The organism is Arenimonas aestuarii, assembly GCF_054781715.1.
Window position 1 is genome coordinate 278,799 of sequence record NZ_BAAGTW010000008.1, and the last position, 101,941, is coordinate 380,739.

At 69.2% G+C, this 101,941-nt stretch carries 102 protein-coding genes, 4 tRNA genes and 2 pseudogenes (1 of these 108 running past the window's edge); 64 read left to right on the forward strand and 44 right to left on the reverse strand.

The window, feature by feature from the left end; genetic code table 11:
- From ACYVJH_RS13235 to ACYVJH_RS13250, 4 genes are all read right to left on the reverse strand, one after another.
- On the reverse strand, window positions 1-563 hold the 5' portion of the coding sequence (locus ACYVJH_RS13235; RefSeq protein ID WP_460455118.1) for a M23 family metallopeptidase. Its footprint begins 211 nt before the window's first position; the window shows 563 of its 774 coding nt (coding positions 1-563); the start codon lies at window positions 561-563; its stop codon lies beyond the left edge, outside the window.
- Window positions 560-2,767 (reverse strand): putative bifunctional diguanylate cyclase/phosphodiesterase, encoded by a 2,208-nt coding sequence (locus tag ACYVJH_RS13240; RefSeq protein WP_460455119.1) that lies wholly within the window; start codon window positions 2,765-2,767, stop codon window positions 560-562. The genes ACYVJH_RS13235 and ACYVJH_RS13240 overlap by 4 nt, the downstream gene beginning before the upstream one ends.
- A 33-nt stretch (window positions 2,768-2,800) precedes the next feature.
- A complete protein-coding gene (locus ACYVJH_RS13245; protein WP_460455220.1) occupies window positions 2,801-5,878 on the reverse strand; it encodes a diguanylate cyclase in 3,078 nt (1,025 codons plus the stop codon).
- A 129-nt stretch (window positions 5,879-6,007) separates the two neighbouring features.
- Entirely contained in the window at window positions 6,008-7,390 is a 1,383-nt protein-coding gene (locus tag ACYVJH_RS13250) for an L-serine ammonia-lyase (RefSeq protein ID WP_460455120.1), read from the reverse strand.
- A gap of 87 nt (window positions 7,391-7,477) precedes the next feature.
- Here ACYVJH_RS13250 and ACYVJH_RS13255 point away from each other — a divergent pair, with 87 nt between their 5' ends.
- Window positions 7,478-7,708, forward strand: coding sequence for a glutaredoxin family protein (locus ACYVJH_RS13255; RefSeq protein WP_460455121.1), 231 nt, complete (start codon window positions 7,478-7,480; stop codon window positions 7,706-7,708).
- Here ACYVJH_RS13255 and ACYVJH_RS13260 read toward each other — a convergent pair.
- Genes ACYVJH_RS13260 through ACYVJH_RS13270 form a run of 3 tightly spaced genes read right to left on the reverse strand, consistent with a single transcriptional unit; the run spans window position 7,705 to window position 9,438 of the window.
- Window positions 7,705-8,250 (reverse strand): YceI family protein, encoded by a 546-nt coding sequence (locus ACYVJH_RS13260; RefSeq protein ID WP_460455122.1) that lies wholly within the window; start codon window positions 8,248-8,250, stop codon window positions 7,705-7,707. The genes ACYVJH_RS13255 and ACYVJH_RS13260 overlap by 4 nt on opposite strands.
- Window positions 8,250-8,834, reverse strand: a complete 585-nt coding sequence (locus ACYVJH_RS13265; protein ID WP_460455123.1) for a cytochrome b — start codon at window positions 8,832-8,834, stop codon at window positions 8,250-8,252. Before ACYVJH_RS13265 ends, ACYVJH_RS13260 begins: the two co-directional genes overlap by 1 nt.
- Window positions 8,812-9,438: a YceI family protein gene (locus tag ACYVJH_RS13270; protein WP_460455124.1), complete on the reverse strand. Its 627-nt coding sequence runs from the start codon at window positions 9,436-9,438 to the stop codon at window positions 8,812-8,814. Before ACYVJH_RS13270 ends, ACYVJH_RS13265 begins: the two co-directional genes overlap by 23 nt.
- A 273-nt stretch (window positions 9,439-9,711) precedes the next feature.
- On the opposite strand from ACYVJH_RS13270, the gene ACYVJH_RS13275 reads away from it, so the two are divergent.
- Window positions 9,712-11,211 (forward strand): ATP-binding protein, encoded by a 1,500-nt coding sequence (locus ACYVJH_RS13275; protein ID WP_460455125.1) that lies wholly within the window; start codon window positions 9,712-9,714, stop codon window positions 11,209-11,211.
- Here the strand turns inward: ACYVJH_RS13275 and hemE are convergent.
- Genes hemE through ACYVJH_RS13295 form a run of 4 tightly spaced genes read right to left on the reverse strand, consistent with a single transcriptional unit; the run spans window position 11,208 to window position 14,222 of the window.
- A complete protein-coding gene (hemE, locus tag ACYVJH_RS13280; RefSeq protein WP_460455126.1) occupies window positions 11,208-12,290 on the reverse strand; it encodes a uroporphyrinogen decarboxylase in 1,083 nt (360 codons plus the stop codon). The two genes, ACYVJH_RS13275 and hemE, sit on opposite strands and share 4 nt — an antisense overlap.
- A 25-nt stretch (window positions 12,291-12,315) precedes the next feature.
- Complete coding sequence (locus ACYVJH_RS13285) at window positions 12,316-12,570, reverse strand: WGR domain-containing protein (RefSeq protein WP_460455127.1); 255 nt, start codon at window positions 12,568-12,570, stop codon at window positions 12,316-12,318.
- 36 nt (window positions 12,571-12,606) lie between these two features.
- Window positions 12,607-13,686 carry a 3-dehydroquinate synthase gene (gene aroB, locus ACYVJH_RS13290; RefSeq protein ID WP_460455128.1) on the reverse strand — a complete coding sequence of 360 codons (1,080 nt, stop codon included), beginning with the start codon at window positions 13,684-13,686 and terminating at the stop codon, window positions 12,607-12,609.
- A complete protein-coding gene (locus ACYVJH_RS13295; RefSeq protein ID WP_460455129.1) occupies window positions 13,683-14,222 on the reverse strand; it encodes a shikimate kinase in 540 nt (179 codons plus the stop codon). The genes aroB and ACYVJH_RS13295 overlap by 4 nt, the downstream gene beginning before the upstream one ends.
- On the opposite strand from ACYVJH_RS13295, the gene ACYVJH_RS13300 reads away from it, so the two are divergent.
- Both ACYVJH_RS13300 and ACYVJH_RS13305 read left to right on the forward strand, forming a co-directional pair.
- Window positions 14,221-15,114 carry an NAD-dependent epimerase/dehydratase family protein gene (locus tag ACYVJH_RS13300; protein ID WP_460455130.1) on the forward strand — a complete coding sequence of 298 codons (894 nt, stop codon included), beginning with the start codon at window positions 14,221-14,223 and terminating at the stop codon, window positions 15,112-15,114. The two genes, ACYVJH_RS13295 and ACYVJH_RS13300, sit on opposite strands and share 2 nt — an antisense overlap.
- Window positions 15,115-15,164: 50 nt before the next feature.
- The gene (locus ACYVJH_RS13305) at window positions 15,165-15,371 is read left to right on the forward strand and encodes a dodecin family protein (protein ID WP_460455131.1); all 207 of its coding nucleotides are present in this window, start codon (window positions 15,165-15,167) and stop codon (window positions 15,369-15,371) included.
- On the opposite strand, the gene ACYVJH_RS13310 is transcribed toward ACYVJH_RS13305, so the two are convergent.
- Window positions 15,364-16,179 (reverse strand): kinase, encoded by an 816-nt coding sequence (locus ACYVJH_RS13310; protein WP_460455132.1) that lies wholly within the window; start codon window positions 16,177-16,179, stop codon window positions 15,364-15,366. The two genes, ACYVJH_RS13305 and ACYVJH_RS13310, sit on opposite strands and share 8 nt — an antisense overlap.
- Window positions 16,180-16,214: 35 nt before the next feature.
- Between ACYVJH_RS13310 and pdxH the strand changes: the two genes are divergently transcribed.
- Window positions 16,215-16,832 carry a pyridoxamine 5'-phosphate oxidase gene (pdxH, locus tag ACYVJH_RS13315; protein WP_460455133.1) on the forward strand — a complete coding sequence of 206 codons (618 nt, stop codon included), beginning with the start codon at window positions 16,215-16,217 and terminating at the stop codon, window positions 16,830-16,832.
- Complete coding sequence (locus ACYVJH_RS13320; RefSeq protein ID WP_460455134.1) at window positions 16,829-17,623, forward strand: ABC transporter substrate-binding protein; 795 nt, start codon at window positions 16,829-16,831, stop codon at window positions 17,621-17,623. The genes pdxH and ACYVJH_RS13320 overlap by 4 nt, the downstream gene beginning before the upstream one ends.
- Before the next feature lie 40 nt (window positions 17,624-17,663).
- Here the strand turns inward: ACYVJH_RS13320 and ACYVJH_RS13325 are convergent, their stop codons facing one another.
- The 6 genes from ACYVJH_RS13325 to ACYVJH_RS13350 all read right to left on the reverse strand — a co-directional run bounded on the left by ACYVJH_RS13325 (window position 17,664) and on the right by ACYVJH_RS13350 (window position 22,679).
- A complete protein-coding gene (locus ACYVJH_RS13325) occupies window positions 17,664-18,668 on the reverse strand; it encodes a phosphotransferase family protein (RefSeq protein WP_460455135.1) in 1,005 nt (334 codons plus the stop codon).
- A 55-nt stretch (window positions 18,669-18,723) separates the two neighbouring features.
- Entirely contained in the window at window positions 18,724-19,938 is a 1,215-nt protein-coding gene (locus tag ACYVJH_RS13330) for an acyl-CoA dehydrogenase family protein (protein WP_460455136.1), read from the reverse strand.
- 7 nt (window positions 19,939-19,945) lie between these two features.
- Window positions 19,946-20,629 carry a histidine phosphatase family protein gene (locus ACYVJH_RS13335; protein ID WP_460455137.1) on the reverse strand — a complete coding sequence of 228 codons (684 nt, stop codon included), beginning with the start codon at window positions 20,627-20,629 and terminating at the stop codon, window positions 19,946-19,948.
- Window positions 20,626-21,057 carry a DUF4426 domain-containing protein gene (locus ACYVJH_RS13340; RefSeq protein ID WP_460455138.1) on the reverse strand — a complete coding sequence of 144 codons (432 nt, stop codon included), beginning with the start codon at window positions 21,055-21,057 and terminating at the stop codon, window positions 20,626-20,628. The genes ACYVJH_RS13335 and ACYVJH_RS13340 overlap by 4 nt, the downstream gene beginning before the upstream one ends.
- Before the next feature lie 81 nt (window positions 21,058-21,138).
- A complete protein-coding gene (gene proC, locus ACYVJH_RS13345) occupies window positions 21,139-21,957 on the reverse strand; it encodes a pyrroline-5-carboxylate reductase (RefSeq protein WP_460455139.1) in 819 nt (272 codons plus the stop codon).
- A 26-nt stretch (window positions 21,958-21,983) separates the two neighbouring features.
- A complete protein-coding gene (locus tag ACYVJH_RS13350) occupies window positions 21,984-22,679 on the reverse strand; it encodes a YggS family pyridoxal phosphate-dependent enzyme (RefSeq protein WP_460455140.1) in 696 nt (231 codons plus the stop codon).
- Window positions 22,680-22,765: 86 nt separating this feature from the next.
- On the opposite strand from ACYVJH_RS13350, the gene ACYVJH_RS13355 reads away from it, so the two are divergent.
- From ACYVJH_RS13355 to ACYVJH_RS13380, 6 genes are all read left to right on the forward strand, one after another.
- On the forward strand, window positions 22,766-23,803 hold the full coding sequence (locus ACYVJH_RS13355; RefSeq protein WP_188665045.1) for a type IV pilus twitching motility protein PilT: 1,038 nt from the start codon (window positions 22,766-22,768) through the stop codon (window positions 23,801-23,803).
- An 80-nt stretch (window positions 23,804-23,883) separates the two neighbouring features.
- Window positions 23,884-25,014: a PilT/PilU family type 4a pilus ATPase gene (locus tag ACYVJH_RS13360; RefSeq protein ID WP_460455141.1), complete on the forward strand. Its 1,131-nt coding sequence runs from the start codon at window positions 23,884-23,886 to the stop codon at window positions 25,012-25,014.
- A gap of 5 nt (window positions 25,015-25,019) precedes the next feature.
- Window positions 25,020-25,844 carry a hypothetical protein gene (locus ACYVJH_RS13365; RefSeq protein WP_460455142.1) on the forward strand — a complete coding sequence of 275 codons (825 nt, stop codon included), beginning with the start codon at window positions 25,020-25,022 and terminating at the stop codon, window positions 25,842-25,844.
- Window positions 25,845-25,881: 37 nt separating this feature from the next.
- Complete coding sequence (locus ACYVJH_RS13370; RefSeq protein ID WP_460455143.1) at window positions 25,882-26,445, forward strand: YqgE/AlgH family protein; 564 nt, start codon at window positions 25,882-25,884, stop codon at window positions 26,443-26,445.
- Window positions 26,442-26,906, forward strand: a complete 465-nt coding sequence (ruvX, locus tag ACYVJH_RS13375; RefSeq protein WP_460455144.1) for a Holliday junction resolvase RuvX — start codon at window positions 26,442-26,444, stop codon at window positions 26,904-26,906. Before ACYVJH_RS13370 ends, ruvX begins: the two co-directional genes overlap by 4 nt.
- Entirely contained in the window at window positions 26,903-27,865 is a 963-nt protein-coding gene (locus ACYVJH_RS13380; RefSeq protein WP_460455145.1) for an aspartate carbamoyltransferase catalytic subunit, read from the forward strand. Before ruvX ends, ACYVJH_RS13380 begins: the two co-directional genes overlap by 4 nt.
- A 40-nt stretch (window positions 27,866-27,905) precedes the next feature.
- Here ACYVJH_RS13380 and ACYVJH_RS13385 read toward each other — a convergent pair whose 3' ends face one another.
- Together ACYVJH_RS13385 and gshB are read right to left on the reverse strand one after the other, a co-directional pair.
- Window positions 27,906-28,772 (reverse strand): energy transducer TonB, encoded by an 867-nt coding sequence (locus tag ACYVJH_RS13385; protein WP_460455146.1) that lies wholly within the window; start codon window positions 28,770-28,772, stop codon window positions 27,906-27,908.
- Between the two features lies 1 nt (window position 28,773).
- On the reverse strand, window positions 28,774-29,733 hold the full coding sequence (gene gshB, locus ACYVJH_RS13390; protein WP_460455221.1) for a glutathione synthase: 960 nt from the start codon (window positions 29,731-29,733) through the stop codon (window positions 28,774-28,776).
- A 175-nt stretch (window positions 29,734-29,908) separates the two neighbouring features.
- Here gshB and pilG point away from each other — a divergent pair, with 175 nt between their 5' ends.
- The 6 genes from pilG to ACYVJH_RS13420 all read left to right on the forward strand — a co-directional run bounded on the left by pilG (window position 29,909) and on the right by ACYVJH_RS13420 (window position 41,681).
- Window positions 29,909-30,298: a twitching motility response regulator PilG gene (gene pilG / locus ACYVJH_RS13395; RefSeq protein WP_034221726.1), complete on the forward strand. Its 390-nt coding sequence runs from the start codon at window positions 29,909-29,911 to the stop codon at window positions 30,296-30,298.
- A gap of 7 nt (window positions 30,299-30,305) precedes the next feature.
- Window positions 30,306-30,866, forward strand: coding sequence for a chemotaxis protein CheW (locus ACYVJH_RS13400; RefSeq protein ID WP_460455147.1), 561 nt, complete (start codon window positions 30,306-30,308; stop codon window positions 30,864-30,866).
- 61 nt (window positions 30,867-30,927) lie between these two features.
- The gene (locus ACYVJH_RS13405) at window positions 30,928-32,973 is read left to right on the forward strand and encodes a methyl-accepting chemotaxis protein (protein ID WP_460455148.1); all 2,046 of its coding nucleotides are present in this window, start codon (window positions 30,928-30,930) and stop codon (window positions 32,971-32,973) included.
- A 79-nt stretch (window positions 32,974-33,052) separates the two neighbouring features.
- Entirely contained in the window at window positions 33,053-39,568 is a 6,516-nt protein-coding gene (locus tag ACYVJH_RS13410) for an Hpt domain-containing protein (protein ID WP_460455149.1), read from the forward strand.
- The gene (locus ACYVJH_RS13415; protein ID WP_460455150.1) at window positions 39,561-41,183 is read left to right on the forward strand and encodes a chemotaxis protein CheB; all 1,623 of its coding nucleotides are present in this window, start codon (window positions 39,561-39,563) and stop codon (window positions 41,181-41,183) included. The genes ACYVJH_RS13410 and ACYVJH_RS13415 overlap by 8 nt, the downstream gene beginning before the upstream one ends.
- Window positions 41,184-41,204: 21 nt before the next feature.
- Window positions 41,205-41,681 carry a chemotaxis protein CheW gene (locus ACYVJH_RS13420; protein ID WP_460455151.1) on the forward strand — a complete coding sequence of 159 codons (477 nt, stop codon included), beginning with the start codon at window positions 41,205-41,207 and terminating at the stop codon, window positions 41,679-41,681.
- A gap of 10 nt (window positions 41,682-41,691) precedes the next feature.
- Here ACYVJH_RS13420 and ACYVJH_RS13425 read toward each other — a convergent pair whose 3' ends face one another.
- Both ACYVJH_RS13425 and bioA read right to left on the reverse strand, forming a co-directional pair.
- Window positions 41,692-42,438, reverse strand: a complete 747-nt coding sequence (locus ACYVJH_RS13425) for a 16S rRNA (uracil(1498)-N(3))-methyltransferase (RefSeq protein WP_460455152.1) — start codon at window positions 42,436-42,438, stop codon at window positions 41,692-41,694.
- Window positions 42,435-43,811: an adenosylmethionine--8-amino-7-oxononanoate transaminase gene (gene bioA, locus ACYVJH_RS13430; RefSeq protein ID WP_460455153.1), complete on the reverse strand. Its 1,377-nt coding sequence runs from the start codon at window positions 43,809-43,811 to the stop codon at window positions 42,435-42,437. Before bioA ends, ACYVJH_RS13425 begins: the two co-directional genes overlap by 4 nt.
- An 87-nt stretch (window positions 43,812-43,898) precedes the next feature.
- On the opposite strand from bioA, the gene nudE reads away from it, so the two are divergent.
- The 10 genes from nudE to ACYVJH_RS13480 all read left to right on the forward strand — a co-directional run bounded on the left by nudE (window position 43,899) and on the right by ACYVJH_RS13480 (window position 52,767).
- Window positions 43,899-44,444 (forward strand): ADP compounds hydrolase NudE, encoded by a 546-nt coding sequence (gene nudE / locus ACYVJH_RS13435; RefSeq protein ID WP_460455154.1) that lies wholly within the window; start codon window positions 43,899-43,901, stop codon window positions 44,442-44,444.
- Window positions 44,441-45,241, forward strand: a complete 801-nt coding sequence (gene cysQ, locus ACYVJH_RS13440) for a 3'(2'),5'-bisphosphate nucleotidase CysQ (protein ID WP_460455155.1) — start codon at window positions 44,441-44,443, stop codon at window positions 45,239-45,241. Before nudE ends, cysQ begins: the two co-directional genes overlap by 4 nt.
- Window positions 45,234-46,046 carry a nucleoside triphosphate pyrophosphohydrolase gene (gene mazG, locus ACYVJH_RS13445; protein ID WP_460455156.1) on the forward strand — a complete coding sequence of 271 codons (813 nt, stop codon included), beginning with the start codon at window positions 45,234-45,236 and terminating at the stop codon, window positions 46,044-46,046. Before cysQ ends, mazG begins: the two co-directional genes overlap by 8 nt.
- Window positions 46,043-46,348 (forward strand): Mpo1-like protein, encoded by a 306-nt coding sequence (locus ACYVJH_RS13450; protein ID WP_460455157.1) that lies wholly within the window; start codon window positions 46,043-46,045, stop codon window positions 46,346-46,348. The genes mazG and ACYVJH_RS13450 overlap by 4 nt, the downstream gene beginning before the upstream one ends.
- Before the next feature lie 110 nt (window positions 46,349-46,458).
- Window positions 46,459-47,172, forward strand: coding sequence for a response regulator transcription factor (locus ACYVJH_RS13455; RefSeq protein WP_460455158.1), 714 nt, complete (start codon window positions 46,459-46,461; stop codon window positions 47,170-47,172).
- A gap of 4 nt (window positions 47,173-47,176) precedes the next feature.
- Window positions 47,177-48,481 (forward strand): sensor histidine kinase, encoded by a 1,305-nt coding sequence (locus ACYVJH_RS13460; RefSeq protein ID WP_460455159.1) that lies wholly within the window; start codon window positions 47,177-47,179, stop codon window positions 48,479-48,481.
- A gap of 80 nt (window positions 48,482-48,561) precedes the next feature.
- Complete coding sequence (locus ACYVJH_RS13465) at window positions 48,562-49,773, forward strand: efflux RND transporter periplasmic adaptor subunit (RefSeq protein WP_460455160.1); 1,212 nt, start codon at window positions 48,562-48,564, stop codon at window positions 49,771-49,773.
- Entirely contained in the window at window positions 49,770-50,483 is a 714-nt protein-coding gene (locus ACYVJH_RS13470; protein WP_460455161.1) for an ABC transporter ATP-binding protein, read from the forward strand. Before ACYVJH_RS13465 ends, ACYVJH_RS13470 begins: the two co-directional genes overlap by 4 nt.
- Complete coding sequence (locus ACYVJH_RS13475) at window positions 50,480-51,742, forward strand: ABC transporter permease (protein ID WP_460455162.1); 1,263 nt, start codon at window positions 50,480-50,482, stop codon at window positions 51,740-51,742. Before ACYVJH_RS13470 ends, ACYVJH_RS13475 begins: the two co-directional genes overlap by 4 nt.
- Window positions 51,743-51,774: 32 nt before the next feature.
- The gene (locus ACYVJH_RS13480) at window positions 51,775-52,767 is read left to right on the forward strand and encodes an isoaspartyl peptidase/L-asparaginase family protein (RefSeq protein ID WP_460455163.1); all 993 of its coding nucleotides are present in this window, start codon (window positions 51,775-51,777) and stop codon (window positions 52,765-52,767) included.
- Here the strand turns inward: ACYVJH_RS13480 and ACYVJH_RS13485 are convergent, their stop codons facing one another.
- On the reverse strand, window positions 52,768-53,184 hold the full coding sequence (locus ACYVJH_RS13485; protein WP_460455164.1) for a hypothetical protein: 417 nt from the start codon (window positions 53,182-53,184) through the stop codon (window positions 52,768-52,770). It lies immediately after the preceding gene.
- Window positions 53,185-53,251: 67 nt separating this feature from the next.
- On the opposite strand from ACYVJH_RS13485, the gene ACYVJH_RS13490 reads away from it, so the two are divergent.
- Together ACYVJH_RS13490 and ACYVJH_RS13495 are read left to right on the forward strand one after the other, a co-directional pair.
- Window positions 53,252-53,884, forward strand: a complete 633-nt coding sequence (locus ACYVJH_RS13490; RefSeq protein ID WP_460455165.1) for an RNA polymerase sigma factor — start codon at window positions 53,252-53,254, stop codon at window positions 53,882-53,884.
- Between the two features lie 17 nt (window positions 53,885-53,901).
- Complete coding sequence (locus ACYVJH_RS13495; RefSeq protein WP_460455166.1) at window positions 53,902-54,279, forward strand: VOC family protein; 378 nt, start codon at window positions 53,902-53,904, stop codon at window positions 54,277-54,279.
- Window positions 54,280-54,326: 47 nt separating this feature from the next.
- On the opposite strand, the gene ACYVJH_RS13500 is transcribed toward ACYVJH_RS13495, so the two are convergent.
- Window positions 54,327-55,352 carry a TIGR00266 family protein gene (locus ACYVJH_RS13500; protein WP_460455167.1) on the reverse strand — a complete coding sequence of 342 codons (1,026 nt, stop codon included), beginning with the start codon at window positions 55,350-55,352 and terminating at the stop codon, window positions 54,327-54,329.
- A gap of 22 nt (window positions 55,353-55,374) precedes the next feature.
- On the reverse strand, window positions 55,375-56,022 hold the full coding sequence (locus ACYVJH_RS13505; protein ID WP_460455168.1) for a DUF533 domain-containing protein: 648 nt from the start codon (window positions 56,020-56,022) through the stop codon (window positions 55,375-55,377).
- 116 nt (window positions 56,023-56,138) lie between these two features.
- Between ACYVJH_RS13505 and ACYVJH_RS13510 the strand changes: the two genes are divergently transcribed.
- Genes ACYVJH_RS13510 through ACYVJH_RS13535 form a run of 6 tightly spaced genes read left to right on the forward strand, consistent with a single transcriptional unit; the run spans window position 56,139 to window position 61,324 of the window.
- On the forward strand, window positions 56,139-56,522 hold the full coding sequence (locus ACYVJH_RS13510; protein ID WP_460455222.1) for a diacylglycerol kinase: 384 nt from the start codon (window positions 56,139-56,141) through the stop codon (window positions 56,520-56,522).
- 15 nt (window positions 56,523-56,537) lie between these two features.
- Window positions 56,538-57,260 carry a TerC family protein gene (locus tag ACYVJH_RS13515; RefSeq protein ID WP_460455169.1) on the forward strand — a complete coding sequence of 241 codons (723 nt, stop codon included), beginning with the start codon at window positions 56,538-56,540 and terminating at the stop codon, window positions 57,258-57,260.
- Window positions 57,261-57,310: 50 nt separating this feature from the next.
- Window positions 57,311-59,149, forward strand: coding sequence for a cation:proton antiporter (locus tag ACYVJH_RS13520; protein WP_460455170.1), 1,839 nt, complete (start codon window positions 57,311-57,313; stop codon window positions 59,147-59,149).
- Window positions 59,146-60,036: a prolipoprotein diacylglyceryl transferase gene (gene lgt, locus ACYVJH_RS13525; RefSeq protein WP_460455171.1), complete on the forward strand. Its 891-nt coding sequence runs from the start codon at window positions 59,146-59,148 to the stop codon at window positions 60,034-60,036. The genes ACYVJH_RS13520 and lgt overlap by 4 nt, the downstream gene beginning before the upstream one ends.
- On the forward strand, window positions 60,036-60,830 hold the full coding sequence (locus ACYVJH_RS13530) for a thymidylate synthase (protein ID WP_460455172.1): 795 nt from the start codon (window positions 60,036-60,038) through the stop codon (window positions 60,828-60,830). Before lgt ends, ACYVJH_RS13530 begins: the two co-directional genes overlap by 1 nt.
- Complete coding sequence (locus ACYVJH_RS13535) at window positions 60,827-61,324, forward strand: dihydrofolate reductase (RefSeq protein ID WP_460455173.1); 498 nt, start codon at window positions 60,827-60,829, stop codon at window positions 61,322-61,324. Before ACYVJH_RS13530 ends, ACYVJH_RS13535 begins: the two co-directional genes overlap by 4 nt.
- Here the strand turns inward: ACYVJH_RS13535 and ACYVJH_RS13540 are convergent.
- The 10 genes from ACYVJH_RS13540 to ACYVJH_RS13585 form a co-directional block, all read right to left on the reverse strand.
- Window positions 61,309-61,791, reverse strand: a complete 483-nt coding sequence (locus ACYVJH_RS13540; RefSeq protein WP_460455174.1) for a hypothetical protein — start codon at window positions 61,789-61,791, stop codon at window positions 61,309-61,311. The two genes, ACYVJH_RS13535 and ACYVJH_RS13540, sit on opposite strands and share 16 nt — an antisense overlap.
- 19 nt (window positions 61,792-61,810) lie before the next feature.
- Window positions 61,811-62,656, reverse strand: coding sequence for a symmetrical bis(5'-nucleosyl)-tetraphosphatase (locus ACYVJH_RS13545; protein ID WP_460455175.1), 846 nt, complete (start codon window positions 62,654-62,656; stop codon window positions 61,811-61,813).
- Window positions 62,656-63,036, reverse strand: a complete 381-nt coding sequence (apaG, locus tag ACYVJH_RS13550) for a Co2+/Mg2+ efflux protein ApaG (protein WP_188665154.1) — start codon at window positions 63,034-63,036, stop codon at window positions 62,656-62,658. The genes ACYVJH_RS13545 and apaG overlap by 1 nt, the downstream gene beginning before the upstream one ends.
- A 9-nt stretch (window positions 63,037-63,045) precedes the next feature.
- Window positions 63,046-63,870 (reverse strand): 16S rRNA (adenine(1518)-N(6)/adenine(1519)-N(6))-dimethyltransferase RsmA, encoded by an 825-nt coding sequence (rsmA, locus tag ACYVJH_RS13555; protein ID WP_460455176.1) that lies wholly within the window; start codon window positions 63,868-63,870, stop codon window positions 63,046-63,048.
- Window positions 63,867-64,838 carry a 4-hydroxythreonine-4-phosphate dehydrogenase PdxA gene (pdxA, locus tag ACYVJH_RS13560; protein WP_460455177.1) on the reverse strand — a complete coding sequence of 324 codons (972 nt, stop codon included), beginning with the start codon at window positions 64,836-64,838 and terminating at the stop codon, window positions 63,867-63,869. The genes rsmA and pdxA overlap by 4 nt, the downstream gene beginning before the upstream one ends.
- A gap of 3 nt (window positions 64,839-64,841) precedes the next feature.
- The gene (locus ACYVJH_RS13565) at window positions 64,842-66,143 is read right to left on the reverse strand and encodes a peptidylprolyl isomerase (RefSeq protein WP_460455178.1); all 1,302 of its coding nucleotides are present in this window, start codon (window positions 66,141-66,143) and stop codon (window positions 64,842-64,844) included.
- A 28-nt stretch (window positions 66,144-66,171) separates the two neighbouring features.
- The gene (gene lptD, locus ACYVJH_RS13570; protein WP_460455179.1) at window positions 66,172-68,385 is read right to left on the reverse strand and encodes an LPS assembly protein LptD; all 2,214 of its coding nucleotides are present in this window, start codon (window positions 68,383-68,385) and stop codon (window positions 66,172-66,174) included.
- Between the two features lie 75 nt (window positions 68,386-68,460).
- Window positions 68,461-69,378, reverse strand: coding sequence for a histone deacetylase family protein (locus tag ACYVJH_RS13575; RefSeq protein WP_460455180.1), 918 nt, complete (start codon window positions 69,376-69,378; stop codon window positions 68,461-68,463).
- Window positions 69,379-69,380: 2 nt separating this feature from the next.
- Entirely contained in the window at window positions 69,381-69,935 is a 555-nt protein-coding gene (locus tag ACYVJH_RS13580; RefSeq protein WP_460455181.1) for a cob(I)yrinic acid a,c-diamide adenosyltransferase, read from the reverse strand.
- Between the two features lie 7 nt (window positions 69,936-69,942).
- Window positions 69,943-70,533, reverse strand: coding sequence for a hypothetical protein (locus ACYVJH_RS13585; protein WP_460455182.1), 591 nt, complete (start codon window positions 70,531-70,533; stop codon window positions 69,943-69,945).
- 97 nt (window positions 70,534-70,630) lie between these two features.
- Between ACYVJH_RS13585 and ubiH the strand changes: the two genes are divergently transcribed.
- Together ubiH and ACYVJH_RS13595 are read left to right on the forward strand one after the other, a co-directional pair.
- Entirely contained in the window at window positions 70,631-71,842 is a 1,212-nt protein-coding gene (ubiH, locus tag ACYVJH_RS13590; protein ID WP_460455183.1) for a 2-octaprenyl-6-methoxyphenyl hydroxylase, read from the forward strand.
- Window positions 71,839-73,020 carry an FAD-dependent oxidoreductase gene (locus ACYVJH_RS13595; protein WP_460455184.1) on the forward strand — a complete coding sequence of 394 codons (1,182 nt, stop codon included), beginning with the start codon at window positions 71,839-71,841 and terminating at the stop codon, window positions 73,018-73,020. The genes ubiH and ACYVJH_RS13595 overlap by 4 nt, the downstream gene beginning before the upstream one ends.
- Window positions 73,021-73,041: 21 nt before the next feature.
- Here ACYVJH_RS13595 and ACYVJH_RS13600 read toward each other — a convergent pair whose 3' ends face one another.
- Window positions 73,042-74,544, reverse strand: coding sequence for an aminotransferase class III-fold pyridoxal phosphate-dependent enzyme (locus ACYVJH_RS13600; protein ID WP_460455185.1), 1,503 nt, complete (start codon window positions 74,542-74,544; stop codon window positions 73,042-73,044).
- Between the two features lie 233 nt (window positions 74,545-74,777).
- Here ACYVJH_RS13600 and ACYVJH_RS13605 point away from each other — a divergent pair, with 233 nt between their 5' ends.
- The 9 genes from ACYVJH_RS13605 to secF all read left to right on the forward strand — a co-directional run bounded on the left by ACYVJH_RS13605 (window position 74,778) and on the right by secF (window position 83,863).
- Complete coding sequence (locus ACYVJH_RS13605; protein WP_460455186.1) at window positions 74,778-75,698, forward strand: ABC transporter ATP-binding protein; 921 nt, start codon at window positions 74,778-74,780, stop codon at window positions 75,696-75,698.
- Window positions 75,695-76,459, forward strand: coding sequence for an ABC transporter permease (locus ACYVJH_RS13610; protein ID WP_460455187.1), 765 nt, complete (start codon window positions 75,695-75,697; stop codon window positions 76,457-76,459). Before ACYVJH_RS13605 ends, ACYVJH_RS13610 begins: the two co-directional genes overlap by 4 nt.
- A gap of 43 nt (window positions 76,460-76,502) precedes the next feature.
- Window positions 76,503-77,636 carry a sensor histidine kinase gene (locus ACYVJH_RS13615; RefSeq protein ID WP_460455188.1) on the forward strand — a complete coding sequence of 378 codons (1,134 nt, stop codon included), beginning with the start codon at window positions 76,503-76,505 and terminating at the stop codon, window positions 77,634-77,636.
- The gene (locus ACYVJH_RS13620; RefSeq protein WP_460455189.1) at window positions 77,633-78,235 is read left to right on the forward strand and encodes a response regulator; all 603 of its coding nucleotides are present in this window, start codon (window positions 77,633-77,635) and stop codon (window positions 78,233-78,235) included. The genes ACYVJH_RS13615 and ACYVJH_RS13620 overlap by 4 nt, the downstream gene beginning before the upstream one ends.
- Before the next feature lie 66 nt (window positions 78,236-78,301).
- Entirely contained in the window at window positions 78,302-79,336 is a 1,035-nt protein-coding gene (queA, locus tag ACYVJH_RS13625) for a tRNA preQ1(34) S-adenosylmethionine ribosyltransferase-isomerase QueA (protein WP_460455190.1), read from the forward strand.
- The gene (gene tgt / locus ACYVJH_RS13630; RefSeq protein WP_460455191.1) at window positions 79,333-80,460 is read left to right on the forward strand and encodes a tRNA guanosine(34) transglycosylase Tgt; all 1,128 of its coding nucleotides are present in this window, start codon (window positions 79,333-79,335) and stop codon (window positions 80,458-80,460) included. Before queA ends, tgt begins: the two co-directional genes overlap by 4 nt.
- A gap of 140 nt (window positions 80,461-80,600) precedes the next feature.
- Entirely contained in the window at window positions 80,601-80,939 is a 339-nt protein-coding gene (gene yajC, locus ACYVJH_RS13635; protein WP_460455192.1) for a preprotein translocase subunit YajC, read from the forward strand.
- A gap of 56 nt (window positions 80,940-80,995) precedes the next feature.
- Window positions 80,996-82,873, forward strand: coding sequence for a protein translocase subunit SecD (gene secD / locus ACYVJH_RS13640; RefSeq protein ID WP_460455193.1), 1,878 nt, complete (start codon window positions 80,996-80,998; stop codon window positions 82,871-82,873).
- Between the two features lie 57 nt (window positions 82,874-82,930).
- Window positions 82,931-83,863, forward strand: coding sequence for a protein translocase subunit SecF (gene secF, locus ACYVJH_RS13645; protein WP_460455223.1), 933 nt, complete (start codon window positions 82,931-82,933; stop codon window positions 83,861-83,863).
- 59 nt (window positions 83,864-83,922) lie between these two features.
- Here the strand turns inward: secF and ACYVJH_RS13650 are convergent, their stop codons facing one another.
- Window positions 83,923-84,357 carry a hypothetical protein gene (locus tag ACYVJH_RS13650; RefSeq protein WP_460455194.1) on the reverse strand — a complete coding sequence of 145 codons (435 nt, stop codon included), beginning with the start codon at window positions 84,355-84,357 and terminating at the stop codon, window positions 83,923-83,925.
- A gap of 61 nt (window positions 84,358-84,418) precedes the next feature.
- Between ACYVJH_RS13650 and sufT the strand changes: the two genes are divergently transcribed.
- From sufT to ACYVJH_RS13665, 3 genes and pseudogenes are all read left to right on the forward strand, one after another.
- Window positions 84,419-84,973 (forward strand): putative Fe-S cluster assembly protein SufT, encoded by a 555-nt coding sequence (gene sufT, locus ACYVJH_RS13655; RefSeq protein ID WP_460455195.1) that lies wholly within the window; start codon window positions 84,419-84,421, stop codon window positions 84,971-84,973.
- A gap of 326 nt (window positions 84,974-85,299) precedes the next feature.
- Window positions 85,300-87,066, forward strand: a pseudogene (locus ACYVJH_RS13660) (S8 family peptidase); the annotation flags it as partial.
- A 132-nt stretch (window positions 87,067-87,198) separates the two neighbouring features.
- Window positions 87,199-87,429, forward strand: a pseudogene (locus ACYVJH_RS13665) (proprotein convertase P-domain-containing protein); the annotation flags it as partial.
- Window positions 87,430-87,489: 60 nt separating this feature from the next.
- On the opposite strand, the gene ACYVJH_RS13670 reads toward ACYVJH_RS13665, so the two are convergent.
- From ACYVJH_RS13670 to wrbA, 3 genes are read right to left on the reverse strand one after another with little or no spacing between them, the layout of a single operon-like run.
- Window positions 87,490-87,981 (reverse strand): asparaginase domain-containing protein, encoded by a 492-nt coding sequence (locus ACYVJH_RS13670; protein WP_460455196.1) that lies wholly within the window; start codon window positions 87,979-87,981, stop codon window positions 87,490-87,492.
- Window positions 87,982-88,004: 23 nt separating this feature from the next.
- Complete coding sequence (locus ACYVJH_RS13675) at window positions 88,005-88,370, reverse strand: DUF2069 domain-containing protein (protein WP_460455197.1); 366 nt, start codon at window positions 88,368-88,370, stop codon at window positions 88,005-88,007.
- Window positions 88,367-88,960, reverse strand: coding sequence for an NAD(P)H:quinone oxidoreductase (gene wrbA / locus ACYVJH_RS13680; protein WP_460455198.1), 594 nt, complete (start codon window positions 88,958-88,960; stop codon window positions 88,367-88,369). The genes ACYVJH_RS13675 and wrbA overlap by 4 nt, the downstream gene beginning before the upstream one ends.
- Window positions 88,961-89,037: 77 nt before the next feature.
- Between wrbA and ACYVJH_RS13685 the strand changes: the two genes are divergently transcribed.
- Both ACYVJH_RS13685 and ACYVJH_RS13690 read left to right on the forward strand, forming a co-directional pair.
- Window positions 89,038-90,321: a YihY family inner membrane protein gene (locus ACYVJH_RS13685; protein WP_460455199.1), complete on the forward strand. Its 1,284-nt coding sequence runs from the start codon at window positions 89,038-89,040 to the stop codon at window positions 90,319-90,321.
- Window positions 90,318-90,887: a TlpA family protein disulfide reductase gene (locus tag ACYVJH_RS13690; RefSeq protein ID WP_460455200.1), complete on the forward strand. Its 570-nt coding sequence runs from the start codon at window positions 90,318-90,320 to the stop codon at window positions 90,885-90,887. The genes ACYVJH_RS13685 and ACYVJH_RS13690 overlap by 4 nt, the downstream gene beginning before the upstream one ends.
- Here the strand turns inward: ACYVJH_RS13690 and ppk2 are convergent.
- Genes ppk2 through hemA form a run of 4 tightly spaced genes read right to left on the reverse strand, consistent with a single transcriptional unit; the run spans window position 90,884 to window position 94,509 of the window.
- Complete coding sequence (gene ppk2, locus ACYVJH_RS13695) at window positions 90,884-91,660, reverse strand: polyphosphate kinase 2 (RefSeq protein WP_460455224.1); 777 nt, start codon at window positions 91,658-91,660, stop codon at window positions 90,884-90,886. The genes ACYVJH_RS13690 and ppk2 overlap by 4 nt on opposite strands.
- On the reverse strand, window positions 91,657-92,178 hold the full coding sequence (moaB, locus tag ACYVJH_RS13700) for a molybdenum cofactor biosynthesis protein B (RefSeq protein ID WP_460455201.1): 522 nt from the start codon (window positions 92,176-92,178) through the stop codon (window positions 91,657-91,659). The genes ppk2 and moaB overlap by 4 nt, the downstream gene beginning before the upstream one ends.
- Window positions 92,175-93,260, reverse strand: coding sequence for a peptide chain release factor 1 (gene prfA, locus ACYVJH_RS13705; RefSeq protein ID WP_460455202.1), 1,086 nt, complete (start codon window positions 93,258-93,260; stop codon window positions 92,175-92,177). The genes moaB and prfA overlap by 4 nt, the downstream gene beginning before the upstream one ends.
- Window positions 93,238-94,509 carry a glutamyl-tRNA reductase gene (gene hemA / locus ACYVJH_RS13710; protein WP_460455203.1) on the reverse strand — a complete coding sequence of 424 codons (1,272 nt, stop codon included), beginning with the start codon at window positions 94,507-94,509 and terminating at the stop codon, window positions 93,238-93,240. Before hemA ends, prfA begins: the two co-directional genes overlap by 23 nt.
- Window positions 94,510-94,610: 101 nt before the next feature.
- Here hemA and ACYVJH_RS13715 point away from each other — a divergent pair, with 101 nt between their 5' ends.
- The 12 genes from ACYVJH_RS13715 to ACYVJH_RS13770 all read left to right on the forward strand — a co-directional run.
- Complete coding sequence (locus ACYVJH_RS13715) at window positions 94,611-96,266, forward strand: tetratricopeptide repeat protein (RefSeq protein ID WP_460455204.1); 1,656 nt, start codon at window positions 94,611-94,613, stop codon at window positions 96,264-96,266.
- Window positions 96,263-96,871 carry a lipoprotein insertase outer membrane protein LolB gene (gene lolB / locus ACYVJH_RS13720; protein WP_460455205.1) on the forward strand — a complete coding sequence of 203 codons (609 nt, stop codon included), beginning with the start codon at window positions 96,263-96,265 and terminating at the stop codon, window positions 96,869-96,871. Before ACYVJH_RS13715 ends, lolB begins: the two co-directional genes overlap by 4 nt.
- Complete coding sequence (gene ispE / locus ACYVJH_RS13725; RefSeq protein WP_460455206.1) at window positions 96,868-97,737, forward strand: 4-(cytidine 5'-diphospho)-2-C-methyl-D-erythritol kinase; 870 nt, start codon at window positions 96,868-96,870, stop codon at window positions 97,735-97,737. The genes lolB and ispE overlap by 4 nt, the downstream gene beginning before the upstream one ends.
- A gap of 26 nt (window positions 97,738-97,763) precedes the next feature.
- Window positions 97,764-97,841, forward strand: a tRNA-Gln gene (locus ACYVJH_RS13730).
- 47 nt (window positions 97,842-97,888) lie between these two features.
- Entirely contained in the window at window positions 97,889-98,845 is a 957-nt protein-coding gene (locus ACYVJH_RS13735) for a ribose-phosphate diphosphokinase (protein WP_460455207.1), read from the forward strand.
- 132 nt (window positions 98,846-98,977) lie between these two features.
- Window positions 98,978-99,664: a 50S ribosomal protein L25/general stress protein Ctc gene (locus ACYVJH_RS13740; RefSeq protein ID WP_460455208.1), complete on the forward strand. Its 687-nt coding sequence runs from the start codon at window positions 98,978-98,980 to the stop codon at window positions 99,662-99,664.
- Window positions 99,665-99,715: 51 nt separating this feature from the next.
- Window positions 99,716-100,297 (forward strand): aminoacyl-tRNA hydrolase, encoded by a 582-nt coding sequence (gene pth / locus ACYVJH_RS13745; RefSeq protein WP_460455209.1) that lies wholly within the window; start codon window positions 99,716-99,718, stop codon window positions 100,295-100,297.
- A 15-nt stretch (window positions 100,298-100,312) separates the two neighbouring features.
- The gene (gene ychF, locus ACYVJH_RS13750) at window positions 100,313-101,404 is read left to right on the forward strand and encodes a redox-regulated ATPase YchF (protein ID WP_460455210.1); all 1,092 of its coding nucleotides are present in this window, start codon (window positions 100,313-100,315) and stop codon (window positions 101,402-101,404) included.
- A gap of 72 nt (window positions 101,405-101,476) precedes the next feature.
- Window positions 101,477-101,562, forward strand: a tRNA-Tyr gene (locus tag ACYVJH_RS13755).
- A gap of 31 nt (window positions 101,563-101,593) precedes the next feature.
- A tRNA-Gly gene (locus ACYVJH_RS13760) sits at window positions 101,594-101,667 on the forward strand.
- A 36-nt stretch (window positions 101,668-101,703) separates the two neighbouring features.
- Window positions 101,704-101,779 (forward strand) — tRNA-Thr (locus ACYVJH_RS13765).
- Between the two features lie 33 nt (window positions 101,780-101,812).
- The coding region (locus ACYVJH_RS13770; protein WP_460452767.1) for a GTP-binding protein at window positions 101,813-101,941 on the forward strand (129 nt) is incomplete at its 3' end.

The window sequence follows — 101,941 nt, forward strand, 5'->3', positions numbered from 1 at the left end:
ATCGAGCCGTCCTCGTGCAGCACGCGGACAAAATTGGCCTGGTCGGCCAGGGACCGGTCGGCGCCACCTTCGGCGTGCCCCGACATCGTCGCCACCACCGTGCCGCCCCGGGCAGCCAGCACCGGGGTGCCTTCGTCCACGATCAGGTCGACGGCGTAGCGATTGGCTTCGTCACCGTGGCTCCAGCCGCCGTGGAAACCCTGGCCGAGCTCAAAGCCCGACTCTTCCACCGGCAGGGAATAAACCACGTCGCGCGCCCGGGCGTGCGGCGGGCCGGGCACGGCAAGCAGCCGCAGCTCGTGCCGCGCGCCTTCGGCCACGGGCCACAAGCGGACCATCGTGGCCTGCTCGCCAGGCGCCAGCACCCGTCGCTGCGGCAGGCCCGGCTCGCTGTCCATGCCCCGCCACTGGTCGGCCAGCAGCTCGACCTCGATCGGTCCACTGCTGCGATTGGTGGCAACGGCCACCTGCTCACCGCCCTGGCGGTGCACGGACAGCTGCGCCAGTTCGGCCGCGCCGACGGGCAGGGAAATCAGCGCGAGCAGGGCCAGGGCGGGTTTCATTGTTTGCCAGTGTCCGCCAATCCGAAATATTCGTCGATAGGCGTCGGTGCGTCGAAGGCGAAACCCTGCCCGAAATCCACGCCAAGGGCCTTCAGTGCCTGGCGCTGGGCTTCGGTTTCGGTGTGTTCGGCAATCGACTTCTTGTCGAGAACGTGGGCGATTTCGTTGATCGATCGCACCACCGCCTCGGCCATCGGTGAATGGTGCATGTCGCGTACGAAGCTGCCGTCGATCTTGAAGTAGTCCACGTCCAGCGCGCGCAGGTAGTTGAACGAGCAGAACCCGGTGCCGAAATCGTCCAGGGCGAACCGGCAGCCCACTTCGCGCAGCTGGTTGATGAAACGCTGCGCCCGGGCCAGGTCGCGCACGGCGCTGGTTTCGGTCAGCTCGAAACACAGCTTGCTGGGCGGGAAGCTGCTGCGTCGCAGGCGTTCGGCGACGAAGCCGATGAAGCCTTCGTCGATCACTGCCTCGCCCGACAGGTTGATGCAGCACGTCTGGATCGTCGCCGCCGACTCGGGGTGGTTCTCAAGCCAGGCCAGGGTCTGGCTTATCACCTCGCGGTCGATGCGCGTGCCGAGCCGGAAACGTTCGGCCGCGGGCATGAACTGTGCCGGTTCCAGGCGTTCGCCGGTCCGCGGGTCGTGCAGCCGCAGCAGCACTTCGAAATGCCGGCCCGTCCCGGCGCCCGGCTGCAGCGGCACGATGGACTGGCAGTAAAGGGCCAGGGTGTTCTTCTCCAGTGCCTCGCGGATGCGAACCACCCAGCGCATGGCCGCGGTGCGGTCGAGCAGTTCGCCTGCGTCCAGGCTGGCCAGGCAGACGCGGTTGCCGCCCTGTTCCTTGGCGGTGAAGCAGGCGGCGTCGGCCTGGGACAGCAGCTGCGCGTAGTCGGCCTGGCCGGGCAGGAAGGTAACGATGCCGACGCTGGCGGTGGTGCCCAGCATCTGGCCGTTCCAACCGCAGCGATAGCCTTCGATGGCACGCAGCAGGGCGCGCATGCGGTCTTCGGCGACCATCGGCGTGCAGTTGCGCAGCAGCAGCGCGAATTCGTCGCCGCCTGTGCGGGCGAGGTGGTCGTCCGGCCGCATGTGCGCCGAAATGACGCCGGCGACGCCGCGGATCAGCTGGTCGCCGGCGGCATGGCTGGCGGTGTCGTTGATCAGCTTGAGGTGGTCCAGGTCGAGGTAGGCCAGCGCCATCGGCACCGTGGACGTTTCGGCCAGCACCGGCCGCATGCCTTCTTCGAAGGCGTTGCGGTTCTCCAGGCCGGTCAGCGGGTCGACGTTGGCGCGGTACTTGAGCACGCCGGCCGCGACCCGCTGCTGGTGCATGGCGAAAGCCAGCATCAGCGGCAGCGCCGCCACTTCGACCAGGAACACCAGCAGGTAGAGACTGTCGAGCGGGTCGGTGGCGCGCGGGTAACCGGCGGTGCCAAAGCCTGCCAGCCCGGCGATGAGCAGCATGGTCAGCGCGCTGGCGATGGCCGTGAAACGGGGTGGGAGGCGAACCGCGCTCCAGACCATCACGCCCAGCGGCAACGCCACCAGGCCAAGCGCGTAATGGCCGCCGTAACTTCCGCCCCAGGCCATCAGCAGGTAGCTGGCCATCAGCGCGATGTTCCAGCCCAGGCGTTCGGCCTCCGAGGCGTACTCGCTGTCGGGAAACCGCCGGCGCTGGCCGGCCTGGCCCGGCAGCAGCAGCATCACCGCCGGCGCGATGCTGGTGGCGCCCAGCAGGTCGCCCAGCAGCCAGCGCCCGGCCGAGGCCGGCAATTGTTCCGTGAGGATCATGCCGGCGTGGAACATGCCGGCGGTGCCGATCAGCGCGCTGACCGTCGCCATCACCAGCGAGCCGCCAAGGGCGTGCAGGCCGAAACGCACGGTCAGCAGGTCATCCATGGGCTGCCGGCGCATCAGCCAGGCGCCGGCCATTACGCCCAGCAGGTTCGAGGCCATCGACCAGACGATGAAGGTGCGCGGCACCGGTTCGAACAGCAGGTGCACCAGCAGCGTGCCCAACGGCACGAACCAGGCGACCCGCAGGCCGTAGCGCAGCACGCCGGCCAGGCCGATGCCCGCCGCTGGCCAGAACAGGGCTACTTCGTCGGGCCCGCCGCGCAACAGGCTGGAATAGGCGCCGCCGGCGACGTAAAGCGCCAACAGGACCAGCACGACGGTAATCCGACGCAGCGACGCGGGCATGTCCGGGAGCATAGGCCGGCTGCCCGCGCGGGACTAGTGGCGCGCCCCACCGGGGGGCAGCTTGAGTTTGTCCGAGGCCAGCAGGTCCAGCCGGCCGGCATCGAGCAGGACGTCGGGGTCGCCGCGCAGGGCCTCCTGCAGCTGCCCCAGGTCGGTGTCCGTCCGGGCGCGGAAGGCCGCCCAGCCGTTCCGGCCGTTCGCCTTCACGTAGTACAGGGCCCGGTCGGCCATCTCGATCATCTGCTCCCAGCCAAGACCGCCGCGGGCGTCGCGGAACAGCGGGCATTCGATGAAGCCCACCGAACAGGTGATGCGCAGGGGCTCGGAGCCGCCGATGTCAAAGCGGTGTTCCGACACCGAAGCGCAGATGCGGTCGCCCAGCATCGGCAGGTGCCGGTTAGGCATGGGCCGGAAGACGATCAGGAATTCCTCGCCGCCCCAGCGCGCGATGTAGTCGCCGGTGCGCACCATCTGGCCCAGCACCTGCGCCACCTGCTGCAGCACCCGGTCACCTGCCTGGTGGCCGTGGTTGTCGTTGACGTCCTTGAAGTGGTCGATGTCGATCAGGGCGAACACCATGACTTCGTCGGCCGATCCGCGGCGCACCGTCTCACGGTCGTAGTAGGCGATGTCGGCGGGAATCTGGTTGGCCAGGTAACGTCGGTTGCGCAAGCCCGTCAGCGGATCGGTCTGGCTGGCTTCCTCGAGCCGGTGGTTGGCTACTTCCAGCGCCTCGGTGCGCTGGCTTACCAGCAGCTCCAGGGCCTGGCGCTGGCGCCGGTGCTTGCCCAACTGGCGCCGGTAACCGGCGTAGACGATGCTGGCGGCCAGGCCGGCCAGCAGCCAGTAGAACAACGGCGTTTCATGGAACCGGGGCTGGATGCGGAAACCGACCTGGGCCGGCGCCGGGCTCCAGGCGTCGGCGTTGTTGGAGCCTTCGGCTTCGAACACGTAGGCGCCGGGCGGAAGGTTGGTGTAGTTGACGTTGCGCCGGGTCGGGTCCTCGAGCGTGCGCCAGTCGGCGTCGTAGCCAACCAGGCGATAGCGCAGTTCGACGCTCTTTGGATCCTGCAGGCTGAGCACGGTGAACTCGAAGGCCAGGTCGCGCTGGTTCGGCGCCAGCTGCCAGTCGGCACCGGCGTCGGCGGGGCGCCACTGGCCACCGACCTGGATACGCTCGATCACCGTGCGTGGTGCCGTCGAATTCTTGACGATGCCGCGTGTGGCCATGGCCACCACGCCGTCGCGGGTGGGCAGCCAGAGCTCGCCGCGTTCGATGAAGCCCTTGGCGTTGCCCGCGCCGTTGCAGCAAAAGCCCTTCTGGCCACCCCGGCGGTCGCCGCGTTCGTTGAGCAGCATTTCGCCGCGCACGTCCTCGCGCCGGCCAGCTGCGACGTCGGTCATGTCCTGCAGCAATACGCGGTGCACGCCGCGGATGCCGGCCACCCACAGGTAACCGTCCTCACCATCGGTAATGAAGAACGGCGAGTTCACCGGCATGCCCAGGCTGGCGTCGAACGCGTGCCAGCGGCCATCCTGAAGCATGAATATCTCCTCGGACAGCGCACCGATGAGCAGGCGCCCGTCGGGCAGCTCGTGGATGGCCGTCACGTCCAGGTCGCTGCGCAGACCCGTGTCCAGGCCAAGCGGTACTAGCTGTTCGTCCTGGAATTCGTAAAGGCCCGACTGGGTGCCCACCAGCAGCCGGCCGTCGCGGGTTTCGTGCAGCACCCGGGTGCGCGGGTCGCGCAGCCCCTGGGCCGCCGCAAAACCGACCAGGCCGTCGCGGGTCAGTCGGAACAGGCCCGCGGTGCTGGCGAACCAGAGGGCGCCGCGCTGGTCGCGCAGGATGCCGTTGACCTGGGCGCTGCGCATCGGGGCCAGCACGGCCGGAAGTTCCAGGTCCTTGCCGTTGCGCAGCACGGCAACGCCGCGACGGGTACCTATCCAGATGGCGTCGCGCTCGGGCAACAGGGTATAGGCGTTGGGGTGGGGCAGGTCGGCGCCGGCGATGACTTCCCTGAAGCCGCCGTCCTGCATGACGCTCAGGCCACTGTTGGTGCCGACCCACAGCTGGCCTTCCTCGCCACGCGCCACGGACCACACGATCTGGTCCTGCAGGCCTTCGAAGTTGCTGTAGCGGCGGGTCCAACCGTTCCAGACCCGGGTGATGCCTTCCCACTGCGAACCCAGCCAGAGGCTGCCCTCGCGGTCCTCGAACATCGCGCGCACGGCCGAGCCCATGGGGTCGTTGCGGATCATTTCGGTGACGCGGCCTGCGCGCAGCCGCGCCAGGTCGTCGACCATGCCGACCCAGAGGTTGCCGTCGCGGTCCTCGTATATCGATTCGATGGGGGTGTGGGCCAGGCGCTGGTCGCCTTCGAAGCGGACCCACTGGTCGCGTTCGCGGAAGAACAGGCCGTTGCTGGTTGCCGCCCACAGGCGCCCGTGGGCGTCGAGCAGCTGGGTCACCACGGTGTCGTCGTCGCCGTCGGGCAAGGGCAGCAACTGGGTGTCCCCGGCGGAGATCCGGTAGACCCGGCCACGGCTGCCGACCCACAGGTCCTCGCCACGCGCCAGCAGGGCGGTGGCCGGGCGGGGCAAGGGGTGCAGCAGGGTGAGCTCCTCGCCGGTGGCCCTGTAGACGCCATCCGGTGCAGCAACCATCAGCTCGCCCGAGGGCATGGCCTCGATGTCGGTGGTGTCGATTGCGCGGCCAGGTTCGTCGCCGGCCACGGGGATCGTCCGGAACTGGCCGTCTTCGTAGAGGCTCATGCCCCGGTAGGTGGCGATCCAGAGTTGATCGCCGTTGCCGACGTGCAGGTCATGGATCCAGATACCGCGCAGGCCCGGGGTGGTCTCGGGGTTGAACGCCTTGAAACGGATGCCGTCGAACCGTGCCAGGCCGGCCTGGGTGCCTACCCACAGGTAGCCGGTGCGGTCCTGGGTGATCGCCAGGGCGCTGATCTGCGGCAGCCCTTCCTCGATGCTCCAGTTGTTGCGGACGTAGTGGTGGAAGGACTTGTCGGGGTCCAGGGCCAGGACATTGCCCGCCAGCAGCAGCATCAGCAGCAGTGTGGGCAGGGCGGTCAGCTGCGGGACGCGGCGCATCGGGGGCACGGCGGGGTCCGGGGCGGGCATGGACTGACTATTACGCCCCGGGCACGGGCAGGGCAAGCCTTGATTGCTACTTTCGTGACGCTTGATCCACTTGCAGGACCGTTGTCCCTTCCCAGGCTGTCAGCATTCGATGACGTTGACGGCCAGGCCGCCGCGCGACGTTTCCTTGTACTTGTCCTGCATATCGCGGCCGGTATCGCGCATGGTCTTGATGACCTTGTCCAGCGACACCTTGTGCTTGCCGTCGCCACGCAGGGCCATGCGCGAGGCGTTGATGGCCTTCACGGCGCCCATGGCATTTCGTTCGATGCAGGGGATCTGCACCAGGCCGCCGATCGGATCACAGGTCAGTCCCAGGTTGTGTTCCATGCCGATCTCGGCGGCGTTCTCGACCTGGCCCGGGCTGCCGCCCAGGGCCGCCACCAGACCGCCGGCGGCCATCGAGCAGGCCACGCCGACTTCGCCCTGGCAGCCGACCTCGGCGCCCGAAATCGAGGCGTTTTCCTTGTAGAGGATGCCGATCGCGGCGGCGGTGAGCAGGAAATCGAAGATGCCCTTCTCGCTCGAACCGGGGCAGAAGCGGTCGTAATAGTGCAGGACGGCCGGGATGATGCCGGCCGCGCCGTTGGTGGGCGCGGTGACCACCCGGCCCCCGGCGGCATTTTCCTCGTTCACGGCCAGGGCGTAGAGGTTCACCCAGTCGAGCACGGTCAGCGGGTCGCGCATGCCGGCTTCGGGCTTGGACGACAGCTCGGCGTGCAGGCTGGGCGCACGCCGTGCCACGTGCAGGCCGCCGGGCAGGGTGCCCTTCTCGCGGATGCCGCGAGCCGTGCAGTCCTGCATGGCCTGCCAAAGCTCGCGCAGGCCCTGCAGCACTTCGGCCTCGGGCCGCCAGGCGGTTTCGTTGGCCAGCATCAGCGCGGCGATGCCCAGGCCACTTTCTTCGCAGCGGCGCAGCAGTTCGTCGCCGGAGTGGAAGGGGTAGGGCAGTTCGGTGGTGTCGGCGACGATCCGGTCTTCGGCGGCTTCTTCGGGGTTGACCACGAAACCACCGCCGACCGAGTAGTAGTCGCGGGTGGCGAGTTCGGCGCCGTCGGCGTCGTAGGCGGTGAACCGCATGCCGTTGGTGTGGAAGGGCAGCTTCTGGCGTTTGTTGAGCACCAGGTCCTGCTTCTCGTCGAAGCGGATTTCGTGTTTGCCCAGCAGGTTGATCTTCTTCTGCTTGCGGATGCGTTCAAGCGCGGCCGGGATCACGTCGGGGTCGATCTGGTTCGGCCAGTGGCCTTCCAGGCCCATCAGCACGGCCTTGTCGGTGCCGTGGCCGCGGCCGGTCAGCGCCAGCGAGCCGAAGACTTCGGCGCGCACGCGCGCGGTGCGTTCGAGCACGCCCTTGTCGTCCAGCCAGTGGCTGGTGAAGCGCGCGGCCGCACGCATGGGCCCGACCGTGTGCGAGGACGAGGGGCCGATGCCGATCTTGAAGAGGTCGAAGACGCTGACTGCCATGTCGGGCCGGGTTCCGTTCCTGTAGGGGCGCTTGTGGGTCGTATTCTATGCGCCTTGCCCGCCAGGCGACTGTACGGCCCCGAACTGATGCCCCCGTCCCTCACCCTCATCCAACGCGACGACTGCCACCTGTGCGACCAGGCCTGGGAGGTGATGGCCGCCGCCGGCGTGCCTGATTTCGACCCACTGTGGATAGACGACGACCTGGGCCTGCAGGCGCGCTACGGCGAACGGATCCCGGTGCTGCGGCGCGAGGACACGGGCGCGGAGCTCGACTGGCCCTTCGACGCGGCCCGCCTGCGGACCTTCCTGGCCTAGGCCTTTGGCTGCAGCTCGAGGCGGGTGAGCACCTCGACGTCGTTGGGCAACAGCTCGGTGTCGGCCCAATCGCCTTCGCCGACACCAAAATCCAGGCGCTTGAGCGTGGCCCGGCCTTCGAGCACGGCGGGCGTTCCCGGCGTCCAGGTGAAGTCCAGCGGCACCGGCCGGCTTTCGCCATTGAGCGTGAGCGTGCCTTCGGCGCGGAAGCGGTTGCCGCCCAGCGCCGTGAAACGGCTGGCCTGGTAACGCGCCTCGGGCTGCTCGCCGGCATTGAAGAAGTCCGGGCCCACCAGCATCTCGTCGCGCTCGAGGTTGTCGGTGCTGGCGCTGGCCAGGGCGATGCGCACGTCGAAGCGGCTGCCGGCCAGGTCGGTCGGGTCGAAGCGGATGGCCGGGTCAAAGCGGGCGAAGCGGCCCTCGAAGGTGTCTCCCATGTAGACGGCCTTGAAGCCCAGCGTCGAATCCTGGCTGGCGCTGAAGTCGGCGGCGACGGCGGGGGTGCCGGCCAGTGCGGCGAGTAGCAGGAGCAGGCGTTTCATCAGGTGTCCTTGCGTTCGGGCGAGGCGCCATCGGGCGGCGCCAGGCCGGGCAACATGCGCGACAGGGTGGCATCGCGGTCGAAGTAGTGGTGCTTGAGCGCGGCCGCCGCGTGCACGGTGACGATGATCGCCAGGGCGATGAAGAGCCACTCGTGCATGCCCAGGGCGAACGCCTTCACGTCGGGGTCGTAGCCGCTGAGCTTGGGCAGGCTGAACAGACCGAACCACTTGAGCGGAAAGCCCGAGGCCGAGTTGTACAGCCAGCCGCTGAGCGGCATCGCCAGCAGGATGACGTACAGCGCGGCGTGCGAGGCCTGCGCCGCGAGCTGCTGCCAGCGGGCCATGCCCGCCACCGGCGCCGGCGCACCGGCGACCAGGCGCCAGAGCAGGCGCAGCACGGTCAGGGCCAGCACGGTCAGCCCGAAGCTCTTGTGCAGCGCATAGACCTCGATCTTGGTCGGCGAGTTCGCCAGTTCCTGCATGATCAGGCCCACCACGACCAGCGAAAGCACCATCAGCAGGGTCAGCCAGTGGATGGAGATGCTTACCCAGCCCCAGCGTTCAGTCGTGTTGCGGGTCGGCATCTTCTTTCTCCTGGTCCGGTGACGGGGTGTAGCGTACCGCTTCGGCCTGGATTTCCAGCTGCACGCGCTGGCCGACCACGTTGGGCCATTCAGCCATGCCGAAATCGCGACGGTCCAGCACCGCCGTGGCGCTGAAACCGGCGGTCCGGCGGAACGTGAGCGGATTGCGTGCCAGCTTGTTCAGGCGCACGTCCAGGATGACCTCGTGGGAAACGTTCCTGAGCGTGAGTTCGCCGGTGACTTTCAGCTGGTCTTCGCCGCTGGCTTCGACCCGGGTGGAAACAAAACGCGCGACCGGCTGGTCCTGCGCATCCAGCCAGGTCGACGAGAGCAGCTTGTCGCGCCAGCCGCTGTCGCCGATCTCCAGCTTTCCCAGCGGGATCTGCACGTCCAGGCGGAAGCCCGACCAGTCGTCGGGGTCGAAGGACAGTTCGCCCTGCACGTCGGGGAAGATGCCCAGGGCCTGCGAAAAGCCTGCGTGCTCGACGCGGAAAAGCACGCGGGTGTGCACCGGATCCAGGCGCCAGGGCTCGACCGCGGCGACAGCGGGAGCGCTGCCGCTAAGCAGGACCAGACAGAACAGCAATTTCCGAACTCGATTCATCCGTTTTCGGACCTCTGTGGCTCGGGCAGGTGGTTAGTCTAGGCCGCATCCACTCCCGGAGGGGCGATGCGGCCGTCTTCACCACTGCAACATTGCGTGGCCATCGCAGCGGCCCTGCTGGTGGGACTGGGCGTTCCCGGCCCTGGCGCGGCGGCCTTGCAGGGCCTGGATCCTGCGACTGGCGGGTTGCCTGGCGCCGCGCCGCCGGCACCGGCCATCGGAACGGCACAGCTGCGGGGCAGGCCACGACGCGGGTTGCCGACGACGGGCGCAGTGGTTCGCCTGCACCCGGAGGATCGCGAGCTGCGCCTGGGCGTGCGCCTGGCGGTGTCCGGCGATGCTTCGACGCAGCGCTTCCGGTTCCGGCTTGAAGGCCACGACCCGGACTGGGTCGAACTGGGAGCCGACGGCGTCCGCGTATTTCCGAGCCTGGCGCCTGGGCGTTACCTGCTGCATGTCAGCGGCGCGGCGGCACGTGGCCAATGGTCCGAAGCACGCAGCCTCACCGTGCTGGTCGATCCCCCCTGGTGGGCCACGCGCGGCGCGCTGGCCGGCTTGGGCCTGGCGCTGATGGCGGCGCTGTCGGCGATGGCCCTGGTCCATCGCGCCCGCGTGCGCCGTCGGGAGGCCTGGCGGCTCGCGCGCGCCCGCCAGCATCTGGCTGAACAGCATTCCGAGGCCAAGACCCGCTTCCTGGCCGCGCTGGGGCACGAAATCCGCACCCCGATGACCGGCGTGCTTGGCATGGCCGAGCTGCTGCAGGGCAGCGCCCTCGACGAACAGCAACGGGCGCGCGTGGACGCCATCCAGGGCGCGGGCCGGCACCTGCTGCGATTGGTCAACGACACCCTGGACCTGGCGCGCATCGAGGCCGGCAAGCTCGTGCTCGAGGACGCGCCCTTCGCCCTGCGCCCGCTGCTGGACGAGCTGGCCGCGCTGCTGCGGCCGTTGGCGGAGGCCAAGGGCCTTGCCTTCCACCTGCGCTGCGACGGCGACGTGCCGGCTGGTCTTCGCGGGGACGCCACCCGCGTGCGCCAGATCCTGCTCAACCTCGCCAGCAACGCGATCAAGTTCTGCGAGCGCGGCGAACTGGCCATCCACTGCAGCCGACGCGATCCGGTCGGCGTGGTGATCCACGTGTGCGATACCGGTCCAGGCCTGGCGGCGGACCAACAGGCCAGGCTGTTCCGCCGGTTCGAACAGGGCAGCGATGGGGCCAGCGGCAGTCGCTACGGCGGCAGCGGCCTGGGGCTGGCGATCAGCCAGGAGCTCGCCGCGGCGATGGGGGGCGCGATATCGGTGCGCAGTGAACCGGGCCGCGGCGCCAGTTTCCGGGTCGAACTGCCGCTGCCCGCTTCGTCGGCGGCGCGGCCACCGGTCGACGCGCCGCCGGTGCTGGTGGTGCCCGGTCGGCGGGTGCTGCTGGTCGAGGACGATCCGGTGGTGGCGGCGGTGGTGCAGGACCTGCTTCGCCAGCAGGGCCACGCGGTGGAGCACGCCGCCCACGGCCTGGCAGCGATGTCCGCGCTGGCCGCGGGATGCTTCGACCTGGCGATGCTGGACCTTGATTTGCCCGGCCTTGACGGCTTCGAGCTGGCGCGGCTGCTGCGCTCGCGCGGCGAAACGCTGCCGCTCATGGCGCTTACCGCACGTGCCGACGGCGAGGCGGAGCGCCAGGCGCTGGCCGCCGGCATGGACGGTTTCCTGCGCAAGCCGGTAACCGGCGCGATGCTGGCCGAGGCGCTGGCGGCGGTGCCGGCGCCGCCGGCTTAAGCGCGGCGGCTGTGCTGGTGCACGGCGTCGACCAGCACGCGCACGTGTTCGGGGTCCATGTCCGGCGACATGCCGTGGCCCAGGTTGAATACATGGCCTTCGCGCGAACCGCCGTTGGCAGCCGCGTAGTCGTCCAGCGCCCGCCCGGCCTCGGCGCGGATCACCTCGGGGGACGCATAGAGCGTGGCCGGGTCCAGGTTGCCCTGCAGCGCCACCTTGTTGCCGATCCTGCGGCGGGCCTCGCCCAGGCCCACGGTCCAGTCCACGCCAAGGCCTTCGGTGCCGCTGGCGGCCAGTTCCTCGAGATAAGGCGCGTTGCCCTTGCCGAACAGGATGAGGGGTGCGCGCGCCTTGCCTTCGCCGCGCGGAAGTTCGGCGGCGATGCGCTGCAGGTAACGCAGCGAAAATTCACGGTACAGGTGCGGCGCCATCACGCCGCCCCAGGTGTCGAAAACCTGCAGGGCCTGCGCGCCGGCCGCGTGCTGGGCCGCCAGGTAGGCGATTACCGCCTCGGTGGTGACTTCAAGCAGCCGGTGCAGCGCCGCCGGGTTGTTGAGCGCCAGCGACTTGATGCGCGCGAAGTCCTTGCTGCCGCCGCCTTCGACCATGTAACAGGCCAGGGTCCAGGGGCTGCCGGAAAACCCGATCAGTGGAACGGAACCGTCCAGCTCGCGGCGGATCAGGGCGACCGCGTCCATCACGTAGCGCAGCTCGCTGCCCATGTCGGGCACGGCCAGGCGGGCGATGTCGGCTTCGCTGCGCACCGGGTCCTTGAACTTCGGCCCCTCGCCTTCGACGAAATACAGGCCCAGGCCCATGGCGTCGGGCACGGTGAGGATGTCCGAGAACAGGATCGCCGCGTCCAGCGCATAACGCCGCAGCGGTTGCAGCGTGACTTCGCAGGCCAGCTCGGGGTTGGTGGCAAGGCCCATGAAACTTCCGGCCTTCTGGCGGGTGGCGCGATACTCGGGCAGGTAGCGTCCGGCCTGGCGCATCAGCCATACCGGCGTGCAGTCAACGGGTTCGCACCGAAGCGCGCGCAGGAAACGGTCGTTTTTTAGGCTCACTGGCTCATCCATCAGCGGGGCGCAGGCGCCCAATCAGTTACCGGGGCGCATGCGCGCCCTGGGCGAACATCACCTGGAAACCCTTGCGCACCTGCATGTCGCGGGCCTTCTCGAAGGCCGACACGGCGGCGTCGCGCTCCAGGAACTGTTCGCGGCGAAGCTGCGTCTTGCCGCCGATCTGGCCGGTCTCGCGCAGCAGGGTCCAGCCGCCCAGCAAGTCCTGCTGCAGGGTCAGCTGCACGAACTTGGGCGCTTCACCGGCATTGGGTTTTTGCTGTAGCAACAGGCGCATAAGACGGCAATTGTAGCCGCTCCCACGCCCCGCGGGTCAGGCGTCGAGTACGGCCAGGATGGCTTCGTCGGCGACGCCTTCCACCACCTCGGCCTGGCCGATGCCCCGCCACAGCACCAGCCGCAGCGCGCCCGACACCGCCTTCTTGTCCAGGCGCATGCGGGCCAGCAGCTCGTCCGGGGACAGGCCCGCCGGGACCGCCACCGGCAGGCCCAGGCGTTCGAGCAGGGCTGCAAGGCGCGCGGCGTCGGGCCAGGGCGCCCGGCCCAGTTCGGCCGACAGCCGCGCCGCCAGCACCATGCCCACGGCCACGGCCTCGCCGTGCAGCAGGCCGCCGTAGCCTTGCTGGGTTTCGATGGCGTGGCCGAAGGTATGGCCCAGGTTGAGCAACATGCGCTCGCCCTGTTCGGTTTCGTCGCGGGCGACGATTGCCGCCTTGTGCGCGCAGCAGCGGGCGATGGCTTCGGCCAGCGCCACCGGGTCGCGCGCCAGCAGGGCGTCGGCCTGGTCTTCGAGCCATGCGAAGAACGCGGCATCGCCCAGGGCGCCGTATTTCACGACTTCGGCCAGGCCGGCGCGCAGTTCGCGCTCGGGCAGGGTATCGAGCGTGGCGACATCGGCCAGCACGGCCGAGGGCTGGTGGAATGCACCGACCAGGTTCTTGCCCTGCGGCAGGTCCACGGCGGTCTTGCCGCCGACGGCGCTGTCGACCATCGCCAGCAGCGTGGTCGGCAACTGCACGAACCGCACCCCGCGCATCCAGCAGGCGGCGGCGAACCCGGCCAGGTCACCGACCACGCCGCCGCCCAGGGCCAGTACCGTGGTGTCGCGGCTGGCGCCCATGCCGGCCAGCGCGGCCATCACTTCGGCGAAACGGGCCAGGGTTTTTTCCTGTTCCCCCGGCGGCAGCACGCAGGTGTGCACCTGCTTTTCGCGCAGGGCTGCCTGCACCGGCGCCAGGTAATGCGGGGCGACGTTGCTGTCGGTCAGCACCAGCGCGTGCCGGCCGGTCACCAGGGCCGCCAGGGCCCCGGGCTGATCGAGCAGGCCGCGGCCTATGCGGATGGGATAACGCCGTTCGCCCAGCGCGACTTCGAGTTCATGATGGTTCTTCATGCGGCCTCCGGGCGGCGCCAATGGCGGCTCAGCTCGGTGTACAGACGTTCTGCGGCGGTGGCGACCGCCAGGCCGTCGGCGTTGAAGGGCAGGTCGGCCATGCCGGCGTACAGCGGCCCGCGCTGCGCGGCCAGGGCCTCGAGCCGTTCGCGCCGATCAGGCACGGCGAGAAGCGGCCGGCTGCGGTCGCGCGCCAGGCGCTCCAGCTGCTGGTCCACGCTCACCTGCAGGTAAACCACGAAGCCGCGTTCGCACAGCGCGCGGCGGTTGCCAGGGTCGAGCACGGCGCCACCGCCGGTGGCGACGACCTGGCGATCGCCCTGCATCACGTCGGCAATGAGCGCTGCCTCGCGCGCGCGGAAGCCCGGCTCACCTTCGAGTTCGAAGATCACCGGCACGGTGGCGCCCGTGCGTGCTTCGAGCGCGTGGTCGCAGTCGACGAAGACCAGGCCGAGCCGCTCGGCCAGCTTCTTTCCGATCGACGTCTTGCCCGCGCCCATGGGGCCGACGAGCACGAGGTTTGGCGCAGGGTTCATGGGGCGCGATGCTAGCATCCGGCGCATCGGCGACCGCGTGTCGCCCGGCTTGCAGGGAGCGGCGATGGGCGTTGGCGGACAATCCGGTCCGGTGGTGGTGGCGGGTGCCGGCGATGTCGGCGGCCGCCTGGCCGCGCGGCTTGCCGGGCAAGGCACCGACGTCCTGGCGCTGCGTCGCCGCCCGCCGTCGGCGGCGCCCAATGGCGTGCGTTCGCTGGCGGTGGACCTGGTGACCGGCGAGGGCCTGCAGGCCCTGCCGCGACAGGCCGCGGCGCTGGTCTTCTGCGCCGCGCCCGACCAGCGCGACGAAACCGCCTACCGGGCGCTGTACGTGGACGGCCTGGCCCGCCTGATGGCCACCTGCGAGGCGCCGCGGGTGCTGCTGGTCTCTTCCACCGCCGTCTACGGCGAACACCGCGGCGAGTGGGTGGACGAAAACACCCCGGCAATGCCGGTGGCCTTCAACGGCCGCGTATTGCGCCAGGCCGAGCGCCTGCTCGAAGGCCGCACCGGTGCCAGCACGCTGCGACTGTCGGGGCTCTATGGCCCCGGCCGCACGTCCCTGATACGGCGCGCGCTGACCGGCGATCCCGGCAGCCGTCGCTGGGGCAACCGCATCCACGTCCAGGACGCCGCCGACGCGCTGGCGCACCTGCTGGCCCTGGAAGAGCCCTCGCCGCTGTACCTGGGTAGCGACGACCGGCCCGCGCTCGATACCGAGGTGCTGGCCTGGCTGCGTGAAACGGCCGGGCAATTGCCGGTCGCCGCGCCCACGGACGGCCCCACCCAGGGCCGCCGGATCCGCAATGCGGCCTTGCGCGCGACTGGCTGGCAGCCGGCATTTCCGGACTACAGGGCGGGTTACCGGCCGTTACTCGGGCCGGGGGTATAGTCGGCCGGGCCTGATGAGGGCGTTTCACTCATAGTAAGAGGAGAAGCACCATGGGTACCGTAACCAAAGTTATCGAAGTCTCGTCGTCTTCCGCCAAGAGCGTCGAGGATGCCGTGCAGCTGGGCCTCAAGAAGGTCGCCAGCACCGTCAAGGGCATCAAGGGTGCCTGGGTGAACGAGGTCAAGGTCATCACCAGCGACGATGGCAGCATCACCGAGTGGCGCGTGAACATGCGCGTGAGTTTCGTCGTCAGCTGACCGGGCGACGGGCGGCGTCGAGCGTGAACAGCTCGTCCGCGATGGCCGGCAGCGTGCGTAGCGCCTGACGGCTGACCCGTTCGAAAAACAGTACGAACCGTTCGACCTGGGCCCGCGTCATCGCGCGGCGTCCCGGGTTGGCGGCCTGCAGCGTGCATTCCTGCTGCCAGCGCCATTCCGGCACCACCTCGAATCCAGGTCCGCGCAGCCAGGCCAGGTGGTCGATGCGTTCCCAGGCCGGACCGTAAGCGGCCAGCGCCCGGTTGCAGTAGCGCCGCCAGCTGCCGTCGGGGTCTTCGTCGCGCTCCAGCGCATTGATCGGTTCGGCCAGCGCCGCCTCGTCTTCGGCCGGCACCTTGTGGAACCAGCCTTCGAACACCACCAGCCTTGCGCCCGCCGGCGCCCGCGGCCAGCGCGAGGGCGGCAGGCGGCGGTCGGCGATCTTGTCGAATCGTGGCAGCGGCACCCGCTGGCCACCGCGCAGGCCGTCCAGGGTTTCCACCAGCAGGGCCAGGTCGTGGCTGCCCGGCGGGCCCCGCGTGGCCAGCAGCGGGTGGACCTGGCGGGCCAGGCGCTGGCGCTCGCGCCGGCCCAGGTAGAAGTCGTCGATCGACAGTACGACCACCGGCAGGCCGCGCCGGCGCGCCATCGCGGCGATGTCGGCGGCCAGGGTGGACTTGCCGGTGCCCTGCAGGCCGGTCAGGCCATAAACGGGCACGCGCGCGGGCAGGGCCAGGCCGTCGGCCAGGCGCGCGGCGATGAAGTCGGCGTGATGGTGTCCGTCGGTGGGCTGGGAAGGGCGGCTCATCGGCGCGACAATACGCCAAGCCCGAGGAACCCACGATGACCGACGCGAACCCAAGCGCCACCGATCCGCTGCTGGCCGAGGCCATGGCCACCTTCACCACGCTGCTGGCCGAAGCCACCGAGGCCGGCGACCCCGAGCCGACCGCGATGACCCTGGCGACGGCCGACGCCGAAGGCCGGCCGTCGGCGCGCACGGTACTGCTCAAGGCCTTCGACGCGCGCGGCTTCGTTTTCTACACCAACTTCGACAGCCGAAAGGGCCAGCAGCTGACCCAAAATCCCCACGCAGCCCTGTTGCTGCTCTGGAAAGCCCTGCGCGAGCAGGTGCAGGTCAAGGTCGAGGGCACGGTCGAGCCGGTGGCCCTGGCCGAGGCCGACGCCTATTTCGCCAGCCGGCCACGGCCCAGCCAGATCGGCGCCTGGGCGTCGCTGCAGTCGCAGACCATGCCGTCGCGCGAAACCTTCGAGTCGCGCGTGGCTGCGTTCGAGAAGAAGTTCGAGGGCGGCGATGTACCGCGTCCCCCGCACTGGTCGGGTTTCCGCGTAGTGCCCGAGCGCATCGAGTTCTGGTACGGCGCGCGCTATCGCCTGCACGAACGCCACCACTACGAGCGTATCGGCGAAGCCTGGACCAAACGGCTGCTGTACCCGTGAACACCGGGCCGCGCCGCATCGTCTGCCTCACCGAGGAACCGACCGAGGTCCTGTACGCCCTGGGCGAACAGGACCGTATCGTCGGCATCAGCGGCTTCACGGTGCGGCCGGCGCGGGCGCGCAAGGAAAAACCGAAGGTCAGCGCCTTCACCAGCGCCAAGGTCGGCGAGATCCTGAAGCTGCAGCCGGACCTGGTGATCGGCTTTTCCGACATCCAGGCCGACATCGCCGCCGAGCTGATCCGACAGGGCGTCGAGGTCTGGATCAGCAACCACCGCAGCGTCGATGGCATCGTTGATTACGTGCGCCGCCTGGGTGCGATGGTTGGCGCGGCAGAAGCCGCCCTGGCCTATGCCGACCGGCTGCAGGCGGGCATTGATGCGGTCACGGCGCAGGCGGCGACGCTGCCGCGCCGGCCAAAGGTATATTTCGAGGAATGGGACGAGCCGCGCATCAGCGGCATCCGCTGGGTGGCCGAACTGGTGCGCATCGCCGGCGGCGACGACATCTTCCCGGAGCTTGCGGCGCAGTCACTGGCCAAACACCGCATCCTCGCCGACGACGAACAGATCATTGCGCGCGCGCCCGACATCGTTTTCGGGTCCTGGTGCGGCAAGAAGTTCCAGCCGCGCAAGGTGGCCGAACGCCCCGGCTGGGAAAACGTGCCTGCCGTGCGCAACGGCCAGCTGCACGAAATCAAGTCGCCGATCATCCTCCAGCCCGGCCCTGCCGCCCTCACCGACGGCCTGAACGAACTCGCCCGGCACATCCACGCCTGGGCGGCGCAGTAGAAGCGTTGTCGCCGGGCGGGCCCGGGGCCAGGACCACCCCTCAGAGCGCCGATACACCCAGCCGGGCAAGCAGCGCGGTCATCTGGCCGGCCTGGGACGCCTGGTCGCTGGAGGCGTTGCCCTGTTGGGCGCGTTTGGCCACGCCCTGGGCGATGGCGGCGAGCCGGAAGAAGCTGAAGGCCAGCACGAAGGGCCAGTCGGCGGGCATCGGCTGGCCGCTGAGCTTGCAGTAACGTTCCAGCAGCGCCGCTTCTTCCGGGATGCCCAGCGCTGCGCGGTCCATGCCGGCCAGGCCGGGCAGGGCGGGGTTGCGCGGCAGGCGCAGCGCCATGCAGAAATAACCCAGGTCGGCCAGCGGATGGCCCAGGGTGCTCAGCTCCCAATCCACAACGGCCAGCAGGCGAGCCTGGCCGGGCGCGAACATCAGGTTGTCGATGCGGAAGTCGCCGTGCACCAGGGCCACGCGGCCGTCGTCGGCCGGGCAGCGCTCGTCCAGGGCACGCATCAGCCTGTCCATGTCGGGAATCGGCTCGATTTCACTGGCGCGGTACTGCTCGGACCAGCGGTGGATCTGGCGGCCGAAGTAGTTGCCGGGCTTGCCGTAGTCGCCCAGGCCGATCGCGGCCGGGTCCTGCGCGTGGAGGGCGGCCAGCACCGACGTGATCGCCTCGTAGTGCGCCGCCCGTTGTTCCGGCGTCATGCCGGGCAAGGACGGGTCCCAGTGCACTTCACCGGGGACGAAGGCCATCAGGTAGAAAACCGAGCCGATCACCGATTCATCGGTGCACAGGTGCAGCGGTTCGGCCACCGGAACCGGCCCGCCGTGCAAGGCCTGCAGCACGCGGAATTCGCGGTCCACCGCATGCGCCGACGGCAGCAGTTTTCCCGACGGCTTGCGCCGCAGCACGTACCTGCCGCTGGCGGCTTCGATCAGATACGTCGGGTTCGACTGCCCGCCCTTGAACTTGGTCGCCACCACCGGTCCCCGGAACCCCGGCACCTGCGTCTCGAGGTAGGTCGCAAGCTGGTCAGCGGGCAATTCCATGGGTCTCGGGTCCTTGCGGTGATTTTTTGCCGCGAAAGTCCGCGGCCGGGAAGAATCAGGTCCGCAGCATCGACCGGGCCAGCGACGCGATGTGCACTTCGTCGGGGCCATCGGCCAGGCGCAGGCTGCGGGCGCCGGCGTAGGCCTGGGCGAGGAAGTGGTCCTGGCACAGGCCGCCACCACCGTGGATCTGGATCGCGCGGTCGATCACCTGGCAGGCCATGCGCGGCGCGACGATCTTGATCATGCCGATCAGGTCCCTGGCGCCCTTGTTGCCATGGGCGTCGAGCGCCGCGGCCGCCTGCAGGGTGAGCAGGCGCGCCTGTTCGATTTCGCAGCGGCTAAGCGCGATCGCTTCCTGGGCCATGCCGTGGCCGCCCAGCGGCTTGCCAAAGGCTTCGCGGTGGCGCGCGCGATCGATCATCGCCTCCAGCGCGCGCTGGGCCAGGCCAATGAGCCGCATGCAGTGGTGGATGCGGCCCGGCCCCAGCCGTGCCTGGGCGATCTCGAAGCCGCTGCCCGGGGCGCCCAGCCGGTTGCCCACCGGTACGCGCACGTTGTCGAAAGCCAGCTCGACGTGGCCGTGCGGCGCATCGTCGTAGCCGAACACGGTAAGGGGCCGCACGATGCGCACGCCCGGCGTGTCCATCGGCACCAGCACCATGGACTGCCGCTTGTGCGCCGGTGCGTCGGGCTCGGTGACGCCCATCACGATCAGGATCGCGCAGCGCGGGTCGGCGGCGCCGGTGGTCCACCACTTGCGGCCATTGACGACGTAATGGTCGCCGTCGCGCACGATCGGCAGGGCGATGTTGGTGGCGTCGGAACTGGCCACGTCCGGTTCGGTCATGGCGAAGGCCGAGCGGATTTCCCCGGCCAGCAGCCGCGGCAGCCAGGGCGCCTGCTGCTCCGGCGTGGCGAAATGCATCAGCACTTCCATGTTGCCGGTGTCGGGCGCGCTGCAGTTGAACACCTCCGGTGCGTGCAGGGACCGTCCGGTGAGTTCGGCGATGGGGGCGTAGTCGAGGTTGCTCAGGCCCATGCCGCGCGATGGATCGGGCAGGAACAGGTTCCACAGTCCCAGGGCGCGCGCCTCGGCCTTCAGCGCCTCGAGCTGCGGCGGGATCGACCAGCGCGTGGCCGGGTCGGCGGCATGCGCGGCGAAAACCGCTTCGGCCGGCACGACGCGTTCGGCGACGAATCGCGCCACCTCCGCCTGCAGCTGCAGCGACCGGTCCGAAAAAGTGAATAGCGACGACGTCTGCTTCATGCCGGCCTCAATAATAGGTCCACAGTTCACGCTGGCCGTGAAGATGCGGTAGTGCGTTCCAGCTGCCCAGGCGCAGTCGCGGGCCGTGCGGATGGAATTCGCTCACCGCGCTGTTGCGCAGCGACAGGTTCAGTTCCACCGCGCGTTCGACCGGCACGTCCAGCGCCATCTGCGCCAGCCGGGAAATCACCCCGCCCGAACTGAGCACCAGGACCTCGCCGTCGCCGGCCAGGCCCTGCAGGCTTTGCCCTGCCCGGCGCACGCGGTCGCCGAAGGCTTCCCAGGTTTCCGGCATGCCCGGAAGTTCGTCGCGGGCCCAGGCCAGCAGCGCCGCCTGCAGCATGGCGGCGACGTCCCGCGGCTCGCCGCTGCGGCTGGCCAGCACCACCGGACTGTTGGCGTGGCGTTCGACGAACGCGCCAAACACGGCCTGGTGGTCGAATTCGGCGAATCCGGGGTCGCTGACGGCGTCGGGCAGGGCCAGGCCACGTTCGGCGAAGGCGTCGATCACGCCCTGCGCGGTCTGGGCGTGGCGGCGCATGCCACCCACCACCACCGCTTCGAAGCGGTGCCCGCCCTGGGCCAGCCAGTCGCCCAGGCGGCGCGACTGGATCTGCCCGCGTTCGGAAAGCTGGTCGTAATCGGCGGCCCCGAAGCTCGCCTGTCCATGGCGAACCAGCAGCAGGCTCACTGGGGGAAGAACTCCTGCCTGAATACCGCCGACATCGGGGCCTGGCCCTGGACGATTATCTCGATCTCGAAAGTGAGCGTGTCCTGGCCGTTGATGGGAGCTTCGCCCAGGTAATACAGGGCTTCGCCATCACGCACCTCGCGCATCTTCACGCCGTTGCGCTGGCCGGCCAGGTTGGTGGCCACGGCCAGCACCTGCGCCGGCACGGCGACGTCGGCGCCCGGCTCGCCGCGGCGTACCGAGACGTTCAGCAGGGCGCGGTTGGCTGAACGGGTGATGCCGTACTGGCGCGCCACCTCGGGCGTGAGCTGGGTGGTGGGCAGGGCGTTGTAATACACGCGCAGGTCGCCCACCCGCATCGAGTTGGCGCTGGCCGGTAGCGCAAGGGCGAAGAGCAGGGCGGCGGCGATCCAGGACTTCAGGCGCATGGTCGTGCTCCGTGCGGGTAGAGGGCAATCATCGCGCTATGCCCTGCCGCCGTCCATGACCGGACGACCGTGGGAGCGATTTCAGGAATTGCCGGAAAGTTCGCGGCCGCGGCGGGCGGCGGCGGCAACGGCCTCGTCCACCAGCCGGCGCAGGCCGTTGGCTTCGAAACTTTCGATCGCCGCCTGGGTGGTGCCGCCGGGCGAGGTGACGCGCTTGCGCAGGGTCGCGGCGTCTTCGCCGGTTTCCACCAGCATGCGGGCGGCGCCCAGCAGGGTCTGGTTGGCCAGGTCGCGGGCGGTGTCGGGGGACAGGCCCTGGGCGACGCCAGCGGCCTGCATGGCTTCGGCCAGCAGGAAAACATACGCCGGGCCGCTGCCCGACACCGCGGTGACAGCGTCCATCTGGGCTTCGTCCGGGATCCAGGCCGCCAGGCCGACCGCCGACATCAGCGAGCCGGCCAGTTCCCGGCCGGCGGCGGTGACGCGCGCATTGGCGTAAAGGCCGGTGGCGCCGGCGCCGAGCAGTGAAGGTGTGTTGGGCATCGTGCGCACCACGGCCTGGTCGCCGCCCAGCCACTGGTCGATCTGCGTGGTGGTGACGCCGGCCGCGATGGACACCACCAGCGGGTGCGCCCCGGCGGCCAGTCCGGCCAGTTCGGCGCAGACCGTGCGCATCACCTGCGGTTTCACCGAGAGCACCCAGGTGCCGGCGTCACGGGCGGCTTCGCTGGCGGTGGCGTGCACGCGCACGCCGAAGTCGCCGGCCAGTGCCTGGCGCAGTGGTTCCTGCGGCTCGGCCACGTGGATCGATGCGGCCGGCCGGCCCCGGGCGACCAGGCCGCCGATGAGGCTTCGGGCCATGTTGCCGCCGCCGATGAAGGCCAGGGTGTCTTGGGTCATGGAGGCTCCTTGATGCCGGAAAGGGGTCAGTCGCGGGCAGGTGCGGCGCGTGGCCCGAACAGCGCGGTGCCGATGCGCACCATGGTCGCGCCCTCGGCAATGGCGAGTTCGAAATCGTCGCTCATGCCCATGGACAGGGTATCGGCTCCGGGGTGGTCGGCGGCCAGCTGGTCGAACAGGACGCGCATCCGCCGCAGCGTCTCGCGCCGCCGCGTAGGGTCGGGATGCGGTTCGGGGATGGCCATCAGGCCGCGCAGGCACAGGTTCGGCGCGGCCGCCACCAGCGCGGCGAGCCTGCCCACGTCCTCGGGGGCGCAGCCGGACTTGCTGGCTTCGCCGTCCACGTTCACCTGCAACAGCACGTTCAGCGGCGGCCGGCCGGCGGGCCGGGCCCGGTCCAGCGCCGCCACCAGCTTGGGCCGGTCCAGCGACTGCACCCAATCGAAGGCCTCGGCCGCTTCACGGCACTTGTTCGACTGCAGGTGGCCGATCAGGTGCCATTCCAGGCCCAGCGCCGCCAGTTCGCCGGCCTTGGCCGCACCCTCGCGCACGTAATTTTCGCCGAAGGCACGCTGGCCGGCGGCCGCCAGGGCACGCACCTCGCCGGCGGTCCGGGTCTTGGAAACGGCCAGCAGCCGGACGGCCCGTGGCCGCCCCGCCAGCTTTGCCGCGTTTTCAATGGTTTGCAGGACACCGCGTAGGGTCTGTTCCGGCGTTTCCATGGGTGGCATTGCCTTCTGTGGTTGGCGCTATACTGCCCCGGGAACGTGCGGTCGCCCATCCGATCAAGCGCCAAGGGGACACAGTAATGGACATCGCCGAACTTCTGGCATTCTCGGTAAAGAACAAGGCCTCCGACCTGCATCTGTCGGCCGGCCTGCCGCCCATGATCCGCGTGGACGGCGACGTACGCCGCATCAACATTCCGGCGCTGGACCACAAGCAGGTGCACGCGCTGGTCTACGACATCATGTCGGACAAGCAGCGGCGCGATTTCGAGGAGTTCCTCGAGGTCGACTTCTCCTTCGAGATTCCCGGCCTGGCGCGCTTCCGCGTCAACGCCTTCAACCAGAACCGCGGCGCCGGCGCCGTGTTCCGTACCATTCCCAGCCAGATCCTCTCGCTCGAGGAGCTGGCGACGCCCAAGATCTTCACCGAGCTGATCAACCAGCCCCAGGGCCTGATCCTGGTGACCGGCCCGACCGGGTCGGGCAAGTCCACCACGCTGGCCGCGATGGTCGACCACATCAACAAGAACGAATTCGGCCACATCCTCACCGTCGAGGACCCGATCGAATTCGTGCACACCTCGCAGAAGTGCCTGGTGAACCAGCGCGAAGTGCACCGCGACACGCACGGCTTCAACGAAGCCCTGCGTTCGGCGCTGCGTGAAGACCCCGACTACATCCTGGTCGGCGAAATGCGCGACCTGGAAACCATCCGGCTGGCGCTCACCGCGGCCGAAACCGGCCACCTGGTGTTCGGCACCCTGCACACCTCGTCGGCGGCCAAGACCATCGACCGCATCATCGACGTCTTCCCCGCGGGCGAGAAGCCGATGGTGCGCTCCATGCTGTCCGAGTCGCTGCGCGCGGTCATCTCGCAGTCCCTGCTCAAGAAGGTGGGCGGCGGCCGCATGGCGGCGCACGAGATCATGGTGGCCACCCCGGCCATCCGCAACCTGATCCGCGAGGACAAGGTCGCGCAGATGTACTCGTCCATCCAGACCGGCCAGCAGTACGGCATGCAGACGCTGGACCAGTGCCTGCAGGACATCGTCAAGCGTGGCCTGGTCACCAAGATGCAGGCGCGGGACTACGCCAAGGAAAAGAAACTTTTCGACTGACGTCGCCGCCGGAAGGGGGCTGGCAGGACGCCGCGTGACACGTTCCCCGGGCCAAGGCCCGGGGGCAATCAGGAGCTAGCATGAGCAGCATTGATTTCACCTCCTTCCTGAAGCTGATGGCCCACAAGAAGGCGTCCGACCTTTTCATCACGGCCGGCGTGCCGCCGTCAATGAAGGTCAACGGCAAGCTTTCGCCCATCACCCAGAACCCGCTCACCCCGCAGCAGTCGCGTGACCTGGTGCTCAACGTCATGAACCCCTCGCAGCGCGAGGAGTTCGAAAAGACCCACGAGTGCAACTTCGCCATCGGCGTGTCCGGTGTCGGCCGTTTCCGTGTGTCCTGTTTCTACCAGCGAAACCAGGTCGGCATGGTGTTGCGTCGCATCGAAACGCGCATCCCCACGGTGGAGGAGCTCTCCCTGCCGCCGGTCATCAAGACCCTGGCGATGACCAAGCGCGGCATCATCCTGTTCGTCGGCGCCACCGGCACCGGCAAGTCCACCTCGCTGGCAGCCATGATCGGCTACCGCAACATGAACTCCTCGGGCCACATCATCACCATCGAGGACCCGATCGAGTTCGTGCACAAGCACGAGGGCTGCATCATCACCCAGCGCGAAGTCGGCATCGACACCGACAGCTGGGAAGCGGCGCTGAAGAACACCCTGCGCCAGGCGCCCGACGTCATCATGATCGGCGAGGTGCGCACCCGCGAAGGCATGGACCACGCCATCGCCTTCGCCGAAACCGGCCACCTGGTGCTGTGCACCCTGCACGCCAACAACGCCAACCAGGCGATGGACCGCATCATCAACTTCTTCCCGGAAGACCGCCGCAGCCAGCTGCTGATGGACCTTTCGATGAACCTCAAGGGCGTTGTCGCCCAGCAGCTCATTCCCACCCCCGACGGCAAGTCGCGTCGTGTGGCGATGGAAATCCTGCTCGGCACGCCGCTGGTCCAGGACTACATCCGCGACGGCGAGATCCACAAGATCAAGGACGTCATGAAGGAGTCGACCAACCTGGGCATGAAGACCTTCGACCAGGCGCTGTTCGAGCTCTACCAGGCCGGTGAGATCAGCTACGAAGACGCCCTGCGCTTCGCCGACTCGGCCAACGAGGTCCGCCTGAAGATCAAGCTGGCCCAGGGTGGCGATGCCCGCACCCTCAGCCAGGGCCTGGATGGCGTGGAGCTTTCCGAAGTCAAATAGCCGACGTGCCTGCGAAGGCGGCATTTCTGGCCGTGGCGCTCGCGGCGTCCGGTTCGTCCGGCGCCGCGAACCTGCGTCCGCTCGACCCCTGGAGCCTGTCGCTGGGTGTCTTCGACACCCACAGCGACACCACGCTGCGCGCCAGCGCACGAAGCGGCGATTACAGCGCCGGTGGCCACGTCAACCTCGAGCGCGACCTCGGCCAGGACCGGCGCCAGCCGGTCACCCAGGCGCGCCTGGACCTGCTGGTGGGCACCCACGGCGGGTTCGGCCTGGAATATTTCGGCTTCGAGCGTGGCAACACCCTGCGCCTGGCCCGCGACATCGAATACGGCGGCCGCACCTACGCCGCCACCGCCGAACTGCGCAGCCGCTTCGACTACGACTTCTCAAGCGCGACCTGGCGCTGGTGGCTGGGCGAGGGCGAAACGGCCTGGGGGCTGGGACTGGGCGTCGCGCACTACCGGGTGCGCACCCTCTTCGAAGGCGAAGCCAGCGTCGACGGCGTGAGGGTGGACGGGCGGGTGGCCAGCGACGACCGCGCCTTCGCCCCGCTGCTGAACCTGGGCTGGCGGCACGCCGTGAACGACCGGCTGCGCCTGTACGCGGAAATTTCCGGGGTGGCCCGCAACGGTGGCCGGCTCAGCGGCCACATCGTCGAAACCTCGCTGGGCCTGGAATGGTTCCCCTTCGAGCGCCTGGGCCTGGCGCTGGAATACGGCGGCACCCAGATACGGCTCGACCGCCGCCGGGTTGGCGAAGCGGGCCGGCTCGATGCCCGGCTCGACCTGAAGCTGCGCGGACCGTCCCTGCTGCTGCGCCTGCGCTGAGCGCCGGCGGGCGCCGGCCGCGCGTTAGACTGTGCGCATGTCCGCGCACCGGTCCCTCGCCGAACACTTCCTGATCGCCATGCCGGCGCTGGATGACCCGAACTTCTTCCGTTCGGTCACCCTGGTCTGCCAGCACGACCAGGACGGCGCCATGGGCCTGGTGGTGAACTTGCCCTCGGACTTTAGCCTGGGCGAAATGCTGGCGCAGATGCAGCTGCCCACCGCCGACCTGGTGCTGGCTTCCCAGGAGGTCCTTGCCGGTGGCCCGGTGCATCCCGACCGTGGTTTCGTGCTGCACGACGACCCGCGCGAGTGGCCGTCAACGCTGCGCCTGGCCAATGGCCTGGCGATCACCACCTCGCGCGAAATCCTCGAGTCCACGGCCAAGGGCGAGGGCCCGGCCAGGCTGCTGGTGGCCCTGGGTTACGCCGGCTGGGAAGCCGGCCAGCTGGAGGACGAACTGGCCGCCAACAGCTGGCTGACGGTGCCGGCGGAAAAAGCGGTGCTGTTCGACACGCCGATGGCCGGGCGCTGGCACGCCGCGGCGCGCTGCCTGGGCGTGGACATCGACCGCCTGGCCGACTACGCCGGCCACGCATGACCAGCCCCGTGACCCTGTTGGCCTTTGACGTCGGCGCCCGCCGCATCGGCGTGGCCCTGGGAAACACTGTGTCGGGCACCGCCCGGGAGCTGGGGGTGCTTGACGTGCGCGAGGCCGGCCCGGACTGGGCGCGCCTGGACCAGTGGATCAAGGAATGGCGCCCCGACGCCCTGGTGGTCGGCGACCCGGCGACGCTCGATGGGGGCGACCAGCCCGCCCGCCAGCGTGCCCGCGGTTTTTCGCGCGAACTTGCCCGGCGATATGGCCTGGAGGTGCATGCTGTGGACGAACGCAGCAGTTCGGTCGAAGCATCCCGCCGCTTTGCCGCCGGCCGCGCCGCCGGCACCCGCAAGCGCCACCAGGCCGAACAGATCGACGCCCTGGCCGCCGTGATCATCCTTGAACGCTGGCTCGCCGACCCCGGTTCCCACCTTCCCCCGATGCCCCAAGCCCACTCATGAACCACGATTTCCAGCTGACGTCCGACGGTCGCCTGCGCCACCTGCTCAGCCTCGATGGCCTGCCGGCGCCCCTGCTGCGGCAATTGCTCGACCAGGCCGAGCTGCTGCTCCCGCACGCGCACGCCGGAACCGGCGCGCGCAGCCGGCACCCGGGCCGGACCTGCTGCACGCTGTTTTTCGAACCGTCCACGCGCACCCGCAGCAGCTTCCAGCTGGCCGCGACCCGGCTGGGCATGGACGTGCTGAATTTCGACGTGGCGACGTCCTCGACCAAGAAGGGCGAGTCGGCGCTCGATACGCTCAAGACCATCGAGGCCATGGGCGTGGACGTGTTCGTGATCCGCCACGCCGACGATGGGGCCGTGGCCGAACTGGCTGCCGGTGCCCGCCCGGGCACCCGGGTCATCAACGCCGGCGACGGGCGGGCGGCGCACCCGACCCAGGGCCTGCTGGACATGCTGACGCTGCGCCAGCACAAGGGTGATGATTTCAGCGCACTCAAGGTGCTGGTGGCCGGCGACGTCAAACATTCACGGGTGGCGCGCTCGGACCTGCACGCCCTGCGGGCGCTTGGCTGCGGCGAGATCCGGGTCTGCGGTCCGGAAAACCTGCTGCCGGGCGGGGCGGAACTGGCCGGCTGCCGGGTGCTGCAGGATTTCGACGAGGCCGTGGCCGGGGTGGATGCGGTGATCATGCTGCGGCTGCAGCGCGAGCGCATGGAGCAGGGGCTGGTGCCGTCGCTGGAAGGCTATTACCGCGACTTCGGCCTGTCCCCGGACCGCCTGGCCCGCGCGGCCCCGGACGCGATCGTGATGCACCCGGGTCCGATGAACCGCGGCATCGAGATCGACGGCAGCGTCGCCGACGGCCCGCAGTCGGTCATCCTGCAGCAGGTCGCCAACGGCGTGCCCATCCGCATGGCCGCCATCGACCTCCTCCTGGGCGCCGACTCCCGCTAGCCCCCTGGGAGGGGCTGAAGTCCCGATCCCAGAGAGCGCGTCAGTCCGACAGGACGTTGCCGTTCTGGAATTGCCAGGTGCGGGTGATGTGCAGCACGTCGACGCGTTCTGCGGTTTCGGGCAGGGGCGGGAAGGGTTCGGCCAGGCGCACGATGCGCATCGCCGCCTGGTCCAGGATGCCCAGGCCCGAGCTGCTGTTGAGCAGCACGTTCTCGATGCTGCCGTCGCGGCGTACCGCCACCGTCATCACCAGACGGCCCGACAGCCCGCGGCTGCGGGCTTCTTCCGGGTAATTGAGGTTGCCCACGCGCTCGACCCGGGCCACCCAGGCGCGCAGGTAGGCCGCGTATTCGTATTCCCGGGTGCTGGCCGAGACGAATTTGCGCTTCGGCCGCTTGGCCAGCAGCTGCTGCCGGCGTTCGATCTCGGCCGCCAGCCGGGCCATTTCCAGACTTTGTTCCACCAGCTCCTGGCCGGTCGGCAGGGGGTCGGTATGGGTCTCACGCTGGTCTTCGGGCTGCGGCAGCAGCTCGCTGCTGGGCCCGGTGGTGGTGAGCAGCCGGGGCACCGGCTCCGGCTCGGGCGGCGGCGCCTGCGCCACCAGGGGCTCCGGGGCCAGGCCCTGGTCGGGCTTGGGCACCGGGGCCAGTTGCTCCTCGCGCGGCCGCTCGGCCCGGTCGCTGTCGCCGCCGCCCTGGTTGTTGGCCTGGGCGATGAAATCGGCGTCCTCGGGCGGCGTGTCGCTGCGGGTCTCGGTCAGGATCACGTCCAGGGTCGGCGCCACCGGCGCCGGCGGGTCCAGGGCGAAGCCCACGCCCAGGATCAGCACCCCGAACAGGATCGCCGACAGCGCCAGGGTGGCGCCGAGCCGGTCTCCGGGGCCGGTGCCGGGGCGGGCGGGCGTCATGTCAGGCCCGGGCGGGGGCCCGGCGGGCCTCGATGGCGTCGAACAGCAGGCCGGCGATGTTCAGGCCGAACTGGGCGTCGAGCTCCCGGATGCAGGTGGGGCTGGTGACGTTGACCTCGGTCAGGTAGTCGCCGATGACGTCCAGGCCCACGAAAATCATGCCGCGCTGCTTGAGCTCGGGCCCCACCTGGGCGGCGATCCAGCGGTCGCGGTCGGTCAGCGGGCGGCCCTCGCCGCGGCCGCCGGCGGCCAGGTTGCCGCGGAACTCGCTGCCCTGCGGGATGCGGGCCAGGCAGTAGGGCACCGGCTCGCCGTCCACCAGCAGGATGCGCTTGTCGCCATCCTTGATCTCCGGGATGAACCGCTGCGCCAGGGCCAGGTCGCGACCGCCGTGGGTCAGGGTTTCCAGGATCACGTTCAGGTTCGGGTCGGCGGCCGAGGCCCGGAAGATCGAGCGCCCGCCCATGCCGTCCAGGGGCTTGAGCACCACCTGGTCATGTTCGATGACGAAGGCCTTGAGCACGGCCGGGTCCCGGGCCACCCGGGTGGGCGGGCAGCACTGCGGGAAGAGCAGGGCGGCCAGCTTTTCGTTCAGGTCGCGCAGGCCGGCCGGGTCGTTGACCACCAGCACGCCCGCGTCCCGGGCCAGGGACAGGATCAGGGTGTCGTGCAGGAAATTGGCGTCCACGGGGGGATCGGTGCGCATCAGCACCACGTCCATGGCCGCCAGGGGCCGCGAGACGGCCTCGCCGAGCCCGAACCAGTCCGCCGGGTCATCCCGCACCTGCAACGGCGCCATACGGCCCATGGGGCGCTCTGCGTCGAGCCACAGCCCGCCCGGCAGCACGTAATGCAGCCGGTGCCCGCGCCGTGCGGCCTCCAGCAGCATCGCGAAGGTCGAATCCTTGCCGATCTTGATCTTGCCGATCGGGTCCATCACCACGGCCACGTCCAGGGACATCGGCGCCTGCGTCATTGTCTTCGGGAGGCCATTAGACTAGCAGGACGCCGGCGTGATCCATGTCGCAAACCGCCGGCGGCTTGACACATTTGGCGCTGGCTGGGATATAAGCTGTCATTCTGCGGGCTTCCCGGAGGCCCGTATTGCCAGGGACAGCATCGTTATGGGGAGTGAGATGGACGACAACAGCCTGGCCGGCTTGCGGGTCATGGTCATCGACGATTCCAAGACCATCCGGCGCACCGCCGAGACCCTGCTCAAGAAGGAGGGCTGCGACGTCGTGACGGCAACCGACGGTTTCGAGGCCCTGGCCAAGATCGCCGACCACCAGCCCCAGATCGTCTTCGTGGACATCATGATGCCGCGCCTGGATGGCTACCAGACCTGCGCGCTGATCAAGAACAACCAGATGTTCAAGCAGACGCCGGTGATCATGCTGTCCTCGAAGGACGGCCTGTTCGACAAGGCCCGGGGGCGCATCGTCGGGTCGGAGCAATACCTGACCAAGCCCTTCACCCGCGATGAGCTGCTTTCGGCCATCCGCACCTACGTCCCGGGTGGCTGAGGCGGCCATGGCCAAGAACTCGTCCAACCAGACCAAGCGCCCCGGACCCTTCGAGGTCCTGCTCGACTACGAAGAGCGCTCGCTGGCCCATGAGGCGGGTCGCCCCGAGATGATCGAGGCGCCAGGGCACTGGCGCGGCGTCGGGTTCCGGCTCGGCAAGCGGCGCCTGGTCTCGTCCTTCGACGAAGTGGTCGAAATCCTGCCGCTGCCGCCGGTCACCCCGGTGCCGGGCGCGCAGAACTGGATGATGGGCGTCGCCAACGTGCGCGGCAGCCTGCTGCCGGTGGTGGACCTGAAGATGTTCCTGGAAGGCGAGCGCACGGTCGTGCACGAAGGCCAGCGCGTGCTGGTCGTGCGCCAGGCCGGCGGCAACGTCGCCGTGACCATCGACGAACTCTTCGGCCAGCGCACCTTCAACGATTCGCACCGGGCCGAGTCGGCCGGCGACGTCGATGGGCGCTACGGCCATTTCGTCGGCCAGGCCTACCGCCTGGCCGACCAGACCTGGGGCGTGTTCAACATGTCGCTGCTGACGCGCACTCCCGAATTCCGCCAGGCCACTGCCTGACGCGGCCATACGAAACCAGTTTGTTCTTGCAGTTTTTCAAATCAGGGGATGAGGTTCAGTCATGAGCACTAACTCGCGCTCGATCACCGACAAGTTCACCAACTTCGGCATTCGATTCTGGACCATCATCCTGATCATTTCGCTGGCCTTCTTCGGTGCCAACTTCGTCCGCACCGGCTACCTCAACGAGCAGGAAAACAACGCACGAGGCCTCACCGCCGACCTGCAGGTGCTCTCGCAGCAGCTCGCGAAGTACGCCCAGGAGGCCGTGGACGGCAACGCCGACGCCTTTGCCGAGTTCAAGGCCACCAAGGCCCGCGTTGACGAAATCGTGTCCGCGCTGCGCACCGGATCGGCCGTCGAGGCGGTGCCGGGTTACGAGGACGACCCCAACGCCCGCGGCGTCGCCAGTGCGCTCGAGAAGGTGACCGAAACCTGGGAGCCGATGTCCCAGGCGGCCGAGACCATCAACGGCGCCGAAGAGCAGGTGCTCAACCTGACCGACACCGCCAACCAGTTCATCTCGCGCGTTCCGCGGCTGGCCTTCCAGCTCGACGAGGTGGTGCGCTCGCTGTCTGATGCCAACGCATCCGCCTCGCAGATCTCCATCGCCAACCGCCAGATCGTGCTGGCCGACCGCATGTCGCGCCGCGTGACGGAAATCGTCGCCGGCGGCGAAGGCACGGTGTCCGCGGCCGACGCGCTGTCGCGCGACGCCACGGTGTTCTCCTCGGTGCTCGACGGTTTCCGCGAGGGCAACCCCGAGGCGGGCTACCTGCGCATCAACACCGAAGCGGGCCGGGAAAACCTGCGCATCGCCGAAGAGCTGTGGGCCGAAGCCCAGACCGACCTCGACATCATCCTGGGCGCGTCGGCCGACCTGGCCGAAGTGCAGGGCGCGGCGACCCAGATCTCGGAAGAGTCGAACGTGCTGCTCGAAAACAGCCAGGCGCTGTTCTCCAGCTTCGACAGCATCAACTACCAGCGCTTCTTCCCGAACAACTACATCGCCATCGGCGGCGCCGCCGGCGTCATCGTTTCGCTGTTCTTCCTGCTGTTCACCATCTTCCGCAACCAGGGCCGCCGCGCCGCGGAGACGCAGGAACTGAACCAGCGCAACCAGGAAGCCATTCTGCGACTGCTCGACGAAATGGGCGCGCTCGCGGAAGGCGACCTGACCGTGAAGGCGACCGTGACCGAGGACATCACGGGCGCGATCGCGGACTCGATCAATTTCACCGTCGACGAGCTGCGCCGACTGGTGGGCACGATCAACGAGACCGCCGTGCAGGTGGCTGCTTCGGCCCAGGAAACCCAGGCAACCGCCATGCACCTGGCGGAGGCCGCCGAACACCAGGCCCAGCAGATCACCAGCGCCTCGGCCCAGATCAATGAAATCGCGGGCTCGATCGACGAGGTGTCGAAGAACTCCGCCGAATCGGCCGACGTGGCCCAGCGCTCCGTGCAGATCGCCGCCAAGGGCGCCGAAGTGGTGCGCCAGACGATCCAGGGCATGGACAACATCCGTGACCAGATTCAGGAAACCTCGAAGCGAATCAAGCGACTGGGTGAAAGCTCCCAGGAAATTGGTTCCATCGTTGAACTGATTAACGACATCTCCGAACAGACGAACATCCTGGCACTTAACGCCGCCATCCAGGCGGCCTCCGCCGGTGAAGCGGGCCGCGGCTTCGCGGTCGTGGCCGACGAAGTGCAGCGACTCGCGGAACGCGCCTCGAACGCTACCAAGCGAATCGAAGCGCTGGTCCAGACCATTCAGTCCGATACCAACGAAGCCGTCAGCTCGATGGAACAGACGACCGCGGAAGTGGTCGCCGGTGCCCGACTGGCCGAGGACGCCGGTTTGGCCCTGGGCGAGATCGAAAAGGTGTCCAACGACCTCGCGGACCTCATTCAGAACATCTCCCAGGCGGCTCGCCAGCAGTCCACCGCGGCGACCAACATCACGGCCACCATGAGCGTGATTCAGGAGATCACCACCCAGACCTCGCAGGGCGCGAACCAGACGGCCGAGTCGATCGGAAACCTGGCACAGCTTGCGGCGGACCTGCGTCGTTCGGTCGCCGACTTCAAGCTGCCGGGTTGATCATTCTTCCCGGCCCGCCCCTGGCCACACACCGGCATGGCCGTCCCCCCGGACGTTCCAGCCTAGACAGGACCTCGGCATGAGGCTGCATGAAAACATAGATTTCACGACGCTCACCTGGGTCAAGCCCGAGCTCGACGAAACGCTGCGCCAGGCGCGGCAGGCCCTCGAGGCCTACGTCGAGGACGGCGAAGACCCGGGTCAGCTCAAGGCCTGCTCATCGCTCCTGCACCAGGTGCAGGGCACCCTGCGCATGGTCGAACTCTACGGCGCCGCCATGGTGGCCGAAGAAATGGAGCAGCTGGCCAAGGCGCTGCAGGAAGGCAAGGTCGCCGACCGCGACGTCGGTTACGCCGCTCTGATGCGCGGCATCGTGCAGTTGCCCGACTACCTCGAGCGACTGCAGTCGGGCCATCGGGACATTCCGATCGTCCTGCTGCCGCTGCTCAACGAACTGCGCGAACCGCGCGGCGAGAAAGGCTTGTCGGAGTCGGTGCTGTTCTCGCCCGACCTGTCCCGCCCGCTGCCGGTTTCGGCTGCCGGCCCGGCTGAACCCCTGGCCGAGGATGAACTTCGCCGTCGTGCCGATGGCATGCGGGGCCTCTTCCAGTCGGCGCTGCTGCGCTGGCTCAAGGACGACAACAGCGCCAACACCATTCGCGACCTCACCGATGTCTGCGAGCAATTGGTGCCGATCACCGATGCCGAACACGCGCGTCGCCTGTTCTGGGTCGCCGCCGGCACGCTCGATGCGCTGGCCAAGGGCGCGTTCGAAGCCAGCAAGCCGCTCAAGCAGGCGCTCGCCAAGGTCGAACAGGAAATCAAGCGCCTGGCCGAGGGCGGTGACGCCGCGTTCCGCAGCAATCCGCCGCTGGAGTTGACCCGCCAGCTGCTGTATTTCGTCGCCCATGCCCCCACCGAGGGTGGCCGCATCGGCGAGATCCGCGAAGTTTTCGGCCTGGGCCAGTACATGCCCAGCGAAACCGAGCTCGCACATGCCCGCGGCAGCCTGAGCGGCCGCAACAAGGCGCTGCTTTCCACCGTCGCCGGGGCCATCAAGGAAGACCTGCTGCGGGTCAAGGACGCACTCGACCTGCATCTGCGCACCCCGGACGCGAGCCCCGAGGACCTGGGTGAACAGGCCGAGGCCCTGGACCGCGTCGCCGACACCCTGGGCATGTTGGGCCTGGGCGTGCCGCGCCGCGTGGTGCAGGACCAGCGCACGGCCATGAATGCCATCGCCAGCGGCCAGCGCGCCGCCGACGAATCCGCCTTGCTCGACATCGCCGGCGCCCTGCTTTACGTCGAGGCATCCCTCGACGACCAGGTCGCCCGCCTCGGCGAGTCCGATGCATCGGACGAAACGGCAAGCACCGAGCGCACGCTGCCGGGCAGCGAAGCGCGACAGGTGCTCGAAGTGCTGGTGAAGGAGGCGATCGCGAATTTCGCCCAGGCCCGCCAGTGTTTCGTGGCTTTCGTCGAAACCCATTGGGACCACGCCCAGCTGGCCGACGTGCCGCGCCTGATCGAGGAAGTCGCCGGTGCGTTGCGCATCCTTGAAATCCAGGACGCGCCCCAGTACCTGGCCGCCGTACGCAAGTTCACCGAAAACGAATTGCTGCGCCGTCGCCGCGTGCCCAACGGCCAGCAGATGGACCGCCTGGCCGACGCCCTGGCGAGCCTGGAGTACTACCTCGAAGCCCTGCGCGACCGACGCCCGAAGCGCGAGCAGATCCTCGAAGTCGCGCGCCAGAACCTCGAGTCCCTGGGTTACTGGCCGCTGCCGGCCGAAGACCTGGCATCGCCTGCGTCGGTGGTGCCCACCGCGCCCGCCGACGTGCCGGCCACTCCGGCCGAACCGGCTGCCGGCTTTGCTGCCGGCCCCGAGCCGGGCCCGACGCCGGACGTCGCAGCGCCGGAAGAACCCGCCTACCCGGACCTGGGCATCGACCTGGCCTTGCCGCCGGAGCTTTCCGAGCCCGCGGAAGCCGCCGCGCCCGAGCCGGAGCCCGAGGCGGAACCGGAACCGGAACCGATCCAGGCCTACGAACCCGAACCCGAACCCGAGCCCGAGCCCGAGCCCGTGGCCCCGGAACAGGTTCCCGAAGTCGAAGTCGAAGTCGCCAGCGCCAGCGTTGGCGCCGGCCTGCCCGTCATCTCCGGCTTCGACGGGGCGAGTGACGAAATCGACGACGAGATCCGTGAAGTCTTCCTGGAGGAATTCCAGGAGGAAATCGGCAACCTCGAACAGTTGCTGCCCACCTGGCGCAAGCAGCCGGACAACATGGAACAGCTGCGGCCCATCCGCCGCGTGTTCCACACCCTCAAGGGCAGTGGCCGCCTGGTTGGCGCCAAGACCCTGGGCGAGTTCAGCTGGAAGGTCGAGTCCATGCTCAACCGCGTGCTCGACGGTACCCGCGCCGCCAGCCCGGCGGTGGTGTCGCTGATCGAGAACGCCTTCAACACCTTGCCCTTGCTGCGTGCCGCCCTGCAGGGTGAAACCGTGTATGCCGACCTCGCGGGCATCGAAGCCGTGGCCGAGCGTGTGGCGGCGGGCGAGGAAGTGATCTACGAGCCCGCTGCGGCGGCAGGCGTCGAGGCCCCGGTGGCCAGCGTCGAACCCGCATTGCCCGAGCCCGAAGTCGAACCTCCGGTCTTCGAAGACGAGGTTCCGGAGCCCGAAGCCGACAGCGGCCCGCTGGTGCCGCCGACGCCGGACTCGGGTTTTGCCATCGACCCGGTGCTGTTCGAGATCCTCAAGCCCGAGGTGGCCGGCCACCTGGAAACCATCGACACCTGGCTTGCCGCCTGTGCCGCCGGTGGTCCCCAGCCAGTCAGCGACCCGCTGCTGCGCTCGGTGCACACCATGAACGGTGCTTTCGCGATGACCGAGGTCACCGCGCTCACCAGCATCACGTCGCCGCTGGAAGGATTCCTCAAGCGCTCGCTGGCAGCCCAGGTCGTGCCGGGGCAGCCCGGCGTCGATACGGTGTCGCAGGTGGCCAAGGCCATCCGCGAGACCATCGAAGTGCTCGAGCGTCCCGGTGCGAAGATGCCGGATTATTCCGAGCTGGCCGCCCGCGTGGCCGCCTTGCGCGATGCGATGCCAGAAGCCATGGCGCCGCTGTCGCCGATGGGTCCGGATGACGCCCATACCACGGGCGAACTGCCGACCGCCGTCGCGCTCGAGGCTCCGGACCTTTCCGGCCTGCCCAGCTTCGACCTCCCGGTCGACGAGCAGCCTGCCGCGCTCGGCGAGGATGCCGGCGACACGGCGGAAATGCCTGGCGAGGTCCCCGAAACCGAGCACCTTTCGCTCGATGCCTTCCTGGCCGACGCCGGCATGCCCGCCGAAGAGGGCGGGGCACCGATGCTGTCGATCAGCGAGGCCGAAAGCGGCGACGCGATCAGCGACGAAGAATTGCAGGCTGCCGAGGCAGCGCTGAAGGCGGCTGCTGACGCGGAGGCTGCCGCTGAAGCTGCCGCCGCCGAAGCCGCCGCCGCCGAGGAGGCTGCACGCGAAGCCGCAGCAGCCCAGGCGCGCGCCGACGAGGAAGCCGCGGCCCGGGCCGCCGAAGAGGAAGCGCGCCTTGCCGCGGAAGCGGCCGCGCTTGCTGCTGCCGAAGCTGCGGCCGCCGAAGCCGCTGCCGCCGAAGCCGCCGCCGCCGCCGAAGCCGCCGAAGCCGAAGCCCGCGCCGCCGAAGAGGCCCTGGCTGCAGAAGAAGCCCGCCAGGCCGAAGAAGCCCGCCAGGCCGAGGAAGCCGCCGCTGCACGGGCCGCCGCCGAAGCTGCCGAAGCCGCGGCTGCCGCCCAGGCCGCTGCCGAAGCTGCTGCCGCCGCCGGAGCTGCGGCCGCCGCCACGCCAGCCGACGACTTCTACGGCATGTCGCTCGAGGAACTCGAAAAGCTTACGTCGCCCGAAGGGGCGGAGGCCGGCACCGCCGAGCCCGAGGTCGTCGAACCCGAAGTCACCGAGCCCGAAGTCACCGAGCCCGAAGTCATCGAGCCGGAGGTCACTGAGCCCGAAGTCATCGAACCCGAGGTCTCCGAGCCGGAAGCCGTCGAAACCGAAGCGGCCGGCACCAGCGCGCGTGCTCAGGTGCCCCTGGCCGTGGACCCCGAAGACCCGGATGCCGCCCTCGACACCACCGACCTCGACGTCGAACTGCTGGACATCTTCCTGGAAGAGTCGGAAGACCTGCTCGACCATTCCGACGGCATGCTGGCCGACCTGCGCGACAACCCCGCCGACCGCGAACTGGTGGTCGGCCTGCAGCGCGACCTGCATACGCTCAAGGGCGGTGCCCGCATGGCCGGCATCTTCCCGGTCGGCGAGCTGGGCCACGCCATGGAGTCGCTGCTCGAGGTCGTCGCGGAAGGCCGCCGCGAACTCGATCCGGCCGGCGTGGTCGTGCTCGAGCGCGCCTTCGACCGCCTGCACGTCATGGTCACGCGCGTCGGCGAGCGTAAGGCGATTGCGCTGCCGGCCAACCTGATCGCGCAGATCGACGCCCTGGCCAAGGGCAAACCGCTCGACGCCAGTGAGCCGGCGGCCGAGAAGACGCCGGCCACCGAACAGGCGCCGGCGCTGCCGCGCGAGACCGCACTCGACCGCAAGGCGGCCGAAGCCGAGGAAGCCGCGATCAGCCGTGCTGCGCAGTTCTCCATCGGCCCGACCGCGGATGGCCTGGCGCCGCTGTCGGCGCCCATCGAAGGCCTGGGCGAGGACGACGACGGGTCCGGCGTTCGCGCCCCGCAGGAACAGGTCCGCATCCGCGCCGACCTGCTCGACCGCCTGGTGAACTACGCCGGCGAGGTCGCCATCTACCGTGCACGCCTCGAGCAGCAGCTCGGTGCGTTCCGCAGCAACCTCGGCGAACTCGGCCAGACCACCACGCGCCTGCGTGATCAGCTGCGCAAGCTCGACATCGAAACCGAGGCGCAGATCATCGCGCGCTACCAGCGCGAGGGCGACGTCACCGAAGAAACCTTCGATCCGCTCGAACTCGACCGTTTCACCACCCAGCAGCAGCTTTCGCGTTCGCTGGGCGAGTCCGCAGCCGACTTGACCAGCCTGCAGGGTTCGCTCGACGACCTGGTCCGCCAGTACGAAACCCTGCTGCTGCAGCAGTCGCGCGTCAGCTCGGACCTGCAGGAAGGCCTGATGCGCACCCGCATGGTGCCCTTCGACGCGCTGGTCCCGCGCCTGCGTCGCGTGCTGCGCCAGTCGGGCACCGAAACCGGCAAGCAGGTCAACCTCAAGGTCGACGGCGCCAGCGGTGAAATGGACCGCAACGTCCTCGACCGCATGACCGCGCCGCTTGAACACATGCTGCGCAACGCCGTCGCCCATGGCCTGGAAAGCTCGGCCGACCGCCGCAAGGCCAAGAAACCCGAGGAAGGCACGGTCCGCGTGCAGGTGCTTCGCGAAGGTTCGGAAGTCGTGCTCAAGATCAGCGACGACGGCCGCGGCCTGGACAAGGAAGCCATCCGCAAGAAGGCCATCGAACGTGGCCTGCTCAAGCCCGAGACCGAAGTCTCCGACCAGGCGCTCTACGGTTTCATCCTGGAAACGGGCTTCTCCACCGCTGCATCGGTCAGCCGACTGGCCGGCCGTGGCGTCGGCATGGACGTGGTGTACAGCGAAATCCGCCAGCTGGGCGGCACGCTCATCATCGACTCCGAGCAGGGCAAGGGCAGCACGTTTACGATCCGCCTTCCCTTCACCCTGGCGGTCACCCAGGCGGTGTTCGTCAAGATCGGCGACACCAGCTACGCGGTGCCCATCGCCTCGGTGCAGGGCGTGGGTCGCATCACCCGCGAGGAGCTCGACAAGCAGCTTGCCAGCGGCGAACCCACCTTCAGCTACGCCGGCGAACCCTACGTCATCCACGACCTGGGCCGCCTGATCGGCCATGCCACGGCCAAGGCCCAGGACAGCCTGCAGATGCCGCTGCTGCTCGCCCGGTCGGGCGACCTGCGCGCCGCGATCTGCATCGACCAGGTGCTGGGCAGCAAGGAGATCGTGGTCAAGCCGGTGGGTCCGCAGGTCAACTCGATCCCGGGCATCTTCGGCGCCACCATCATGGGTGACGGCCGCGTGGTCGTGATCCTCGACGTCGCGCCGCTGGTGCGCCGCCAGTCCACGATCGACCACGCCGCCGAGGCAGCAGCGGCCGCCGCCGCGCCGCCGGTCAAAGTCCACCGCGTGCCCGTGGTGATGGTGGTCGACGATTCGATCACCATGCGCAAGGTCACTGGCCGCGTGCTCGAACGCCACAATTTCGAAGTCATGACGGCGAAGGACGGCGTGGATGCCATCGAGAAGATGGCCGAGCGCGTCCCCGACCTGATGCTGCTCGACATCGAGATGCCGCGAATGGACGGCTACGAGCTGGCGCAGAACATGCGTTCTGACGCGCGCATGAAGGACGTTCCGATCATCATGATCACCTCGCGTACCGGCGAGAAGCACCGCCAGCGCGCCTTCGACATCGGCGTGAACCGCTACCTCGGCAAGCCCTACCAGGAAGTCGAGCTGATGCGTAACGTGCTTGAGATGCTCGGTATCGAACAGGAGCAGGTCAATGGCTGAGGCAGCGGTGCGCGTTGCGCTGCTCGCCCGGCCGGGTGATGCCCGCGACCAGTTGCGCCGGGCCCTGGCCGAACTGGGCGCCGACCTGGTTGCCGAGGGCGATCCCTCCGAGCTCGATCCCGCCACCGTCGCCGGCCACTCGCCGCGTGTCGTGCTGGTGAGCCTGGAGCCGGCCATCGAGGACGCCCTGGAGCGTTTCGACGACCTGCTCGCACAGCCCGGCGTGGAGGTTCTCTACGACGATGCCGAAGTCACCCGCCAGCTCGATGGCTGGGACCTTGCCCGTTGGGCCCGCCATCTCGCGGCCAAACTGGTCGGCACCGACGTGTTGCCGCCGGTACCGGGCGATGCCGACCCGCTGCCGCAGATGGACCTTTCGCGGATGGAGCCGGGCGCGCCGCCCACGCCCGCGGAAATGATGGCCGATGCGAAGCTCGAGGATTACGCCTCGGAGTCGCTGGACCTGTCCGAGTGGGTGCCGACCCAGCCGAAGCTTTCCGACGAACCTCGGGAAGACGATACGTCCGGCGATGACGCGACCCAGGCGCCCGCCGAAGACCTCGATTTCGATCTCGACCTCAGCGGCCTGGAAGAAGCCCTGGCCGGTGGCGGTGCCGTGGGCGAAGGAGCCGCGCCGGATTCGTCGGCCGGGCTCGACCTGGCCGACCCTGTCGACGAACCGCTGCTCGCGGACATGGCGCTTTCAGACGAGCCGGTGCGCTTCTCCAGCTTCTCGGACGAAGAGGCGCCGCCCGCCGATACGCTTGATGACGACGTGGCGGCACTGGCCGCCCAGCTCGAGGCCTTCGAGGCCAACGACCAGCGCCAGGAAGCACGCGATCCGGAGTACGACCTCGACGTTGGGGAGCCGCCGGCGCCAGCCGTTGCCGCACCTGAACCCCCCGCGCCGCCGCCTGCGGACGCGCCGCGGGTTGGCGGCTTTGCCGGCTTCGGCAACCTCGAGCTCGCGCCGATGGACGACGGGCCGCACGATGCCGCGGTGGCCGTCGCCTATTCACAAGGCTCCGGTGGTGCCGCGCAGCCGACCAGCCGCCTGAGCCTGGTCGATGACGATGCCGCGCCCAGCCAGTCGAACTACGCCGGCGCCTTGCTGGTGCTCGCAGGCCTGGGCGGCCCGGACGCGGTGAGGCAGCTCCTGGCCGCCCTGCCGGTGAACCTGCCGCTGCCGGTGCTGCTCTACCAACACCTGGACGCGGGCAAACACGATCGCCTCGTCGACCAGCTGGCCAAGGCCAGCCGCATGCCGCTCGACCTGGCCCAGGAAGGCAAGCTGGCCTACCCCGGGCGCGTCACGGTGCTGCCGCCGGGCATGGGTGCCCGGCTCGAGGGCAGCAGCCTGGTCTTCGCCGACGGCGACCTGGCTTCCGTGCTCGCGGCGCTGCCGTCGGCCGACAGCGGCGTGCTGGTGCTCAGCGGCGCGGATGCCTCGCTGGTGCCGGCTGTTCTTGAAATCCACGCCGCCGGCGGCCTGGTCCTGGCCCAGGATCCGTCCGGCTGTTTCGACTCGGCCGCCGCCGACGCGGTGGCCCAGGCAGGCGCTGCCTCTGGCGCGCCCGCCGATCTCGCCGCCCGCATCGTCGAGCGGTGGCATTAACGTGTTTCCCGGAGGAATGGCATGAACGCCCAGCGTGATATCCGCGGCGTGTTGATCTCGGTGACCGGCAGCCGGCTGTTGCTGCCCAACGCCAGCGTGGCCGAGGTGATCACCTATTCGGAGCCGGAAATCCTGGCCAATGCCCCGCAGTGGCTGCTTGGCCGGGTGCGCTGGCGTGGTTGGCGGCTGCCGCTCCTGTCGTTCTCGCGACTCGCCGGATGGTCCGAGGAAGACGGCCAGATGGGCGCCAAGGTCGCGGTGCTGAAGGCGCTGGGAGGCAATCCCAAACTGCCGTTTTTTGCCGTGTTGTCCCAGGGCTTCCCGCGCCTGGTCACCGTGTCGGCCCAAGGACTCAAGCAGTCGCACGAGATCAAGGACCTGCCGCTGGGCGTGCACGCCCGCGTTACGCTCAACGACGACCCGGCGGTGGTGCCAGACCTGCTCAGCGTCGAACTGCTCATCCAGAAAGCCCTCGGCCAGGCCCAGGCCGCCGCCTGATCGGCGCTCCTCAGGGAAGGCGGCCGCCCAGATCCCCGTACAGGGCCTGCAGTGCCGCTATGGCCGCCAGCCCCGCGGTTTCCGTGCGCAGGATGCGCGGGCCCAGGCGCAGGCCTCTGAAGCCGGCGGCGCGGGCAGCGGCGAGATCACGTTCCGACAGTCCGCCTTCGGGGCCGACCAGCAGCGCCACTTCCGCGGCAGCCGGCAGCGACAGGTCGTGCAGGCCCAGATCGGCCTGCGGGTCGAGCACCAGTTTCACCGGCGCGTTTTCCGCGACCGCGTAGTTGGCAAGCGACACGGGTTCGCCCAGCCGGGGCAGTCGCGCCCGACCACCCTGTTCGCAGGCAGCGGCCAGGATGCCCTGCCAGTGCGCCAGCCGTTTGGCGGCGCGTTCGGCGTCCAGCTTCACCTCGGTGCGTTCGGTGCTCACCGGCACGAAGGCCGCCACGCCCAGTTCGGTGCCTTTCTGCAATACCAGGTCCATTTTTTCGCCGCGGGCGATGCCTTGGGCCAGGGTGATCCGCAGCGGCGATTCATTCGCCACCGGGCGGGCATCGACGACCTCCGCCTCGGCGCCCCGCTTGCCGACCGACACCAGCCGGGCAGCGAAGTCGTGGCCGTCGCCGTTGAACAGCACCACCGGATCGCCCACCCCCAGGCGCAAGACGCGCACCAGGTGGCCGGTGGCGGTTTCCGAAAGGGTCGCCAGGCCGCCGGGCGCCAGCGGCTGGTCGACATAACAGCGGATCGTCCTCATGGCCGGCAGGCCTCCCCGATGGCGGTGGTGGTGACGTCGGCCAGCAGCGACAGCTCCTCCTCGCCGACGCAGTAGGGCGGCATCCAGTACAGGATGTCGCCCAGCGGGCGCAGCACCACGCCGCGGTCAAGCGCATGCCGGTAGGCGCGCAGCCCACGGCGGTCGGCGGCGGGGAAGGGCGCGCGGGTCCGGCGGTCGGCCACCAATTCCATGGCGAGGATCATGCCGGTCTGGCGGACCTGCGCCACGTGCGGGTGCGCGGCCAGCGGCGCGGCCAGCGCGGCCATGCGCGCGGCGGTTTCCCGGTTGTGCGCCAGCACGTCGTCGCTGTCGAAGATCGCCAGTGATGCCAGCGCCGCGGCGCAGCCGAGCGGATTGCCGGTGTAGCTGTGCGAGTGCAGGAAGGCACGCTCGCGCGAATCGTCGAGGAAGGCGTCGTAGACGGCGGCGGTGGTCAGTACCGCCGACATCGGCAGGAAGCCACCGGTCAGGCCCTTGGACAGGCAAAGAAAGTCCGGCGTGATGCCGGCCTGCTCGCAGGCGAACATCGTGCCGGTGCGGCCGAAGCCGACCGCGATCTCGTCGGCGATCAGGTGCACGCCATGGGCGTCGCAGAGTTCGCGGGCCCGGCGCAGGTAGGCCGGATGGAACATGCGCATGCCGCCCGCGCACTGCACCAGCGGCTCCAGCACCAGCGCGCAGACGCTGCCGGCATGGGTTTCGAGCAGGGACGCCAGTTCGTCGGCGCGGCGCAGGGCACAGTCCTCGGCCGACTCCCCCGGTTCTGCCTCATAGGCGTCGGGCGACGGCGCGAACAGGGGTTCGAGCAGCAGCGGCGCGTAAACGCGGCGGTACAGGGGGATGTCCCCCATGGACAGGGCGCCGATGGTTTCGCCGTGGTAGCCGTTGGTCAGCGAGATGAAGCGCGTGCGCTGGCCGTCGCCGCGGTTGAGGTGGCTGTGGAAGCTCATCTTCAGCGCCACTTCGATCGCCGCCGAGCCGTTGTCGGCGTAGAACACCCTCGCCAGGCCCGGTGGCGCCCGCTCGAGCAGGGCCTCGGCCAGTGCCAGGCCCGGGGCATGGGAAAAGCCGGCGTAGATGACGTGCTCAAGCTCCCGCGCCTGCCTGCCGATGGCCTCGGCAATGCGGGTTTCGCCGTGGCCGAACAGATTCGTCCACCAGCTGCTGCCGGCGTCGAGGTAGCGCTTGCCGTCCACGCCCTCGAGCCAGGCGCCGCGGCCGCGCCGGATCGGTACCAGGGGCAGGGTGCCCGGGTGCTCCTTCATCTGGGTGCAGGGGTGCCAGACCACGGCGAGGTCGCGTTGACGCCAGGCCGCCTCGTCCAGGGCGTGGATAGCTGCTTGTTTGTCCATGCGCGGATGATCCGGTGCCCGGCGCCGCCTGTCCAACCGCGACGCGTTCACCGGGACGCCGGCGGCGGCAGCGGCTAGAATCGCCCGATGCGTCCCTTGCCGACCATCCATGCCCGTGAAGAGCAGCCGCTGGAGAGCGGACGCCGCGAAATCCTGCACCTGGAGTTCAGCAACGGCGAGCGCCGCCGCTACGAACGCCTGGTCAGCGGCGGCCACGGCTCGGTCATCATCGCCGCCATACCCGACCCCGGCACGGTGCTGCTAGTCCGGGAGTACGCCGCCGGTACCCATCGCTACGAACTGGGCCTGCCCAAGGGCCGCATGGACGCCGGCGAAACCGTCGAGCAGGCGGCCAACCGCGAGCTCAAGGAGGAAGTGGGCATGGGCGCGCGCAAGCTGAGCCTGGTGCGCTCGATCACGCTGGCGCCCGGCTACATGAGCCACCAGATCCACCTGGTCCTGGCCGAAGACCTTTACCCCGAGCGCCTGCCCGGCGACGAACCCGAGGAGCTGGAGGTCGTGCCCTGGCGGTTCGACCGGCTGGCCGACCTGATGTTGCGCGAGGACTGCTCGGAAGGACGGTCACTGGCCGCCCTGTTCATCGTGCGCGAACTGCTCAAGGAGCGAGAGTGAATCCACTGCATGAGGCCTGTATCGGCCTGGCCCGCGAGGCCGGCGACGCCATCCTGTCCGTCTATGCGCGCGATTTCAGCGTGCAGGCAAAGGACGACGATTCCCCGCTGACCCAGGCCGACCTGGCCTCGCACCGGATCATCGTCGAGGGCTTGCGTCGCCTGGCCCCGGACATCCCCGTGCTCAGCGAAGAGGACGCGGACATCCCCTGGGAGGTTCGCCGCCAGTGGACGCAGCACTGGCTGGTGGACCCGCTCGACGGCACGCGGGAGTTCGTCAAGAAGAACGGCGAGTTCACCGTCAACATCGCGCTCATCCGGGACGGTCGTCCGGTGCTGGGCGTGGTGTTCGCCCCGGTCACCGACTACCTGGTGCACGCCGAAGCCGGCGTCGGCGCCTTCCTGCGCGAGCGCGGGAATGACATCCCCCTGCAGACCCGACGGCCCGCAACGTCTCCGCTGCGGGTCGCTGCCAGCCGTTCGCACCTGGACGAGCGTACCGCCGCCGCGCTTGAACGCATGGGCGAAACCGAACGCCATGGCCTGGGTTCGTCGCTCAAGTTCTGCCGCATCGCCGAAGGCAGCATCGACGTCTACCCGCGCTTCGGCCCCACCAGCGAGTGGGACACCGCCGCGGCGCAGTGCGTGCTCGAGGCGGCCGGCGGCGCCGTGCTGCGACTGGACGGTACGCCGCTGGACTACAACCGCAAGGAAAACATCCTCAACCCGCACTTCATCGCGCTTGGTGATGTGTCCCTGCCCTGGCGCGACTGGCTGGACGAGGGTGGGGATGGCTGAAATAGACGACCTGCTGGCCATCATGGCCCGCTTGCGCGACCCTGAGCGCGGCTGCCCCTGGGATGTCGCCCAGGATTTCTCGAGCATTGCGCCGTACACCATCGAAGAAGCCTACGAGGTCGCCGACGCCATCGGCCGCGGCGACATGCAGGACCTCAGGGACGAGCTGGGCGACCTGTTGCTGCAGGTGGTCTTCCACGCGCGCATGGCCGAGGAGGCCGGTCACTTCACCTTCGCCGACGTCGCCGCGGCCATCAACGACAAGATGGTCCGCCGGCACCCGCACGTGTTCGGCGACGCCGCCAGCCAGGCCGACGCCGAGGCGCAGCTGGCCAACTGGGAAGAACTCAAGCGCCAGGAGCGCGCCGCCAGCGGCGACGCCGACACCAGCGTGCTCGCCGGCATCACCCGTGGCCTGCCGGAATGGCAGCGTGCGGTGAAGCTGCAGAAGCGCGCGGCCACCCTGGGTTTCGACTGGCCCGGTCCGGCGCCGGTGATCGCCAAGCTGCACGAAGAAATCGAGGAAGTGCGGGTCGAGTTCGACGCCGTCGCCGCCGGCGACGAAGGGGCGCGCGACCGCCTCGAGGACGAGTTGGGCGACGTGCTGTTCGTGGTCGCCAACCTTACCCGCCACGGCAAGGTCGATTTCGGCGCCGCGCTGCGACGGGCCAATGCCAAGTTCGAGCGCCGGTTCCGGCGCATGGAACAGCTGGCGGCCGGGGAGGGCGTGGATCTTTCCAGCCTGACGCTGGAAGCGCAGGATGCGTACTGGAATCGCGCCAAGGCCGAGGAGAAGACGACATGAGCCAGGGGTTTTCCAGTTTTCGCGAGTTCTATCCCTTCTACCTGGGTGAGCACGCCAACCCGACCTGCCGCCGCCTGCACTTCGTCGGCAGCTGCGTGGCCCTGGCCTTCCTAGCCGCCGCCCTGGTTACGTTCAACGCCTGGTGGCTGCTCGGCGCCCTGATCAGCGGCTATGCCTTCGCCTGGGTCGGCCACTTCTTCTTCGAGCACAATCGCCCGGCGACCTTCAAGCACCCTTTTTATTCCTTCGCCGGCGACTGGGTCATGTTCAAGGACATGCTGACCGGCAAGATCCGCTTCTGAGCGTCTGTTGACGCCGCCTTGCCGGGAGCTTCACATCCGAATCACCGGGGCCGGGGTTTAATCTTCACAAAGCTGAAGACTTAATCTTCACATTCCTGAAGGAGTACCCCATGCGACGCGATGACCCGGCAGGCCTGATTCTTGTGGTCGAAGACAACCGCAACCTGTCCGAGATGGTGGGTGAATACCTCGAATCCAAGGGATTCGGCGTCGATTACGCCACCGACGGCCCGGACGGCTACCGATTGGCGGCCGACAACAGCTACGACGTGATCGTGCTGGACCTGATGCTGCCGCGCATGGACGGCCTGGAAGTGTGCCGCCGCCTGCGCAACGAGGCCAAGAAGTCGACCCCGGTGCTCATGCTGACCGCCCGCGACACCCTCAACGACAAGGTGGTCGGGCTGGAAGCCGGCGCCGACGACTACCTGGTCAAGCCCTTCGCCATCCAGGAACTCGAAGCCCGCGTCCGCGCCCTGATCCGCCGCGACCGCCGCCAGGTCAGCGCCGAGGTGCTGAAGGTGGCCGACCTGGTGCTCGACACCGCGAGCCTGCGCGTCACCCGCGCCGGCCAGGACATCCAGCTCTCGCCGATCGGCCTGCGCCTGTTGACCATCCTGATGCGCGAATCGCCGCGCGTGGTGACCCGTCGCGACATCGAGCGCGAAATCTGGGGAGACGGCCTGCCCGACTCCGACACCCTGCGCAGCCACCTGTACAACCTGCGCAAGGCCATCGACCGGCCGTTCGACCGCCCGCTGCTGCACACCGTGCAGACCGCCGGCTACCGGATCGCCGACCTCGATGCCCCCCCGGCCGGCTGACGCCATGCCGCATCGCAAGGGACTGCGGCGCAAGATCTGGACCGCCTTCATCCTGCAGGCCGCGGCGATCAGCTTCGCCGCGGTGCTGGGCGTCTACGGCGCCTCGGCCGTGCTCAAGCACGTGCTGATCCAGCAGGCCCTGCAGGAAGAGGCCGCGCACTACTGGCAGCGCATGCAGGCCGACCCGGGCGCGGACGTGCCCGATACGTACAACATGACCGGTTACCTGCTGCCCGCGGGCGCGGATGCGACGCGCCTGCCGGCGACCATTCGCGGCCTGGCACCGGGATTCCACGCCCTGCCCCGCGCGCAGGGTGGCTCGCTGGTGCTGGTCGACGAGGACCGACACGGCCACCGCCTGTACCTGCTGTTCAAGCAGGAACAGGTGGACAGCCTGGCCTTCTGGTTCGGCATGGCGCCGCTGGCGATCGTGCTGGTGGTGATCTACGTGATCGCCTGGACGACCTACCGTGCTTCGCGGCGCGCCGTGTCGCCGGTCATCTGGCTGGCGTCCCAGGTCCAGCGCTGGGATCCCAAGCAGCCCGAACCCGCGCTGCTGAGCCCCGAAAACCTGCCCACCGACGTCGAGGGCGAAACCCTGGTGCTGGCGCAGTCGCTGCACGAGTTCGCCAGCCGCATCGAAAACTTCGTCCAGCGCGAGCGTGACTTCACCCGCGATGCCTCGCACGAATTGCGCACGCCGCTCACGGTCATCCGCGTGGCGGGCGACATGATGGCCGGCGACGACAGCCTGTCGCCGATGGCGCGCAAGTCCCTGGGCCGCATACAGGGCGCCGGCCGCGACATGGAAGCGCTGATCGAAGCCTTCCTCATCCTGGCCCGCGAAGGTGACACCGGTCTGCCGGACGTGGATTTCGACGTCGCCGAGGTCGTGCAGGAGGAGGTCGAGAAGGCACGGCTGCTGCTGGCCGGCAAGCCGGTGGAGGTGATCTGCCGCATCGAGCGCGGATTCCACCTGCACGCACCGGCGCGGGTGCTGTCGGTGATGCTCAGCAACCTCTTGCGCAATGCCTGCAACTACACCGATGCCGGCAGTGTCACCGTGACCGTGCGCCACGGCGAGATTTCGGTCGCCGACACCGGCGTGGGCATGGATGAGGCCGTGCTGGCGCGGGTGTTCGAACCTTTCTACCGGGCCGCGAACCCGGGCAAGGAAGGCCAGGGCATCGGCCTGTCCATCGTGCAGCGGCTCTCGCATCGTTACGGCTGGCCGGTTCGGCTCGAAAGCCGGCCGGGCGAGGGCACGACCGCGATCCTGAGCTTCCCGCACGCCACCGCCACCGAATGAACCAGCGGCGGGGCAGTCAACCGTTTGCGCCCGGTCGCGTTTGCCTTTCCCTGATGGCCTGACCCTTTTCCGGAGCCCCGATGCCGACCCCGAACCGCCGACGCCCCTTCCGCCTGTACGCGGTGACAGCCGGGGTTGCCCTGGCCCTGCTGGCCGCCTGGTGGTTCACCGGGCGAAATGACGATGCAGCGGGTGCCTACCGCACCGCCCCGGTTGAACGGGGCGACGTGCGCGTGGTCATCTCCGCCACCGGCACCCTGCGCGCCACCACCACGGTGGACGTGGGTTCGCAGGTCTCGGGCCAGGTGCTCGAAGTACTGGCGGACTACAACGACGAGGTCACCCGCGGCCAGGCGATCGCGCGGCTCGACCCGGCCCCGTTCCAGACCCGGCTCGAACAGGCCGAGGCCGATCTGGCCAGCGCCCGGGCGTCGGTGAACGAAGCGCGTGCCGGTGTCACCAATGCCGAGGCCGACTACAACCGAAAGCGCGAGCTGGTCGAGCGCCAGTTGATCGCGCGCAGCGAGGCCGATCTTGCCCGTGCCGCGCGCGACCAGGCCCGCGCACGCGTGGTGTCGGCGGAAGCCTCGGTTCGCCAGCGCCAGGCCGCCGTCGGCAACGCCCGGCTGGACGTGGACTACACCGTCATCCGTTCGCCGGTGGACGGCGTGGTGCTGCTGCGTGACATCGAGCCGGGACAGACGGTGGCCGCCAGCTTCCAGACCCCGGTGCTGTTCCAGATCGCCCAGGACCTGGCCCAGATGCAGATCGACCTGAGCGTGGACGAAGCCGATGTCGGCCAGATCCGCGAGGGCCTGCCGGTCTCGTTCACCGTCGATGCCTATCCCGACCGCCAGTTCAGCGGCGAAGTGCGGCAGGTGCGACTGGCGGCGACGGCGACGTCCAACGTAATCACCTACCCGGTGGTGGTCCAGGTGCAGAACGCGGACCTGAGCCTGCTGCCGGGCATGACCGCCAACGCCGAAATCGTGGTCAATCGGCGCGAAGGCGTGCTGCATGTTCCCAATGCCGCCCTGCGCTATACGCCGCCGGGCGCGGCGACGGCGCGCCCCGCGCGCATGGGCCGACCTCCCGGTGGCGGCGCTGGCCGGCCTGCCGGCCAGGGCGGCGGCCGGCCCGGCGGCAACAACAGGACGCTGTGGGTGCTTGAGGACGGCAAGCCGACGGCGGTGAGCGTGGAGATCGGCGTGTCCGATGGCACCACCACCGAAGTGAGCGGCGTGCAGGAAGGCCAGCAGGTGATCGTCGGCCAGGAGCGGCCGGGCGAATGATGGCGCGTCCGCCGCTCATCGAAACCCGCGGTCTGGGCAAGGTCTATTCACCGGGGACGCCCGCCGAGGTGGTGGCGCTGCGCGGCGTCGACCTGCGCATCGAGCACGGCGAGTTCCTGGCGATCATGGGCGCCTCGGGGTCGGGCAAGTCGACGATGATGAACCTCATCGGCTGCCTGGACACGCCGACCAGCGGTCAATACCGCTGCGACGGCATCGACGTCGCCAGCCTCGACGCCGCCGGGCGCGCCCGGCTTCGCCTGGAGAAGATCGGCTTCGTGTTCCAGGGCTTTAACCTGCTGGCGCGCCAGACCGCGCTGGAGAACGTGATGATGCCGCTGGTCTACGCAGGCGTGCCGGTGGCCGATCGCGAGCCACGGGCGCGTGCGGCGCTCGACCAGGTGGGGCTTTCCGACCGGGCGGGCCACAAGCCCAGTGAACTCTCCGGCGGCCAGCAGCAGCGCGTCGCGATCGCACGGGCCTTGATCAACCAACCGCACCTGCTGCTGGCGGACGAACCCACGGGTGCGCTCGACTCGCGCACCAGCGAAGAGATCATGGCCCTGTTCGAACGCCTCCAGGCCGACGGCCGTACCATCGTCATCATCACCCACGAACGGCCGGTGGCCGAACACGCTGATCGCATCGTCGTGATGCACGACGGCGAACTGCATGAAGAGGGCTGGAAGGCCCCGGGGAAGGGCAAATGACCGTCACCGACGTCCTGCGCTCGGCGGTATTTTCGCTGCGCGGCAACTGGCTGCGCTCCATCCTCACGGCGCTCGGCGTGATCATCGGCATCGCCGCGGTCATCGTCATGGTGTCGGTGGGGCAGGGCACGCAGTCCGAACTCGACCAGATGATTTCCCGGCTGGGCTCGAATCGGCTGGAGGTGTTCGGCGGCGCCTCGCGCGGCCCGGCCCGCGGTGGAGCAGGCAGCGAGGCCAGCCTGACCGATGCGGACGCCGAAGCCATACGCAACGAGATCCCCGGCGTGCAGTACGTCGCCACCTCGGTGTCCGGTGGCGGCCAGGTGGTGTTCGCGGAAAACAACTGGTCCACGCGCTGGGATGGCGTGAACGCCGACTACTTCCCGGTCAACGACTGGCAGATCGCCGAGGGCGCGAGCTTTTCGCAGCGTGACTACAGCACCGCCAACAAGGTGGTGATCCTCGGTGAAACGGTGCGCCGCGAACTGTTCGGCGACGCCGATCCGATCGGCGCCACCATCCGTTTCGGCCGCGTGCCCCTGAAGGTGGTAGGCGTGCTCGCACCAAAAGGCCAGGGCAACTGGGGCCAGGATTCGGATGACACCCTGCTGGTACCGCTGGAAACCGGCCGCCGGCGCATGGCGGCCGCGGCCGCGCCTGCTGAGACGACGGGGGCGATCACGCCGCGCCGTGCCGACACCGTCAGCCGAATTTCGGTGGGCGTCGGCCGGGCCGAAGACCTGGCTTTCGTCGAGGACGAAATCAATTCCCTGCTGCGCCAGCGCCATCGCATCGCGCCGGGCGCGGAGGACGACTTCCAGGTTCGCAACATCGCCGAGATCGTCGCAACGCGCACGCAGACCACGCGGCTGATGTCGCTGCTGTTGGGCGCGGTGGCCAGCATCTCACTCATCGTCGGCGGCATCGGCATCATGAACATCATGCTGGTGTCGGTGACCGAACGCATCCGCGAAATCGGGCTGCGCATGGCGGTGGGCGCCGGCCCGCGGGAAATCCAGATGCAGTTCCTGGCCGAAGCCATGCTGATTTCACTTGGCGGCGGCGCCATCGGCATCGCCCTGGGCGTGGCCGGCGCGCTGCTGACCAGCAAATTCGGTGCGCTGCCGGTGCAGTTGGACCTGCAGGTGGTGGCGATGGCGACCGGGTTCTCGGTGGCCACGGGCCTGTTTTTCGGCTTCTATCCGGCGCGCAAGGCCGCGCGCCTGGACCCGATCGAGGCCTTGCGCCACCAGGGATAGACTCGGTTTCGTTTTCCTTTTCGAGGTTCGCCATGCCCCGTTCGCTGCTGCTAGCCCTGGCCCTGGCCATCTCCGCCGCCCCCGCCTGGGCGAAGGACGCCCCGACCGCCCTGGTCATCCACGGCGGCGCCGGCGTGATGGATCGCAACGCACTGTCCGCGGAGGATGAGAAGGCCGTGCGCGCCGACCTCGACCGCGCGCTCGACGCCGGCCAAGCGGTCCTTGCCGGCGGTGGAAGCGCCCTCGACGCCGTCACCGCCGCCGTGGTCGTACTGGAAGAATCCCCGTGGTTCAACGCCGGCAAGGGTGCGGTATTCAATGCCGAAGCCGGGCATGAGCTCGACGCCGCGATCATGGAAGGCCACACCCGCCGCGCCGGCGCCGTCGCCGGCGTCAGCACGGTGCGCAGCCCGCTGCGGCTGGCCCGCGCGGTGATGGAGCGCTCGCCGCACGTCATGCTGGCCGCGGCCGGCGCGGAGAATTTCGCCGACGAACATCCGGACATCGAACGCGTGGCGCCGGACTGGTTCGACACCGACCGCCGGCGCGAGCAGCTCGAGAAGGCGCGCCAGCGCGAACAGGCGGGGCAGGCGGCGCTGCCGGCCACCTACTTCGGCACGGTTGGCGCGGTCGCGCTGGACAAACACGGCCACATCGCCGCGGCCACGTCCACGGGCGGCATGACCAACAAACGCTGGGGCCGCATCGGCGACGCGCCGATCATCGGCTCGGGCACCTGGGCCGATGAAGGCTGCGGTGTCTCGGGAACGGGCTGGGGTGAGTTCTACATCCGGTCGGCCGCCGCGCACGACATCTGCGCGCGGCTCGCCTATCGCGGCGATTCGCTGGCAGCGGCGTCGGAGGAGGTGATCAACGGCATCGTGCCGAAACTCGGCGGCGATGGTGGCGCCATCGCGCTCGACCGCGAGGGCAACATCGCCATGCCCTTCAATACGTCCGGCATGTACCGCGGCTGGGTCAGGCCCGACGGCAGCCGCGGCACCGCGATTTTCCGCGACGAGTGATCAGTCGCGGAAGCTGGCGCGCACGTCGGTGCGACTGATCACCACCAGCGTGAACACCCCCAGCACGGTTCCCACCGGAACCTGCAGGCAGTTCAGTCCTGCCACCACCGCGCAAAGCATCCAGTGCCGGCGGGCGCGCAGCGAACGCGCGGCGACCAGGTTCAGGACCAGCCCGACCAGGAGCATCGCGCCCATCGCGACGTAGAACCACACGAAAAAGTCGAAGAAGCCCTCCGGCGGAGGATTGCTTTGATTCTCCCAGTTGGCGCTGTCCATCATCTGGCTCATCAGCCCGTAGTGCAGGGCCAGGAAACCCATGCCCAGCAAGGCGAAGCCGGCGAAGACGTAGTGGAAGACCGAGAGCAGGCGCAGATGGTCTTCGGACGGGGCGGGCAGGGACGGGATCGGCTCGTTCATGACCCGGGACTAGACCAGATGTGAGGCTGCATCGCCAGTCCCTGCCGGCCTCTGCCAGACTCGCGCCATGGACGTCGCCACCTACCGTTCCCTGTTGGCCCAGGCCCGGCGCCACTCGCGCCGTGCCGACGAGGCCCAGGACCTGGTGCAGCAGACCTTGCTGGCGGGCCTGGAGGCGGGTCGCGACGATCCGGCCTGGCTGGCGGGCACCCTGCGCAACCTGGCCGCCCTGGCGGCACGCAGCAGCGCGCGCCGCCGCCGCCGCGAACACGCGGCCAGCGACGATCCCGACGTCGGGTCACCGGCCCCCGAGCCGCTCCCGGCGTCGCCCTTGCCCCTGCTCGCGGCCTTGCCACCTGCCGCGAGGCGGGTGGCGGTACTGGCCCTTCACGGACTGTCCGCAGACGAGATCCGATGGATCCTGGATATTCCGGACACCGCCTTTCGCCAGCGCCTGAGCCGCATCCGCAAGGCACTGGGCGAACTGCCGCCCGCGCAGCGTGCCGAGGCCAAGGCGATGGCCTATGTACGTGACCCGGCGCGCAGCGTCGAGCTGCAGTTCGGCCTCGTGCGCCGGGCATTGCAGGCGGTCGTCGGGCTGCGGCCCGGGCTGGGCACCCACGATGCCGACGGCCACCTGCTGGTGATCCACCGGCCTGCTCACAAATCCGGCCCTGGCGGCAACGACCAGGTGGGATAGACAAAAGGAGGACTCCCATGCTCCAGGAATGCAAGGTCGGCGCCATCGTTTTTTTCGTCAGCCAGCTAGAGCGTGCGCTGGCTTTTTATCGCGACACCCTGGGATTGCCGGTGCAGGCCGTCGATGGCCATGACGGGCCCTTCGGCGTGGGCGAAGTCGGCGGACTGACGCTGGTGTTCATCGCCCGCCAGGTGCGCGCCGGCGACAGCCCTGTGGTGGTCTTCAATCTCGACGGCGGCATCGACGACTACGCCGAAGCGCTGGCGGCGCGCGGCGTGGAAATCGTGGTGCCGGTCAGCGAAGCGCCCGATGGCGGACTCTCGCTGGATTTCGTCGATCCGGACCGCAACGTGCTCAGTCTCTACCAGGCGGCGGGTGCGTCCCGGCGGCGCTGAAGAGAGAAGCGTCCGGCGCATGATGCGCCGGACGCCTTCGTTGCCGGTCAGAAGCCGCGATCGCCCGAAATGATGCCACCCAGGCCGCCCAGCACCGAACCTTCGCCCTTGCTGCCGCCCTTCTGGTAGGCGGCCGACATCATGCGGCCGGCCAGGCGCGAGAACGGCAGCGACTGCAGCCAGACCTTGCCGGGGCCGGTCAGCGTGGCCAGGAAGACGCCTTCGCCGCCGAACAGCATCGACTTCACGCCGCCGACCGGCTTGATGTCGAAGTTGACCGTACTGGTCATCGCGACCACGCAGCCGGTGTCCACGTCCAGCCGTTCGCCCGCCTGCAGGTCGCGTTCCATGATGGTGCCGCCGGCGTGCACGAACACCAGGCCGTCGCCGGAGAGCTTCTGCATGATGAAGCCCTCGCCGCCGAACAGCGCCGTCATCACCTTCTTCTGGAAGTGCAGGCCGATCTGCACGCCGCGCGCGGCGCACAGGAAGCTGTCCTTCTGCGCGATGATCGTGCCGCCGTAGTTCGAGAGCGTCATGGGCACGATGGTGCCCGGATAGGGGGCCGCGAAGGCGACCCGGGCCTTGCCGCTGCCGCCGCCGTGGGTGAAGACGGTGGTGAACAGGCTCTCGCCGGTGATCAGGCGCTTGCCGGCGCCAACCAGCTTGTCCATGAATCCACCGCCCGCCGACGCCGCGCCGTCGCCGAACACGGTCTCCATGCTCACGACCGCGTCCTTGTACATCATCGAGCCGGCCTCGGCGACCGCGCTTTCACCCGGGTCGAGTTCGACCTCGACGAACTGCATGTCCTCGCCGAATATCCGGTAGTCGATGACGTCGGCGCGCTGGCCGTGGCTGCCCATCGCGGTGGCCGGCGGCGGGGTCGGTGCCAGCTGGCTTCCCGGTGCCGATTCGGCGCGAAGTTCGGCGCAGGCGCTGATCGGGATCCACTCGGCGAAACCCTGGCGCCAGCAGTGGCCGCTGGCATCCTTGGTGGCCTGGGCGACCGCGGCGGCGTGATCGAGCGGGCCCATCTGCTGGCCGTCGTAGCTGAGGTACCACTGGTGCATTCGGGATCTCCTTGCGGGGGGGTCAGGCGTCCAGGCCCAGCCGCGCGTGCAGCTCGCGGCGGGTGGCCTGGTCGAGGTCGAGTTCGGTGCCCAGTCGGTCCAGGAAGGCACGTTCCTCGTCGGTATCGGCCGTGATCGCCACCAGCGCGGCGGCATAGGTTTCCTGGCGCAGCGCGCGCGGCGTGCGTACCACCAGCTGGTCGAGCGTGAAGGGCGCGCGCATCTCCGCATCGAGCATCTGCAGTTCCTCGACGTCCAGCCCGGCCTCGCGGGCACGGTCGAGGATGGACGCGCGTTCGTCGGCGTCCATCAGGCCATCGGCGTGGGCCGCGGTGATCATCGAACGCAGCAGGTGCATGGCCTGTTCGGTGCGCAGCGCGGCGTCAGCGGCGGCGGGTGGGGCCGGCGGCGGCACGGACCGGCCCGGCGGCGGTGGCGGGACCGCGACGCCCGGGGCGGCACCGGCCAGGGCTTGGGCCGCCGTCGCGGCGGGTTTCTGGCTGTAGTGCTCGTAGGCGGCCATGGCCACGCCCAGCAGGCCCAGGCCGACGGCCATCTGGCCGCCACTGGGCAGGCCCAGGCCACCGCGCCGCTTTTTCCTGCGGCCTCCCAACTGCCCCCCCATGGCCTGGCCCATCAACTGGCCCAGCAGGCGTTCGGCGTTGAACATCTGGTGCTCCCGGCGTTCTGTCTACGGCTGGATGGTGCGGGTGCCCGACCCGCCGCACAAGGCCGAAAGTCAGGGTTGTGGCAGAATTGAGCCCTTTGATGCCTTCACGAGCCCTGATGGCCGACAGCAACGACAGCCTGGTGCCGCGCAGCCCCTTCCGGGTCTGGCGGGCGTTCACCTGGTCCCTGAAGGGCCTGCGTGCGACCTGGATGCTCGAGTCTTCCTTCCGGCTCGAGGTCTACCTGTTCGTGGTGCTGGCGCCGCTGGCGCTGTGGCTGGGTGCCGACGGGGTGGAGCGCGCGATCCTGGTCGGCTCGATGATGGCCGTGCTGGTGGTCGAGGTGCTCAACTCGGCGATCGAGGCGGTCGTGGACCGCTGGGGCGTCGAACACCACGAACTCGCCGGGCGCGCCAAGGACATGGGCTCGGCCGCCGTGTTCCTGGCCGACCTGAATGTTTTGGCCTGCTGGGGACTGATCCTCGGCCCACGTTATTTCTGACCGGGACCCTGGACGATGGATTGGATTTTCAGCACCGAAATCTGGATCGCGCTGCTTACCCTGGCAACGCTCGAGATCGTGCTCGGCATCGACAACCTGGTCTTCATCTCGATCGCGGTCAGCAAGCTGCCGCCCGAACAGCGCCCGCGCGCGCGCCGGTTCGGCCTGGCCATGGCCTGCCTCACGCGCATCGCGCTGCTGCTTTCCCTGGCCTTCCTGGCCAGCATGCAGAACAACCTGTTCGCGCTGTTCGGCATGGACTTTTCGGTGCGCGACCTGGTGCTCATCGCCGGCGGCCTGTTCCTGCTGGTCAAGGGCACGATGGAAATCCATGACACGGTCGAAGGCGAGGCCGACGAAGAAGACATCGGCACCAAGCCCTCGGCGGTGTTTGGTTACGTCATCTTGCAGATCGCCATCATCGACATCGTGTTTTCGCTCGATTCGGTGATCACCGCGGTGGGCATGGTCGACAACCGCTGGGTCATGGTGGCGGCCATCCTGATGGCGGTGGCGGTGATGTTGTTCGCAGCCAACCCGATCGGCGACTTCATCGACCGGCACCCGACGGTGAAGATGCTGGCGCTGAGCTTCATCATCCTGGTCGGCGTGGCGCTGATCGCCGACGGTTTCGATTTCCACATCGACCGCAAGTTCCTCTACTTCGCGATGGCCTTCTCGGCCGGCGTCGAAGCCCTGAACATCCTCGCCAAGCGCAAGCAACGAAGACCGGGCTGATCCCGCCGGCCCGCCGCGCGCGCCCGAAAGCCCGCAAGCCCGGAGCCTGAATGTCCACCGGCCTGTTCCTGACATTGCTGCTGTTGCTGGGTTTCCTGTGCCAGTGGGCGGCGTGGCGGCTGCGTTTGCCGGCGATCCTGCTGCTGCTCGCCGCCGGCATGACCCTGGGTCCGGGCCTGGGCTGGCTGGATCCGGACGCGATGCTGGGCGAGTTCCTGTTCCCGATGGTGTCCATCGGCGTGGCGCTGATCCTGTTCGAAGGCAGCCTGACGCTGCGTTTCGGCGAGATCCGTGGCCTGGGTCCGACGATCCTGCGCCTGGTCAGCGTCGGCGCGATCGTGACCATGCTGGGCCTGGCGGTGGCGGCGCATTACCTGGCCGGGCTGGCCTGGCCCGTGGCGCTGCTGTTCGGTGCGCTCACCTGCGTCACCGGCCCGACCGTGATCATGCCGATGCTGCGCGCGGTGCGGCCCAACGAGCGCATCTCCAACATCCTGCGCTGGGAAGGCATCATCATCGACCCCATCGGCGCGCTGCTGGCCGTGCTGGTGCTCGAGGCGCTGATGCTTGGCCATGGCAACGGCGGCTGGGGCGTATTCGCCTGGACGGTGGCCAGCGGCGCGGTGATCGGCGTGGCCGGCGCCTGGGTGCTGGCGACGGTGCTGCGCCGGCAGTGGCTGCCCGAGTACCTGCACAACTACGGCACCCTGGCCTGGGTGCTGGTGGCCTATGCCGCCAGCAACCTGCTGGCCCACGAGAGCGGGCTGCTGGCCGTGACGGTCATGGGCATGGTGCTGGCGAACATGCGGGGCCTGGACGTCGAGCACATCCTGTCGTTCAAGGAACACCTCTCGACGCTGATCATCTCGATGCTGTTCATCGTGCTGGCGGCGCGCCTGCAGTGGCCGGGCCTGCCCCTGCTGGGCACCGGCCTGCTGGTGCTTGCGGCGGCGATGATCGTGGTGCGGCCGCTGGCGGTGCTGCTGTCGACGCTGGGCGGCAGCATGCGCTGGCCGGAGCGGGCGCTGCTGGCCTGGATCGCACCGCGTGGCATCGTGGCGGCGGCGGTGTCGGCCCTGTTCGCGCTGCGCATGGAGGACAGCGACCCGGTGGCGGCCCAGACCCTGGTTTCGCTGACGTTCCTGCTGATCATCGGCACGGTGCTCGTGCAGAGCGCCACCTCGCGGCCGCTGGCGCGCATGCTGAAGGTGACCGCGCCCAGCCCGACCCAGGTGCTGGTCGTGGGCAGCTCCCCGGTGGCGCGGGCGATCGGGCAGGCCGTGGACAAGGCCGGCTTCCGCGTCCTGCTTGCCGACGACGACTGGAGCGGCCTGGCGGCGGCGCGGCTGGCCGGGCTCAAGACCTTCTACGGCAATCCGGCCTCGGAGCACGCCGAACGCACGGTGGATTTCAACGCCTTCGGCTGGCTGCTGGCCATGTCCACGCGCGGCGAGATGAACACCCTGGCCTGCGTGCGCTTCCGGCCCGAGTTCGGGGTGGGGCGGGTGCTGCGCCTGCGCGTGCTGGCCCCGGGCGAAGCCCCGCGGAAGGCGCTGGCGGCGCCGATCCAGGCCCCGGCGCTGTTCGCCGAGGGCATCACCCACGGCGAGCTCGACAAGCGGTTTGCCGCGGGCTGGCAGATCAAGACCACCAAGCTGGGCGACGAGTTCGGCTGGGATCGTTTCGTCGCCCAGTACGGCGAGCCGCCGCTGCGCCTGTTCGCGGTCAATGATCGCGGCCGGCTGATGTTCGAGACCGAGGACGTGCCGCTCGAGCCCAAGCCGGGCTGGGTGGTCGCCGCCCTGGTCGATCCGGGTACCCGCCGCGAATCAGCCGGACCCACGAAGGCATCGACCAGCGGGGACGAGGCCGGCAAACTAGCACCATGACCATCCTCCACGACATCGATCCGCTGGCGCTTGAACTTCCGTTCTGGCCGCATGGCATCCACTGGTACGGGCTGATGTACGCCCTGGCCTTTTTCACCGCATGGTGGCTGGGCCGCCGGCGGGTGCGGGCCGGGCGGCTGCCCGGGGTCAACGAGGACGGATTCGGCGACCTGCTCTTCTACGGGATGCTGGGCGTGATCCTGGGCGGGCGCGTGGGTTACGTGCTGTTCTATTCCTTCGATGCCTTCCTGGCCGACCCGCTGATGCTCTTCATGATCAACCAGGGCGGCATGAGCTTCCACGGCGGCCTGCTCGGCGTGCTGGCCGCGGCGGCCTGGTGGACGCGGCGCCAGCGCCTGCATTTCTTCGACACCATGGATTTCGTGGCGCCGCTGGTGCCGGCCGGGCTGGGCTTCGGCCGGCTGGGCAACTACATCGGTGGTGAACTCTGGGGCAAACCCACCGGCGGCGACTGGGGGGTGGTGTTCCCTGCCAGCCTGCCCGCCGAATATGCGGCGCTGCCGGCCGAACAGCTGCGCACGCTGCATGCCAGCGGCGCGCTCGATGCGTTCGCGCGGCACCCGTCCCAGCTCTACCAGGCGGCTCTCGAAGGCCTGGTGCTGGGCCTGGTGCTTTGGTTCTACTCGCGCAAGCCGCGGCCGCGCTACGCGGTGTCGGGCCTGTTCGCGCTGGGATACGGCCTGTTCCGCTTCGCGGTGGAATTCGTGCGCGAACCCGACGCCCACCTTGGCTACCTCGCCTTCGGTTGGCTGACCATGGGCCAGCTGCTGTCGCTGCCCCTGGTCGCGCTGGGCCTGTTCCTGCTGTGGCTGTCGCACCGCTCGCCGACGCTGGCGCCGGTGCCCCCGCCGGTGGAGAAAGTCTGATGCGCGCCTACCTCGACCTGCTGCGGCACGTGCTTGAGGAAGGCACGCAAAAGGACGACCGCACCGGCACCGGTACGCGTTCCGTATTCGGCTGGCAGATGCGCTTCGACCTGGCCGAAGGCTTTCCGCTGGTCACCACCAAGAAGCTGCACCTGCGTTCGATCATCCACGAGCTGCTGTGGTTCATCCGTGGCGAGACCAACATCGCCTACCTGCGTGACAACAAGGTCAGCATCTGGGACGAGTGGGCCGATGAAAACGGCGAACTGGGCCCCGTGTACGGCCGGCAGTGGCGCCACTGGACCGGCAGCGACGGCCGGGAGATCGACCAATTGCGCTGGGTGGTGGACGAAATCCAGCGCAACCCCGATTCGCGCCGCCTCGTCGTGAGCGCCTGGAACGTGGCCGAGCTGCCGCAAATGGCGCTGATGCCCTGCCACACCCTGTTCCAGTTCTACGTCGCCGACGGCAAGCTGAGCTGCCAGCTGTACCAGCGTTCGGGCGATATCTTCCTGGGCGTGCCGTTCAATATCGCCAGCTATGCGCTGCTCACCCACATGGTGGCCCGCCACTGCAAGCTCGAGGTGGGTGATTTCGTGCACACGCTGGGCGACGCGCACCTGTATTCGAACCACGTCGACCAGGCCCGCGAGCAGTTGTCCCGCGAACCGCGGCCGCTGCCGCGGCTGGTGCTGGCCCCCGGGGCGACCGACCTGTTCGCGATGCGTTTCGAAGACATCGGCATCGAAGCCTACGACCCGCACCCGGCCATCAAGGCGCCGGTGGCGGTGTGAGCGGCCGGCCGGAGCTGCGCCTGGTCGCGGCCCTGGACCGCGCCCGCGGCATTGGCCGCGGCAACCAGTTGCCCTGGCGCCTGCCGGACGACCTCAAGCGTTTCAAGGCGCTCACCCTGGGCCGGCCCCTGCTGATGGGCCGCAAGACCGCCGAATCCCTGGGGCGGGCGCTGCCGGGGCGCCGCAACCTCGTGCTCACCCGATCGGGCGGGGTGCCCTTTGCCGGCATGGAGCCGGTGGCCTCGCTGGCCGAGGCCATGGCCACCTGCGACGACGAGGCGCTGATGGTTATCGGCGGCGGCGAGGTGTATTCGCTCGCGCTGCCGCTGGCCAGCCAGCTGCACCTGACCCACGTGGACACCGTGGTGGACGGGGCCGACGCGTTTTTCCCGGCGTTCGACCCGGCGGACTGGCGGCCGGTCTGGCGCGAAAGCCACGCCGCCGATGACCGGCATGCGTCGGCCTTCGAGTTCGTGGACTACCTGAAGCGGTAGTCGGCGTCGTCGCCGCGCTCGAAGTGGCGCAGGGCGCGCAGGTCCTTTTCGAGCTGGATGTAGCGCACGGCCTTTTCCACCGGCATGCCGGCGCGGCCCAGGCGGGTGAACGTGGATTCGATCAGGTCGGCTTCGTCGGCTTCCAGGGCCAGCATTTCCTCGGCCAGGTCCTCGATGTCGCCGTCGTCCACCTCGCCGGCCGCCAGTCGCTCGGCATGTCGCGCCAGCAGGCGGCTACGGCGTTCGGCCAGGTCGGCCAGGCCGGCCTGGTGGGTGTCGTAGGCCGGCCAGAACCGCGCGTCTTCCTCGTTGGAAAGCTGCAGCTGGCGGGCGATGAAGATCTGCTTGCCGGGCGCGACGGCGGCCTTGAGCTGCCTGACGCGTGCTTCGGCGTCGCCGCCGGCGTTCTGGGCCAGGACCGGCAGGGCCAGGGCGGCCACGAGCAGGAAAATAAGGCTACGGGTCATGGGGGTCTCCTTGCGTGATTCAGTCGTCGCCGCGCGGCGCATTGTCGGGCGGATTGCGCCCCGGCACCTGGTGCAGCCGCAGTTCGGGGCCCAGTTCGAGCGCGGTGAGTTTGCCGCCCCAGACGGCACCGGTGTCGATGGCGTAAACGCCAAGGCCCATGAACAGGCCCAGCGTCGACCAGTGGCCGAACACCACCGGCATTTCGCGCTCGGCGTGCCCGGGCACTTCGAACCAGGGGTAGACGCCGGGCCGCTGGGTACCGGGCCGGCCCTTGTCCTCGAAGCCGATCCGGCCACCCGGCGTGCAATAGCGCATGCGGGTGAAGATGTTGATGATGGCGCGGTAGCGGTCGGGGCCCATCAGCTTTGGCGACCATGCCGGCTTGTCGCCGTACATGTTCTTGACCAGCTTGTTGAAGCCTTCGCCGCGCAGCTTTTCCTCGACCTCGCGGGCGCGCGCCTCGGCCAGGGCGATCGTCCACTTGGGCGCGAGCCCGGCGTGCACCATGGCGAAATTGAGGGTGCGGTCGACGTGGAAAAGCTTCTGCTGGCGCAGCCAGCTCACCAGTACTTCGCTGTCGTCCGCGAACAGCACGCGCTGGAGGTCGGGGTTGACCTTGCGCTGGTCGGCTTCGCGGCGGGTCGAGATGGCCAGCAGCGACAGGTCGTGGTTTCCCAGCACGATGGTGCTGTGGATGGCCAGCGAGTAGACCAGGCGCAAGGTTTCCAGCGACTGGCCGCCGCGGTTGACCAGGTCGCCGCAGAACCAAAGCCGGTCCACCGCAGGGTCGAAGCGGATCTTCTCGAGCAGCCGCTGCAGTGCGTCGTAACAGCCCTGGACATCGCCAATGGCGTAGGTGGCCATCAGTGCAGGGTCCGCGGGATGGAGAGGGTGAAGGGCGAAATCTCGGCGTCGAAGCGGGTGCCGTCGTCGGCCAGCATCTGGTAGCTGCCATGCATCGTGCCCAGCGGCGTCTCGAGCACGGCGCCGGAGGTGTACTCGAAACTCTCGCCCGGCCGCAGCCAGGGCTGTTCGCCGACCACGCCCTCGCCGTGCACTTCCTGCACCTTGCCGTTGGCGTCGGTGATCACCCAGTGCCTGCTGATCAGGCGCGCGGGGACCTCGCCGGCGTTTTCGATGCGAATCGTGTAGGCGAAGACGTAGCGGTCATCCTCGGGAATCGACTGGTCTTCGAGGAATCGTGTGGCGACGACGACCTGGATGGCGTGCTGGGGCGTGTCCATGCCGACATTCTACGCAGGACGGCGCTCCGGGGGCAGCGCGGCCAGGTGATTGGCCAGGTGCTTGAATTCAGCCACGGCCACCTGTTCGGCGCGGGCGTCGGGCCGCAGGCTGGCCGCTTCGATCTCGGCGCCGCTGCACACCTGCGACAGCGCATTGCGCAGGGTCTTGCGCCGCTGGCCGAAGGCGTCGCGCACCACCCGCGCAAACAGGGCATGGTCGTCGATGCCGACATCGGCGGCTGCCAGCGGCACCAGCCGCACCACGGCCGAATCGACCTTCGGCGGCGGCCGGAACGCGCCCGGCGGCACATCGAACAGCGACGTGACGGTGCAATAGGCCTGAAGCATCACGCCCAGGCGGCCGTAGACCTTGCTGCCGGGGCCGGCCGCCATGCGGTCCACCACTTCCTTCTGCAGCATGAAGTGCATGTCCCGGACGGCCGGGGCATGTTCGAGCGCGTGGAAGAGGATGGGCGAGGAGATGTTGTAGGGCAGGTTGCCAACCAGGCGGATCTGGCCCGCGCCGTGGCCGTCGTCGGACGCAAGCTTGCGCAGATCGACCTGCAGCACGTCCTTGTGGATGACGGTGAGGCGGCCCAGGCCCTCGCTGGCTTCCATCAGCGGCGTGATCAGGTCGCGGTCGAACTCGATCACCGTGAGTTCACCGTGCCGGCGCAGCAGCGGGAAGGTGATCGCACCCTGGCCCGGCCCGATCTCGACCAGCCGGTCGCCGGGTTTCGGGTCCACCGCCAGCACGATCAGGTCGATGTAGTGGCGGTCGGTGAGGAAGTGCTGGCCCAGGTTCTTTTTCGGTGGCGCCTTGAACGAGCTCATGCGGGGATCCTCCGGGCGGCGAGCGTGGCGCACAGGTCTGCTGCGGCGAACAGGCTGGAAGGGTCGGCGGTGCCGCTGCCGGCCAGTTCCAGCGCGGTGCCGTGGTCCACCGCCACGCGCGGGTAGGGCAGGCCCAGGGTGATGTTCACGGCCAGCTCGAAACCGCTGTGCTTGAGCACCGGCAGGCCCTGGTCGTGGTACATGGCCATCACCGCGTCGAAGCCGGCCAGCTTGCCCGGCAGGAAGGCGGTGTCGGCCGGCAGCGGGCCGACCAGGTCCAGGCCTTCGGCGCGCAGCGCTTGCAGGCAGGGCACGATGACGTCGATTTCTTCGCGGCCCAGGTGGCCGTCTTCACCGGCGTGCGGGTTCAGTCCGAGCACCGCGATGCGCGGCATGGCGATGCCAAAGTCGCGGCGCAGCGCCGCGTCGGTGATGCGCAGGCAGCGCGCCAGAGATGCCTGGCTGATGGCGTCGGGCACCGCGCGCAGGGGCAGGTGGGTGGTCGCCAGCGCGACGCGCAGGCCGGGCCGGGCGAGCATCATCACCACGTCCACGCCGGCTTGCCTGGCCAGCAGTTCGGTGGTGCCCGAGTAGGCGATGCCACCCTGGTTGATGCTGGCCTTGTGCACCGGGCCGGTCACCAGGCCCTGGCACTCGCCGGCCAGGCAGGCCGCCGCGGCCTGTTCGAGCGAGGCGATGACGGCGGCGGCATTGGCCGGGTCGGGCTGGCCGAAGTGCACCGGTTGCGCCTGCGGCACCGGCTGCAGCGCCAGCTCGCCTTCCGCGCAGTCCTGGTCCGGCGATCGCAGGCGCAGCGGCAGGCCCAGGGCCTGCGCCGCGGAAAGAAGGGTGTCGGGATCGGCGTAGGCCAGCAGTTGCGCCGTGCGCGGACGCTGGGCCAGCCGGACGCAGAGTTCGGGACCGATGCCGGCCGGCTCACCCGGGACGAGGGCCAGCCGCGGTCGCATGGCTCAGGCGTCCGTCAGGCGGCTCTCGACGAAGGCTTCGGCGCGCATCTGGCGCAGGAAACGCTCGAACTCTTCCTCGGCCTTGCGCTGGGCGATGATCTCGCGCGCCTGGTTGCGGCGGTTCTGTTCGGTGACGTCCTGCTCGCGGGTACCCAGGCGCTTGATGATGTGCCAGCCCACTTCACTCTGGAAGGGCTGGGAAAGCTCGCCGTCCCGCAGCTGGGTAAGCTGCGAACCCACCGACGTGCCCCAGGCGTTGACCGGGAACCAGCCCATGTCGCCGCCGTCGTTGCGGCTCATCGTGTCCTCGGAGTGCTCGCGGGCCAGGGTGGCGAAATCTTCGCCAGCGGCGATGCGCGCACGCAGCTCCACGGCCTTCTGGCGCGCGGCTTCCGACGGCACCGTCGGGGTGGCGCGGATCAGGATGCCCTGGGCGTTGTATTCCGTCATCGTCTGCGTGCCCTGCTCGCGCGTCTCGACCAGCTGGATGAGCTGGTAGCCGCCCGGGCCGCGCACCGGCTCGGAAATCTCGCCGGGCTTGAGCTGCTGGATGAGGCCGACGAAAGCCGGCGGAATCGCGTCCAGCGCGCGCCAGCCGATGTTGCCGCCTTCGAGTGCATTGGGCGCATCGGAGAAGCGGATGGCGGCGGCGGCGAAGTCGATTTCACCGCGCTCGACCACGCTCTTGATGTCGCGTGCCTTCTTCTGGGCCGTGGCCACGTCTTCGGCCGTGGCGCCATCGGGCAGGGCAACGATGATGTTGGCCAGGCGCACTTCCGGGCCGCCGATTTCGCGCACGGCGAGCAGCTGGTCGATCTCGGCTTCGCTGACCTGGACGCGGCTTTGCACGTAGCGCTGGCGCAGGCGCTCGATGAGCATCTCGTCGCGCAGGCTGTCGCGGAATTCTTCGTAGCTCAGGCCGTCCTGGACCAGGCGGGCGCGCAGCTGGTCCTGGGTCATGCGGTTGCGCGAGGCCACCGATTCGATGGCCTGGGCGAGTTCGCCGTCGCTGACGCGGATGCCCGAGTCGCGGGCACGCGCGAGCTGCAGGCGGGCCAGCACCAGGCGGTCGAGCACCTGGCGTTCAAGCACGTCGCGCGGCGGCAGCTGGCCGGGCTGGCTGGCGTACTGGGCGCTGATGTTGGCCACGGCGCGGTCGAGTTCACTGCGCAGGATGACGTCCTCGTCCACCACGGCCGCGATCGAGTCGATCGGGGTGGTGGCCTGGGCCGCGGAGGGACCGGGCATCAGGGCGGTGGACAGGGCCAGCAGGGCGGCCAGGACGGGGGCGAAAGCGTTGTTCATGCAGGCTGCGGCTCCGGCGCCACGGGTATCAACGGGAATAGTCAAGAATAGCATCATCAAGCAGGCGGTCCGTGTTGCGGCCGAAGCTGCCGACGCCGTTCAGTTCGATCTCAAGATAGATGCCCGTGTTCTGCTCGTCGCTGAATTCACGCAGGTAGCGGCGGCCCAGCACCCGGACCGCGACGCAGCAGCTCTTCCATTCGATGCCGGCGAGGGCCTCGAGGCTCTGGCGGTCGCGCAGCGAATAATTCCAGCGGCCCAGGAGGGTCCACTGGTCACTGACGGGCAGCACGAAGGACAGGTCGGTCTGTTCGATGAGGTTGGCGCGGTAGCGGTAGGCGGCGTTCACCAGGCCGCGTTCACCAAAGCGCCACTGGCCGCGCACGGCGGAAAGTTCGGTGCGCTTGCCGTCCGGATCCCACTGGTGGGCCAGGCCCAGGGACCAGCGGTCACCCGGCGACAGGCTGGCCTCGGCGACCCAGCTCGAACCTTGTTCCGGCGGCAGCGGGCTGTTGCGGAAATCGACGCGGGGCGGGTCGAAATAATGGATGCGGCCGAGGCCAACGCTCAGCAATTCGCTGCCGTCCGAGGCGTCGAGCACCCGGCTGGTGATCGCCACGGTGACCTGGTCGGCGTCGCCGACCCGGTCGGCACCGGCGAAGCGGTTGTCGCGGAACAGGCCCGGCCAGGAAAAGGTGAGCGGGCGCGTGTCGAACAGCGGCAGGTCGTCCTGGTCGCGGTAGGGCACGTTCAGGTAATACAGGCGGGGCTCGAGGGTCTGCAGGAAGTTGCCGTCGCCGAAGCTGAATTCGCGCTCGAAGAAGGCGCCCATGTCCAGGCTCATCACCGGCAGGCTGCGGTCGGGGTTGTCGTCGCCGCCGGCGGGCACCAGCGACTGGTCAAGCGAATACGCGGTGTAGCGCCAGGCCAGGCGCGGGGTGACGAACCAGGCGGCTCCGCCAAAGGGCAGCTGCACCCAGGGCATCAGGTCGAGGCGGTTGCCGCCATCGCGGAATTCGGAATCAAAGCGCACGGCTTCGGCCTCGACGCCCGCTTCGAACCAGCGCGCAATCGGCCTGGACCAATGCAGCCGTGCCTCGGGCAGGCGCCGGTAGGGCGTGGCGGAGTCGGGCAGCAGGGGGTTGGCCACCTGCCAGCGCTGGACCTGCAGGCTTGCATTCCAGCCGCGCCCCCGGCCGTACAGGCCCAGCGAGCTTTCGAGCAGGGTGATGGTCGAGTTGGGCAGTGAATCGCCGAAGTCGGAGAAGTAATCGTCGTCGCTGACGTGGTTGATGTCGGCGCCCAGGCTCCAGTGCTGGCCGAGGCGGTCGGTGTGGCGCCAGCGCAGCAGGCCGCGGTCGTTGCCGGTCAGGTCGTCGTCGGGCAGCCAGGTGCCGTTGATTTCGCCGCGGGCATCACGCGGGCCCAGGTAGCGGAACTGCGCGCCCAGCATCAGGCCGCGGTCGGACAGCCAGCGCGGCGACAGGGTGGCGTCGTAGTTCGGCGCCAGGTTCAGGTAGATGGGCTGCTCGTACTCGAAGCCGTTGCGGTCGTCGTGGCCGATGGTCGGGCTGAGCAGGCCGGTGCGGCGGCGGTCGTCGATCGGGAAGCGCACCCACGGCAGCCAAAGCAGCGGCACGCCGCCCACCCTCAGGGTGGCGTTGCGGGCAGTGCCGACGCCTTCGGCCTGGTCCACGTCGATGCGGCTGGCGCGGAATTCCCACTGGCGCTGGGCCGGCGGACAGGTCGAATAACTGGCGCCGGTGAGCGTGCCTTCCTCGCCGCGCAGCTCGATGCTGTCGGCGCGGCCGTTGCCGGCCTGGGTGTTGAACTGGTACTCGACGTCCTGGAGCTGCACCACGTCGGCGCGCTGGTCGCCCTGGACGCCGGCCGCGCGCAGGCGCAGGCCGCGGTCCTGGTAGCGGGCGGGGCCGCCGGTGCGGAAGGTTTCCTTGTCGTGGTCGTAGGTCAGCTTCTCGGTGCCCAGCCACTGGTCGCCGCGCTGCAGCTCGACCTCGCCGGTCAGTACCGTCACTTCCTGCTCGCTCACGTCCAGATGCAGGGCGCTGACGTCCGTCGGCGGGTTCGCCGGCGCCTCGCCGTCGGCGGGCAGGGGGCGGTACAGCGGCAGCGTGCCGGTGTCGGGGCAGAACTCCCAGGCGGGTGGGGCGGGGTCCTGGGCGCGGGCGGCGCAGGCCATGGCCAGACAGAGCGGGAGCAGGCGAAGGGCTGGTCGGCGCACGGGGACTTCCGGGGAAAGGACGCGATAGCTTCGCCCATGCCGCCGGGCGGGGCAACACGCGCGGCCCCGCAGGGTTCAGGCGGCGTCGAGCAAGCCCTGCAAATGGGCAACGCTGCAGGCGCGCAGCGCCGAAAGGCTGTATCCACCTTCGAGCAGCGACACCAGGCGCCCGTTGGCGTGGCGGCCCGCCAGGGCGGCCAGTTCGGCCGACAGCCAGCGGTAGTCGTCGGCTTCCAGCGCCAGGTCGGCCAGCGGGTCCAGGCGGTGCCCGTCGAAGCCGGCGGAAACCAGCAGCAGCTGGGGCCGGAACGCCTCCAGCCGCGGCAGCAGCCCGTCCTGCCAGACCTCCCGGAAGGCCTTGCTGTCCGCGCCGGGCGCCAGGGTGGCGTTCGCGAGGTTGCCGACGCCGTGCTCCCCGGGATCGCCCGTGTTGGGATAAAGCGGCGACTGGTGCGAGCTGAGGTACATCACCCGGGGATCCCCGGCGAAGATGTCCTGGCTGCCGTTGCCGTGGTGCACGTCGAAATCCGCGATGGCCACCCGGTGCAGGCCGTGCGCATGCACGGCGTGGGCGGCGGCCACCGCCACGGAGTTGAACAGGCAAAAACCCATGGCGACGCCGCGGGTGGCGTGGTGGCCCGGCGGGCGCACGGCACAGAAGGCCTGCGGGCCTTCGCCGGCCATCACCGCGTCCACGGCGGCCACGCCGGCACCGGCGGCGCGCAGCGCGGCCTCGGCCGAACCGGCGGACATGGCGGTGTCTTCGTCCAGGCGGCGCGGGCCGTGGTTGTCGCCGTCAAGCACCTCGGCGAGAAGCGAGGGCGCGTGCACGCGGCGCAGCGCGTCGCGGCTGGCGGCAGGCGCTTCCCGCCAGGGCAGGTCCGGGTAGGCGGCGCGAAGGGCGTGCAGCACGGCCTCGAGGCGCGCCGGACATTCAGGATGCCCGGCGCCGGGATCGTGCGAGAGGCAGGCCGGATGGGTATAGAGCAGCACGCTCAGCCCTTGCGGCGCTCGTGGTTCCAGGTCGTTTCGCCGTGGCCGCTGGCGCGGGCCAGCACCCTGGCGAGCACGAAGAGCAGGTCCGAGAGCCGGTTGAGGTAGCGGATGGCCTGCGGGCGCACCGCATCGTGGTGCGAAAGCGTCACCGTCTCGCGTTCGGCGCGACGGCAGATGGTCCGGGCCAGGTGGCAGTGTGCCGCCGGCAGGCCGCCGCCGGGCAGGATGAAGTCCTTCAGCGGCGGCAGGTCGGCGTTGAAGCCATCGAGCTGCGCTTCGAGCCGGTCGATGTCGGCGTCGTGGATGGCCGCATGGCCGGGGATGCAAAGTTCGCCGCCGAGGTCGAACAGCTGGTGCTGGACCGACACCAGCACCTGGCGGATGTCGTCGGGAATCTCGCAGGCCAGCACGATGCCGATGGCCGAGTTGGCTTCGTCGACGGTTCCGTAGGCGCTGACGCGGGCCGAGTCCTTGGCGACGCGGGTGCCGTCGCCCAGGCCCGTGCTGCCGTCGTCGCCGGTGCGGGTGTAGATCTTGGACAGCCGGTTGCCCATGGCCGGGTCAGCCGGCCAGGTTGCCGCTGCTCGCGGCGCTGGCGCGGCGCACCAGGCCCACGAGCGCATGCACGACCACGGCCAGGCCCACGTAAAGGGCGGTGGTGCCCAGGTAGGGCATGAACCAGTCGGCGTAGTTTTTCGCCCAGCCGGCGACGCTGGGATTGGCGACCACGTCCGACAGCCAGTAGAAGCCGCCCTGCGCGAACAGGTGGCAAACCGCCACGCCCAGCAGCAGCGCCGGGGCCAGGCCGGCCAACTGGCGCAGCGGCTTGTCCTGGCCGAAGCGGCGCAGGCCGGCGCCGGCGGCCCACAGCGCGAAGTGCGCCGGCAGCAGCATCCAGTAACCCGGGGAAACGCAGTAGTGGTTCCAGAAGCTGGTGCCGGTGCCGCTGATCACCACGTAGTCGACCGCGACCGCCAGCACCATCAGCGCCGGGAAGGCCCAGCGCACGCTGCCCGCCAGGTAGAAGCCGCCGATCGCGAAGACCGCCCAGGACGCATCGGGCACCATGCCGAAGTGGTTCAGCCGCGTGGCGGCCATCAATACGGCGAGCACGGTGAACACGGCGAGGCGGGAGCGGGAGATCGAAGTCATGGGCAAGGGATTCCGGAAGGCAACGGCCAGGCCGGCATTCTAGCGGAAGTGCACGGCCATCGCCGGCCGGTTACCCCGGGCGGGTATCATGCGCGGCATGTCACGCGAACTCGGCTTCGACCACGACATCCTGATCCTCGGCGGTGGCCTGGTGGGCAGTGCATTGGCCTGCGCGCTGGACGGCCGCGGCTGGCGGATCGGACAGGTCGAGGCGAGCGCCGCTGCGGCGGGCGCCCCAGGTTTCGACGAGCGCAAGCTGGCGCTGGCCGCGGCCAGCCTCAATGCCCTGGCCGCGCTTGACGTGCTGCCGCGCCTGGCGACGCCGCCGGCACCTATCCGGCGCGTGCACGTCAGCCGCGCCGGCGACTTCGGCGCGGTGCGGCTCGAGGCCGCCGAGATGGGCCACGATGCTTTCGGTGGCGTGGTGCTCGCCCGCGAGCTGGGCGAGGCGCTGGAATCGCGCCTGGCCACGGTGCAGGGCCTGGAGCGCTACCGCCCGGCGACGGTGCTGGAAGTGACACCCGATGCCGACGGTCCGCGCGTACGGCTGGACCCGGCTTCCGGTGGCAGGGAGCTGCGCGCCCGCCTGCTGGTGGCGGCCGACGGCAGCCGGTCGCTGGCGCGGGCGGCCCTGGGCATTGGCGCCAGCGAACACGATTACGGGCAGACCCTGGTGGTGTGCAGCCTGGCCACCGACCGTGCGCCGGACGGCACGGCCTGGGAACGCTTCACCGACCAGGGACCGGTGGCGCTGCTGCCGATGGCCGGTGGTCACTACGGAGCCATCTGCGCGGTCGCGCGCGACCAGGCCGATGCCGTGCTGGCGCTGTCCGATGCCGCCTACACCGACTATTTCCAGCAGCGCTTCGGCTGGCGCGCCGGTCGCGTGCGCCGGGTCGGCAAGCGCAGCGCCTATCCACTGGCGCGCATCGTCGCCGATCGCCTGGTGGCGCCGCGCGCGGTGCTGATGGGCAACGCCGCGCAGTCGATCCATCCGATCGGCGCCCAGGGTTTCAACCTGGGGCTGCGCGATGCGCTGGCGCTGGCGCAGAGGCTCGACGGCGGCGACCCGGGTGACGCCGCGCGGCTGGCCGACTACGCGCAGTCGCGCCGCGAGGACCGCGAGCGCACGCTGGCATTCAGCGACGGGCTGGCGCGCGCCACCGCCAACGCGGGGTTCCCGATGCACGTGCTGCGTTCGCTGGGCCTGCTGGCGCTGGGCCACCTGCCCGGGCTGGCGGCGCCGCTTGCCGCCGGTGCGATGGGCTACCGCGGCCAGGTGCCGGATCTTTCGAGGCCGAACGCATGAGCCGGCGGGACCCTTTCGACCTGGTCGTGGTCGGTGCCGGCGTGGTGGGCGCGGCGGCGGCGCTGGCGGCGGCACGCGACGGCCTGCGCGTGGCCCTGGTCGAGGCACACGCGCCGCCGGCCTGGGATGCGCAAGCGCCGGACCTGCGCGTCTACGCCTTCGCGCCCGACAACGCCGCCCTGCTGGCGGACCTGGGTGTCTGGGACCACGTGCGCGCCGCGCGTGCGCAGGCCTACCGGCGCATGCGCGTCTGGGACGCGGCCGGCGGCGGCGAGCTGTGTTTCGACGCCGACGCCTTCGGCCGGCCCGCCCTGGGCCATATCGTGGAGCACGCATTGCTGGTCGACCGGCTCTGGGCCGCCTGTGCCGGTGAAACGCGCATCCATCGCCATTGCCCCGACAAACTTGAATCGATCGAGCAGCAGGACGACCTGGCCGCGGTATGGCTGGCCAGCGGCACCGTGCTGCACGGCCGGCTGGTGCTGGGCGCCGACGGCGCCGCTTCGAAAGTGCGCACCTGCGCCGGCCTGGACGCCGAGGCCCACGACTACGGGCAGCGTGGCCTGGTCGCCTACGTCGGCACACAACGCCCGCACGAGGACACGGCCTGGCAGCGTTTCCTGCCAACCGGGCCGCTGGCCTTCCTGCCGTGCGCGGACGGGCGTTGTTCGATCGTCTGGAGCCTGCCGGCGGCCGAAGCGCAGCGCCTGCTCGATGCCGATGAAGAGGCTTTTCGCCGCGAGCTGACGCGTGCCTTCGACGCGCGCCTGGGCGAGGTGGTTTCCGTGTCGGCGCGGGCGGCGTTCCCGCTGCGCCGCCAGCTGGCCAGCGCGCAGGTGGCCGGGCGCGTGCTGCTGGCGGGCGACGCCGCGCACGTGGTGCATCCACTGGCCGGGCAGGGCGTGAACCTGGGCCTGCGCGACGTGGCGGCCCTGCGTGCCTCCTGGCAGCAGGCGCTTGCGCGCGGCAGCGATTTCGCCAGCCCGCATCGCCTCGCCCGCTGGGCGCGCACGCGGCGCAGCGAAAATACGCTGGCCGCCTATTCCTTCGAAACCATCAACCGCGCCTTCAGCAATGACGCCATGCTGCCGACCCTGTTGCGCGGCCACGTGCTCGGCCTTGCCGGCCGTATCGCCCCGCTGACCCAGCTGCTATGGCGCAAGGCCGCCGGGCTCTGAACGCACGCGATGGACGCTCCCTCAGGCCGCGGCGGCCTGGGTCTTGCGCGGCCCCTTGAGCAGGGCGATGCGGATGTGGTCGATGACCAGGTCGACTTCCTCGCTGGTGACGCCGAAGTGCGGCGTGAAGCGCAGCGAGTTGGTTCCCCCGTGGATGACGCCGATGCCGCGCTCGCGCATGAACTCTTCGGTCGAGCCGGCGCCGTAACACTTGTAGGACGGGTCGAGTTCGCAGGAGAACAGCAGGCCGGTGCCCTGGACCTTGGTGATCAGGCCGTTGCCCAGTTCGTCGCGCAGCTTGGCCAGCTTGTCCAGGAATTCCTGGCCGCGTTCGCGGATGTTGGTGCGCAGCTCCGGCGTCAGCGCGTCGAGCATCGCCGCGGCGATGTCCAGTGCGCGCGGGTTGGCGGTCATGGTGTTGCCATACACGCCCTTGCGGTACAGCCCCGCGGCGCGTTCGTTCACCGCCAGCACCGACAGCGGGTACTGGCCGCCATTGAGCGCCTTGGAATAGGTTTCCATGTCCGGCGCCTCGAGGTTTTCGAAACCCGGGTAGTCGACGATCGACAGCACGCCGTGCGCACGCAGGCCGGCCTGGATGGAATCGACCAGGAGCAGGGTGCCGTGGGCCTGGGTCAGTTCGCGCGCGGCGGCGTAGAACTCCGGCGGCACGGCGCGACCCGGGTCGCCTTCACCCATCACCGGCTCGAGGAACATCGCCTCGATGTACCAGCCGTTGGCGTCGGCGTCGGCGAAGACCTGCTTGAGGCCTTCGACCGAATAGGGCTCGACCACCAGCAGCTGGTCGTTGTGGTGCTGGTAGCTGGCCAGGTGCTGCAGGTAGTTCTTGCGGCTCGAATCGGAGTACAGCGCCGGCAGTTCGGTGCGGCCGTGGAAGGCACCCTTCACTGCGACGCGCTTGACGCGCTTGCCGGCATGGCGGCCACCGGCGTCGGTGTGCAGCTTGGCGTTGACGTCGGCGATGCGGCCGGCCAGCGACACCGATTCCGAGCCCGAGTTCAGGCACAGGAACTTCGCGAACGGGCATCCGCCGCGGGTGTGGCCGATTTCCTTGCGCAGCGCGCGGGCGACGCGCAGCTGCGACAGCGAGGGCGTCATGATGTTGGCCATGACCTGCGGGCGCGACATCGCCGCCAGCAGTGGTGCCGGCGTGTGGCCCAGGCCCAGCATGCCGTAGCCGCCGGAGTCGTGGACCACCGCGCCCTTGAGCGTGATCACCCAGGGGCCACGTGCGGCGAGCGCGACGTAGGGGTTGATGGCGTCGTCGGGATAGAAGTTGACGAAGTTGCCCTGCACGGCCTCGACCTGGGCCTGCTCGTCGAGGTCGAGCAGGTCGGCGAATTCCGCGGAGATCGCGTCGTGCGCCTCGACGGCGGCCTTCGCGGCTTCCACCAGTTCGGGGAAGCGGCCGGCAAGCCGCTGCAGGCTGGCGTCGTCGAGACCGGGGGTGCGGACGGTACCGGCGTGCTGGCGCAGCGGCTTGAGGATTTCGATCACGTTCATGGCGTTCTCCGGACCCAAAACAAAACGCGAGGTAGGCCCTCGCGCGTCGGGTCTTGCGTTGAAAATCAAAGACTTGTGGCCGATATTACCACCGCGCCCGGGGCCGCGTAACCCCCGGGTGTTTGAAATGGCGGGCCCCGGATGACAGCTGTCACGCGTCCTGGCTGATGACCGCCACTGCCCCGGCCGGCACCGGGGCCGGAGACTGCGGGCAGGCCATCGAGGAACCCGCCATGACCGTTTCGACGAACCCACGCCCCGTGCTGGCCCGCCTGGCCGGTGCCCGGAAATCCTACGGCCCCGTGCAGGCCCTGGCCGGCGTCGACCTGGCCGTCCGCGCCGGCGAAGTGCTGGCCATCCTGGGCGCCAACGGCGCCGGCAAGACCACGGCCCTGGGCCTGCTGACCGGTCGGATCGGCGCCGACGCCGGCACGGTCGAACTGTTCGGCGGCGACCCGCGCCGCCCGGAGGTGCGCCGGGGCATCGGCGTGATGCTGCAGGACGGCGACTTGCCCGACACCCTGCGCGTGGCGGAACACATCCGGCTGTTTTCCAGCTACTACCCGGCGCCTCGGCACCTGGAGGAAACGCTTGAACTGGCCGGGCTCGCCGACCTGGCCCGCCGGCCCTACGGCGCGCTGTCGGGCGGACAGAAGCGGCGCGTGCAGTTCGCGCTGGCGATCTGCGGCCGGGCGCCGCTGCTGTTCGTGGACGAGCCGACGGTTGGCCTGGACGTCGAGTCGCGCCGCGGTTTCTGGGCGGTCATCCGCCGCCTGCGCGACGAAGGCACGGCGATCGTGCTCACCACCCATTACCTGGAGGAAGCCGACGCCCTGGCCCAGCGCATCGTGCTGATGGCCGGCGGCCGGGTGCTGGCCGAAGGCAGTCCGGCGCAGATCAAGTCGCGCGCCGAGGGCAAGCGAATCAGCGCGCGCAGCCGCCTGGCGGCCGCCGACCTGCGCCTGTGGCCAGGCGTGGCCAGCGCGCGCGAGCACGAAGGGCGCGTGGAGCTGGTCAGCAGCGACACCGAAAGCCTGCTTCGCCGCTGGCTGGCCGCCGACACCACGCTCACCGATCTCGAGGTGCGGCCACTGCCGCTCGAGGACGCCGTGCTCTCGCTCACCGCCGCCGCCCCGATGGAGGAAACCGCATGAATACGCTCGCCCACGCCGCGCCTTCGCTCTGGCGCATCCAGGCCCTGGAGGCCTGGTTCGAGTTCCTGCGCGTGCTACGCACGCCGGCGTTCGCGATCCCGTCGCTGGCCTTCCCGGTGGTGTTCTACGTGCTGTTCGCGATCCTGCTGCCGGGGCAGTGGGGGGACTTCCAGAAGTCGGCCTACCTGCTGGCCACCTACGGCGCCTTCGGCGTGATCGGTCCGGCCCTGTTCGGCTTCGGCGTCGGCCTGGCGATCGAGCGTGAGAAAGGCTGGCTCGAGCTCAAGCGCGTATCGCCGATGCCGACCTTCGCCTATTTCCTGGCCAAGATCTTCATGAGCCTGGTGTTCGGGCTTGCCGTGGTGTGTCTTCTGTCGATCGCCGCGATCGGTTTTGGTGGCGTGCGCGTCGACCCGCTGGTGTGGCTGAAGCTGGTGGCGGTGCTGTTGCTGGGCACCGCGCCCTTCTGCGCCCTGGGCCTGTTGATCGGCACCCTCGTCAAGGGCCAGGCGGCGGTGGCGATCGTCAACCTGGTCTACCTGCCGATGTCGGTCCTGTCGGGCCTGTGGATGCCCTTGTTCGCCTTCCCCGTGCTGGTGCAGAAGCTGGCGGTGGTGTGGCCGGCCTGGCACCTGGCGCAAATGGCCCTGGGTGTCATCGGCCAGTTGCAGGGCGTGAACTACGGCCTGCACGCCGCCGTGCTGGCCGGCATGACGGTCGCGTTGCTGGCGCTGGCCGCGTTCCGCATGCGCAGGCTCTGAACCCCGCGCGCGCGTGGACCGGAATCGGCTAAGGTCGCGCCTGATGAAACGACTGGCCCACCACGATCGGGCGCCGCCGCCCAAACGCGGCGATGACATCCACGACAGCCCGTGGGTGACCCTGGCCTACCTGCTGTTCGTGTTCCTGCCGCTGGCGTTCGCGCCGATCAGCCCGACCCGGGCGCTGCTGGCAAGCGCCGTGGCAATCGTGGTGTTCCTGCCGCTGCACTTTGGCTTCTATCGATCGTCGCCGCCGGCCCGGCCCTGGCTGGTGCTGGGCGTGGCCCTGGTGGGCTATGGCCTGGTGCCCTTCAATCCGGGCGGCAATACCTTCCTCATCTACGCCTGCGGCATGGCCGGCTCGGCATTCCGGCCGCGCCTGGCCATCGTCGTGGCGGCGCTGCTGCTGGCCGCACTGGCCGCGCAGTTCTGGTGGCTGATGCCGACCGTGCGGCTGGCGCTCGCCTGGGGCGGCATGGCGGCCTTGATCGGCGGCCTGGTGCTGGCGGGCACGCTGTATTCGCGGGAAAAATACCGCCGCAACTCGGAACTGCGGCTTACCCAGCAGGAAGTCGCGCGACTGGCCGCCATGGCCGAACGCGAGCGCATTGGCCGCGACCTGCACGACCTGCTTGGCCACACGCTTTCGCTGGTGGCGATCAAGAGTGAACTGGCCGGCCGCCTGGTCGATCGCTCCCCGCTGGAAGCCAAGGCGCAGATGGCGGAAGTCGAATCGGTGGCGCGCAAGGCGCTGGCGCAGGTGCGCGAGGCCGTGGTCGGCATCCGCGCCACCGGCCTGGAGGCCGAACTGGCGGCGGCGCGGCTGGCCCTGCTGTCGGCGGAAGTGCGGCTGGACCAGCGCATCGCGCCGGTGGCGCTTTCGCCCGAGGCCGAGTCGGTGCTGGCGCTGGGACTGCGCGAGGCCGTGACCAACATCCTGCGCCACGCCCATGCCCAACGCGTGGACGTTGAACTGAGCGCGGATGCCAGCGGCGTGCAGCTGTTGATCAGCGACGATGGCCGTGGCGGCCCCATCGAACCCAATACCGGCCTGGCCGGCATGCGCGAACGCCTGTCCGCCCTGGGCGGCGGCCTGCAGTATGACTCCACGCCCGGCGCCGGCACCCGCCTGGTGCTCAGCCTGCCGCGCCCGGCCCTGCAGGAGCCGGCCCCGTGATCCGCCTGGTGCTGGCCGAGGACCAGGGCATGGTGCGTGGCGCGCTGGCCGCGCTGCTGGGCCTGGAGCCCGACCTGCAGGTCGTGGCCGAAGCCGGCGACGGCGACACCGCCTGGCGGGAGGTGCAGACGCACCGCCCCGACCTGTTGGTGACCGACATCGAAATGCCCGGCATGACCGGCCTGGACCTGGCCCTGAAACTGCAGGCCGCGCAGCTGCCGACCCGCGTGGTGATCCTGACCACCTTCGCCCGCGCCGGTTACCTGCGCCGCGCGCTGGAGGCGGGCGTGCGCGGTTACCTGCTCAAGGACGCGCCGTCGGCCCAGCTGGCCCGGGCCCTGCGCGAGGTACATGCCGGTGGCCGTGCAATCGACCCGCAGCTGGCGGTCGCCGCCTGGGGCGAAGACGACCCGCTGACCGAACGCGAGCGCCAGGTCCTGCGCCTGGCCGGCGAAGGGGTGAAAACCGCCGACATCGCCGACCGCCTGCACCTGAGCCAGGGCACCGTGCGCAACTATCTTTCCGAGGCGATCGGCAAGCTCGGTGCCGAGAACCGCATCGAGGCCTACCGCAGCGCCCGCGCCAAAGGCTGGCTGTAGCGGCCGGGGCCGGGCCGCCGAGGCCAATTGGGCGATAATGCCGGCCCGCCACGCCCCGATGCCGCCTTGAAGAAGTCCGACTTCCATTTCGACCTGCCGCCCGAGCTGATCGCGCAGGCGCCGCTTGCCGAACGCTCCGCCAGCCGCCTGCTGGTGGTGCCGCCGGGGCAGGCCGCCTATGAAGACCGCCAGGTGCGCGACCTGCCGGACTACCTGCGGGCGGGCGACCTGCTGGTGTTCAACGACACCCGGGTGATCCCGGCGCGCCTGTTCGGCACCAAGGACAGCGGTGGCCGCGTCGAGATCCTGCTCGAGCGCCTGCTGGGCGGGCACGAGGTGCTGGCCCAGGTCGGCGCCAGCAAGTCGCCCAAGGCCGGCGGCCGAATCACGCTCGACGAAGGCACCGACCTGGAAGTGATCGGCCGCGAAGGCGAGTTCTACCGCCTGCGCTTCCTCACCGACGAACCGCTGGAAAAACTGCTGCTGCGCGCCGGCCGCATGCCCCTGCCGCCTTACATCCAGCGCGAGGCGGGCCGCGAGGACCTCGAGCGTTACCAGACCCTGTTCGCGCGCCATACCGGCGCCGTTGCCGCACCTACCGCCGGCCTGCACTTCGACCAGCCGCTGCTGGCGGCGCTGCAGGGCAAGGGCGTGCAGTTCGGCCACGTGACCCTGCACGTGGGTGCCGGCACCTTCCAGCCCATGCGGGTTGAATCGGTGCACGAGCACACGATGCACAGCGAATGGCTCAATGTCGGCGCCGAACTCTGCCAGCAGGTGGCGCGCACCCGCGCCGCCGGCGGCCGGGTGGTGGCGGTGGGCACGACCGTGGTGCGGGCGCTGGAAACCGCGGCCCGCGACGGGTCGCTGAAACCCTATGCCGGCGACACCAACATCTTCATCTTCCCCGGCCACCGCATCACCACCGTGGACGCCCTGGTCACCAACTTCCACTTGCCGGAAAGCACGCTGATGATGCTGGTCTCCGCCTTCGCCGGGCGCGAGCGCGTGCTGGCCGCCTACGCCCATGCGGTGCGCGAGCGCTACCGCTTCTTCAGTTACGGCGACGCCATGCTGCTCTTCCCCGGGGCGGCCCGATGAGCCGCATGCGCTTCGAACACCTCGGCGACGACGGCCTCGCCCGCCGGGGCCGCCTGCATTTCCCGCGCGGCACGGTCGAAACCCCGGCCTTCATGCCGGTGGGTACCTACGGCACGGTGAAGGCGATGTTGCCCGAGACCCTGCGCGAGGTCGGCGCCGAGATCATCCTGGGCAATACCTTCCACCTATGGCTGCGGCCGGGCATGGAAGTGATCCAGGCGCACGGTGGCCTGCACGGGTTCTGCAAGTGGAACGGGCCGATCCTGACCGACAGCGGCGGCTTCCAGGTGTGGTCGCTGGCCAAGCGCCGCAAGATCAGCGAGGAGGGCGTGGCCTTCGCCTCACCGACCGACGGCGCCAAGGTCTTCCTTTCGCCCGAGGTCAGCATGCAGGTACAGCGCGCGCTGGACTCGGACATCGTGATGATCTTCGATGAATGCACGCCGTACCCGGCCACCGAGCCGGTGGCGCGCACGTCGATGGAGCTGAGCCTGCGCTGGGCCGAACGCAGCAAGCGCGCGCACGAAGGCAACGACGCGGCGCTGTTCGGCATCGTGCAGGGCGGGACCTGGCCGGAGCTGCGCGCGCGCTCGGCGGCGGGGCTGGTGGACATCGGGTTCGACGGGTATGCCGTGGGCGGCCTGGCGGTAGGCGAGCCACCCGAGGAACGCGACGCGACGCTCGACGCGCTGTGCCCGCAGCTGCCGGCCGACAAGCCGCGTTACCTGATGGGGGTGGGCAAACCCGAGGACATCGTCGAGGCAGTGGCCCGGGGCATCGACATGTTCGACTGCGTCATGCCGACCCGGAACGCCCGCAACGGCCACTACTTCGTCCGCGGCGGCCAGGTGCGCATCCGCAACGCCAAGTACGAGAAGGACCTGCGCCCGATCGAGGAAGGTTGCACCTGCTACACCTGCCGCAGCGGCTATTCGCGTGCCTACCTGCGCCACCTGGAGCGCTGCAACGAAATCCTGGCTTCGATGCTGGCCACGATCCACAACCTGCACCACTACCAGCAGCTGATGCGCGACATCCGCGCCGCCATCGAAGCCGGCCGATTCCAGGACTTCCGCGCCGCCTTCCACGCCGCCCGCGCCGCCCAGCCCGCCCCTTCCCTGTAGCAGCGCCTTCCGGCGCGAATCTTTGCCTTGGGGGATGGAAGTCCCTCCCACGGGAGGTGGCTTGACTCCCAGGGCCCCAGGCCCCCCCGGCGCCTATGGCATACTTGCCCGCTGGTCTTTTCCCACGGATACGCAAGTCCATGAACCTGCTCGATTTCCTGGTTTCTCCCGCGGCCGCCCAGGCCGGCGGCACCGCCCAAGGCAACCCGCTGATGAGCCTGCTGCCGCTCATCCTCCTGTTCGTCGTCTTCTGGTTCCTGCTGCTGCGCCCGCAGATGAAAAAGGCCAAGGAGCACCGCGAGCTGATCGCCAAGCTCCAGAAGGGCGACGAGGTCCTCACCAGCGGCGGCCTCGCCGGCCGGATCGAAGACCTCGGCGAATCCTTCGTCACCGTCGAAGTGGCCGACAAGGTCAGCATCAAGGTCCAGCGTGGCGCCATCACCGCGGTACTGCCCAAGGGCACGTTGAAGTCCGCCTGATTCGTCCCCATCCGATTCATTCACGGCCCTGACGGGGCCGCCAACGGTTGTCGCCCATGCTTCAGTACCCCACCTGGAAATATGTCCTCGCCGCGGTCCTGATCGCGCTTTCGGCTTTTTATTCCCTGCCCAACCTGTATCCCCAGGACCCGGCGGTGCAGGTCGCGGCCAACCGCGGCGGTGCCATCGACGACGCACTGCTGATCCGGGTGAAGGCGGCGCTTGACCAGCAAGGCCTCGCCGCCAAGTCGGTGGCGATCGAAAACGAAAGCCTGGTCGTCCGCACCAACACCGCCGACGACCAGACCCAGGCCGCCGACACCCTGCGCGACACCCTGGGGCGCGAATACACCGTGGCCCTGAACCTGGCGTCCACGGTGCCGGACTGGCTGGGGGCCTTCGGCGCCCGGTCGATGTCGATGGGCCTGGACCTGCAGGGCGGCGTCCATTTCCTGCTTGAAGTGGACCAGCAGGCCGCCATCGAAAAGCGCAGCAATGGTTTCGCCGACGAGATTTCCGGCGTGCTGCGCGAGGGCAAGTTCGCCTACACCAGCGTCTCGCGCACCAGCGACGGCATCCAGGTATTGCTCAAGGACCCGGCCGACGTACCGGCGGTGTTCTCGGCCATCCAGCGCGAAGCGCCGGAGCTGCAGATCCAGGTGGACGACACCCAGCCGGGCCGCCTGATCGCGCGCCTGACGCCGACGCTGATCCAGACGATCATGGATGGCGCGATCGAACAGAACCGCACCACGCTTGAAAACCGCATCAACAGCCTGGGCGTCGGCGAGCAGGTGATCCAGCGCCAGGGCGAAAGCCGCATCGTCGTCCAGCTGCCCGGCGTGCAGGACACCGCCGAGGCCCGCAAGCTGATCGGTGCCACCGCCACCCTGGAATACCGCCACGTCATCGACTACGGCACCCAGGCCCAGCAGGCCGCCGCCACCGGCGTGGTGCCGCCGAACGCGCGCCTGTACATGAGCCGCGAACTCGACGCCGCCGGCAACCGCCGTCCGATCCTGCTTTCGCGCCGGGTCATCGTCTCCGGCGACCAGCTGGTCAACGCCACCTCCAGCCCCGACCCGCAGGGCGGCGGCCCGGCGGTGCAGATCGAGCTCAACAGCTCCGGTGGCAACCGCATGCTGGCCCACACCCGAGAGAACGTCGGCCAGCTGATGGCCGCCGTCTACATCGAAACCATCCCCGACGTGCGCATCGTGGACGGCAAGGAAGTGATCACCAGCCGCGTCAGCGAGGAAGTGATCAACGCCGCCGTGCTGCAGGGGGTGTTCGGCAAGAACTTCCAGACCACGGGCCTGGACAGCCAGCAGGAAGCCACCGACCTGGCCCGCCTGCTGCGCGCCGGTTCGCTGGCGGCGCCGATGGTGATCATCGAGGAACGCATCATCGGCCCGAGCCTGGGCGCCGAGAACGTTGCCGCGGGTACCCAGGCGGTGTTCTGGTCCTTCATGTTCGTGCTGGCCTTCTTCCTGGTCTACTACAAGACCTTCGGCATCGTCACCAACCTGGCCCTGCTGCTCAACCTGTTGATGGTGGTCGCCCTGATGTCGCTGATCGGCGCCACGCTGACCCTGCCGGGCCTGGCGGGCATCGCCCTCACCGTCGGCTTGTCGGTGGATGCGAACGTGCTGATCAACGAGCGCATACGCGAGGAGTTGCGCAACGGCAACACGCCCCTGGCGTCGATCGCGAACGGTTACGACAAGGCATCGGGCACCATCACCGACGCCAACACCACGGCGTTGCTGGCCGGCCTGGCGATGGCGGTGTTCGGTTCCGGCCCCATCCGCGGCTTCGGCATCACGCTGATGCTCGGCATCATCACTTCGATGTACACCGCGGTTTCCGTATCGCGCGGCATCGCCACCCTGATCTATGGCAAGCGCAAGAAGCTTGCCAAGATCTCGATCTAAACGACTTCCAGGAGAGACGGCGTGGAACTCTTCCCGTCCAACACCAAGATCAACTTCATGGGGGCGCGGTACGTCACCGTCGGCATCTTCGCGCTGATGATGCTCGTTTCCGTGGTCGCGCTGTCGACCAAGGGCTTCAACTACGCGCTCGACTTCACCGGCGGCACGCTGGTGGAAATCGAGTTCGAGAAGCCGGCCGACGTGGAAGGCATCCGGTCCCGGCTCGATGCGGCGGGTTACGACAGCCCCATCGTGCAGACCTTTGGCTCGGGCAATGACATCGTCATCCGCCTGCAGCCGCCGGAGACGGAGGAGGGCGGCTCGCCGCAGGACGCCGACAACACCGCGCAGTCGGGCATGGCGATCCTCGCCGCGGCGCAGTCGCCGGACAATCCCGGCAAGGTGGTCCGCAGTGACTTCGTCGGACCGCAGATCGGCAGCGAACTGGCGCTCAATGGCGTCTACGCCACCATCTTCGTGGCCCTGGGCTTCCTGGCCTACATCGCGATCCGTTTCGAGTTCAAGTTCGCCATCGCCGCGGTCCTGGCCACCATGGCCGACGTGCTGGTGGTCTGCGGCTGGTTCGCGATCACCCAGCACGAATTCGACCTGACGGTGCTGGCCGGCATCCTGTCGGTGATGGGTTTTTCGATCAACGACACCATCGTCGTCTTCGACCGCGTCCGCGAGAACTTCCGCCTGCTCAACAAGCTCGAGCCCAAGGAAGTCCTGAACCGGTCCATCAACCAGACCCTGTCGCGCACGATCATCACGTCCTTCGTCGCCTTCCTGACCGTGCTGGCCCTGTACGTTTACGGTGGGCATTCGCTCAAGGGCATGGCCGAATCCCAGATGATCGGCGTCGTGATCGGCACGCTCAGCTCGATCCTGCTGGCCTGCCCGATCCTGCTGCTGCTGGGCGTAACCAAGCAGGACCTGATGCCCAGGGCCAAGGCCGACGTCGAAGCCGAGCTCGCGCGCCGTCCCTGAGCCTTCGTGTCTGCTGCACCCGGAAAGGCCCGCCTCGCGCGGGCCTTTTCATTGGGGCGCTAGCGGGCCAGCTTCCAGGCCAGCGGCAGGGCCAGCAGGGCCCAGGCCAGGTCCCAGGCGCTGGAGGTGTGGCGGATCAGCTCGCCGGCCAGCACCGGCCCCAGGCGCAGGGCCGACTCCACCGGCTGCAGGCCAAGCATCACGCCCATCGTGATCGCGGCATGGAACCAGTAGCCCAGCGCGATCGACAGCGCCGTGCCGGCCACCGCCGCCCAGGCCCGCGACCGGCTGGCCGGCATCGCCGACAGCCGAAGCAGCAGGGCCAGGTCGGCGGCGGCGACCAGCGCCAGCCAGCCGCTGGGGCTGCGCAGGGCCAGCGATACCGCCGTCCAAAGCGCGACCATGCCAAGGACGCCGGCCACCCAGGCCAGGGTCGGCAGCAGCCCGTCCACGATGATCGCAAGGGTGGGGCGGGAACGCTGCGTCGGGCTCAAGGCGGTTTACCGGGGTCAGGGCGGGCTAAAATAGCCGTGATTCCCGCCAGGCGATACCCGAGTGAGTTATTCCCGAACCAGCGAACCGGTGAAATTCGAGCGTGATTGCGCCGCCGTCATGGTGCCCCAGGGCGAAGAAGTCACCCTGCCTGCCGGTACCGCCGGGTACATCACCCAGGCCCTGGGTGGTTCGTTCACCGTCTTCGTCGACGGCAATCTTTTCCGCATTGCCGGACCCGATGCCGACGCCATCGGCAAGGAACGCCCGGCGCCGCTGGTGCTGCCCGAGGGCGCGGGCGACGCCGAGGTCGAAAAGCTGGTCTGGGACCAGCTGCGCACCTGCTTCGACCCGGAGATCCCGGTCAACATCGTCGAGCTCGGGCTGGTCTACGACTGCGACCTGGGCCGCAACGGCGACGGCGATCGCATCGTCAACATCCGCATGACCCTCACCGCCCCGGGCTGTGGCATGGGTGACATCCTGGTGCAGGACGTGCGTGACAAGGTCGAGCAGGTGCCGACGATCGTGGAAGCCGACGTCGAGCTCGTCTTCGATCCGCCCTGGAACCAGACCATGATGTCCGACGCCGCGAGGCTGGAAACCGGCATCTTCTGAGTACGCGGGAACTTGCGCGTCGCGACAGTGATCCTGAGCACCTGCGGCGAATTGTAGGCATGCCCTAACCGATCGAAAACTGGCCGACGGACGGTCGGTTTTTCGTTGCGTGGCCGCTTGACCCGTGACTTTCGTCACGTTAGCGTCGGCTGGGTGTCATGAACTTGAGACGTTCGTCACACATCCGGGTGGTAAGCCCCCTCTGCATTCATTCGAGGCCAAGCAATGGCCCGGCAGGGGAGGGCGTTTCCAGGGGACCCGGGGCATGGATGCAAACACGGCCGTTCTTCGGCCTTCGTTGCCATCACTATTTCGGGGATCCAAAAATCGTGAGCAATTACACTCGCAAGCTCCGCCTGCGCGGCATCGTCGCGGCTACCTCGCTGGCTCTCGCCGGCTCCGCGTTCGCCGCCCAGGTCCAGACCGCTGGCCTTGAGCCGGGCAAACAATTCGATCGTTTCGTGGTCAAGTTCAAGGAAGACGCGCCGGAAGCGCAGAATCCCGCGGCCCTGCGCCGTTCGCTCGAAGCCGCGTCCGTCGGCGCCAACCAGCTCATCCAGGCCAGCCGCCTGCAGCGCGGCGACGCGCGCGCGCCCAAGCCGCTGGCGACGCGTCACCTGCGCCGCATGTCCCTGGGCGCCGACGTCATCTCGACCAGCCAGAAGCTCAATGCGGCCGACGCCGAGGCGCTGATGCGCCAGATCGCCGCCAACCCCAACGTCGAGTTCGTGCAGGTTGACCGTCTGCTGCAGCACACCCTGACCCCCAACGACAGCAGCTACAGCCAGCAGTGGGGCTTCTTCGACGCCGACGCCGGCATCCGCGCCAACCAGGCCTGGGACGTTGCCAACGGCAGCGGCATCATCGTCGCCGTGCTCGACACCGGCCACGTCAGCCACTCCGACCTGAACGCCAACATCCAGGGCGGCTACGACTTCATCAATGACGCCACCGTGGCCGGCGACGGCAACGGCCGCGACTCCGACCCGAGCGATCCGGGCGACTACTACGGCGGCAACGGCTCCAGCTGGCACGGCACCCATGTGGCCGGCACGGTGGCCGCGGTCACCAACAACGCCAAGGGCGTTGCCGGTACCGCCTGGGGCGCCAAGGTCATGCCGGTGCGCGTGCTGGGCCGTGGCGGCGGTTACACCTCCGACATCGCCGACGCCATCACCTGGTCGTCGGGCGGCAACGTCTCCGGCGTGCCGACCCTGAGCGCGGCCAACGTCGCCGACGTCATCAACATGTCCCTGGGCGGCAGCGGCAGCTGCGACACGCTGACCCAGAACGCCATCAACGGCGCCGTCAGCCGTGGCACCACCGTGGTCGTGGCCGCCGGCAACAGCAATGCCAACGTGGCCAACTTCTCCCCGGCCAGCTGCAACAACGTGGTCGCGGTGGCTTCGGTGACCAGCTCCAGCGCCCGTTCGAGCTTCTCGAACTACGGCTCCCTGATCGACGTCTCGGCGCCGGGCTCGGGCATCCTGTCCACGCTCAACAGTGGCAGCACCACGCCGGGCAGCGAGTCCTACGCCTCCTACAACGGCACCTCGATGGCCTCGCCGCACGTGGCCGGCGCCGTCGCCCTGGCGCAGAGCCGTCGCCTGGCCCTTGGCCTGGCGCTGTGGACCCCGGCCGAGGTCGAGTCCAACCTCAAGGCCACGGCCTACGCGCTGTCGGGTTCGTGCTCGGGTGGCTGTGGCGCCGGCATCATCGACGCCAACGCCCTCGTGGCCGCCGCCGGTGGTGGCACCCCGCCGCCGCCGCCGCCGCCGCCGCCGACCGGTGGTTCGCTGACCAAGGGCGTTGCCGTGACCGGCCTGTCGGCCACCCAGGGCAACTCGCTGTACTACACCCTGTCCGTGCCCTCGGGCGCCAGCAACCTGACCTTCAACCTGTCGGGTGGCACCGGTGACGCCGACCTGTACGTGCAGTTCGGCAGCCAGCCGACCGACACCTCGTACATCTGCCGTCCCTACCTCAACGGCAACAACGAGACCTGCACCATTGCCGCCCCGTCGGCCGGTACCTACCACGTGCGCGTGAAGGCTTACTCGAGCTTCTCGGGCGCCAGCCTGGTGGGTGACTACTCCACCGGTGGTTCGAGCCAGCCGCAGACCTACACCAACACCGGCAACTACACGATCTCCGACAACTCCACCGTCGAGAGCCCGATCTCGGTGTCCGGCCGTAGCGGCAATGCCCCGAGCAATGCCTCGGTTGCCGTGGACATCCGCCACAGCTGGAAGGGCGACCTGCGGGTCGACCTGGTGGCTCCGGATGGTTCCACCTACAACCTGCACAACCGCAGCGGTGGCAGTGCCAACAACGTGATCGGCACCTACACCGTCAACCTGTCCTCGGAAGCGCTCAACGGCACCTGGAAGCTGCGGGTGAACGACAACGCCAACGGCGACACGGGCTACATCAACAGCTGGTCGGTCACCTTCTGATCCAGTGATTCAGGCAACACCCCTGGACCCCGGCCTTGCGCCGGGGTCTTTTTTTGTCCGCTACGACCCCACGGCCTCGAAACGATTGGCGGTGACGTTCTTGCGGACCTTCGCGGGGTCCCAGATGCGGCCGTTCATGGCGATGTAGACGCCGGGCGGCAGGGACTGCACGGCGCCAACGGCGGTGCCGACGTTGAACTCGGCGTCCGAGCCGCGGAAGCGCGCCGGGTTCAGGGCGCCGGTGAGGACGATCGTCTTGCCCGGGATCGAGGCCAGGACCTTGGCCGTCTCGACCATCGTGTCGGTGCCATGGGTCACCAGCACGTGTGCCGCCGGCTGGGCGGCGATGGTCGCGCGCAACAGTTCGCGGTCTTCGGCCGTGATGTGCAGGCTGTCCTTGCGGATGATCGGGATCACCGTGAAGCGGAAGGCGACGCCCAGCTCCTGCAGGATCCTGCCGATTTGCGGTTCGCCGATCTGGAAGTCGGACTTGTCGTCGAAATACACCTTGTCGATGGTGCCGCCGGTGGTGACGACCAGAAGCTCTTGCATGGGGGTTCTCCTTCGCGGCGCGATTATACGGCCGGCTTGCCGGCGCGGCGGGCCGCGAAACGGGCACGCATGCCATCCCAGCTGGCCGCCAGCACCAGCACGGACGCCAGCAGCGTTTCGGCCAGCGCCAGCCAGCGCACGTCCGGCGCCGACCAGGCCAGCATCACGCCGTGGCAGAAATAGAGCAGGGCGGCCAGGGCGCCCCAGAAACCGGCGCGGCGGTGGCGCAGCAGCACCAGCACCACCGCCGGCAGGATCGGCAGGCTGAAATAAAGCGCCATCATCCAGGGCGCGGCCTGGGTGGGCGGCGCCAGCCACAGGCGCCAGGCCAGCTGCAGTGTGAACAGCGCCAGGATCGCCGCGCCGGCCAGCTTTCCGGAACGGCTCATGCCTGCAGCTTCCGGGCGGCTTCGGCCAGGCGCCGGCCCAGGGCCCGTGCCAGCTGCTTTTCGTCATCGGACAGGCCCGGGTCGTCTTCGGCGCCGGCGACGTGGCTGGCGCCGTAGGGCGTGCCGCCGGTGCGGGTGGTGTTGAGCGCGGATTCGGTGAACGGAATGCCCAGCACCAGCATGCCGTGGTGAAGCAGGGGCAGCATCATGCTCAGCAGGGTCGATTCCTGGCCGCCGTGCTGGGTGGCGGTGGAGGTGAACACGGCGGCCGGCTTGCCGACCAGCGTGCCCGAGGCCCATTCGGCGCCCAGGGAGTCGACGAAATGTTTCATCGGCGCGGCCATGTTGCCGAAGCGGGTCGGGCTGCCCATGGCCAGGGCTATGCACTCGTCGAGGTCGGCCCGGCAAGCGTAGGGGGCGCCCTCGTCGGGCACGGGCGGTGCGGTCGATTCGGTGACCGGCGCGACCGGCGGCACCGTGCGCAGCCGGGCCTGCATGCCGGGCACTTCGCCGATGCCCCGGGCGATCTGGCGCGCGAGCGCGGCGACCGAGCCGCCGCGGCTGTAATACAGGACCAGGATGTCGGGCATGCGGGCTTCGCCGGGATCAGGGGGATCGCCATTATCGCGGATATTCCAGAGCCCGACCGGTTTGTTAGTCTTGGCCGATGCAGATCACCCAGGTCACCCGCACGGTCCGGCAATGGTGGCACCGGCTGGGTCGTGAACAGGTCCAGTCCTTTTTCCGCTTCCTCTGGAGCCGGTTCCTGGACGACCGCTGCTTCGAGACGGCCGGCGCGCTGTCCTACACCACCCTGTTCGCGCTGGTGCCCCTGTCGATGGTCGTTTTCGGCATCCTCTCGGCCTTCCCGGTCTTCGAGGAATGGAGCGGGATGCTGACCAACTTCGTGTTTTCCAATTTCGTGCCCAGCTCGGCGCGGGTGGTGGAAAGCCACCTGCGCGACTTCGCGCAGAGCGCCCGGCAGCTCACCGCCACGGGCGTGGTGGCGCTGCTGGTCTCGCTGCTGCTGACGATGTGGAGCATCGAGTCCACCTTCAATCGCGTCTGGCGGGTGCCGACGCCGCGTTCGGGCCTGCTGCGTTTCCTCATCTACTGGACCCTGCTCACGCTCGGGACCCTGGGCGCGGTGGCGAGCCTGGCGGTCACGTCCTACCTGTTCTCGCTGCCGGTCTGGTCGGGCGAAGCCACCACCTGGGGCACCCGGATGCTGGGCTACCTGCCCAACGTGGTCGAGCTGGCGGTGTTCACCCTGGCCTACTGGCTTATCCCGCACCGCAGCGTGCCGCTGCGTTTCGCGCTGGCCGGCGGCCTGTTCGCGACCGTGCTGTTCGAGCTGGCCAAGCGCGGCTTTGCCGCCTACCTGCTGGGTGTTCCGACCTACGAACAGTTGTACGGGGCGCTGGCCGTGGTGCCCATCTTCATGCTGTGGCTCTACCTGAGCTGGGTGGTGGTGCTGCTTGGTGCCAGCTTCGCGGCGTCGCTGTCGTCGTTCAAATACCAGCCCAAGGCGCTGCAGCTGCCCGAAGGCATGGAAATGTATGCCTACCTGCGCCTGCTCGGGCGTTTGCACCAGGCCCGGCGCGAAGGCAAGGGCCTGCACATCGCCGAGCTGCAGGAGAGCGAGCCCATGTTCACCGACGACCTGCTCCAGCGCATGCTCGGCGGCCTGTGCGACCTGAACATCCTGCGCCGCGCCGAGGACGGCGCCTGGCTGCTCGCCCGCGACCTGGACACCGTGAGCCTGGGCGAACTGCATGAAGGCCTGGCCCTGCGCGTGCCGGGGCCGATCCATGGCCTGCCGGGTTACGACGACCGCATCGGCCGCGACGCCGGCCGCGCGTTGGCCAGCCTGCAGGCCCCCCTTGCCGCACCGCTGGCACGCAGTGTCGGCAGTTTCTTCACCCCCGACCCGGACAATGCCCAAGCATGAAGACCCTCGCTCCCGCCCTGCTCGTGGCGACCCTGCTGGCGGCCTGCCAGCCGGCCGCCGAACCTGCGCCTTCCGTCGCCGCCGCGCCCGACCCCGAGCCCGCGGCCGCGGCCGCGCCCGCGCCCGCGGAGGAACCCGCCGAAGCCGGCATGCCCAGCCATCCGCGCCTGGTGGTTGAAACACTCGACCACGGCCCCTTCGACCTGGCCGCGCAGCGCGGGCAGTGGGTGGTGGTGAACTTCTGGGCCACCTGGTGCAAACCCTGCCTGAAGGAAATCCCCGACCTGACGGCCTTCGACGCGGCCCGCGACGACGTACTCGTCATCGGCCTGGCCTACGAGGAAATCGAAGCGGCCGACATGCGCGCGTTCCTGGAAAAGCACCCGGCGGGCTACCCGATCGCGCTACTGGATGTTTATGACCCGCCGGCCGATTTCGACACCCCGCGAGGCCTGCCGATGACCTACCTGGTCGATCCGCAGGGCAAGGTTGCCAAGAAGTACCTGGGCCCGATCACGTCGCAGGAGCTGGCCGCGGACATCGCGGCCATTGCCGGCGAAGCCTAGTAGGCCATCGGAATCGGTTTCACCGGGCCGGTGTAGCGTTCCTTGCCCGGGCGCGACGCCAGCGGCGGCAGTGCCAGGCGCGCGCGCGGCACGTCATGGTCGGGCAGCTGGTCGAGCAGGTGCCGGATCAGGGTGAGCCGGCCGCGCTTCTGGTCGTTGAAGTCCACCACGGTCCAGGGCGCTTCGGGCCGGTGCGTGGCCTTGAACATGGCGTCGCGGGCCTTGCCGTAGTCGGCATATTTCTCGCGCGCCTTGATGTCGATCGGGGAAAGTTTCCAGCGCTTGAGCGGATCCTGCGCACGCTCCGCGAAACGTTCCTCCTGCTGCGCCTGGTCCACCGCCAGCCAGTACTTGAACAGCAGGATGCCGTCGTCGACCAGCAGCTTCTCGAACACCGGAACCTGGCGCAGGAAGGCCTTGACCTGTTCGGGCGTGGCGTACCCCATCACTTTCTCGACGCCGGCGCGGTTGTACCAGCTGCGGTCGAACAGGGTGATTTCGCCGGCCGCCGGCAGGTAGGGCACGTAACGCTGGAAATACCACTGGCCCTGCTCGCGTTCGCTGGGTTTGGCCAGGGCCGCGATGCGGGTCTGGCGCGGATTGAGCGTCTGCGCGATGGCATTGATGGCACCGCCCTTGCCGGCGGTGTCGCGGCCTTCGAACAGTACGACCAGGCGCTTGCCCGTGTGCTCGAGCCAGCGCGCCACCTGGTTCAGTTCCACCTGCAGCGGCTCGAGTTCCTTTTCGTATTCCTTTCGTTTCATGGACGTCAGCTCTCCCGGAGGCGGGGACGCAGGTTGGCGAGGTTGCATGGGCGGGTGCGGGCATCGAGCTGGGCGCGGATCAGCTTTTCCCAACCGGTGCGGCAGGCCGACGTTGAGCCGGGCAGGGCGAATACGAACGTGGCGTTGGCCAGGCCGGCAAAGGCCCGCGACTGCAGGGTGCTGGTGCCGATCTCGTCGAAGCTGAGCACGCGAAACATCTCGCCGAAACCCGGCATGGCCTTGTCCAGCAGCGGCGCGATGGCCTCGGGCGTGGAGTCGCGGCCGGTGAATCCGGTGCCGCCGGTGACCAGGATGCCGTGCACGGCTTCGTCGGCAATCCAGCGCGACACCAGCGCGCGCATCGCGTACTTGTCGTCGCGCACGATCGCGCGCTCATGCAGGCGGTGGCCGGCGTCGGCCAGCGCCGCGCACAGGTAGTCGCCGGAACTGTCCTGGTCGGGACCGCGGGTGTCGGACACCGTCAGCACGCACAGCGACAGCGGGATGAAGTTGTCGCTGGCGCTCATGCGGCCTCCGTCAGCAGCTTGAGTTCGTCGGCCTGGTGTTCGCGGGTGAGGCGGTCGACCAGTTCGTCCAGGTCGCCGGCCATCACTTGCGGCAGCGCGTACAGGGTGAGGCCCTCGACGCGATGGTCGGTGATGCGGCCCTGCGGGAAGTTGTAGGTGCGGATGCGCTGGCTGCGATCGCCGCTGCCCACCTGCAGCCGGCGCGACTGCGCCTGGACCGCGGCCTGCTTCGAACGTTCCTCGTCCAGCAACCGCGCCTTGAGCAGCGACATCGCGCGGGCGCGGTTCTTATGCTGGCTGCGTTCGTCCTGGCACTCGACCACGATGCCCGAGGGCAGGTGGGTGATGCGGATGGCCGAATCGGTCTTGTTGACGTGTTGGCCACCGGCACCGGAGGCGCGGAAGGTATCGACGCGCAGGTCGCCGTCGCGCAGTTCGATCTCGTCCACTTCGTCGAGTTCGGGCAGGATCGCCACCGTCGCCGCCGAGGTGTGGATGCGGCCCTGCGATTCGGTCGCCGGCACGCGCTGCACGCGGTGGGTGCCCGATTCGAACTTCAGTCGCGAATAGGCGCCGCGGCCCTCGACGCGGGCGATGATTTCCTTGTAGCCGCCGTGTTCGCCCTCGCTGGCCGACACCACTTCGACGGTCCAGCGTTTTTTCTCCGCGTAGTGCGCGTACATGCGGAACAGGTCGCCGGCGAAGATCGCGGCTTCGTCGCCGCCGGTGCCGGCGCGGATTTCCAGGAACAGGTTGGCCTCGTCGCGCGGGTCGCGCGGCACCAGCAGCAGGGCCAGGGATTCGTCGAGCTCGGCCAGGCGCTGGCGGGCGGCCGGGATTTCCTCTTCAGCCAGTTCGCGCAGTTCCGGGTCCTCGCGCATGCCTTCGGCGGCCTGCAGGTCGCGCTGGGCCTGCGCCCAGGCCGCCAGGCCGTTGGCGACGGGCTCGAGCTGCGCGTACTCCTTGGAAAGCGCGCGGAAGCGGGCGTTGTCGGCCAGCACGCCGGGGTCGGCGAGCAGGCGACCGACTTCCTCGTGGCGTTCGGCCAGGGCTTCGAGCTTACGACGCAGGCCGGGTGTCATCGTCGTCCTTGTAGAGGCGTTCGGCGGCGCGCAGCAGGTCCAGGTCGCCGTCCAGCGCGGCCTGGCGCAGCGCGCTGGACGGGCCGTGCAGCAGCTTGTTGGTCAGCTGGTGGGCCAGCCGGTCGAGCACTTCTTCCGCGGGGCGGCCGGCGGCCAGTTGTTCGCGGGCCCGGGCCAGGGCTTCGCCGCGGGCGCTTTCGCCGCGACTGCGCAGCGCCTTGAGCGCGTCCTGCCGACCCTGCGCGCGCCACCAGGCCATGTAGTGCTCGACCTGAAGGTCGATGATGGCCTGAGCCTGCTCGGCGGCTTCGCGGCGCGAAGCGCGGTTCTCCTCGATCACCTGTTCCAGGTCGTCCACGGTGTACAGGTAAACGTCGGCCAGGGACGCGACGCTGGCTTCGATGTCGCGTGGCACGGCCAGGTCGAGCATGAACACCGGCCGGTGGCGGCGCACCTTTAGCGCGGCCTGCACGGTCTCGCGACGCAGCACCGGTTCGCGCGAGGCGGTGGCGGTGATCACGATGTCGGCTTCCGGCAGGTGGCGCGGCAGTTCCGACAGCGGCAGCGCGTAGCCGCCGTGGCGGCTGGCCAGGGCCTGGGCGTGTTCCAGCGTGCGGTTGGCGACCAGCAGGCGCTTGGCCTTGGCATCGACCAGGTGCCGCGCGGCCAGTTCGATGGTGTCGCCGGCGCCGACCAGCAGCACCGTGGCGCGGTCGAGCTCGCTGAAGACCTGGCGCGCAAGGCGCACGGCGGCGTAAGCCACCGACACCGGGTGGGCCCCGATGCGGGTGTCGGTGCGTACGCGCTTGGCGACCTGGAAACTTTGCTGGAACAGGCGGTCGAGCGGCGTGCGCAGGCGCTGTTGGCCCCGCGCGGCCTGCCAGGCATCCTTCACCTGGCCCAGGATCTGCGGTTCGCCCAGCACCAGCGAGTCCAGGCCGGTGGCGACCCGGAACAGGTGGCGCACGGCGTCGTCGTCGCGATGCACGTACAGGTAGTCCGACAAGGTTGCCGGCGCCAGGCCGTGGTAGGTCGCCAGCCAGTCGGACACGCCGGCTTCCGCGCCTTCCTCGACCTGGGCGTAGACCTCGGTGCGGTTGCAGGTGGACAGCAGGGCGGCTTCGGCCACCCCGGCCACCGCGCCCAGGCCGTCCAGCGCGGCGGGCAGCTGGCCCGCGTCCAAGGCCACCCGTTCGCGCAGCGTCAGCGGCGCGGTCTGGTGGTTGAGGCCTAGGACGAGCAAGGGCATGGCGGGCTTGGGTCGTTGGCGGTCCGCCATGCGCTAAGCTCTGGCGGGCTGGGCTCTCGTGGATTCCGGCGCATAGTCTAGCTGGTGCCCGCCAAAACCCCATGATCTGGAGCAAATCCCGACCGATCGCCGTCCTCGCCCTGGCCCTGGCCGGCGCCATGCCGGCGGCTGCGCGCCCGGCGGACGTGCTCGAGCCGGTGATGGCGGGTGAATTTGCGCTGCAGGCGGGTGACTTCGCCCAGGCCGCCGGGCATTACCTGCGCGCCGCCGAAGGCTCCCGCGACCCCGGGCTGGCCGAACGGGCGGCGCGCATCGCGCTGCTGGCCGGGCAGCCCGAGCCGGCGGCGGCGGCAATCGCCCGCTGGCGTGAGCTGTCGCCCGGCTCCCTGCCGGCGGCCGCGGCGGCCATCCAACTGGCCCTGGACCTGGGTGATGCCGAACGTGCCACCGCCGAAGCCGCCATCCTGATGGACCCGGCGGTGCCCGCCGGTTTCCCGGTGCTGCTGTCGGCCCTGGGCGATGCCCGCGATACCCGGGCCAGCGTCGCCCGGAAGGTGCTGCGCAGCCTCTACGAAAGCAACCAGATGCCGGCCAGCCTCGGCGGCTGGCTGGCCGTGGCCGGCCTGGCCCGGCGGCTCGAGGATCGCCCGCTGGCCGAACGCCTGGTGGTGGAAGGGATCGAGCGTTTTCCCGACGACCCACGCGCCCTGTTGCTCGAGGCGGCCCGCCTGCGCGAGCAGGGGCTCGACGAAGCCGCCCGCGAACAGCTGGCCGGCCTGGGCGCCCCGGCCGACCTGGCGCCGGAGCTGCGTCGCTCCGCCGCGCGCCAGTACGCGCTGCTGGGTGACCGCGTGGCGGCCGCCGCCACCCTCGGCCATGGTCCGCAGGACGAGGAGAGCCTGCGCCAGCGTGCCCGCTGGCTGATCGCCGATGGCGACCGCAAGGCGCTGGGCGACCTGTACGCCGAGGTCGCGGGCCTGGCCGACGCACCCACGCCCGAACGCCGGCTGCTGCTGGGCCTGCTGGCCGAAAGCCTGCTGCGCTGGCCCGAAGCCGAAGCCTGGTATGCGTCGGTGCCGCGCGGGCCGGGGCACGACCAGGCCATGCTGCGTCGCGCCGGCGCCGAGGGGCGGCTGGGCCGCCTCGACGAGGCCCTGGCGACCCTGCATGAACTGCAGGTCGACCAGGCCGCCGACGGCGAGTACATCCGCGACGCCTACGTGCTCGAAGCGGAACTGCTGGAGCGTCGTGGTCGCGGCGAAGACGCGCTTGCCAGCCTCGGACGGGCGCTGGACATCTTCGAAAACGACCCGGCGCTGCTTTATGCGCGCGCCATGATGCAGGAGCGGGCAGGGGCCATCGATGCCTCCCTGGCCGACCTGCAGCGCATCCTCGACCAGCACCCCGACAGCCACCAGGCGCTCAATGCCTACGGGTATGCGCTGGCCGTGCACCGGGGGGCCTGGGCGGACGCCTTGCCCTACCTCGAGCGCGCGCTCGCGCTGGCCCCCGATTCAGGTGCCATCCTCGACAGTGTTGGCTGGGTCCATTTCAAGCTGGGTCGGCGGGACAGTGCCCTGAGGCTGCTGCGCCAGGCCTGGGCGGCCCGGCGCGATCCGGAGATCGCCGCCCACCTGGGCGAAGTGCTCTGGCAGGCCGGTGAGCGCGCCGAAGCCCGCAAGGTCTGGCGTGCCGGGCTGCGCCTGGATCCCGACAACCCCACCCTCAGGCAAGCGCTGGAGTCCCACGCCCCATGATGCAATCACGTTTCCTCCGTGGCCTGGCGCTCCTGGGCCTGCTGGCGGCCCTGGCCGCCTGCGTGCAGACGCCCGTGCGGACCAGCGCCGACGCCAGCCTGCTGGCGGCGCAGGCCGCCCACGAGGCCGCGCTGGCGGCCGAACCCGACTGGCGCCTGCAGGGCCGCCTGGCGGTCAGCGCCGGCGGCGACGGTGGCAGCGGGCGCATCGACTGGGTGCAGCGCGGCGACACTTACGACATCACGCTTTCGGCGCCCATTACGCGCGCCAGCTGGCGCCTGCTGGGCGGGCCGGTCCAGGCCCGGCTCGAAGGCCTGGACGGTGGCCCGCTGGCCGGCCCCGATGCCCGCAGCCTGCTGGCGGACGCCACCGGCTGGGACATCCCGGTGCAGGCGCTGGCGCACTGGGTTCGTGGCGGCCGTGCGCCGGGCCAGGCCCACATCGAGTTCGGCCCCGACGGGCTGCCGGCGCTGATCGTGCAGCAGGGCTGGTCGGTGCAATACCGCGGCTGGACCACCGGCCCGGCGCCGCGCCCGAAGCGGGTTTTCGCCACCCGCGACAACGCCTCCGTGCGCCTGGCCGTGGACGCCTGGGAGGCGCCGTGACCGGGGCCCCGGCCGATCGTGACTGGACCCGCTGGCCGGCCCCGGCCAAGCTCAACCTGTTCCTGCGCATCGTCGGTCGGCGCCCCGACGGTTACCACCGGCTGCAGACCGTCTTCCAGCTGCTGGACTGGGGTGACACGGTGCTGCTGCGGCCGCGCGACGACGGTCGGATCTGCCGTGAGGCCACCCAGGGCTATGCGGTGCCGGAGGTCGAGGACCTGGTGGTCCGGGCGGCAAAACTTCTTAAATACGAGTCGAAAACGCCTCTGGGCGTCGACATCGTCGTTGAAAAGCGCATTCCGCTGGGCGGTGGCTTCGGCGGTGGCTCCTCGGACGCCGCCACCGTGCTGGTGGCGCTCAACCACCTCTGGGGCACCGGCCTGGGGGAAGACCAGTTGGCCGTGCTCGGTCTGGCCCTGGGCGCCGACGTGCCGGTCTTCGTGCGCGGCCGCAGCGCCTGGGGCGAAGGGGTCGGGGAGGTGCTGAGCCCGATCACGCTGCCGCCGGCCAGCTACCTGCTGGTCGACTCCGGTGTCTCGGTGCCCACCGTGGAGTTGTTCCAAGCGCCTGATTTGACCCGGGATGCGCCGCCAGCGACAATATCCGACTTCGCTTCAGGCCCTTCGCTCGGGAATGCCTTCGAGCCGGTGCTGCGTCGACGTTCGGAAGTCGTGACCACGACCCTGGACACCCTGGCGCAGTTCGGTGCGGCGGCCCTCACCGGGACCGGCGGCGGCTGTTTCGTGCGTTTCGACGCGCGTGCCGACGCCGAGGCCGCGCTGGCGCGCCTTCCCAAAGGAATGCGTGCCTGGGTGGCCGATGGCGTGGACGTGTCGCCCCTGCACCGGGCGCTGTCCGCGGCGTAAAGGCCGGAAGCAAGACAATCCAATGGTGGGGCGTCGCCAAGTGGCCTAAGGCACCGGGTTTTGATCCCGGCATTTCGTAGGTTCGAATCCTACCGCCCCAGCCATCCGACGTTTCGCTCGTCATCCACCTCCAACGCGGAAGCCAGCCACCATGAGCAAGCAGAACCTGCTCGTTTTCACCGGCAATGCCAACCGGCCGCTCGCGCTGGCGGTGTGCCGACAGCTCGGTATCCCGCTTGGCAAGGCCCAGGTGGGGCAGTTTTCCGATGGCGAGGTGCAGGTCGAGATCGAGGAGAACGTGCGCCGGCAGGAGGTGTTCGTCATCCAGTCCACCAGCGCGCCGACCGCCGAAAACTTCATGGAGCTGCTGGTGCTTATCGATGCGCTCAAGCGCGCCTCGGTCGCCAGCGTCACCGCGGTGGTGCCGTATTTCGGCTACGCGCGCCAGGACCGGCGCATGCGTTCGGCGCGGGTACCGATCACCGCCAAGGTGGCCGCCAAGATGTTCAGCGCCGTCGGCACCGATCGCGTGCTCACCGTGGACCTGCACGCCGACCAGATCCAGGGCTTCTTCGACATCCCGGTGGACAACGTCTACGCCTCGCCGCTGCTGCTGGCCGACATCTGGCGCAGCCATGGCACCGACAACCTGATCGTGGTCTCGCCCGACGTCGGCGGCGTGGTGCGCGCCCGCGCGATCGCCAAGCGCCTGGACGACGCCGACCTGGCCATCATCGACAAGCGCCGCCCGAAGGCCAACGTCGCCACGGTGATGAACATCATCGGTGACGTCGAAGGCAAGACCTGCGTGCTGGTCGACGACATCGTCGACACCGCCGGCACCTTGTGCGCCGCCGCCGGCGCGCTCAAGGCCAACGGCGCCAGGAAGGTCCTGGCCTACTGCACCCACCCGGTGCTGTCGGGTGCAGCCATCGCCAACGTCACCAACTCGCAGCTCGACGAACTGGTGGTCACCGACACCATCCCACTGTCGGAAGCGGCGCGGGCCTGCCCGCGCATCCGCCAGCTCAGCGTCGCGGAGCTGCTGGCCGAAACGATCCGCCGCATCGCCTTTGGCGAGTCGGTGAGTTCGCTGTACGTGGATTGACCCCGGGCGGGGCATCGGGCATCGGCGTTGCGCGCCGATGCCCGATTCCCGGAACGGGAACGACGCGGGGCCTGGTCGCGGGTCACGCGGAACGCGCCGAAAGGCGCATCACCTGAAGAAGGCAACACCAACATGGCTACCAATCACAATCTCACGGCCACCGGCCGCAAGGACGAGGGCAAGGGTGCGAGCCGCCGCCTCCGTCGCAGCGGTCACGTGCCGGCCATCGTTTATGGCGGTCACCAGGACCCCATGAGCATCCAGATCGAACACAACCACCTGTGGATCGCCAGCCAGAACGAATGGTTCTATTCGGCCATCGTCGACCTGGCCGTCGACGGCAAGGTCCAGAAGGTGCTGCTGCGTGACATGCAGCGCCATCCGTTCAAGCAGCAGATCCTGCACCTGGACTTCCTGCGCGTCTCCGAGAACGAAGCCCTGCGCGCCAAGGTGCCGCTGCACTTCGTGAACCAGGAAACCTCCCCGGCCGGCAAGTCGGCGGGCGTCGTGGTCACCCACGAGCTCAACGAAGTCGAAGTCAGCTGCCTGCCCAAGGACCTGCCGGAGTTCCTGGAAATCGACCTGGCCGAACTGGTCGTCGGCGACATCGTGCACCTCTCGCAGATCAAGCTGCCCAAGGGCGTCACCATCCCGGCCCTGGCCCACGGCGGCAAGGAACATGACCTGGCGATCGTCATCGCCCGCCATGCCCGCGTCGAAGTCGAGGAAGAAACCGAAGCCGCGCCGGAGGCCTCGGCCGAAGTGCCGGCCGCCAAGGTCGCCAAGCCCGAAGCGGGCGACGCGGCGAAGAAGAAGTAATCCCCTTCGCCGCCCTGGCTCCGGCCGGGGCGGCGAACGAGGACCGCATCCGTGTCATCGCTACGACTCATCGTCGGCCTGGGCAATCCCGGCGCCGAACACGCCCGGACCCGGCATAACGCCGGGTTCTGGTTTCTGGACGCCCTGGCCGCGCAGGCCGGGGCGCGCTTCGGCCTGGAGTCGAAGCTGCACGGCGAAACCGCCAAGGTCGACATCGCCGGCCACACGGTCTGGCTGCTGCGCCCGGCCACCTTCATGAATGCGTCCGGCCGCTCCGTCGCCGCGGCGCTGCGTTACTGGAAGATCGATCCCGAACAGGCCCTGCTGGCGCACGACGACCTGGACCTGGCCCCCGGTCTGGCCCGGCTGAAGTTCGACGGCGGTCATGGCGGTCAAAACGGCATCCGCGACACCATGCAGCACCTGGGCCACGGCAAGTTCCATCGCCTGCGCCTGGGCATCGGCCACCCCGGCCACAAGGACAAGGTCACCCCCTGGGTGCTGGGCAAGCCCGGCAAGGACGACGAGGCGAGCATCCTGCGCGCCATCGACGACGCCCTGGCGGTGCTGCCGCTGGCGGTGGCAGGGGAGTTCCCCGAAGCCATGAAGCGCCTGCACACCCCCAAACCCTGAGGACAAACCCCCATCATGGGCATCAAATGCGGCATCGTCGGCCTGCCCAACGTCGGCAAGTCCACCCTGTTCAACGCACTCACCAAGGCGGGCATCGCCGCGGCCAACTTCCCGTTCTGCACCATCGAGCCCAATACGGGCGTGGTGCCGGTGCCGGACCCGCGCCTGAACCAGCTGGCCGAGATCGTCAAGCCGCAGAAGGTCATCCCGACCTCCTTCGAGTTCGTGGACATCGCCGGCCTGGTCGCCGGTGCCAGCAAGGGCGAGGGCCTGGGCAACAAGTTCCTGGCCCACATCCGCGAGGTCGACGCCATCGCCCACGTGGTGCGCTGCTTCGAGCACACCGACATCGTGCACGTGGCTGGCAAGGTCGACCCGATATCGGACATCGAGACCATCGACACCGAGCTGGCCCTGGCCGACCTGGAATCCGTCGAAAAAGCGCTTAATCGCGCCGAACGTGAAGCCAAGACCGGTAATAAGGACGCTATCGCGCGCAAAGAGGTGCTGGCGCGCGTGCGCGCCGGGCTCGACGACGGCCAGCCGGCCCGCGCCCTGGGCCTGTCGGCCGAGGACAAGGCGGTGGTGCGCGACCTGTTCCTGCTGACCCTCAAGCCGGTGATGTACGTCTGCAACGTGCTCGAGGACGGCTTCGACAACAACCCGATGCTGGACCTGGTCCGGGCCCGGGCCGAGAAGGAAGGCGCCCAGGTGGTGCCGGTCAGCGCGGCCATCGAGGAAGAGATGTCCCAGCTCGAGGACGCCGACCGCGCCGAGTTCCTGGCCGAGATGGGCCTGGAGGAGCCGGGCCTGAACCGCGTCATCCGCGCCGGCTACGCCCTGCTGGGCATGCAGACCTACTTCACCGCCGGCGTGAAGGAGGTCCGGGCCTGGCAGGTGCACAAGGGGGCCACGGCGCCGCAGGCGGCCGCGGTGATCCACACCGACTTCGAAAAGGGCTTCATCCGGGCTGAAACCATCGCTTTCGACGATTTCATCAAGTACCGGGGCGAATCCGGGGCCCGAGACGCCGGGCGCCTGCGCCTGGAGGGCAAGGACTACGTGGTGCAGGAGGGCGACGTCCTGCATTTCCGCTTCAACGTGTAGGCAATCCGGGAAGAGTGTGCCAAGGGCGTTGACATTTAGTCGCCACGCCCTGAAAATTACGGGCTCCCTGACGGAGGGATACCCAAGCGGCCAACGGGGGCAGACTGTAAATCTGCTGGCTTACGCCTTCGGTGGTTCGAATCCACCTCCCTCCACCACTCCGCAGTGCCGGTACATCGGTTCCGCAGGGCGGGAGTAGTTCAATGGTAGAACCTCAGCCTTCCAAGCTGATCATGCGGGTTCGATTCCCGTCTCCCGCTCCATTGGATTGAAAGCTTCACCGTTCGACCCAAAATTCCGCTCATGTAGCTCAGTCGGTAGAGCACTTCCTTGGTAAGGAAGAGGTCGCTGGTTCGATTCCAGTCATGAGCACCAACACCCCTCCTTGAATCCACCGGGTACACGCTAATGTCCAAGGGTAAGTTTGAGCGCACCAAGCCCCACGTGAACGTGGGCACCATCGGTCACGTTGACCACGGCAAGACGACGCTGACGGCGGCGCTGACGAAGGTGGGCGCCGAGCGTTTCGGCGGCGAA

Bases quoted from the DNA above. Each gene is read 5' to 3' on its own strand.
- ACYVJH_RS13240 (WP_460455119.1), bottom strand. From the start codon at position 2,767: ATGCCCGCGTCGCTGCGTCGGATTACCGTCGTGCTGGTCCTGTTGGCG.
- ACYVJH_RS13245 (WP_460455220.1), bottom strand. From the start codon at position 5,878: ATGCGCCGCGTCCCGCAGCTGACCGCCCTGCCCACACTGCTGCTGATG.
- ACYVJH_RS13250 (WP_460455120.1), bottom strand. From the start codon at position 7,390: ATGGCAGTCAGCGTCTTCGACCTCTTCAAGATCGGCATCGGCCCCTCG.
- ACYVJH_RS13255 (WP_460455121.1), top strand. From the start codon at position 7,478: ATGCCCCCGTCCCTCACCCTCATCCAACGCGACGACTGCCACCTGTGC.
- ACYVJH_RS13260 (WP_460455122.1), bottom strand. From the start codon at position 8,250: ATGAAACGCCTGCTCCTGCTACTCGCCGCACTGGCCGGCACCCCCGCC.
- ACYVJH_RS13265 (WP_460455123.1), bottom strand. From the start codon at position 8,834: ATGCCGACCCGCAACACGACTGAACGCTGGGGCTGGGTAAGCATCTCC.
- ACYVJH_RS13270 (WP_460455124.1), bottom strand. From the start codon at position 9,438: ATGAATCGAGTTCGGAAATTGCTGTTCTGTCTGGTCCTGCTTAGCGGC.
- hemE (WP_460455126.1), bottom strand. From the start codon at position 12,290: ATGGATGAGCCAGTGAGCCTAAAAAACGACCGTTTCCTGCGCGCGCTT.
- ACYVJH_RS13285 (WP_460455127.1), bottom strand. From the start codon at position 12,570: ATGCGCCTGTTGCTACAGCAAAAACCCAATGCCGGTGAAGCGCCCAAG.
- aroB (WP_460455128.1), bottom strand. From the start codon at position 13,686: ATGAAGAACCATCATGAACTCGAAGTCGCGCTGGGCGAACGGCGTTAT.
- ACYVJH_RS13300 (WP_460455130.1), top strand. From the start codon at position 14,221: ATGGGGCGCGATGCTAGCATCCGGCGCATCGGCGACCGCGTGTCGCCC.
- ACYVJH_RS13295 (WP_460455129.1), bottom strand. From the start codon at position 14,222: ATGAACCCTGCGCCAAACCTCGTGCTCGTCGGCCCCATGGGCGCGGGC.
- ACYVJH_RS13305 (WP_460455131.1), top strand. From the start codon at position 15,165: ATGGGTACCGTAACCAAAGTTATCGAAGTCTCGTCGTCTTCCGCCAAG.
- ACYVJH_RS13310 (WP_460455132.1), bottom strand. From the start codon at position 16,179: ATGAGCCGCCCTTCCCAGCCCACCGACGGACACCATCACGCCGACTTC.
- pdxH (WP_460455133.1), top strand. From the start codon at position 16,215: ATGACCGACGCGAACCCAAGCGCCACCGATCCGCTGCTGGCCGAGGCC.
- ACYVJH_RS13325 (WP_460455135.1), bottom strand. From the start codon at position 18,668: ATGGAATTGCCCGCTGACCAGCTTGCGACCTACCTCGAGACGCAGGTG.
- ACYVJH_RS13330 (WP_460455136.1), bottom strand. From the start codon at position 19,938: ATGAAGCAGACGTCGTCGCTATTCACTTTTTCGGACCGGTCGCTGCAG.
- ACYVJH_RS13340 (WP_460455138.1), bottom strand. From the start codon at position 21,057: ATGCGCCTGAAGTCCTGGATCGCCGCCGCCCTGCTCTTCGCCCTTGCG.
- proC (WP_460455139.1), bottom strand. From the start codon at position 21,957: ATGACCCAAGACACCCTGGCCTTCATCGGCGGCGGCAACATGGCCCGA.
- ACYVJH_RS13350 (WP_460455140.1), bottom strand. From the start codon at position 22,679: ATGGAAACGCCGGAACAGACCCTACGCGGTGTCCTGCAAACCATTGAA.
- ACYVJH_RS13355 (WP_188665045.1), top strand. From the start codon at position 22,766: ATGGACATCGCCGAACTTCTGGCATTCTCGGTAAAGAACAAGGCCTCC.
- ACYVJH_RS13360 (WP_460455141.1), top strand. From the start codon at position 23,884: ATGAGCAGCATTGATTTCACCTCCTTCCTGAAGCTGATGGCCCACAAG.
- ACYVJH_RS13370 (WP_460455143.1), top strand. From the start codon at position 25,882: ATGTCCGCGCACCGGTCCCTCGCCGAACACTTCCTGATCGCCATGCCG.
- ruvX (WP_460455144.1), top strand. From the start codon at position 26,442: ATGACCAGCCCCGTGACCCTGTTGGCCTTTGACGTCGGCGCCCGCCGC.
- ACYVJH_RS13380 (WP_460455145.1), top strand. From the start codon at position 26,903: ATGAACCACGATTTCCAGCTGACGTCCGACGGTCGCCTGCGCCACCTG.
- ACYVJH_RS13385 (WP_460455146.1), bottom strand. From the start codon at position 28,772: ATGACGCCCGCCCGCCCCGGCACCGGCCCCGGAGACCGGCTCGGCGCC.
- gshB (WP_460455221.1), bottom strand. From the start codon at position 29,733: ATGTCCCTGGACGTGGCCGTGGTGATGGACCCGATCGGCAAGATCAAG.
- pilG (WP_034221726.1), top strand. From the start codon at position 29,909: ATGGACGACAACAGCCTGGCCGGCTTGCGGGTCATGGTCATCGACGAT.
- ACYVJH_RS13400 (WP_460455147.1), top strand. From the start codon at position 30,306: ATGGCCAAGAACTCGTCCAACCAGACCAAGCGCCCCGGACCCTTCGAG.
- ACYVJH_RS13405 (WP_460455148.1), top strand. From the start codon at position 30,928: ATGAGCACTAACTCGCGCTCGATCACCGACAAGTTCACCAACTTCGGC.
- ACYVJH_RS13410 (WP_460455149.1), top strand. From the start codon at position 33,053: ATGAGGCTGCATGAAAACATAGATTTCACGACGCTCACCTGGGTCAAG.
- ACYVJH_RS13415 (WP_460455150.1), top strand. From the start codon at position 39,561: ATGGCTGAGGCAGCGGTGCGCGTTGCGCTGCTCGCCCGGCCGGGTGAT.
- ACYVJH_RS13420 (WP_460455151.1), top strand. From the start codon at position 41,205: ATGAACGCCCAGCGTGATATCCGCGGCGTGTTGATCTCGGTGACCGGC.
- ACYVJH_RS13425 (WP_460455152.1), bottom strand. From the start codon at position 42,438: ATGAGGACGATCCGCTGTTATGTCGACCAGCCGCTGGCGCCCGGCGGC.
- bioA (WP_460455153.1), bottom strand. From the start codon at position 43,811: ATGGACAAACAAGCAGCTATCCACGCCCTGGACGAGGCGGCCTGGCGT.
- nudE (WP_460455154.1), top strand. From the start codon at position 43,899: ATGCGTCCCTTGCCGACCATCCATGCCCGTGAAGAGCAGCCGCTGGAG.
- mazG (WP_460455156.1), top strand. From the start codon at position 45,234: ATGGCTGAAATAGACGACCTGCTGGCCATCATGGCCCGCTTGCGCGAC.
- ACYVJH_RS13450 (WP_460455157.1), top strand. From the start codon at position 46,043: ATGAGCCAGGGGTTTTCCAGTTTTCGCGAGTTCTATCCCTTCTACCTG.
- ACYVJH_RS13455 (WP_460455158.1), top strand. From the start codon at position 46,459: ATGCGACGCGATGACCCGGCAGGCCTGATTCTTGTGGTCGAAGACAAC.
- ACYVJH_RS13460 (WP_460455159.1), top strand. From the start codon at position 47,177: ATGCCGCATCGCAAGGGACTGCGGCGCAAGATCTGGACCGCCTTCATC.
- ACYVJH_RS13465 (WP_460455160.1), top strand. From the start codon at position 48,562: ATGCCGACCCCGAACCGCCGACGCCCCTTCCGCCTGTACGCGGTGACA.
- ACYVJH_RS13470 (WP_460455161.1), top strand. From the start codon at position 49,770: ATGATGGCGCGTCCGCCGCTCATCGAAACCCGCGGTCTGGGCAAGGTC.
- ACYVJH_RS13475 (WP_460455162.1), top strand. From the start codon at position 50,480: ATGACCGTCACCGACGTCCTGCGCTCGGCGGTATTTTCGCTGCGCGGC.
- ACYVJH_RS13480 (WP_460455163.1), top strand. From the start codon at position 51,775: ATGCCCCGTTCGCTGCTGCTAGCCCTGGCCCTGGCCATCTCCGCCGCC.
- ACYVJH_RS13485 (WP_460455164.1), bottom strand. From the start codon at position 53,184: ATGAACGAGCCGATCCCGTCCCTGCCCGCCCCGTCCGAAGACCATCTG.
- ACYVJH_RS13490 (WP_460455165.1), top strand. From the start codon at position 53,252: ATGGACGTCGCCACCTACCGTTCCCTGTTGGCCCAGGCCCGGCGCCAC.
- ACYVJH_RS13495 (WP_460455166.1), top strand. From the start codon at position 53,902: ATGCTCCAGGAATGCAAGGTCGGCGCCATCGTTTTTTTCGTCAGCCAG.
- ACYVJH_RS13500 (WP_460455167.1), bottom strand. From the start codon at position 55,352: ATGCACCAGTGGTACCTCAGCTACGACGGCCAGCAGATGGGCCCGCTC.
- ACYVJH_RS13505 (WP_460455168.1), bottom strand. From the start codon at position 56,022: ATGTTCAACGCCGAACGCCTGCTGGGCCAGTTGATGGGCCAGGCCATG.
- ACYVJH_RS13510 (WP_460455222.1), top strand. From the start codon at position 56,139: ATGGCCGACAGCAACGACAGCCTGGTGCCGCGCAGCCCCTTCCGGGTC.
- ACYVJH_RS13515 (WP_460455169.1), top strand. From the start codon at position 56,538: ATGGATTGGATTTTCAGCACCGAAATCTGGATCGCGCTGCTTACCCTG.
- ACYVJH_RS13520 (WP_460455170.1), top strand. From the start codon at position 57,311: ATGTCCACCGGCCTGTTCCTGACATTGCTGCTGTTGCTGGGTTTCCTG.
- lgt (WP_460455171.1), top strand. From the start codon at position 59,146: ATGACCATCCTCCACGACATCGATCCGCTGGCGCTTGAACTTCCGTTC.
- ACYVJH_RS13530 (WP_460455172.1), top strand. From the start codon at position 60,036: ATGCGCGCCTACCTCGACCTGCTGCGGCACGTGCTTGAGGAAGGCACG.
- ACYVJH_RS13540 (WP_460455174.1), bottom strand. From the start codon at position 61,791: ATGACCCGTAGCCTTATTTTCCTGCTCGTGGCCGCCCTGGCCCTGCCG.
- ACYVJH_RS13545 (WP_460455175.1), bottom strand. From the start codon at position 62,656: ATGGCCACCTACGCCATTGGCGATGTCCAGGGCTGTTACGACGCACTG.
- apaG (WP_188665154.1), bottom strand. From the start codon at position 63,036: ATGGACACGCCCCAGCACGCCATCCAGGTCGTCGTCGCCACACGATTC.
- rsmA (WP_460455176.1), bottom strand. From the start codon at position 63,870: ATGAGCTCGTTCAAGGCGCCACCGAAAAAGAACCTGGGCCAGCACTTC.
- pdxA (WP_460455177.1), bottom strand. From the start codon at position 64,838: ATGCGACCGCGGCTGGCCCTCGTCCCGGGTGAGCCGGCCGGCATCGGT.
- ACYVJH_RS13565 (WP_460455178.1), bottom strand. From the start codon at position 66,143: ATGAACAACGCTTTCGCCCCCGTCCTGGCCGCCCTGCTGGCCCTGTCC.
- ACYVJH_RS13580 (WP_460455181.1), bottom strand. From the start codon at position 69,935: ATGGGCAACCGGCTGTCCAAGATCTACACCCGCACCGGCGACGACGGC.
- ACYVJH_RS13585 (WP_460455182.1), bottom strand. From the start codon at position 70,533: ATGACTTCGATCTCCCGCTCCCGCCTCGCCGTGTTCACCGTGCTCGCC.
- ubiH (WP_460455183.1), top strand. From the start codon at position 70,631: ATGTCACGCGAACTCGGCTTCGACCACGACATCCTGATCCTCGGCGGT.
- ACYVJH_RS13595 (WP_460455184.1), top strand. From the start codon at position 71,839: ATGAGCCGGCGGGACCCTTTCGACCTGGTCGTGGTCGGTGCCGGCGTG.
- ACYVJH_RS13600 (WP_460455185.1), bottom strand. From the start codon at position 74,544: ATGAACGTGATCGAAATCCTCAAGCCGCTGCGCCAGCACGCCGGTACC.
- ACYVJH_RS13605 (WP_460455186.1), top strand. From the start codon at position 74,778: ATGACCGTTTCGACGAACCCACGCCCCGTGCTGGCCCGCCTGGCCGGT.
- ACYVJH_RS13610 (WP_460455187.1), top strand. From the start codon at position 75,695: ATGAATACGCTCGCCCACGCCGCGCCTTCGCTCTGGCGCATCCAGGCC.
- ACYVJH_RS13615 (WP_460455188.1), top strand. From the start codon at position 76,503: ATGAAACGACTGGCCCACCACGATCGGGCGCCGCCGCCCAAACGCGGC.
- tgt (WP_460455191.1), top strand. From the start codon at position 79,333: ATGAGCCGCATGCGCTTCGAACACCTCGGCGACGACGGCCTCGCCCGC.
- yajC (WP_460455192.1), top strand. From the start codon at position 80,601: ATGAACCTGCTCGATTTCCTGGTTTCTCCCGCGGCCGCCCAGGCCGGC.
- secD (WP_460455193.1), top strand. From the start codon at position 80,996: ATGCTTCAGTACCCCACCTGGAAATATGTCCTCGCCGCGGTCCTGATC.
- secF (WP_460455223.1), top strand. From the start codon at position 82,931: ATGGGGGCGCGGTACGTCACCGTCGGCATCTTCGCGCTGATGATGCTC.
- ACYVJH_RS13670 (WP_460455196.1), bottom strand. From the start codon at position 87,981: ATGCAAGAGCTTCTGGTCGTCACCACCGGCGGCACCATCGACAAGGTG.
- ACYVJH_RS13675 (WP_460455197.1), bottom strand. From the start codon at position 88,370: ATGAGCCGTTCCGGAAAGCTGGCCGGCGCGGCGATCCTGGCGCTGTTC.
- wrbA (WP_460455198.1), bottom strand. From the start codon at position 88,960: ATGCCCGACATCCTGGTCCTGTATTACAGCCGCGGCGGCTCGGTCGCC.
- ACYVJH_RS13685 (WP_460455199.1), top strand. From the start codon at position 89,038: ATGCAGATCACCCAGGTCACCCGCACGGTCCGGCAATGGTGGCACCGG.
- ACYVJH_RS13690 (WP_460455200.1), top strand. From the start codon at position 90,318: ATGAAGACCCTCGCTCCCGCCCTGCTCGTGGCGACCCTGCTGGCGGCC.
- moaB (WP_460455201.1), bottom strand. From the start codon at position 92,178: ATGAGCGCCAGCGACAACTTCATCCCGCTGTCGCTGTGCGTGCTGACG.
- prfA (WP_460455202.1), bottom strand. From the start codon at position 93,260: ATGACACCCGGCCTGCGTCGTAAGCTCGAAGCCCTGGCCGAACGCCAC.
- hemA (WP_460455203.1), bottom strand. From the start codon at position 94,509: ATGCCCTTGCTCGTCCTAGGCCTCAACCACCAGACCGCGCCGCTGACG.
- ACYVJH_RS13715 (WP_460455204.1), top strand. From the start codon at position 94,611: ATGATCTGGAGCAAATCCCGACCGATCGCCGTCCTCGCCCTGGCCCTG.
- lolB (WP_460455205.1), top strand. From the start codon at position 96,263: ATGATGCAATCACGTTTCCTCCGTGGCCTGGCGCTCCTGGGCCTGCTG.
- ACYVJH_RS13735 (WP_460455207.1), top strand. From the start codon at position 97,889: ATGAGCAAGCAGAACCTGCTCGTTTTCACCGGCAATGCCAACCGGCCG.
- ACYVJH_RS13740 (WP_460455208.1), top strand. From the start codon at position 98,978: ATGGCTACCAATCACAATCTCACGGCCACCGGCCGCAAGGACGAGGGC.
- ychF (WP_460455210.1), top strand. From the start codon at position 100,313: ATGGGCATCAAATGCGGCATCGTCGGCCTGCCCAACGTCGGCAAGTCC.